Here is a 115343-nt window from a genome sequence, read left to right on the forward strand (position 1 = left end):
TATCTTGGATTACCGTCGCCCCCTCGTACGCAGACACGTCGAGCGAGGATATGTTGGACGCGCCAAGAAGACTCAAGCACGGTTCTGCGTAGCCGTTGGCGCTCTGCATTACTTCGTAAGCCTTACGCACCGACAATTGGACGCCCGCAACGCGCAACCGTTGCCTAAGCTCGCGCGGATTGAAGAACAGTCGTTGATGACCTATGGTTGCCGTGGCCTCAAAGGAAACGCCGAGCGCCTTTGCGGCCAAGAGAAAGGTCAGGCCATTCTGATCAATGCCCATATTTACTCGCGGCATTCTGCCAGACTTGACCGCCTTCACTAGATTCGACGCTCGATTGGCCCATGTCTGCTATTTGCTCACATGGGCAGAAGCAAGATCCTCAATGAGATCGGCCGGGACATGCTGTTTTGGGCCGAACGGGAATACGAACTTTGCAAGGATGGTCTCGAGGGTCTGGACCTCGGCGGGACAAAGCTTGCGACTGATCAGGACGTAAATGCAGAGGCTAGTGCCCGTGACGGCTGTCAGCCGAATTAGGGCGCCTAGCCTCGTCTGCGGCGTAAGCGGTCCTACTAAAACATAGACCGCCAGCAGCATGGCCAGCATCGCTAGGCTGCCTACCAACGGAGAGAACAAAGCCCTGGCTACGCTCTCCCATCCATAGCCCGGAATATGGCGCTTAGCTGCAAGCTGAAGCACGATCCCCTGGGCGATCGACCCGCTCAGTGTCGCTAGGGCTAGGCCAACGAGGCCGAACCAGCGGACTAACCCAACAGCTGTGAGAACAAGAACGAAAGTGTATACAAGCCATGACGCTAAGGCCCAGCGAGTCTGTTGGGCAGCATAGATCGCTGAGATCAGCATCCAATTAAGACCTGCTGCTGGAACGCTTGGTCCGAGTGCGGCCAAAGGTCCAGCCACTTGGTGTATGGCATCAGCCGAAACGGCGCGAAATGAGAAGAGAAGCGTGCTCATATCTACGCTTGCGACGATCATGATCATGCTCACGGGCAGGGTAAGAAAGAAAGTGGTCCTTGCGGCCATTGTTAACGTCTGACCCGCCGGTTGGTGTGCGACGAGCTCTCTACTTAGCCGAGGTAATAGCGGTTGGGCCAGAGAAGCGCAGAAGATAGTCACTGGAACGACGAAGATCCGTAGCGCGTAGGTCAGAGCGGTTATTCCTCCGGGGCCTAGAGTTGAGGCCAGCGCGCGAATCACCCATTGAGCCGCCTCGCCCAGGACGAGACCGGCCAGCACGGGCCCAGCTAACTTCGTCGCAGCCCAAATGTCGTTCGTGAGAACGGGGCGGGATAGCCGATAACGAATCAATTGCCGAACGGCAGGGATCTGAACGGCCAGCTGTAGTGTCGAGGCAGCAAGGATGGCCCACGTGATAAGGACTAAGTCGTGAGTCGGCCCCAAAATGAGTACTGCCGCCCAGGCCACGATATTGCTCAGGAGCCGGCCTATGGCGGGGAGCCCGAACCGTCCGTGCGCGTTGAGTAGTCCGCCAGTAAGGGCAGCGAATCCGACGAACGCAATCATTGGGAACGTGATGCGAAGCAGAGTTACCGTGAGCGCTGTGGTCTGTGGGCCTAATCCGGGTGCCTGGGCTTTAACGATCCATTCCGCCGCTGGAAACGCGAGCAGGGCCAGGGCAACCAGTAGGCCGGCGCCGAGAAATAGGACCTTGCTTGCAAAACTGTCTGCCGCAGCCCGATCAATTGCCAGAAGTCTGGCGTAAACGGGAACGATGACAGTGTTTAGAACTCCAGTCGCCGCAAGCGATGCGAGCACCGTTGGCACGATCATCGCGATCAAGAATGCGTCCGTCGAGCTTCCGATGCCAAAGGCACTGACCAAGCTCAGATCCCTCCCAAGGCCAGCTATCAGAGTCAATGCAGTGAGTACGGCGATCAGCGCTGATGTGCGCGATAACGAAGTCGGCCGTGGGCGACCCTCGCTCTCAGCAAGGGCAGGGTGTGCGAGGTCCTGATACATGGGCCTATTTAAACGGTTCAACCCTTGAGTACGAACGAGTAAGCGGAGTTGACCGCTGCAGCCGTTTCAGCGAGAGCATGCGAAGTTCGCACGAATCGATACCCTTCGTCGGCAAGTGAACGCCGCAATGCGGCATTCGTGGTCAGCTCCTTGACGCTGGCAGCAAAGTCTCGTGGATCGTCGGCGACGAGCAGTTCACGACCAGGAACAACGTCTAGGCCCCGATAGCCGGGCGTGGTCGCTATTACCGGCAGCCGATGTGCAAAAGCCTCGAGTATCTTTACGCGCGTGCCGCCGCCGGCAAGAAGCGGCACCGCGAGCATGGTTGCGGTTCGAAACACGTACTCCAGATCTTCCACGTAGCCCAGGACGCGGACATCAGAGTTCACTCTCGCTGCTGCCAACAGAGAATCCGGCGGGCGAGCTCCGACTATCAGGACCCGAAGTTGACTGTCAGTGCCCCGGAGCATTGGTAACACCTTGTTAAGGAACCACATTGCTCCGATAGCATTAGGGGGATAATACATCGTGCCGATAATCAGAACCGTCGACATCGCCACCTCGGGGCGTTCTACTTCATCACCAGTTACAGGCATCGCGATCGGTACGACCCGTACGCTCTTGGCCCCCATTTCAGTAAACTGGGCCGCATCGGCCGTGTTGACGGCTAGAACCAGGTCCGCCTTGGCACAGATCTCAGCCTCGAAACGACGCAGGCGTCTGGCGTCTCGGAGTGCAACAAGCCGCTTTGGTGACCACCATCGGTATGACGTTCCTACCTCGGCAACCAACGTCCAGACGACGTTGTGCTCATCTACGACCACTATGCGGCGAGCGGCCTTCGCAATCGGAAGGTAGCACGCCATGCTCAACTGGTCGATGTGAACAGCGACCGTTTCCGCCTCTTCGGCTGCTTCGCGAACCGCGCGTTCCATTGCTTCCGTCCAATCGCGAGCTACGAGAAAGGGAAGCCGAAGGAGCAATGACCGAGTCAGATGCCAAACGTCGAGCCAGCGGGAACGCCACAACCAGACTGGGGTGACAACCAACTGGTCAGTAGTGAGGGCCATTAAACTGTCGTGTTCGTCCCGAGATCTCACGAACGCTAAGAGCCGGATATCGTATGTGTCAAGAAGGGCTTGAATGATCTGCCGATTCCGACGCTTCGGGCCGCTGCCATCAGATGTCGGCGGAACTTGGGCCACGAAAACGAGGCGGGGCCGACGGCTACCAGGCAATGGCGTCTTCATAGACTCGTTCGGTAGCTCGCGCGCACGCGGACCAACTGAATTGTCCGCTCCTCTTCAGACCCCGTTGAACAAGGTCGCTACGGACGTCGGTCGAAGTGAGGATTGATTGAATTGCGGATGCAGCGGCGCCTGGATCGAATGGATCCACGGCAAGCGCTGCACCTCCGCTTGTCTCTTGGAGAACCCGGATTTTGGACATGACTACAGGTGCTCCACAAGCCATTGCCTCCAGCACCGGAAGGCCGAAGCCCTCACCAGTACTCAGGAACACAAGCGCGGCAGCTCCTCGGTAGAGAGTCGCGAGCTCTTCATGAGTGGGGCTCTGTACGATCTCTACTACTACCCGGCATCTTACGCTGGCATTCACGACGAGCTGAGACGCTCGCTCATTGGTGGCGACGACAACGACTTTAAGCTGAGATCTTACATCCTCGGACAGGGCGCGAAATGCGAGTAATACACCTTCAACGTTCTTCCGCGGATCGGACGATGCCAAGGCAAGCACGTACTTGCCCGATCGGGAGTTCCCATCTGGTCGGAACACTTGTCGCAACCCCGATCGCGTCACATGAACACGAGAGTCAGGAACGCCAAGGCGTCTCGTGATCTCTTCGGCAACCCAATCTGATGGAGCGATTATCGCGCGCGCCCGCCGTACTGCCGAGGAAATTGCTATCGCGCTGTAGGTGTTAGTCATCACGTGTGCCAACGATGAATGTGCTGGCGGCGGATCCAACTGCAATAGGTCGTGTAGCGTAATAACAAACGGCGTGGAGCAGCGCAATGGAGCGGTGTTACATAGGAAGTGGACCAGTTCGGGGGAATCGCGCTGGAGCTGCCTGCCCAGTGACCATTGCTCGCGCATGACTTGGCCCACCAACGGCAAGCGCAAGGGCGGCGTAAGGGGCATCACTTTCCATGCGTTGGCAAGCTGCGTGAGGTGACTCGTATAGATCAGGTACTCGTGGCGCCCGATATCGAGAAGAGCCGAAACCAGGCCTTGTGTATAGGTGACGAACCCGCCCATCGTGGGGGTGCCTAAAAAGCGAGCGTCAATTGCGATTCGCACTTTCGGCTCGCTCTAAAAGACTGATGTAGGCATGCGCCCAACGCATGGCGTCGTGGTTGGATTCCGCAAATCGGCGCGCTGCGCGGCTGGCCGAATTTCGGAGGTCAGGCCGGTCGCGAAGCGATATCAAAGACCGGATGAACGCCGCTGGCTCGAGATTTGCCGGAGCGATTGCGTCGAGGCTTTCGTCACTGGCACAGACTTCAGGCATGTGCCCTACACGTGACGCAACGGGCGGCAATCCCGAGGCCAGCGCCTCAACGAGGCTATAGCTACAGGCTTCCCAGCGACTCGGGAACACAAAGGCATCGCATGCCGCATACAGCTCGGCGATTCGGTCGTGATCTAATCCCACCAACTGGCGTGTGCGGGGATGTGCGTCATAACGTCGTGGTACTGCTGCGACGATAGTTATGTCCGCTGGCAGGCCGCGACTGATTTCGGTAAGAAGGTCGGTGCCCTTATGCCGCCCGGGCCGTCCTGTAAAGAGCGCGAGAAAACCGCTGGATTCCAGGCCGAGGTGGCGCCTCACAGTTGCACGATCACGAGGGTGATACTGGTCGATATCGACCGCATTTAGCAGGACCGCGTCGGCAACCAAGCCGTATAGGCTTAGGAGTTCGTCAGCGGCACTGTGACTGACGGCCACGACGAGTCGTCGTCCAGCACTCCTCGCCTCAAACGGGCCGATGCCATATCGGGACTTGGCATACGAGAGCGACAATCTAGGCTGCACTGCGCTGCCGAAACCCGACCGGGTTCCGTGATACACAGTCAAGCCGGGCAGGTCAGGAACCCACCAGCCAGCATGCGAATTAACCACCATCAACTCACCGCTGGATCGGGTCTGGGATGCCTCCCGACCCACAGCGTATGACTGCCAGATCTCCTCAAATCGGGCAAACCTAGCGACGGGTCGGGAGATGGAATCCCATCGACTCGCCGACGCCGTATTGGCTGCCTGAGACCGGTCGATGACCCGGACCGACACTCCGCGTGTAATCAGGGCGTCACGCAGGGTGCGGACGAACATTTCCTCGCCGCCCGGCCCGCGCGTGTCGTTTGCTGACAGGATTCCCACGCGCACTGCTCTTGACGCCTTAAATCCGATTGCTACTTCGCTGTGGCCCGTCTGCAGTCATGGCTTCGGCTGAATCGGAGGCATGTGTGCAGGCGAGCGCCGCAGCCGCAGCTAGTAGTGCGTAAAAGGAGTACATGAGGCCCCGCTGGATATAGATATCCTGCGTAAGCAATGTAGGCACGTACGCAAGGATTGCTGCGGTGACGGCAACCGATTCCCAACTCTTGCTTCGGCGAAGTACACCCACTGCCAAACTCATGCAAATCCATACTTGAAGGCCGAAAAGGATGATTCCTACGGACCCTTGCTCCACGGCGATCGCAAACAAGGTGCTGTGGGCCGAGACCTCTCCAATCTGAAGCAAGCTGTTGTAGCTGCTGTAATAGAGCGGTTCGAAGGACGACAGACCATGTCCGAAGATCGGCGCTGTGAGGAATTCGCTTATCGCGAATGACCACAGATCCAACCTAGTATAGACCGACGTGTCGACAACAGTGCTGAAGCGGCCGAGGTAGGCACCGCCCGCAAGCAGATATGAAACCACCACAAGGCCGACTGCTGCGATCGCCATCAACTTTGAGCGAGCTCTCCATGGACTCAGCCAAACTAAGAAGACAGCGCTGAGACTCGCGCCGAGAGCCGCCGCTCTTTCCTGGCTGACATATATCGCACATAGAGCCAGGAGGGCGAGGGCGATAGTGAGCAACGTGGCCCACCGTCTCAGTGGGTGTCCGAAAACGTAAGCTAGGGCGCCCACAAAGGTCATTGCGGACGCCATACCAAACGCGAATGGCGAGTTAAACGTCGAACCCACACGCCATTCACTTACTCCTATGCCGATGAATACAGGTTGGCTGACCAGGCCTCCATTGAAACCGGGGATTTCAGTATGTGTGATCCCGAGATACGCCCCTAGCAACATCGGCGGCACTGTCCCGATTCCAAATGCCACGAGGACCTTTTGGAGATCAACGCGTCGGGTGGCGACCGCGACTATCACGAGGAAGAAGGCAGTCGCCACAACAACTCGATAGAAGAGCTTGCCCGGATTGTTTAGAACGGACTCATCAAGGCTAATAGACGGGTTCTCCAGGAACAGCAGCCCAACCCAACAGCTGTACACGAGGACGGCGACGATTGCAGGGACGGTTGGTCGCAACGACATTAAGCTGATGTGCCGGGTCCCGACGGCTAGGCCAACAGCTAGAATCGCCGAGGCTAAAACTAATTCGAAACCACTGCGTGATCCGAGACCAACTAAGTAGCTCGGATAGTCCAGAGGAAACGCTGCCAGCGCAGCTCCGACCAAGAGAATCGGCGCGCCGAGTCCCGCGACGAACACTATGAGCGCGAGTTCTCCTACAATTATGTACTCGCCCCGTCGCGTTACTGACGTGGCAATCCCCACGGCGGCGGCTAGAACACCGATCACCAGCGCTGGAATGAATGGATGAGGGGTTCGATGCTTTTCAGGAGCATCCGGGATCAGTTTGGCAGGTCGCGAGATCATAGGATTGAGCGCTCGCCGTAGGGATGCAAGCAGCCGCCGGTGCAGTTCTCAAACCTGAGAGCTGGCAGGTGTGGCAGTGACACTGAATTGAAGCCGAAGCCTAGCTAGCCGTTTCGATCAGGCACAAGCCCGATCGGAGGATTTGCATCAAAAGGTCCAATGTGCCCAACGGAGATCATTGTTTCCTTTGGACGATCCGCTCATACGCGCTTTCAATCGTATTGGTCGCCGCCTCCCAGGTGAAATCTCGCCGAACGCGATCCTTGCCGTGCTTGTGCATGAGCCGACCTAGCTCCGGATTCTTAAGAAGCGCCAAGACAGCTTGGCACAGTGCTTTTGGATCCTCTGCCGAAAGCGCTTCAGTCCCATTCTTCAAATCGAGCGACTCTATCACGCGACGAGTCGCAACGAGTGGCACGCCAGCAGCCAAGGCCTCAAGCGCCTTGAACTGCGTGCCAGCTCCGACGGTAACGGGACAAATCGCTACCGAAGCCTGAGCAAGATAGGGTCGAAGGTCCCTCACAAATCCTGTAACTGTGATGCCGGGTGCCTCACCAAGCGCCCAAACGTGGCGCGGAGGTGAGGCGCCAATGATGCTCAGGGTGGCGTTGGGTCGTTCGGCCCGAATTCTGGGCCATAAGGTTCGACAGAAGTCCACCACCGCATGCGCGTTCGCGTGATATTGAAGCCTGCCCCAGAACAGAACGCGATCGCCCTGCGGCTGCCATTGAGTTTGACCAAAGTAATCAGCATCAACCCCGTTTGGGACAAGGTCTGGCCTGACGCTTGGCGCCAGCGTGCTCAATGCCACTGCGTCGGCTCGCGAACTTACGGTGACTGCGTCGAACTCCGGGAGAAGAGCTTTCTCGTAGCGGCGGACCCTACCGACCTGGAGCCTGGCCACGGCGCCGGAGCGGCCGCCCTCGAGCCTTGCTGCGCTCTCCCACAAAGCCGACATACAGTCAACAGAGTCGAAGAGGCGAGGGACGTCGCGGAACTGTAGCCCAACTCCCGCGACTCGAAGGTGCTCGAAATGGAGAACGTCGAAACGCCCCTCTGCTACAAGTGAGCGCACTATTCGGCGCAAGTCTGGGCAGTTGCAGTACGCCACATCGAGTGGTTCGGAGCCTGCCACGCTGAGGGCCGCACGGGCGACGGCCTTGGCGCGATTCGCGTGGATGACAAAAGGTGTCAGGCTTAGGTTAATCAGATCCTCAAGTGCTGCGTCGTCTCCACGGTTGACGCTCAGTACGGCCGCCGTTACCTCGTGGCCGCGACGGATGAGCTCCCGAAGAAGATTGAAGGGCCTAGGTCGAAGTCGAGAAGGGACGTACGGTGCGACGTAGAGGACTCGCATCTAACCTTTCAGCTGGCCTTAAAGACGCCTGCTGTATCTCTAGCGGCGATAATGACATTGCCGAATGATTGAACGAAACCCGCGCCTTCTTGAGTCACCCCCTGTGAGCACTAGCTTCAGTACGCGTGCTTGCTTGTGAAGATCCGAAATGCTGTGGTCAGAATGATTTTCACATCAAACGCCAGGTTCCACCTCTCAGCGTAGTACAGGTCATATACCAGTCGATCCTCAATCGAGGTCATACCCCTCAAGTCGTTAACTTGAGCCCATCCAGTTACGCCCGGTCGAACCCGATGCCGTTCTGCGTAAGCCGGCATGCGGTTCCCGAAGTCAGTGGCGAATACTGGCCGCTCAGGTCGTGGTCCAACTAGACTCATGTCCCCCTTTAGGACGTTCCACAATTGAGGCAGTTCATCGAGACTGAACCGCCGTAGCAGTATCCCGATCGTCGTTCGTCTGGTGTCTCCGCTGGATGCCCAAACGGGACCAGTCATTCGTTCCGCATCGACTCTCATGCTCCTGAATTTCAACATCTGAAACGTTCGATCATTTAGCCCCACCCGCTCTTGCCTGATGAGAATCGGACCAGGTGAGGTGATACGGATGAGCAATCCAATGAGAGCCATTAAAGGAACAACCAGGACGAGTCCCAGGAGTGCCAAGATCATATCAAAAAGGCGCTTAGCCCTCATTTGCAGTGAGGCAGTTGCGAAGCTCCGACGAATCCGCAGAAGCGGGATGCCAGCTAATTCGTCCGGTTCAACTTGGGAGGCCAGCATCTCCAAAGTTGTTGGAACTACGCGAAACTCCACCTCGCGACGCCGATTTGAAGCGATCAGTTCTAAGACGCGTTCTTGGCGAACATGCGGCAGTGCGACAAACACAACGTCGATGTGATCCCTTTCGATGATCTTGGTAATCTCGGCAGAGGCGTCGCTTTGACTCAGGGATGCGTCGAGTTGATCCGCAACCATTGCGATCAACTGGTAACCAAAGTCAGGAAACATCTTGATTCTTTGGACAAGCTGATCGGCCGCGTGGCCACGCCCGATCACCAAGCATCGTGCTGTGCCTACGCCGCGGGCACGTTGTCTTCGTTCGATTCGGCGGATTGCGTATCGGCTGAGTCCGATTAGGATGCCGGCTATCAGTATCCAGTAACCAAAAGTTAGGCGCGAATACACAAGGCGGTCGGGCGGATAGATGATCAGAGCTGCAAAGACAGCCAAGGCTGACGCCGCAAGAGCGCCGATAATGCCGAAGATTTCATCGGCAAAAAAGCTGCTTCGATGGTTCGAGTAGTTGCCCATAAGAGCGAAGACGAGCACGAGGCACGCGGAAAGCGCTGGCGCTGCCTCAACGTAGGGCATGAGAGCGGGTAAGCCCGGGGGCGCTGGCACCGGTATGGCGTCAAACCGAATCCAATATGCGAGAGCAAGCGCGCAGGTCGCCATGAAGTAGTCAGTCGCAACTCGCACCGGCACGGCTGGGATCGGTCGCGCATATTGCCGCTGTTTTGCTTTTGTCGCCTGGTCGCCACCCTGAATTGTTGGCCGATCACCAGCGATTTCGGCAATTGAGTCAGTCACGGGGAGCAGTTTCGCTCTCGATTGCACCAAAGTCCGACCAGGCCCGGATTGCCTTGAGGTCAGCGGTGTCGGCGAAGATTTCCATCGAAAGTCTCCTGGTACGACTTACCCTTCATAAACGAACGCCTTAAGGCCCACGTTGGAACCTTGCCGTCAGGAGTGCTTGTGTGGCGAGCCACGCGTGCTAAAATAGCCGATTGCTCAGGGCCCCCCAGATGGTCGACGACGGCGTGTAGCACCCACTTGCCTCGGCCATAAGCTAACCGATCTGATCCAAGGATGCTCGACCTAGTAAGCCAAGTAATTATGGGCCTCACTGAACAAGTCACAACTCACTGCCCGAAAGGCAGCTTGCCTTGGACATGAGGATCCTCGGTCCCACGGTGCACGCTCGGGTCGCCTCCGATTCAGATGAGTCAAGCTCCACCTAGCGTCCGAGCCGCCAAGTCGCCGAGCCCAAGAGCCAAGTTGGCTCCAAGCTGGTGCTTGGGACCTCGCGACAACCCTGGGCGGGACGTTACGAGGTTTTGACTTGGGTCGAGGCAGGCTCTGGCTCGGAGGCCATTGAGCCATTCGATGCGGCCCGCCCGTTCGCGGGGGTGGTGTAGTAGCCATAGGTGTACGCATACGAGCCGGCGGACGCACGCACCTTGTTCATCACGGCGCCGGCCGTGCGTGCTCCCACGCGATCGAGCATCTGCTTGGCGTGCCGCAGGGCCGGGAATGTGGTGCGGCCCTGTTCGACGACGACGATGGTTCCGTTTGCGAAAGCCGCAAGAATCAAAGCATCGGTGACCGCGTTGACCGGAGGCGTGTCGACGATCACGTAGTTGAAAAAGGACCGCAGGCGGTCCATCAGCTCCCTCATGCGAGCGGAGCCGAGCATTTCGGACGGGTTGGGGGGAGTGGGGCCCGACGTCAGCAGCCAGAGGTTGGCGACCGAGTCCACCGGGGTCACAGCTTCCTCTTCGCCGACGTCTTGCACGATGAGATTCGTCAACCCGACGTTGCGAATCCGGCCGAAGATCCGGTGCTGCGAAGGCCGCCGGAAGTCGGCATCGATGAGGAGCGTCTTGTATCCCGAATGCGCCAGGGCCACGGCGAGGTTGGCGGCCGTCCGCGATTTGCCCTCACCTGCGCCGGCCGACGTGATGACGATTTCCTTGAGCTCTTGATCGATCGTCGAGTAGAGGAGGCTGGTTCGCAGCGCCTTGTACGCTTCGGCCGCGGGCGACTGATCCACCAGCGTCACGAGCTCACCCCGTTTGCCGGTGCCCGCGGCCTGGTAGGCGATGTGGCCGATGGCAACGAGCCCCGAGCGCTCGGTGAGGTCTTCGTCGCTCTTGACCGATTGGTCGAGGTAGTCGAGGAGGAAAGCCAACCCGATCGCGAGCAACAGACCCGCGGCGAACGCGACTGCGATGTTGAGCGTCTTGTTCGGTGAAACCGGCCGATCCGGCAGGACGGCCGGCGAGGTGACGACCAGGTTGTCCGCCGTCGAGACCTGGGCCGCCTGCGCCTGGGTGCGCTTGACGGTGTCGGTGAAGTCCGAGACCAGTTGGTTGGCGATGTCCCGCGCGACCGCGGGATTGGTGTCCTTGACGGCGACGTCCAGCAGCAGGGTGTTGGGCTGGGGGGTGACCTTGATCTTCTTCAGCAGGTCTTCGTACCGCAACCCAAGCCCAAGCTCCGAGTCGACCGAGTCCAGGATCGGGCGCTGGGTCATCCAGTCCGCGTAGGTGCGCAGGACCTGGTCGCTCGTGAGAGCGGCGGTCGTGGGATCTGTGGAGGTGATCGGCTGGGCCGGTCTGACGTACAACGAGACGTGGGCCTCGTAGACGGGCGGGAGCATATAACTCACAATCCCTGCCGCGGCCGCAGCGACGAGCGGGCAGACGACGATCATCCACAGCCGCTGGCGGATGACGCGGAGATATCTGGTCAGTTCCATAAGTCGGTCCCTAAACGCGAACCCAAGTGAACGGTGATCGTAGCTCGCGCGATGGTATATCAGGGCCGTGCTTTTTGGTGCGCGGCGGGAATTGATCAGGGTCGACCTTCACGTTCACAGCTCGGCTTCTTTCGACTGCGGGGTCGAACCGGAGCAGGTGGCGGCGGCATGCCGGCGGCTCGGCCTTGCCCCCGTTTTCCTCACCGACCACGACTCCATCGAGGGCGCCCTTCGCTTGCGAGCCTGCGAACGGGTCGTTGTCGGGGAGGAGGTGCTGACCAGCGGCGGTGAGCTGATCGGCCTTTTCTTACGGGAGCGGATTCCGGCGGGCCTCTCTCCGAAAGAGACGGCGGCGCGGATCAAGCACCAGGGGGGCCTTGTCTACCTGGAGCACCCATACGACCCCACCCGGCGCCACCTCAGCGAGGAAGCGATCGAGGATCTCGCGGACCTCATCGACATCGTCGAAGTGTTCAACGGGCGTTCTGATGGGAAGGCCAACCGCCGCGCCGAGGAGCTGTGCGGCATCCTGGGCGCGGCGCCGGGAGCCGGGTCGGATGCCCATTCCACCGCCGACCTCGGTTCGGTGTATGTCGAGATGCAGGACTTCGAGGGAGCTTCCGACTTCCTGGCCAAGCTGCGCGACGCCAAGATCGTCGTCGGTCGCAGCAAGCTGTTGCTTACCGCCCAGGCAAAACTAGGGCCTAAGATTCGGCGGCGATGAACTCGCCTTTGTCGACGCGGTGGCTGGAGCTGGTCGCGATTCCGCTCGTTGCGCTCGTCATCGGCATCGGCGTGGCCGTCGCCTCGAGCCCCAGCTCGCTGGTTCGGGGTCTGCGCGCCACTGGTACGCCGGTCCTGCCGTCACCCACCCCGACGCCGGTAAGTGCGTCGCCGGCGCCGTCGGTCACCGCGCCTGGGGTTCTCGGCAAGGCCCCGATGCTGATCGCAGCTGGAACGCAGTCTCTGGCGGGCGTGACCCCCGGCCGGGCGGCGGCCTCGGCGGACGGCGGGAAGACGTGGAGCACTCTGGTGCCGCCGGCCGGGGCCTCGGGCATCGCGCTCGATCCCGGCAATCCGCAGCACGGGATCACCGGCGGATCCGCAATCCAGTTCACCGTCGACGACGGCGCCACCTGGAAGGCTGTGGTGGCGCCTCCGCCTGCCGGCGGCCCCTTCCAGGTGCTCGAGGTGAGCCCATTCGACGGCCGCGTCTGGTACTTCCTCCACCGGGGAAAGCTGCTCAGGACGCGCGACGCCTCCGCGACCTGGCGCGACATCCCGGGCTTGCCGCTGCTATCCAACCCGGTGCTGGCCGCGGGGCCGGTGTTCGGGGAATTCTTCCTGGCCTCGGGCGACCGGGTGTTCGATTTGATCGACAACGGGCAGCAGGTCACCGAGCGGCCGTCCCTGCCGAATGGGGTCGGCGTCACGGCTCTGGCCGCGATCGGCGGTGGACCGGCCAGCCTGGTCGCACGTGACGGTGACGGCGCGTTGTATGTGCTCGAAGGCACGCAGTGGGTGGCGGTGAGCGGTGCACCCGGCGGCCCGATCGCGGCCGGCGGGAACGGCGCGATCCTCGCCGGCGACGGCACCGGCAAGCTCGGATCACCCGGATCGATCAGCTTCAGCGTGGACGACGGCGCCACCTGGCATCCCGCCGCCGGACTCCCGTACGACCAGAGCGTCGAAGCTCTGGCCGGCCAGCCCGATTCGACCACCTTCTTCGCGTATTGCTACGGGGGGGACGTGTATTCGTCGACCGATGGTGGCCGCGATTGGACGCTGCTGGCGAGGGCGCTGCGCTCCAGCGCGGGTTAAGTCTTGATTAAGCGCGTGGCCTTTGCGGCTAGCGGCGACTTGACACCCGGAGCGGATCATGCTTACATCGGGCCCAATCCCACGTGTCCGGGAGATTGGTTAATGCGTATTGGGCCTATTTCCCCATGACTTGGTGCCCAGGACGAGATTCCGTAAGCGGGTGCTCTTTCAGGCGGAGGTGCTGATGGTCAGGAAAGCTGTGAGACGGGGTTTACCCGGACTGTTCGTGACTGGCGTGCTGGCCGCTGCAGTCCTCCTTCCGGTGGGGTCGGCATTGGCTGGGCCAAGTCTGTGCTATGCCTACCCGCCGTGCCAGATCTACACGACCGAGGCCTTTGGCGGAGTGCACCCCGATGGGGGCAGCCCGGCGATCACCAACGAACCAACCTTCGGCTCGCCGTTGGCTCGGGCTTCGCACCCGATGCCGGGCACGCCTGGGGTCGGATTGGTCCTGGACGCGTACGGCGGTCTCCACCCCTACGGGACACCCGCGGTCACCCCTTCTCAGTATCCCTACTACCCCGGCGTTGACATCGCCCGCGACTTCGTCTTCGCCTCCGCCACCGGCGGCTACGAGCTCGACGGCTACGGCGGCATCCACCCGTTCTCGGTAAACGGGGGCGCGCTGCCGGCGGCTCCGGTCAATTACCCCTACTTCACCGGAAACGACGTCGCCCGGAAGATCGTTCTTCTCGCTGATGGCAAGGACGGCTATGTGTTGGACATCCACGGCGGCATCCACCCCTGGGCAGCCTCCGGCGGTACATTGCCGGTCGCACCCGCTCAGTACGGCTACTGGGCCGGCGCCAACGTGGCGCGAGACGTCTGGGTCGATCCGGCCGCCACGATCGCTGGGGCCAGCGGCTACGTGCTGGACCTTTACGGCGGCTTTCACGCATTCTGGGGCGGCACCGCGGCTGCTCCCGCGGCGATCGTGAACTATCCCTACTGGGCCGGGAGCGATCTCGCGCGCGCGTTCTGGTTCTCTCCCGGTTCCATGCCGAGCGCAAGCTTCGGCTACGTGCTTGACGCCTACGGCGGCATCCACCCGTTTGCCGGTTCGGGGCAGGCCTTGCCGCCTCCAATCTTCCCGTTCGGCTACTGGAACGGCCGGGACCTCGCCCGCGCGCTCTTCGGCGGATAGCCTCACCTCTGTCCCGGGGCGAGAGCGATCTCGCCCCGGGATTGCACCCACAAGAGCCGACCGTCACCTGATATAAGCTCAGGCCTCCCCAAATGTCGCTCGCGCAAAGGGTCCGCCGCCTCGTGTCTTCGGAGGGATTCTCAGCGGCGATGGACGTTGAGCCCGCTCTCGCCAGCCGGGAATCCATCTGGCTGGTGCTGATTGGCTGCACGGTTGCCGTGCTCACCTTCATGGTCATTCAAGCGATCCCGACGCCCCTATTCCACCTGGGCCGTGAGTTGGAATTGAAAGCGACCGTCCAGACTTATCTGCAGACGGGCCTCCTCTTGGTCAAGCCGGCAGGCTCCGGTTCGTGGTACACGGCGATACCGGGCGCCACCGGTCTCATACCGGCGGCCTGGGATGATGACCCAGGCATCTACGTTGCCGCCTCGATTACGACCCGGCTCCTCGGCTCCGGCGATCCTCACCGCGGCCTCCAGGTGTTCATGGCTCTGCTCGCTGCCCTGCCCTGGATCTGGATCCCGTTGACCATGGGCCGAGCCTTCAGAAGTTTTCGAGCCGGGGTCGCAAGCCTGGGGGCGCTGGCGGTGTCGGTGGGGCTTTCGCTTCCGCAATTGGTGCCGTTTGGGACCGACTACACGGCTTATGTGGAACCAAAAGCGGTTCCTGTGTATGCGGAATACGGCGCGGCGTCAGCGTGGCTCGTCCTTCTGGTTACGTTGCTTTTTCTGCTCTGGACGACGGCCCGGCGGCGGCCGATGTTGGCTCTCGCCCTGCTGAGCGTGGCGGCTGGCGTCGGGGCGGGGCTCGCGCACGGGATGAGGTCTCTATCTGGCCTGGTCGTGATCGCAGCCGTTGGTGTTTTGATCTTTACGATCCCGAGGGGTCTGGCCTGGCGAGGCGCGGCCGTCGCGGTGGCGGTGCTTCTTGCCGCAGGTACGGTGTCGGCCTATACGTACGCGCTCAACGCCGGGCGTGCACGTGTCACACACATGAGCATGAGTAGCCTGCCAACGTCTCATAACACCTGGCATCCTCTTTATCTCGGTCTCGCCTATACAGGCCCCGGGTTGGAGACGAACCCGCTCGGCATAATCTGGGACGACACCTACGCCTGGGCCCAAGCTCGGCAAGCCGATCCTGGGGTGGTGATCGGCAGCACGGAATATGACACGATCATCCGTCACCTCTATTTCCACGTCGTTCGCACGCACCCGGCTGTTGTGGCTTGGATGTACGTGCTCAAGGCTCGCGACACACTCCTGCAGGAATTGCGGCCCCTGATGGCTGCGCTCGCCGTCCTGGCCCTCGTATACCTTGCCGGTCGGCGCCGGCCACGTGAGCGCTGGATAGGTTCGGTGTTGGTGGCCGCCACCCTGCCCGGCGTCGCCTATGGGTTCGCTCCGCCGACACTCGTTATGCCCCTCAGGTACTACTTCCTCGAGCTGACCGCATCGTTGAATGTGGTGCTGCTGGTGGGAGTGTCCTGGCTGGCCATTCAGGATCCACGGGCGGTCTTCAGTCGAATCGCCCGAGGGCTTACGCCGGGGCAAATACCAGGTGTGGCGGAAGAACGCGCCACGAGGGTTGCCGCCTCGGCGGACCGCACCAAGGTCTGAACTCCCGATGCGAGAGCGATCTCGCCCGGGGGCCCCCGATGTCGCGGCGCTCGAGGACTGAGTGGCCGGATCCTGCGTCAGGTCAGTCTCTCGGACCGGCGCGCCCGATTTGACTCTCCTGGCGCCGTTGTGTACATTGGCAAACTCCTCAGGGTCGCCCGGAGTCACTGCAACGAATGAGGTATTTCTTACTGGCACTCCTGACCGCAACCGTGTTCTCTGGGAATTTCCCCGGGACCGCTGCCGCGTCCTCCACGCCCTCACCGAGCCCCGACGCGGTCCGCCCGCTGATCACCCAGCAGGCGGCCAAGCAGGTGGCGACGACCAATGGAGGCTCCCTTCAGCCCTTCACCGCAACCGCGCCTCAAGCTGCCGTCGGAGGAGCGGGGGGGCCGATGCGCGAGATCTTCGGATTTGCGCTGGCGAGCAGCCTCAGCGATCCTACGATCGGCTATCCGACCTGGGATTTCTCCCTCCTGAGCACGGTTGCATTCTTTGGCCTGCACGTCCAGGACGACGGCACCTTCGCCGCGGACTCGGGTGACGCTGTCTGGAACTCCAGCCAGCTGTCCGGCCTTGTGAGCACCGCGCACTCGCACGGAACCAAGGTGGTTCTGACCATCATCTTGCAGGACTTCAGCGCGGGCACACCGCACATGTGCGCCGGCCTGGCGCACTACGCGACAACAGTCACCAACACAGTCAGCGAGGTGAGGGCCAAGGGTGTCGACGGCGTCAACGTCGACTACGAGGGGCTCAATGGGAGTTGCGGCACCACCGACTCATCGTGGGCTCGCCACACCCTCACGGCTTTTGTGGCGAGTCTTCGGGCGGCGCTGCCGGGCGGGTCGTACCTGTCAGTCGACACCTATGCCAGCTCGGCCGCTGACCCGATTGGCTTTTTCGACGTCCAGGGTTTGGCCCCCAGCGTGGACTCATTTTTCGTGATGGCCTACGACCTCGAGTATTCGAACTACGGCCGTCCGCCAACCAGCTGTAGCAGCTTCTGCCTCGGACCAACGGCCCCGCTGGGTGGTTACTACTACAACGACACCACCGTCGCCGGCCAGTACATCGCCGCCGTGCCGGCATCGAAGGTGATCCTCGGCGTGCCGTATTACGGCCGCAAGGCGTGCGTCGCGGCCGCCACGCCTAACGCATATCCGACCAGCGCGGTCGTGGCAGATACCTATCTCGATGCGGCGGGCGAAGCCGGCTCCAACCTGGTCCAACCTGGCACCTTCGTGACACATCGCGACGCCAACGACACGGGAGGCCAGGAGCGCTGGGACACGTGGTTCAACACGTCGATGAACTGCACAAGGGAGCTGTACTGGGACGACGCGGTGTCGCTGTCGCACAAATACGCGTTGATCAATTCCGACAACCTCCGCGGCGTCGGGATCTGGAATTTGAACTACGGAGGCGGTGCTCCGGAACTGTGGTCGGCGCTGAGCACCTACTTCGCCTGCCCGGTTTCGATCAACCTGCCGGCCACGGAAAGCACCACCCGGTTCAGCGTGCCGCTCTCGGCGGGCAGCTGCTCGGTCGCCTACTTCGACATCCAGCAGTACGACGGCACGATCAACGAGGGCTGGTTTGGGATGCCTTCGGTGGGGGCTTCGGGCGGCTCGTCCGGGAACGCGTCGGCCGAGGGCTTCCAGGGCCATACGTATACGTTCATGGCTCGCGCTCACTCGAGCGGAGGATTGGTCACCTCCTGGGCCCAGGCCAGCACGCAGGTCTCGCCGACGGCCACCAAGGCGCACGCCTGGAGTGGTCTGTACACGCTCGACGGATATGGCGGAATCCATCTCGCCGACAGCCCGCCGCTGGACAATTCTCCCTACTGGCCGTGGCCGGCGGCACGAGCCGTCAAGGCGGCGCCGGGGCCCAACGCACCCCAGGCTGGATTTGTCCTGGACGCCTTTGGCGGACTTCACCCGTACGGCGGACCGGCGCTCCAGGTCGGCCAGGTGCCGTATTACCCCAATCAGGACATTGCGCGCGACTTCGTATTTCTACCCAACGCCAGCGGAGGGTACGAGCTCGACGGCTACGGGGGCATCCATCCTTTCTCGATCGGCTCCAACCCGATGCCGCCCGTGCCTGCAGCATTCCCCTACTTCGCAGGGAGGGACATCGCGAAGAAGATCACCTTGCTGGCGGATGGCAGCGGCGGTTATGTACTGGACGCCTACGGCGGGTTGCATCCCTGGGCGGTGGCGGGCAGGCCGCTGCCGATAAGCCCCGCCGCTTATGGCTACTGGCCGAACCGGGACATCGCGCGCGACGTCTGGCTCGCGCCCGACTCCACCGCGACCTCTGTTCATGGCTACGTGCTGGACGCCTATGGCGGGTTTCATCCATTCTGGAGCGGAGCGGCGGCGGCCCCGGCGGCGATGGCAGCCTATGGGTACTGGCCGGGCCAGGACATCGCGCGAGGGATGTGGTTCGTGCCCAGCTCAACGGCGAATACCGCGACGGGCTACACGCTGGATGCATACGGTGGGATTCATCCCTTCGCGGCGGGCAGCCAGCCGCTGCCGGCCGTGATCGGCCAGTACGGATACTGGCCGGGAAGAGACATCGCACGCGCGCTGTGGGGGGCTTAGAGAATAGGGGTCGAACAGGGGCGCTGCAGGGTATCCTGTGCCGGAGTGCCCGGCCGTTCCCTGGTGTTCCGGTTGTGCCACGTGTCGCTTGCGGTGCTGGTATTGGGCAGTGCGCCGCTGGCGCTGTCACCGCAACCGGTCCATGCGGCTCCCGTTCACACTAACCGTCTCAATCAGCTGGGCCCGCGCATCATGGACGAAGCCGCGAACCTGGCGGCGCTGCCGGCATCGCAAGTGCCCTTCACGCCGGCACATAGGGTGGTGGTGCGTCCGCTGACTGGGGTCAGACCGGGTCCGCAACGGGAAGTCTTCGGGTTCGTGAACGCAAGCAACATCGGCGATCCGAACGTCGGCTACACGCAGTGGAATTTCAGGCTGCTCACCACCGTGGCTTTTTTTGGACTGCACGTGAACAGCGGCGACGGCAACCTCGTGACAACCGACACTGCTTGGGCTGCCTTTCACTCGGCGGCGATGGGCAACCTCGTGAACACCGCCCATGCGAACGGCGTGCGCGTGATCGTCTCGTTGAACCTGCACGACTTCAGCACCAGCCCGACCAACCAGGTCTGCCAGGGGCTCATCGCCGCCAACGCGCAGAACACGATCAATCAGGCGATTGCGCAAATGAACGCTGCCGGCATCGACGGCATCAACGTCAACTACGAGGCGACGAACACAACGTGCGCCGATGGACAGGCCAGTCGAGATGAGCTGACCGCCTTCGTCAAGAATTTCCGGGCGGCGATGCCAGCCGGCAGTTACCTGGCCATCGACACGTTCTCCGGATCCGCAGAGGACAACCTCGAGTTCTTCAACATCACCGGCCTCGCACCTTATGTCGATTCCTTTTTCGTCATGGCATACGACATGGACTACGCCAACGCCTCGGAAGCCCCGCTCTACTGCAGCTCGTACTGCTTCAACCCGATTTCCCCGCTGAATACCTACCGGTTCAACGTCTCGAAGTCGATCGCTCAGTACACGGCGCTGGTTCCGGCCAGCAAGGTCATCCTCGGGCAGCCGTACTACGGGCGTCGAGGCTGCGTCCCTTCACTCAGCTCGGCCCATCAGTATCCGATTCCCAACACCAATTTCGTCACGACGACATATTTGTTCGCATCGACCATTCCGAGCCAGACCGGGGTCTCCAGCTTCTCGGCCCATCGCGACCCCGGAGACGGAGTGAGCAAGTGGGACACGTGGTACGACTCCGACTGGAGCTGCAACCGGGAGCAGTACTACGACGACACCTTCTCACTGGCTGCCAAGTACGACCTCATCAACCGCAGCAACCTCGGTGGTGTGGGGCTCTTCACGCTCGACTATGGGGGCGGGGCGGCGGAGCTGTGGTCGCTGCTGGCGACGTACTTCTCCTGCCCGGTTTCGTTCAGCCTGCCGGCCACCGAGAGCACCACCCAGTTCAGCGTCCAGCTCTCGGCCGGCAGCTGCTCGGTCGCCTACTACGACGTCGACCAGTTCGACATCACGCTCGGCGAAGGCCTGTTTGGTCTGGCACCGGTAGGGTCCTCGGGAAACGCCATCGTGGAGGGCTACCAGGGCCACAGCTATCAGATTCTTGCCCGTTCCCACTCGACCGGGGGCGTGGTGAGTGCGTGGGTGGCGGCCAGCACCCAGGTGTCCCCGACAGCCACCAAGTCCCACGCCTGGAGTGGTCTGTACACGCTCGACGGATATGGCGGGATCCACCTCGCCGACAGCCCGCCGCTGGACAACGCTCCCTACTGGCCGTGGCCGGCGGCGCGGGCGGTCAAGGCGGCCCCGGGGCCCAACGCGCCTCAGGGTGGGCTCATCCTGGACGCTTTTGGCGGCCTGCATCCATACGGTGGCCCGGCGTTGCAGGTTGGAGTGGAGCCGTATTACCCCAACCAGGACGTCGCCCGCGACTTCGTTTTCCTGCCCGACGCCAGCGGCGGCTATGAGCTCGACGGCTACGGGGGCATCCATCCCTTCTCGATCGGGTCGAATCCGATGCCGCCCCTGCCGGCTCAGTTCCCTTACTTCCCCGGTCAGGATGTGGCCAAGAAGATCACCTTGCTGGCGGACGCGTCCGGCGGTTATGTGCTCGACAGCTACGGCGGCATCCACCCCTGGGCTGTGGCGGGCAAGCCCCTGCCGGTCGCGATCTCGCAGCACGGTTACTGGGCGGGGGCAAACGTGGCGCGCGACATCTGGCTGGATCCGGCGGCGACCTCAGCTTCGGCCAGCGGCTACGTGCTCGACCTGTACGGCGGCCTTCACCCGTTCTGGGGCGGCACGGCTTCAGCGCCGGCCCCGGTTGCCGCCTACGGATACTGGGCGGGCCAGGACATCGCGCGGGCTGTCTGGCTGCTGCCCGGCTCTACGCCCAACACGGCGGCCGGCTACACCCTGGACGCGTATGGCGGCATTCATCCGTTCGCGGCGGGCGGCCAGGCGCTGCCGGCCGGCATCAGCCAGTACGGCTACTGGCCGGGCAGGGACGTCGCCAGGGCCTTGTGGGGCGCGTAGGAATCCTTCGACAGGCGGCTGGGCCCATCAGGCGCCGCCGTGGACGATGAGATGCTCGAGACCGAACACCACCGGAAGCACGAGCCAGTAGACCATCGGGGCCAGCCAGAGCGCTGCTGTGCCCCACAGCAAGGGCTTCGCCGGCCGGGGGATGTAAGGCACGGCAAGGGCGGCGGCCAGGGCGATCGGCACCGTGACCCTGCCTGAGGACGAGATGTCGGCGAAGCTCGGGTTGGCCAGGAAGGCCATGTACAAGAGAGTGTTGGCCAGCAGCGCCCAGATCTCCAGCCTGCGCACGCCGGCCGCCAGAGCCAGGATCGCCGCGGCCAGGAGCAGGAACCCGGGGATGACCACCGTCCGCAGCTGCTCCTGCTCGATCTCGTGCCGGATGAGGTAGTAGACGCCGCCAAACGGCACCGGGGAGAGCACGCCCTCGAGCCCGAGCGAGCCCATCGAGACGAGCAGGAAGGCTTTCCAGACCAGCAGCGGCCCGGCGGCAAACGCGACAAACACCAGGAACCGCTTCCAGTTGGTCGCCGTCCTCGCTCGCGGGCTGCCGCCTCCGGCCAGCAGGATGCCGAGGGCCCAGATGCCGGCGAAGACAAGCGTGGTCTCGCGCGTCAGCGCGGCCAGGGCGAAGCAGGCCGCGGACAGGACGAGCCGGTAACGCGGTCCGTAGTCGAAGAGGTAGATGGCGACGATCGCCAGCGAGTAGGCCATGGCCTCGCTGGTGTCGCGCTGGAGGGTGATGAAGATTCCCGGGTAGAAGCCGTAGACGAGGGCGAACCACGCTGAGACACCGCGCCGCCGCAGCCAGGCGCCGAGGACCAGAGTTCCGAGGGCGATCATCGCGAGGTTGACCGCGATCAACGTGTAGGGGACCAGGTTCGGATCGTGATTGCCGAGCGCGCCGGCCACCAGCGGGTAGAGGATCCGCGTGTAGCGGTAAGGCGGGTAGTCGACATAGTCGCGCGCGTGGACGGGGTCGAGCGCGATGAAGTACATGAACTGCCCGTCGTAGCCGATCGTCCCGTCGAAGGGGCCGGAATAGCTGCTGATGACCGCGCTCGCATGGCTTCGCTCGACGAAGGAGCGGCCGGCGTGAATGAAGTCCTGGGCGGGTGAATTGGCCAGGGTGAGCAGGGTCCAGGCGACGTAGAAGAAGGTGATCGCGAGCCCGACCACGAGCCACGAGCGGGGCCCGTCGAGGGCGGACCGCAGCCTCGCCAGTTGCCTGGTCTTGGGCTCTATGGCCTTCGCTCGCTGGACCGGATCAACCCGGCCAGCCTAACAACTCAGCGGCTGCGTGGAACCTTTGTGGAGGCGGCCTCGAGCACAGAGCTGTATGCCGCCTCGATCCTGCCGATCACCTGGCGCCAGCTGAACCGGCCCTCCACCTCGCCGAGTCCCCTTGCACCCAGCGACGCGGCCAGCATTGGGCTGGACAGCAGGCGCTCGAGGGCGCCCGCCAGCTGCTCAACCGACCCCGGGTCGACCAATAGACCCGTCTGGCCGTCGGTGATGACCTCGCCCACCGTGGGGATGCGGGCTCCGATCACCGGCTTGGCCTTCGACCACGCCTCGAGGTAGACGCGGCCGAACGCCTCGTGGCGGGAGGGCAGGCACACCACGCTCGACGCCTCGATCGCGTCCCACTTCGTCTGCTCATCGACGGTGCCCAAGACGTGCACCCATGGCGCCTGGCGCCGCGAGAAGAAGCGGGTCGAAAACGGAGTCGCGGGGCCGACGAACGCGAGCTCGGCCTTCACGCCTCTCGAACGGATCGCGGCGACAGCCTGGAACAGGTCGGCCACGCCCTTGTATTCGAACTGCTGGCCGAGGAAGAGGACCACCTGCCCGGTCGAGCCGCGGAGGCGAGCGCGGAAGCGAGCGGCGTCGGCGGGGAGCGGGGGATCGGCGGCGCCGCCGATCACGTGGATGCGGTCGCCGCTCACGCCGAGCCGCTGAAGCTCCGCCGACTCGAACTCCGTGAGCGCGAGGACCGCATCGGCGGCGCGATACACCTCGAGCCAGCCGCCGTACCGGTAGCCGCGCCACTTCGGATGGTGGTGCGCGGTGAGCACGAAGGGCATGGCACGCTTTCGCGCGACCATCAACGAGGTCTGCGCGAGGAACTCGCGGCCGATCCTGTGGTTGTGGATCAGCGCATGTTCTGGCTGAACCACTTGCTCCAGGTAAGGAACCATCTGCGCCGCGATCCGCCGAGCCGCCACAGCGGGGTACGCGTAGTAAGACAGCACCCAGGGCAGCATCCGGGCCCTGGCACTCGAGCTCCAGCCGAGCGTCGTGACCCCGGGCGACGGCTGGGCCAGGTCCCCCGTGAGCCTGAGCGTGGTCCCGAGCAGCCAGTCGGTGCGGTTGCGCAGCCAAAGGGTGAGGACGTCAGCCTCGAAGGTGGTCAGGCGGGCCGCCAGCTCGGCCACGTGCGCCTGCACGCCGCCGGTGGATGGGGGATAGGCGGTCGTGGTCAGCAGGACGCGGGGCTTCAAGGGTTGAGCTCGTATCTCCGGATGCCCAACCGCTGCAGCGCCAGGGACCAGACGAACCAGGGGTTGTTGATGAGATAGCGGCGCCACAGCCGCCGGGGCTCGGTCAGCAGGCGGAACAGCCACTCGAGGCCAGAGCGTTGCATCCAGCGGGGAGCCTGGCGGATCGTTCCGCTGTGAAAGTCGAAGGCGGCGCCGACGCCGATCAGGACTGGCGCCTCCAGGAGCGGACGCATCTTCGCCATCCAGCGCTCCTGCTTCGGCGAGCTGATGCCGACCCAGACCACGTCGGTTTTAGTGGCGTTGATGGCCGCAGCCGTTTCCGCGGAGGCGAGCTGGTCCAGCGGCGCGAAGGGCGGCTCCAGGGTGCCGGCGACCTTCAACCCCGGAAAGCGTGCCCGCATGCCGGCCGCCAGCCGCTCGCTGACGCCCGGCCCCCCTCCATAGAGGAAGTGACGGTGGCCGGACGTTGTCGATCGCCGAAATTCGGCGAGCATGAGGTCGGGGCCGTAGACGCGGGTGACTCGCGGATCGCGTTCCCTGGCGAGCCAGACCAATGGCATGCCGTCCGGAGTCACCATGCCGGCGGAGTTGAAGATTCGGCGCAGCTCATCCGAGCGCTGGCACTCCATCACGCCGTGGACGGAACAGACGCAGACATAGGTGCCGTCGCCGGCTCGGACGGCCCGGTCGATCTCGTCGAGCGCGCGGTCCATGTTGACCAGGCTCACACCGACGCCGAGGACGTTGATTCGCTCCGGCCTGCTCACGAAGGCACGGCAGCCGCCGCAAGCACTTCCTTGTAGACCTCGGTGGTCCGCTGTGCACATTTATCCCAGGTGTACAGCCGGGCTTGCCGCGCGCCCGAGCTTCGTAACCGGCCGCGCACCTCCGGGCGCGACAACACCGCCTCAAGTGCCTCACCAAGGGCCCTCGGGTCGGTTGGATCGATCAACAACGCGGCGTCGCCGAGAACTTCGGGCAGCGACCCGCGATCCGAAGCGACGACCGGCGTACCCACGGCCATGGCTTCCAGTGGCGGAAAGCCGAAGCCCTCGTACAGAGATGGGTACACCACCGCCGAAGCGCTCGCGAAAAGCGAGGGCATCTCGGAGTGTGGCGCCTGTCCGAGCCAGCGAACGCGCGATCGGAGTCCGAGGGCATGCACGAGCTTGGAGTAGGAGGGGAAGTCCTCCTCGCGCGCACCGGAGATATCCAGGGTGGTCCGTGCGAGCAAGCTGTCCTGGTTCGCCGCGGCCATGCACCGCAACACGGAATCGAGGTTCTTGCGACCGATCGGCGCGCCTGGAAAGAGCAGTGTCCCGCCCCCCTCCGTCGGTGGCCGACTCGGGCTGAAGTTGAGGAAGCGAGAGTCCACGCCGTAAGGTACCGCCACCACACGATCGGGTTTCAGGCCAAATGCCTCGATCACCTCACGGCGGCCGAACTCGCTGCCGGTGATCACGCGCGCTGCGGCCCGAAGCCGGCGTGGCATGAAGGCGTCGACGTACACACGCCATTCGAGTGGGTGATCGCCGGGGAAGTGCTTCGAAGCTGCGTCGTGGACGGTGACGACCACCGGGACTTTGATTGCCCAAGGCGTAACGAAGCTGGGGCAATGCAGGATGTCAGGCGGTTTTTCAGCGACCGCCTTGCCCCCGCCTCGGACCAGCCAGCGAATGGTGCCGACGAAATTCGATCTCCGGGGGCCGGCGATCACCCATGGAACGGTTTCGTCTCGCTCGCGCAGCGAGGCCAGCAGCGATCGGGCGTAGGCGCCCGACCCCCCCTGGTTTCGGTTCGCGAAGGTCATGTCGAAGGCCACGGATGTAAGCGGCATTGCCCAGCGCAGCTTAAGCCACGGGTCTGATCGGCCACGCCCTTGAGGCGGTCCTCGATCGCCGCGCCGCGAGCGTGGCGCTCGCACCAGCAGCCCACGAGAAAAGAAAGGTGACTGAGAGGTCGCCCCAAACATCACTCGTGACGGTGACCGGAAGCAGGGCGAGGCCGCCGACCAGGGCGGTGATAGGCAGTGCCACGGCGAGGGATTGCTCCGCGGCCGAACGATATGCGCGATAGCCGTTCCAGAGCGCCAGTACGTAGAAGGCGACGTACAACGCCCCCCCGACGACGCCCAGATCTCCGAACATCCCCAGCAGGGCGCTTTCGCCGGTGCCGACCAACTGACCGTACCGGGCGGTTGAAGCGCCCGTCCCGAGACCCAATGGATTGTGCAGGTCGACCTTGATATCGGCCACCAGAAAGTCGGAGTGCTCCTGGGCGGAGCTGTCGTTGCCGGAAATCGCCCCCTGCCAGTGGCTCCGCGCCACCTCGCTCAGATTCCGGTCCACCGCCGGCCCAAGCGAAGCGTATGGATACAGCATCAAAATCGAGGCCGCGATCAGGGCTGGGACCAGCGCTACGATCCAGGCCCGGCGGAGCAACAGTGACAGGACCATGGCCTCGCCGATCAAGGCAAACAGGGCCAGGCGCGTCAACGCGAACATGACGCCGATCACCACCAGCGTGAGGGCAGCCATCGCGAACCACTTCACCTTCGTTCCTGCGCGTTGGCGGTCGACAAGCAGCACACCCATCGGGAAGAGCAGCAGCCCCGTATACGCGACGCCCAGCGGGCTGATGTAGGTCGACACCATGCGTCGCAGCAGAGTGCCGTCGGGCAGGGTGACGAAGAAGTTCGGTGGCAGCCCTCGAGGTCCGTTGTAGTTGAATCCGAGAAAGTGCGTGTAGAGGTTGACGCCCCAATCGAGCCAGGTCCGAGTCGGTACCAAGAAGAGCTCGAGGAGGCCGAACACCGTCACGACAGACCCCGCGCCGATGCAGAGCCACAACACAGTTCGGAGCTCTGATTCACCGGCTGGGTCCAGCCGTCGAGCCACGAAGTAGATCAGCGGAATCAACGCGGCGACGCGAAATCCCACCAGGCGTTGGGCGAGACCCGTCCCCGAGTGGAGGATCGACTCCGGCAGCAGGAAATAGACGGTGGCGATGACGGCGAAGCCGAGGGCCACCCAGTCGGTGAGGACGAGCTTACCGGCCTGACCATTTCTCCGCGCTTGCCAGAGCCGCATCAGAGCGATGGCTGTGAGCAGGGCGATGAGAGCTTCCTTCCAGCCCTGGAAGGCGCGAACGAGAAGGTACGGGGTGCCCAGGCGTAGCAGGACCATCAGCACGAAGCTGTGGAAGGCCATACCGGCAACCAGCAGCCCGAGACCGATGAAGGGGCGCCGCCACGCCCACCACATCCCGAAGACCAGCAGGCCGAGCAGAACGACAGCTAGGACGCTACCCACCAGGCTCATCTGGGCGACGCTCATTTGCTGGTCCACGTGACGGCGACAACGTTGTCCCGATCAGGGGGTTGGTCAGGAGATGCTCGGACGCGTTAGGGGCGGGTACAACGACACCTTAAGACTCTATATCGTCAGCCGGGCGCCAGGTCGACCGGGATCCGGCTGCGGCCATTGATACCATCGATCGCTATGGACCGCGGCCTGGCTGCCTTGCTTCCCCGGGTGAATGCCTATCGCCTGCGGAACAGCCGTCTCTTGCGGAACAACGCGATCTACCTGGGCGGCGGCGTAGCGGTAGGCATCCTTGGCTACGTCTTTCATTTCGTGGTTGGGCGCCTGTTGGGGCCCGCATCGTATGGCATCGTTGCCGGCTCACTGTCAGCGCTGTACATCCTGACTCTCCCCGCGCTTGTCGTCCAGATCGTGAGCACGCGCTTTACGAGCCTTGCCGCGGGCCGCCATGAGCTCGGCGGCGTGCGACCACTGCTGATGCAGATCAGCGGCTTGAGCCTCGTCATCGGACTGCCAATCGCGATCGGGCTGATTGTTTTTGCGCCTGAAGCGAGTCGCTACTTGCAGGTATCGGACAATCGCGTCATCTACGTCCTCGCGGCGACGACCCTTGCCACATTGCTGGTGGCTGCCAATCGCGGGGCGCTGCAGGGCATGCGTCGTTTCATGTCACTCGTCGGCAACCAGGCGATTGACATGGGCAGCCGGGTCCTGTTCGGCGGCGCCCTTGTGGCGGCGGGGTTGCATGCGCTTGGGGCGGTCGCCGCGCTGCTGTTGGGACCGCTGTTCGCGTACGCACAGAGCGTCGTGCTGATGTTGAGAGTGAAGGGACAACCGGCCGCTGAGCGGACGCCGCTCGCGAATGTCGGTCGATACGCCATCTCTGCCGCGATCGCGGCGATGGGCGTCACCTATCTGTTCAACGCCGACCTGGTGCTCGCGAAACACTACCTTTCGTCAAGTGAGGCCGGAATTTACGCGGCCGGTTCCGTGCTGGGCAGGGTGGCGTACTTCCTTGGCGTCACGGTGGCATCGGTCATGTTTCCCGAGGTCGCCACGCTGCATGCCCGCGATGAGAACCACTTTCACGTGGTCGATGCGTCGCTGCTGTTGATGCTGGCGTTGTCCGCGGCACTGATCGCCGGCTACTTCCTCGTACCACAGCTGGTTCTGCTGCCTTACGGTGCGAGCTTCGCGCCCGTTCGGCCTTACCTTGGCCCGTTTGCGATAGCGCTGGGCTTGCTCGCGGTGTCGAATTTGCTGGTCAATTACTTTCTGTCCGTCAACAGCCAGCGCTTTGTCGCTCCACTGATCGGCGCGGGCGTGTTGGAAACCATCCTGATCGCGGTCTTTCACTCAGGAATTGGGCAGATAATCGCGATGCTCGCCACTTCGATCGGAGTGCTGGCGCTGTCGCTTGGCGGGCTTTACGCGGTTGAACGGTTCCGGCCCGCTCGCTCAGGTGAATTGGTAGACGGATAGCCGGCCGTCGTCGGCGACCCTCCGGTTTTGCCCGGCGAGGTCGGTCTGCATGCATCGGAGCAGGTTGGTCAGCGAGTCGTCCACGATCACGTAACGGACGCCGAACTGTCTGATCTCAGCGAGGGTTGTGCAGTCGGGATGGGCGAGCCACCGCTCGTAGTCCTCTGACTGCTGAGCCAGCTCGCACGTGTCCGCGAGCGGTTTGTCGTACTGGGGCTGAAGCAGGCACGAGCGTACGGAGGGGAACCGGCCTAGCGCGAGCGGCGACGGGATGTACTGGAAGACGGGTCCTGGCGGTTGAGTTCGCAGGGCGGCCAGCGCCGGAGACTGTGGCAGGCGATTGACGGCTTCCGGCGGGCGAGCGAACAGATCAATCCATACGAGCGAGGCGACCACCAGGATGAAAACCGGAACTCCCCGCCGCGGCACCTTCTTCAGGATGACGCTCACCCCGAGTCCTGCCAAGACGGCCATGCCCCCCATTAACGGCATGACGAGGCGTTGGCCGGCCCGAAACGCGGGCTGGACGTGGATCACGATGTCATCAGGCATCGGGATTGAGTGAGCGTGAAACGCCAGGCGCGGTGGCAGCGAGAACAAGAAACAAATCGCGACGACCGTTGCCGCCATCAAGGTGGCCAGGACGAGCCCCGAGCGTAAGGCGGTTGTTCGCTGCTGCCGTAGAGTCCTGGCGGTGGTGGCCAGGGCGACAAGACCGAGCGCCATCACCGTATAGCCGACGTAGAGATTGGCGTATCTGGCCCGCGGCACATGCCGCACCAGGAAGTCATCCGGGCCATTGCCCCATACGGAATGCCAGCCGGGGATGACGAACATCAGCGGTTGGGCGGATTCCTGAAACGCGTCCTCCACGGACCTTGTCGGGACTCCCCCGAAATGAGACAGCGCGCCAATCAACACGTAGACGGCGAGCCCGCAAGCCGGAATGATGACGGCCGGCGCGAATTGAAGAAGGCGCCGTCCACCGACGTCTCGAAGCATGATCGTGCTTGCCGCCAGCACCACCCCGCATGCGAACGCGACCAATAACGCGTGCAAAGCGAAGTAGGGGGTCCAGAACATTGCAGGCAGCGGGGTCAGGCCGGCGATCGTGCCGTTGCGGACGCTTGGAGTGAGGGCGAGGTTGTAAAAGCCCCAGATTGGCAGCAGGATCATCCACATCCAGGTGTAGGTCGGGGCTGCCCATCCCATGAGATACAGGTGCGGGAAGAAGCCGAAGGCGAGGCCGGCGATAAACCCGGCTGCCAACGATCCGGTGACCCGGCGGACGAAGAGGCACGTGACGACCGCCGTCACCACCATTCCAAGGAAGTACAGCAACGAATGGGTGGCTATCGACCCCAGCAAGAGCGTGCTGATCCAGAGATACAGCGTGTTGAGCCAAGCGACCCGGTCGACCGTCGGATCGAGCGTGACGCCGTTCGGCCAACCGATCGAGGAAAGGTGAGACGGGAAGAATGGGTTTTGCTGCTCGCGCACAAGAGCTTGAAATTTGGAGACGCTGCTGGCCACATCGGCGTGAAGGGGTGCTGTCAGCGTGTGGCTGGGATCGAGGATGAATGGAAAAGTGACCCCGAGGGCGATCGCGACGTAGACAAGGATCACAACCCTCAGGCCCGGATTGGTGAGCCAGCGCGGAGCACGCTTCCGGGTATCCCGCACCGCTGATCCGACCATCAGTTGAGACCTTAACCGCTCATGTGCGCATGGCGAGACGGTGTCGAGGCCGGCTGGCATGGCTGGTTCGACGCCGCCGAGGTCGTCTACCCCAAAGGTACAATTTGGGGCCGCATGGACCTGTCGGTCATCGTGCCGGCCTATCGGGAAGGGCCCCGCATCCACAAGAACCTTCTTAGGCTCCTGGCTGAGCTCGATCAGCTTGGCGTCTCGTACGAGGTGATCGTCGTCTCGGACGGCAATACCGACAACACCTCATCAGAGGTGGAACGACTGGGATCGCCTCAGGTGAAGGTTCTGTCCTACGCGATCAACAAAGGAAAGGGCTACGCGCTCGGATACGGAGTCGGCCGCTCTATCGGTCGCCTTGTGACATTCATCGATGCGGACATGGAGCTCGACCCCCGCGACATCAGGTCGTTCATCGATCTCATGCAGGAGCATGAGGCGGATATCGTCATCGGCTCCAAGCGCCATCCTCTCTCAAAGGTTGCCTACCCCGCATTCCGACGTCTCGAGAGCGTCGTCTACCAGCTGCTGATCCGGGTGATCTTCAACCTCAACGTTCGTGACACTCAAACCGGTCACAAACTGTTCAGACGCGAAGTGCTCGCGGACGTGCTCCCACTCCTGGCGGTGAAGCGATTTGCGTTCGATCTCGAGCTGCTGGTGGTGGCTCACCACCTGGGTTACCGCCGCGTGGTCGAGGCCCCGATCACCCTGGACTACCAGTTCAACAGCACCGTGCGCCCTGGCGCCGTGTTCAGCATTCTGTGGGACACAGCAGCGATCTTTTACAGGCTTCGCGTCCTAAGGTATTACGATCGCCGCCGCCAGGAGCTCCTGCAGCTCGCGGGCGGGAAGCCGGACGCGATCAAGGGCGATCAAATTTGACTACCGGGTGAGCGTTCGATCCGGAGCCGAGCCGGCCGAAGCGGTGATGGCTCCACGCGACGGCACGGTGCCGGGGCTCGCAATCTCGCGCCTGGTTTCGCTCGTGCGCGAGCACACGGCCATCGCGGTTTTTGCGATCGCCACCGTGTGGGGGCTGGTGGTCACCTGGCCGGTGGCGATTCATTTCGGCGACTACATCTACGGCACGCCCGGAGATGCCACCGGGGCGGTTAGCACTTTCTGGTGGTGGGGATATGCCCTCACGCACGGCAAGCCGGTTCTCGACAACACGCTTCAAGGCGTGCCGATCGGTTCCGAATGGGATCTGATCGCGTTCTCGCCGCTCTCGGTGTTCATCTTCACGCCGCTGGATCTGGTCATGGGGCCGATCGCCAGCTACAACGTGCTGATCCTCAGCAGCTTCCCGCTGACGGCGTGGGCGACCTATCTGCTGGCGCGCGCGCTCGGGATCAGCCGCCTGGGCGCCGCGTTCGCGGGCCTCGCGCTCGCCTTCATCCCCTACCACATCGAAAAGGCGACCGGGCACGGTAACCAAACCCACCTCGAGCTGCTGGCCGGCATGCTGCTCTTCTTGGTGCGCTGGCGGCAGACTGGCCGCCGGCGAAACCTGGTGGGCGCCGGCGTGCTCGCCGGGTTGCAGGCGTGGTTGGAGCCATCTGTCTTCTACGTCATGGCTTTCGCTCTGCTGACCTTCTTCGCGGTCAGCGCGGCTCTGCCCGAGCAGGGAAGGAGCAGGCGAGCCTGGATCGGCCATCACCTGGTGGGCGGTGTGCTGATGGCCGCCGTCGTCGCTCCGTTCATCCCGGTTGCATTGGTGTTCTTCCATCGACCGGGCAGTTCGTCATCCCTGTCATCACACCTGACGCACGCGCAAACCAGCGGGGAGGCGCTTATCTACTCCGCCCGCCTGCGCGAGTACTTCGAGCCTTGGTACGCCAACCCACTGGTCCCGGACGCGATCAAGCATCTGGAGTTCCTCCGCCTCCACGGCAGCAACTTCGTGGAGTCGTCCCTCGCCCTTGGCTACACGGTCCTCGCGCTGGCGGTCACCGCCGTGGCCTGGCATCGGCGGCGGTTCGTCATCGCCCTGTGTCTGGGCCTGATGTTCGTCGGGGTGCTCGTGTCCTTGCCCCCCGATCAGAAGGTCGGTCCATTCGTCGTACATCCCCCGACCTACTACCTGACGCAGGTGGTCACCATCTTCCGCGTCTACGCCCGCTTCGCCATGATGGTGCAGCTCGGCGTTTGTCTTTTGGCCGGACTGGGACTGGCCGGGCTCCAGGCTCGGCTGGGCGGAGGGCGGCGGCAGTTCCTCCTCGCGATCCCTTTCCTGCTGATGGCGGTTGAATTCAACAACCTGCCACCGACTCATGTCACCCAGATCCTTCCCGCCCCGGCCGAGTACGTGTGGCTGCGCGATCAACCACAGGGGGTGGTGATGGAATATCCCGCCAAAGCAGGTGGCGAGACGCTGCAGCAGGAGATCCAGATCCGGCAGGACCTGCTTTACCAGATGGTTCATCTGCACCCGACGTTCTTGACCGAGGTCACCAACGGAAAGGTTGGGGCTGCGGCGAAGGAGCTCGAGCCGTACTACGGTGCCGGAGTGGCCGACCGGCTAAAGGGGTACGGGGTGAAATACGTCCTCGTCCATCGGGGCGATTACGTCGCCTATGGATACGACGTACCGCATGACGTGCCGGGTTTGACCTACGTCACTACCCTGGACGGCACCGACATCTTCACCGTGAACTGATTCCGCCCAGCAGATCCATCGGACGCATCTCGGTCCCTGAGGTCAGAATCGCGTGCGCGAGGCGCAGCGCCGCCACTCCATCCTCGCCGGTCACGATCTCGGCACCCTTACCGCCTACCGCAGCGACGAACGCCTGGAGCTCGAGCTTCAATGGTTCCTGGCGGTCGATGGGATATCGAGTCATGGCGCCCTCACTGACCCCTCGCAGGATCTGGAGGTGGTCCCATTGCGAGTCGGCGGCGTGCGCGTTTTCGTAGAAGTAGAGATCCTGCGTCAGGTACTCGGCACGGAATAGGCCGCGTTCGCCGGTCACGGTGACGTCTCGAATCTTGGTGGGCGTCAACCAGCTGACGTCAAGGAGCCCGATGGCGCCGCCGGCGAAGCTGAGGAGGGCGCTGGCGATGTCTTCCCTCGAGGCGTGCACCTCCCGGCGCGTCTCGGCGAACACGCGGGTGACTTCACTTTCCATCAAATACCTCATCACGTCGACGTCGTGCGTCGCCAGGTCGAGGGTGACACCGACATCGCGGACGCGCTCGGGAAACGGTCCGAGGCGGCGGGTGTGGAGCTGGTAGATGCGTCCCGCCTGGCCCTCCTTCAGGCGGCGCTTGAGCTCACGAATCGCGGGGTTGTGCCGTTCGACGTGGCCGGCGGCGAGGATCCGGCCCGCCGCTTTGGCGCGCTTGACCAAGTCTTCGGCCTCGTCGACGGTTGCCGCCAGCGGCTTCTCGACCAGGACATGGCACCCGGCGGCCAGAGCGTCAATCGCGATCGGATGGTGAAGAGTGGTCGGCGCCGCGATCGTCACCGCGTCCACCCGCTCGGAAGCGAGGAGCTCCTGGTGACTGGTGTAGTGAGGGATGCCGTAGGCCCGTCCAAGGCTCTCCGCGTTGGGTGCATCGGAATCCGCCACGGCGACCAGGACCACACCCGCGAGGTCGCGAAGCACGCGCAGATGATTGCGCCCCATGCTGCCGCCGCCGATGACCGCGACCCGCGTCACAGGCTGTTGACCGCGTCGACGATCTGCAAAAGGTCTTCTTCCGTGAGCGCGGGATGAACGGGCAGGGAGATGACCTCTTTCGCCAGGCCTTCGGCGACCGGAACCCTGATTGGTCCTTTGGTGGCTGCGCGGACGTGGGGAATGTCGGTCAACGGGTGTGGGTAGAAGATGCCGGTGCCGACCCCGGCCTCGTTCAGCCGGCGCACGGCTGCCTCGCGGTCCCGCGGGCCGACTCGAATCGTGTACTGGTGCCACACGTGGTCGCGATTCTGGCTCACCTTCGGGACCTGAAGCGCCGTGATTCCTCCCGACAGGCGTTTCGCATTGGCCTGGCGGGTGAGTGTGAACTCCTCGAGGCGATCGAACTGCGCCACCGCGATGGCTGCTTGCAGATCGGTCATGCGGAAGTTGTAACCGAGACTTACGTATGAGTACCGCTCCCGCATGCCGTGGTTCCGGAGTAGCCGTACACGGTCGGCAACCGTGTCGTCGTCGGTGGTCACGATGCCTCCTTCAGCTGACATCAGGTTCTTGGTGGCGTACAGGCTGAAGGTGCCGGTTCCAAACGATCCGACTGGGCGGCCGTTGAAGCGCGCCCCGATCGCCTGGGCGCTGTCTTCGATGATGGCGAGGCGATGAGCTGTCGCGATGTCGGTCAGGCGGTCCATGTCACAGGGCTGCCCGTAAAGGTGGACGGGCATGATCGCCTTGGTGCGGGGACCGATCAGGTCCTCGAGCTGCGACGGGTCCAGGTTGAACGTGCCTGGATCGACATCCGCGAAAACGGGTGTCGCCCCGACTGAAATGATCGAATTCGCGGTGGCCACGAAGCTGAACGGGCTGGTGATCACCTCGTCGCCAGGCCCGATGTCATGGGCTTGAAGAGCGAGCTGAAGCGCCGCGGTGCCTGAGGACACCGCCACCGCGTGCCGGACGCCGATCAACTCGGCGATGCGGGCCTCGAGCGCGCGGACCCTCTCGCCCTGGACCAACATGCCGGAGTCGAGAACCGCCATGACCGCGGACTTCTCCTCATCGCCGATGATTGGCTTGGAGATCGGAATCCGGTTCATTTCCTGTGGTCCGGATTCAAGACGACGGAGCTGCCACAGGAAGCGCATCGAACGCTCCGCTGCTCTAGGACACCAGACCCGGCCGGCAGCTTGGTTCCGCAAAAGCACACGTGACCGGCAGGCCGCGCGGGATTCCCGTACACGAGGCCGTGGTCGGGCACGTCCTTGGTCACGACCGCGCCGGCGCCGACCATCGCGAACCGGCCGATCGTCACCCCCGGCAGCACCACGCTGCCTCCACCCACCGACGCCCCCCCGCACACGCGGCCCTGGCTGACGGTCCAGTCGGCGGCTCCTTTGGGCGAACCGTCGCGGTTGATCGCGCGCGGCAGCTTGTCGTTGAGCAGGAGCACTCCCGGCCCCAGGAAGACCCCGTCCTCGACGGTGAAGCCATGGTAGACGCAGACCTGGTTCTGGATCTTGCAGCGGTCTCCGACGACTACTCCCGCGTCGATGTAGGCGCCAGTTCCGATGATGCAGTCGGATCCGATCTCCGCCCCTTCGCGGACCTGGGCGAAGTTCCAGATCGAGGTCCCGTCGCCCAGCTTCGCCCCCTTCGAGACGTCCGCGGTGGGGTGGATCTTCGGCGGGGCCATCAGGCCGCGAATCCTCGCGCGATGAGGTCCTCGACGATCATGTCGGATGGGGAGTGGGGGGGAAGGTCGTGCTGCCTCCGGAAGCGCGAAGGCTCGCGCAGGAAGCCGTGCACGACGCCCATGTCGTAGCTCGAGATCACGACGTTCTCTCCCACACCCTCAGGGTGCTCGGTCTTGCCGCGGTGGATCAGGCATGGGATGTCCATGTAGTAGGTCTCCTCCTGGCTTCCGCCGCTGTCGGTGACCACGAAGGCGCTGCCCCGCTCCAGCTCGACGAACTGCGAGAAGATCAGCCGCGGGATCCTGCGGAGGCCGCCGGCAAAAAGCCTGTCGAGACCAAATGTCGAGATTGCGGCTGCGGTCACCGGGTGATCGATGAACAGCATGTTGTGACGGCCGGCATTGTCAGCCAGGGCCTGGATGGTCGCGGTCAGCAGCGCCCGATTGTTGAGCAGCTCGAAACGGTGAAGGCTGACGAGGCCATAAGGGCCATCGGGTAACGGAAAGGGCAGCGGCTGAGTGGTGCGGATCATGTCGAGACTGTCACGGATCGTATTCGACCCTGTATCGATGATCACGCCGCCTCGCAGGTTGGCCGTGGCATAGGCGCCGGGCGCGTAGTGAATAGTCGCCAGTTTGGAGGTCACCCGGCGATTCAACTCTTCAGGGAACGGTTGGCGAAGGTCATGGCTCCGCATGCCGGCTTCGACGTGAGCGACTGGCAGACCTAGCAACCGGCCCATGGCGGACCCGATCATGGTGGTCAACGTATCGCCGTGGACGAGAACGAGGGGCCTGCCCGGGCCGGCTTTGAGTCGCCGTCGCAGCCCGCTGGCCGTGCGGCTGAAGTTCGCGGCGACCGACGCGAACCATCCGGGCACCTGCCGGTTGGTCCGCAAGTCGCGTCCGTGGGCACCGTGTGCAAGCCAGATGTCGGGCTGGGGGAGGTCGAAGGATTCGAGCAGGTCGGGGATCTGCTCGACCTGCTGGGCTGTGGTCACCGACACGTAGCCGATGCCCCGGCGCCGGAGTCGATCCAGCACGGGGAGAAGCTTGATGAGCTCGCCGGTGGTCCCATACATAACGGCGATCATCGCGGCGCCTGGCGATGACGCCTGGTGACCATCATGTCGAGCCCCTTCCACATGCCGGCCCCATGGACCACCGCGTACAAGGGAGCGAGAGCGGCGAATGACACGGCCTCATCCGTCGGGAATCGTCGAAAGCGCAGCCCTCCCGCGACCACGGCCATGCCAGCCACGAGAAGTCCAGCGACGAACCGCGGACGGCGCACGACCAATGGAACCATCGCAACGCTGATGGGATAGAACGCCACGACCGCGGGGAAGAACCTCGATTCGCGGCGTCCGTGGCCGTCGAGAAACACGATCCCTCGATGGAATGCGTGGCGCACGAAGGCTTGAAGCGTTGTCCGGGGCATGTACGTGCAGGCGAATTGAGGTGAGATGTGGATCCGCTTCTGGGCGGCGATCCCGCGGATGATCGACGTGTCGTCGTTCGTGTATCGCTCGTCTGCGTAGTAGGTGCTGAGGCCGGAGAAGCCCTGTCTCAGGAGTTCGGTGGGGGCGAGGAATCCTGTGGTGCCCTTTGGGTAGCGGTCGAAATCCTCGGTCCCGAAACTGGTGGTGCGAGGCTGGGCGAGATAGTCGGACCAGGCCAGGTGGGTCAGTACCTTCCAGAACTTGCCGTATGGGTTACCGGAAGTCTCGATGGTTACGTGTGAGTTCCAGACGTCCTCCCCGTGTTCCAGCCGCCCGTGAACGAACGACAGGCCACCAGGCTCGAGCCGGACGCGGCTGTCAAGAAACAAGGTGTACTCACCCTTGGCGGCCGCCAAGCCGGCTCGCCTTGCTGCGACACGACCTTGATTCGGCTGGCGGACTACGCGGACCGGCACATCCATGCGGAGCGACTCGGCGATATCACCCGAACCGTCCTTGGAACCGTCGTCGACCACCACGAATTCGGTTTCGAAGCCGCTTCCCGAAGCCGCCGCGGCGGCTTCGTGGATCGTCCGGGCGATGTGACGGCTCTCGTTGAACACCGGAATGACGATGCTCAGAGTGTGCGGACGTCGCACGGGAGGGGTCGGCTCGCGTTGGGTACGGCCTCGGATCGGCATCGCGAACAAAGGGTAAGGTAACTTGCCATGGCCACCCTCAAGACGAGGCTTGCGGAAGGGCTGGCTCGCCTGCCAGGCAGGCGGGCGCCGGTCAAGGGCTGGTCGCTGGTCACCGAATGGCTGCATCGCCACGCCCATCGCCAGTCGGTGGACGTCGTGCATCAGAGCGCATACCGAGTGAAGCTACGTCTGGACCTACGCGACTACACGCAGCGCGGCATGTTCTATGACGCGTACGAGACCCAGGAGCTCAACTTCATGGAAGAGGTGCTGCGGCCGGGAGACGTGGTGATCGATGTCGGCGCGAACATCGGCCTTTTCACGCTGGTGGCGGCGAGGGCCGTCGGTCCGAGCGGCTCCGTCCATGCATTCGAACCAGTCCCCGGCAACTGCGAGCGACTCGAAGAAAACGTGCAGCTCAACGGCTTCACCAACGTCCGGCTCAACAAGAGCGCAGTCCGGGACCGCGCCGGCACCGTGGCTCTCGCCATCGACGCCGAGATGGCGCGCACCAGCGGCGCAAGCACGAGCAGCTTCTTCACCGTGACCCAGCTGGCGGATCCAGTCAGGGAAGTGACGGCACAAGCAGAGACGATCGACGACTATTCGACCCGGGAGGTGGCGAATCGAAGCATCCGGCTGGTCAAGATCGATGTCGAGGGGTCAGAACCGGCTGTCCTTGCGGGTATGTCGGATGTACTTAAATCGCATCGGGTCGACGTGTTGATGCTCGAGGTCAGCCTTTATGGGCTCGCTCGCAGCGGATCCAGGATTCTTGACGTCGTGGAACCCCTGCGGACTGCGGGCTACGACCTGTACCGGCTGGGCGTCGGTGGTCTTCTAACGCGATGGTCTTACCTTGGCGAACCGTCGATACCAGAGCGAGGAGGTGGAGAAGCGGGCATGATTCGCGGTCTCTACAAAGGGCTCCAGGATCTCAGCCGCCTGTTCAACCTCGTCGCCATCCGCAGCGACCATCCGGCGATGACCGGCCGTCCGAGATTCATGTCAGCTGGGAAGCTACGACGGTCAGCATGAGCGACGATCCTCACTGGAGGGTTCGCGCTCGCAAGTCTGAGTTGCATCGACCGCCGTGGCTCGAGGTGCTACGAGAGAGCATCGAGCTCCCCGACGGTCGGGTCATCGACGATTTCTATTCGGTCCAGATGCAGGATTTCGGCGTCGTCGCCGCTTTCACCGACAAGCGCGAGGTCGTTGTCGAGCGCCTTTACCGGCACGGTCCCAACCGGCTGACCTGGTCGCTGCCCGCGGGCTACGTGCAGGAAGGCGAGAGCCCCCTCGAGGCCACCGTCCGCGAGCTGCGCGAAGAGACGGGCTACGAGGCGGGGGAGTGGATCCCAGTCGGGAGCTTCGTCGTCGACGGCAATCGCGGGTGTGGATGGTGCCACTGCTATGTGGCGCGCGGCGCGCGCCAGGTTCAGGAGCCGAAAAGCGATGACCTTGCCGAGGTCGAAGTCTCTCTGGTGCCCTGGGCTCGATTGATAGAATTATTGGCTGCCGGCGAGATCACCGAGCTTGCGAGCGCGGCCACCATTGGCCTGGCCTGCACTCGCCTCGGGCCGCAAGTTTCAATTTAGGAATCTTTTGATCTCGGTCGCCTAATTGTCAAGGAGTCTCTGTGAACTGGTCTGGTAAGCGCGTACTCGTCACCGGCGGTGCCTCATTCATCGGTTCGCACCTGGTGGATCAGCTGGTGGAACGCGGCGCGAGCCACGTCCGCGTCGTCGACGATCTCAGCTCCGGGGAGATCGAGAACATCCAGGGACACCTGGACGCGAGCCGGGTTGAATTCATTGAGAGGGACCTGCTCGACCAGGACGTGGCGGCCGAATCAGTCAAGGGCATCGATACGGTGTTTCATCTCGCGGCCATCCACGGGGGACGGGGTTACGTCGACCTCCACCAGGCCGAGTGCGCCAAGAACCTGACGCTCGACGGGATGCTCATCAAAGCGGCGCAGGAGGCGGGTGTCGACAAGTTCGTGTTCGCCTCCTCCGGCTGCGTGTACCCCAACTACGTCCAGCAGGACGTGTCGCAGGAGCTGTACCTGACCGAGGACATGGTCGGCCCGCCTTACGACTCGGACGGCATGTACGGCTGGGCCAAGCTGATGGGGGAGAAGACGCTCCAGGCCTTCCACAAGACCTACGGCATGAAGGCGGCGTCCTGCCGGTTCTTCACCGTCTACGGGGAGCGCGGGGTTGAGAACCACGCGGTGATCGCCATGATCGCGCGAGCATTCGTCGGCCAGGACCCGTTCGAGGTGTGGGGCGACGGCACCCAGGTCAGGAACTGGACCTATGTCGGCGACATCGTCGACGGGATGATCCTGAGCGCGGAGAAGATCGACGACGGGACGGCTGTGAACCTCGGAACCATGGAACGGACCCGCGTCATCGACGCGGTCCGGGAGGTCCTCAAGTACACCGGGCAAGAGGCGGAGATCAAGTTTCTGACCAACATGCCGACGGGACCGATGAACCGGGTGGCGAGCAACGACCTCGGCAAGAAGCTGCTGAGCTGGGAACCGAGGATGAAGTTCATGGACGGACTCCATCGCACCATCGACTGGTACTTCAGCACCAAGGACAAAAACCAGGTTCGCGGGTATCTTGACCGGATGCTCACCGAACGTGGCGAGCGAAAGCCGAGCCGAGCCGCCGCCAAGTAAGACACCGCTTGCCTCGCACCGCGAGGCGACCGGAAACCTGGGGTTCGTTCGTTAAGGAGATCGAATGAAGCACGCACGTGCTCCGTTGCTGATCGCCCTTGCCGTCACCCTGGTCCCCATGCCGACCGCCGCCGCGCCGCGCGCGCCGGCCGCGGTCAGGTCGATCGTGACCCCAGGCGCGGCCGCCTCGTTTGGCGCCGGCTGGACGACCTATCACCATGACAACGCTCGCACCGGGTATGACGCGACCGCGCCCTCGATCACCTCGCCGAGCCCTTCGGCGCAATGGAACACAGGGCTGGACGGCAACGTTTACGCCGAACCGCTGATCTGGAACGGCGTGGTCATCGCCGTGACTGAAAACGACAGCATTTACGCCCTGGACGAGGGCTCCGGGGCAGTCGTGTGGCACAAGGTGGTCGGCGCCAGCGTGGCGACACACTACTGCAGCTCGGAGATCAACCCGGTCGGGATCACCAGCACCCCGGTCATCGACCCGTCAACCAGCATTGTCTATGCCGTTGGGTTGGTCGGCCCCATCTCGTCGCCGAAGTACCAGATGTTTGCATTGAACCTGTCGGACGGAAGTACCGTGGCCGGTTTCCCGGTGGACATCACGCCGACGGCGCAGGGAGGCACGGTCACCCTCGACCCCGCCGTGTCGGAGCAGCGTGGAGCCCTGGGCCTGGCCAATGGCCACGTGTACGTGCCGTTCGGCGGCTGGCTCGGCGATTGCGGCGACTACCACCCGTGGGTTGTGGGTGTGCCGGCCACCGGCGGCGCTGTCAGCAACGTGTACGAGCCTCAAACCTCGAGCCAGCGTGAGGCCGGGATCTGGGCGGCCCAGGGGATGTCAATAGACGGCTCGGGCAATGTCTACGTGGCCACGGGCAACGCCGGCTCCGGCAGCTCGTCTCTGCCTTGCAATGCGAGTCTGTACGACCACGGCAACGGAGTCTTCAAGCTCTCGAGCACGCTGGTTGAGCTGAGTTACTTCGCCCCCTCAGACTGGTGCACACTGAGCCAGGCCGATCAAGACGTCGGATCGATCGCGCCTTCGCTGCTCAACAACAGCATCGTCTTTCAAACCGGCAAATCGGCCCAGGTCTGGCTGTTGAACGCCGGCGCGCTCGGCGGCTTCGGCGGTCAGGCGAACCCGAACACAGCGATCAGCACATGCTCCTCTGGCGACGCCGTCTTCGGCGGGGCGGCGTACGTCGCTCCCGACGTTTACATCGCATGCAACAGCTCAGGCAGCCTGCAGGCGCTATCGGTGAACACGGGCTGTCCACCGCTGGGCTTCACCACTCACTGGACCGCGGGTGGATTCACGCCCGGGCCGCCGATCGTGGAAGGCGACCTCATCTGGACCCTGTCGATTGGCGGTTCACCTTCGACTCTCTACGGCTTCGATGCGGCTGGGAGTCTCGTGGTGACGGCGGGCCTGCCGCAGGGCGTGCATCACTTCGCCACGCCGGCCGCCGACGGGGGCTGGATTTTCGTCCCTCAGTCCACGAGCATCACCGGGCTCGACTTCGCGACCTATCCTCCTCCGACCTGCGGAGCGAACCCCTGCCAGATCTACACGGTCGACGCCTACGGCGGCGTCCACCCCGATGACTTCAGCCCAGCGATCAGCAACGAGCCGACCTTCAGTTCGCCGCTCGCCCGAGCCGCGCACATGGCGCCCGGCACGCCGGCGGTGGGGCTCGTCCTCGACGCCTACGGCGGCCTTCACCCGTACGGCACACCCGCGATCGTCCCTTCTCAATTTCCCTACTACGCCGGTGTCGACATCGCGCGTGACTTCGTCTTCGTTCACGGAGGCACCGGAGGTTACGAGCTCGACGGCTATGGCGGAATTCATCCGTTCTCGGTGAATGGGAACCCCCTGCCGCCGGTCCCGGTCAATTACCCCTACTTCCCCGGCAATGACGTGGCCAAGAAGATCACGCTCTTGGCGGATCAGTCAGGCGGCTACGTGCTGGACGTTTACGGTGGCATTCATCCCTGGGCGGTGAGCGGGCATGCACTGCCGGCCGCCATCGCCCAGTACGGCTATTGGGCCGGTGCCAACGTGGCTCGTGACATCTGGCTGGATCCGGCCGCGACGGCGGCTTCAATCAGCGGCTACGTGCTGGACCTTCATGGCGGCTTCCACCCGTTCTGGGGCGGCTCCGCTCCAGCTCCCGCGGCGGTTGTGAACCACCCGTACTGGACGGGACGCGACCTCGCCCGCGCGCTGTGGTTCTTGCCCAGCTCGAACCCGTCGGCAGCCACCGGTTACGAGCTTGACGCATACGGCGGCATCCATCCCTTTGCCGCCTCGGGACAGTCGCTGCCGAACCCGATCAGCCAGTACGCCTACTGGAGCGGCCAGGACCTGGCGCAAGCCCTGTTCGGAGGGTAGGAACCTGGGCATCTGAACCGGGTGCGGCCCATTGGCGGCCGGCGCACGTGAGCCCGATCAGGATCCAGAACAAAAGGCTCAGATCGTTCTTGAAGTAGGGCACGTCCACCATGCCGTGAACCACGACGGCGACAAGGGCCAGCAAAACGCCCAGGTGGTAGGCGGGCCAGCCGCCGGACCCCTGGCGCCATCCACGCCAGGAAACCTGAAAGCCGACGACCATGATCCAGGCGAAAGCAATCAGGCCGACCAGGCCGGTCTCGACCCAGAAGTTGAGCACGATGTTGTGCGGATCGATGAAATTCGCCGCCGTGTGCAGGTGCGTGTAGTAGGGGGCGGACATCTGCTGAAATCCCGACAGACCCGCGCCGAACAGTGGGCGGTGCCGGATGAGCTTGACCGCCGCGGTCCAGAGGTCGATGCGGCTCTGGATCGTGTTGCCGTACACGTTGTGGGTCTCGATGAGGATCCGGTGCCGGATCGGCGGAACCACGGCGAGGGCCGCCAGCCCGACGACCGCCACACCGAGCATAAGCAGACGCCGGCGATGTAAGACGACCGCGCCGAGCACCACGGCGGCGAGGGCGAGGTAGCCACCTCGGGAGAAGCTGAGCGCCGCGATGATGGTGCCGGCGACCACGAACGCGGCGGCGCCGAAGCGTTCTTCTCGGCTGCCGTAGAGGGCGACGCTGATCGCCAGGGCGACGATGGGCACGACATAGAGCGCGACCGCGTTGGCGGTCGAGTAGATGACCACGGGTGGCGTCAGGGCGACGTCGTACGTGTGGTTGATCAGCCCTGACAGGACGACGAACGAGTTGGCAAGGCCTGCCACGGCGGCGCCCGCCGCAAGCCCGCCGGCAACGAGCGCGGCGCGGCGCGAGGTGCGAATGACATTGGCCAGCACGAGGCCGAAAGCGATCGGCTCGATGATGTATGCCCGATAGAGTCCGAGCCCAGCGGTCCGGTTTGGCGCCGCGACGACCGCGATCGCGCCGGCGATGATGAACAGCAAGGCCGGCAACACGAACGGGCCGCGCCACACCAGGGGCTCGTGTGAGAGCACAAGCTCGACCACGAAGACGGCCAGCGAAACCAAGATGGCGCTTTCGAGCAGCGTGGTCGGATAGAACCCGATGTGCCATCGGATGACGTACGCGGGCGCAAGCGCGCACGTCAGCGCGCATGCGAACGTCGTCAGCCGATAGGGCGACGGGTTGATTTGAGCGGTACCCGGTACCGCGCGCCTAGTAAGCGTGGCGCTGGAAGAACAGACGGAGCGCGGTCAGCATGATGATCTTGATGTCGAGGACCAGCGACCAGTGCTCCACGTAGTAGACATCGTAAACAGTCCGGTCCACGATCGGCGCCGCGCCTCTGAGATCGTTGACCTCGGCCCAGCCGGTCAAACCCGGCCGGACCTGCTGGCGTTCCAGATATCGCGGCACCTCAGCGCTGTATTGCTCGTCAAAGAATGTCGGCTGTGGTCGCGGACCGACCAGGCTCATGTCGCCCTTGAGCACGTTCCACAGCTGCGGGAGCTCGTCGATGCTGAGCTTGCGCATGAAACGGCCGAAAGGGGTCGTGCGTGGATCGCCAGGCAGGGCCACCTTCGGCCCAGTTGCCGCCTCCGCATCAGGGATCATCGTGCGGAATTTGTAGACGGCGAACGGCCGGCGACGCATGCCGATTCGTTCCTGCTTGAAGAGCACCGGTCCGCTGGGAGAGGTGATCTTGATGATGAGGGCGACCACGAGCATGGGCAGGACGAGGACCCCAAGCGCGATCGCGCTGACCACGATATCCGTGGCTCGCTTCAAGACTGAATTCGCGCCGGTGAGGCGGCTGTGGCGTACGCCCACGAGCGGCAGGCCGTCGAGGGAGTCCACCTCGGTGCGCGTGCTCATGATGTCGAGCAGGTCCGGGATGACCTTGAACTCGAGCCGCTGGTCCTCGCACTGTTTGATCAGGTGAATGACACGACGGCGATCGTGACCCGCCATGGCGATGAAGACCTGGTCGGCCCCCAGCTCACGTGCTCTTGATGGCAGATCATCAACCCGCCCAACCACCGGAGCGCCCGCGAATTGAGATCCCGTGGCGCGGTTGTCGTCGAGCACGCCGCGGACCTGAAAGCCATATTGCGGAAACATCGCCATCCGGCGCAGGAGCATCTCGCTCCCCGGGCCGGTCCCGACCAGCAGCACCTTCTCTGTGCCGATGCCTTGGCGTCGGAGCCTTGTCTCGTACTGGCGCAGGAAGTAGCGCTCCGTGGTCATCAGCACAGCCGTCAGCAGGACCGCGTACGTGATCGTGAGGCGGGAGTACTCGATTCCCAGGTTGCCCAACGAGATGGCTGCCAGGACCAGCACCGCCGCGAGCCCTATGCCGCTGTACAGCCCCAGCACAAGGTCCATCAGCGTTCGACCCCGCCACGACTGGTACTGGTGGTTGATGGCCAGTGAGAATAGATAGATCGCGATCGCGACTGGAATCGCGGCCAGATACGGCGCAAGTGGAAGCGCCGCTCCAGCCGCCCGCCTCAGCGGGTCGACGTTGACGTAGTACCAGTAAGCCGCGACCACAGAGGCCGCCACGATCACCGCGTCGCCAACCACGAGCGCCAGGGGCAGCCAATCGGGAGGCAGGACTACCAGCCGGCTGGGTTGTTCGCCGGCATGAGCCGCCGGTGGCTTCTCGTCGGGTGTGGCGGGCGTGGCCGTCTCGATCGGCCCTCGACGTGCCATCGGCTAAAGGTTAGCGGTCGGAATGGACGATACGGCGGCGACGTACATTGTTGCGAACCGATCTAACTGCTGAAGGAGACCGTTCATGTCCACACTCGCGTTTGATCCCGAAGAGACCACCCAGTGGGAGAAGACCCGGCCCCGCACCATCAGCCCTGAGAAGTGGAAGAAGTTCGAGGGCCACGCGGCCGAGATCTTCGAAGCCTTCGGCATGGACCTCGACACGCCCGGGACCCGGACCACGCCCACCCGCTTTCTCCGCGCGCTCTTCGACGCCACCGCGGGCTACGAGGGCGATCCCAAGCTCCTGACCGCCTTTCCCACCGAGTGCCACGGCGGGCCCGACTGCAACATCAGCCAGGTCATCGAAGGGCCGATCGAGTTCTTCTCCCTGTGCGAGCACCACGCGCTGCCCTTCCACGGCCACGCGTACATCGGTTACATCGCTCACGAGGAGATCATCGGCATCTCCAAGCTGACTCGACTCGTGCGCGTGTTCGCCCGCCGCTTCACCGTCCAGGAGCGCATCGGCGTCGAGATCGCCGACGAGCTCGTCCGCGTCCTCCAGCCCCACGGCGTCGCGGTCCACCTGAACGCCATGCACCTGTGCACGCAGATGCGCGGCGTGCGCGAGGGCCACTCGCGGACCTGGACCTCCTTCTGGCGCGGGAACTACGAGGGCGACCCCCAGCTCCGCACCGAGTTCCTGCAGGCAGTCGCCCAGTCGGACCACTGAGCGCGTGGACCCTTTCGAGGTCCTTTACGAGGCGAATCTGCCGGGCCACCCCTTGCCGGCCGGCCTCGAACGCCTCTACGGCCGCCTGGGCTTTGCCTCGCCGGTCCTGTACTCGAACTTCGTCTCCTCGGTGGACGGGGTGGTCACGCTCGGCTCGACGCAGTCGGCCGGCTCGGTCATCAGCGGCAAGTACCCCGCCGACCGCTTCCTCATGGCGCTCCTGCGCGCCTGCGCCGACGCCGTCGTCATCGGCGCCGGCACGCTGCGCGCCACCCCAGGCCATCTGTGGACGCCGTCACACGTCTTTCCCAGCCTGGCGTCGAGCTTCGCCGAGCTGCGGCAGAGCCTCGGGCGCAGCCCGGAACCGCGGCTCGTGGTGCTCACCGCCGGCGGCGAGCTGGACTTCTCGCATCCCGCTTTGGTCAAAGGCGCCCTCGTCGTGACCACTGCGGCCGGCGCCCGGGCGATCGGCGGCGGGCTGCCGCCGGCATCGCGCGTGGTGACGATGGGGAAGGGGAAGAGCTTAGACGTCGGCCGGACGCTCGGGGAGCTGCGGTCCCAGGGCTATGAGGTCCTGCTGACCGAGGGCGGTCCGCACCTGATGGGCGAGCTCATCCGCCAGCGGCTCCTCGACGAGATGTTCCTGACAGTCGCGCCGGTGGCGGCCGGGCGCGCTCGCGAGCGGCGGCTGGGGATGGTCGAAGGCGCCGAGCTCCTGCCCCAAGCCGGGGTCTGGAGCGATCTCCTGAGCGTCCGCCGCCACCGCGACTACCTGTTCCTGCGCTACGGCGTCAGGGCGTAATCACGAGCGGTCGAAGGCCTGGGCGCGCAGGGCTCGCGCGACCGCATCCCGCGACTCGAGCAGCGATCGCCGCACCGGTCCCGGCAGCACGCCCGCCAGCACCGAGTCGGTGGCGTCCACGACCTCGTGGGTCACCACCGCCCGCGGGTACATCCACCGGATGATCGAAATCGCCTCCTCCGCGTCGTGCGACTCCCAGACCGGCATCAGGCTTTCGAAGTAGGGCTGGACGAAAGCGTCGAGCAGGTCCAGCTGGTCGGGGCGGTGAAAGCCCGCGGCGACGGCTCGCCGCGTCGCCATCGCCGCCGCCTCGTCGTCGACGGCCACCTTCCAGGCCGCCTGCTTGGCCTCCGCCAGGGGCTGGGCCGCGCGCGCTGACGCGGCCGCGCGGCGGCCCTCGTCGGTCGGGTCGCGCTCGAGCTCGGCGGCGATGAGGTCGTCGCCCGCCGCGCCGATCGTCGCCAGCGCGTCGACGGCGCCCCAGCGGACTTCGAAATCGACACTCAGGCCCTTGGCCTCGGCCGTGCCGTCGAGCAGGCCGCGCACCCAGGCGACGGCGTCGGGGTCGCGGGCGGCCCGGATCAGCGCCCTCGCCCACAGCAGCTGCACGTCGCCCCCCGGCTCTGAGCGGTCGAACCGCCCCCTGGCCGCGAGTGCGACCAGGGAGCGTACCGAGGGCCGGTGCGCGGGGTCGCTGAAGCTCTCGATGACCCGCTCGATCCGGCCGATAAGCGAAGACAGGGTCATCGCGTCGGTCTCGACGCCGATGTTGTCGAGCGCGATCGTGAGGTAGTCGCGGGCGCGGAGCTGGGCGTCGCGCACCATGTCCCAGAGCGCCTCCCAGGCCAGCGCTCGGGCGAGCGGGTCGTCGATGTCGCGCAGGTGTCGCGCGAGCGTCGAGAGCGAGCCGGAGTCCAGCGCGGCCTTCGCGTAGGTCAGGTCGCCGTCGTTCACCAGCACCAGGTCAGGCACCGGCTCGCCGGCCATCTGCGGCACCGCGGTCGCGGCTCCATCGACGTCCAGCTCGATCGCCTTGCGCCTCCTGAGACCGGATCCCGACAGGTCGAACAGCCCCAGTCTCAGGCGGTGGGGGCGCAGGGTCGGATGGTCCGCCGGCGCCGCCTGCACGACGGTCGCCCACCGGATGCGCCCGCCCTCGGCCTCGATCAGGGCTTGCAGCGTGTTGACGCCCGCCGCCTCGAGCCAGGCACGCGACCACGAGCCGAGGTCGCGGCCCGACGCCTGCTCCAGCGCCCGCAGGAAGTCGGCGAGGTCGGTGTTGCCGTAGGCGTTGGCTTTGAAATAGGCCTCGACCCCCCTGAAGAAGGCGTCCTCGCCGACCCAGGCGACCAGCTGCTTGATCACGGCGGCGCCCTTGTTGTAGGTGATGCCGTCCAGGTTGAGGGTGACCGACTCCACGTCCGGGATATCGGCCACGATCGGATGCGTGGTCGGCAGCTGGTCCTGGGCTTTGGCCCCGGCCTCGGTCGCGGTGGCGAAGTCGATCCAGGCGGTTTTGAACCGGGTCGCCTCGGCCGCGCCCAGGTAGCCCATGTACTCGGCGAAGGTCTCGTTGAGCCACAGGTCGTCCCACCACCTGGGCGTGACCAGGTCGCCGAACCACATGTGCGCCATCTCGTGGAGGATCACGACGGCGCGGTCCATGCGCTCCGCCTCGGTGACCCGAGAGCGGAAGAGCCTCTTCTCGTGGAAGGTGACGCAGGCCGCGTTCTCCATCGCGCCGGCGGAGAACTCGGGCACGAAGAGCTGGTCGTACTTGCCGAACGGATACGGATGGCCGAACCGCCTCGCAAAAAAATCCAGGCCCTGCTGCGTGATCTCGAAGAACTCCTCAGGATCCAGGTAGCGCGCCAGCGACCGCCGGCAGTACAGGCCGAGCGGGATGCCCCGATGGTCCTGGTGGACCGCGTGGTACGGCCCGGCCACCAGGGCCGTGATGTAGGTCGACAGCAACTTGGTCGGGGGGAAGGTCCACACGCCGTCATCGCCAAGAACACCCCCGGTGTTGGAGACCACCACCCAGCCGTCCGGAGCTTTGACGGTGAAGCCGAACGTCGCCTTGAGGTCGGGCTGGTCGAAGCATGCGTAACCGAGATAGGCCGCGTGCTCGCCGAACTGGCTGTGCAGGTAGACGCGGCCGTCGACCGGGTCCTCGAACCGGTTCAGGCCAGTGCCGTCGTTCGAGTAAGCGCCCGTCGCCTGAAGCCTCAGCGTGTTCTCGGCCGCAAGGTCGCGCAGCGGGAGCCGGCCGCCGGCGAACCCGTCGATCGGGATGACTCGTCCGTTGAGCTCCGCCCGGTGGATCGCGGGGCCGCCGAACTCGATGAAGGTGGCGGCGCCCGGGCGCCGGCATCTGAACGTCACCGTGGTCTCGGAGCCAAACGTCTCGGCCCCGGTCGTGAGGTCGAGCCGGACTTCGTAGTGCAGGCCCGAAAGGACCTCGGCCCTCGCCCGAGCCTCCTGGCGGGTCAGGTTGTTGTGGATCGGCTCAGCAGGTGTCGCCGCCCAGCATCAGCGGGGCTGAGGCGGCGCCGGCGGGGGTTGAGGTCACGGCCACGATCGCGGCGGACCTGGCTCCCGCCGGCAGCGACACCGTCGCGTCGATGAAGACGCGAATGTAGCCCGGCGGGGTGTAGTGGCCGCCCGGGAGGTCGGTCGTCGTTCCCGTGCAGCGATCGAAGAACTTCAGGATGAAGGCCACATCGCCTCGCTGGACGGAGGCGAACCTGACCTCCACCTCGACCTTGCAGGCGCCCGCCAGGTCGCAGCTGGTGCCGCTCTCGGCATTGCTCGGCGGGTTGGGGCAGGGCGCGGCCGCGGTGCAGATGGCCACGCCGGCGACCGGGTCGGCGGCCGCGGGCGCATACGCCGGCACCGCCAGCGGGCCCTGGAGCCCCGTCGGGCTGGGGCTGCCTTTGGTCGAGGGCTTGGGGCTCGGGGAATGCGTCGACGCCGTGGCGCCGCCGGACGTCCCGCCCCGGTTGGCCAGGATGATCGCCCCGCCTCCGCCCAGGAGCAGCAGGAGGACGACCGCGATCACCGCCGGGATCAGCCACGGCGGCCTCTGGGTCGGGCCCTCGTCCGCGGGGCGGCCCACGGTGGGCCGGCGGGCCGGGAGGCGCGGTGGCGTGGGGGCCACCGGAGCCGGCACCGAGGGTGCGGCCGTCACGGCGCTTGGCGGCGGAGTCACTACGGGACCCGGCGTCCAGGCCGGAGGGGCGACCGGCGTCCAGTTCTCCTCGGCCGCCGGCGGGGCCGGGGCGGGGACCGGCGGCTTGGTCGCCATGGCGGGCGGGGGAGGCGGCGCCTCGATCGGCTTGGGCGCGGCCGGCGCCGGCTCCCAGGTCGGAGCGGGCGCCGCAGACGGCGGAGACGGCGGAGCGGCCGGGGATGGAGGGCTGGTCGGAGCCGGGGTGGGAGGCGCCGCGAAGGGCGGCGGCGTCCTGGCCGGCGCATCCGACCACTTGGGGGTCCCAGGCGCCGCGAAGGGCGAGGGCGTCCCGGCCGGCGCATCCGACCACGTGGGCGGCCCAGGCGGGCTGGGAGGGCGTTCTGGAGCCGGCGCCGGGGGAGTGGGGGGAGTCGGGGGGGCCACCGGCGCCGGGGTGGGCGGATAGCTCTGGAGCGAGCGCGGCGGTGCGTCGTAGGACGCGGGCGCCCGGACCGGCGTCTCCTCGCGCGGCGCCGGCGGCACGTGGGGGGCGGGGGCGGGAGGCGGCGGCAGGGGAGCCGGGGCCGGGGCCTCGGTCTGGGGCAGGAAGGGGGTGATCCCGGGCGTCTCCCGCCCCCCCGCCCTCAGGGCCAGCTCGGACTGGGCGGCGACCATCCGGTCGGGCGCGAGCAGCGCCGCCGCCATCTCTCTCAGCGCGTCCTGCGCCCGGTCCGCCGCCGGGCCCATGGCGCCGCTCGCCATCGACCGCATGGTCACGACGAGGCCGGGCGGGACGTTGGGCGGGGCGGGGGCGCCGGCGGGGTCGACGCCGAACGCGGCGCACACCGCCATGCCGCACGACCGGACGTCCGCCCGCAGGTCGCTCTGCGAAGGTGCGCCGCGAACGGCGGCCGCCGGATGGCCCGCGAGCCTCACATCGCCGTTGCCGGTGATGCGCACCGCCGAAGCGCCGAAGCCGCCCATGGCGATCCCCGCCTCGTGCAGCGCGCCGACGCCTGAGAGCACGGCGGTGCCCAGCGCCGCCGCGGCCGCCGGCGTGAAGGGCCCGCGCGACAGGATGGTGGCGAGCGGCGTGCCCTCGTCGGGCTCCACCGCCACCCAGATGCCCTTCGGATCGGTGCCCCACGCGAGGACCGGCGAGAGAGCGGGGTGCCGGTGCTCCGCGAGCCGCTGGATGCGCGGCACCGCGGCGGCGGCTTCGGCCGGGGGGACGGGGATCTCGTGGACGACGGCCGGCCGCCCGTTCTTGAGCACGGCCTTCCAGCCGTGGCCGGCGCCTGCAGACACGAGCTCGACGAGCTTCGGCTTGGGCTCGCTCTCCGCCATTACGGGTGCATGGTACCCTTGCGGCACGTGGCATACGTAATCGCGCAACCGTGCGTGGGCGTCAAGGACGCCTCCTGTGTGGAGGTCTGTCCGGTGGACTGCATCCACACCGACGACGCGGCGGACATGTATTACATCGACCCGGACGAGTGCATCGATTGCGGCGCATGCGTGGATCCTTGCCCCGTCGACGCCATCTTCCCCGAGGATGAGGTCCCGGAGCAGTGGCGCGACTTCATCAAGATCAACGCCGACTACTTCAAAAACCGGCAGTAGCGTTGGCGCGGCATGCGGTAACCCTGGTTCCAGGGGATGGCGTCGGACCTGAGATCTGCGACGCGGCCGTTCGCGTCCTCGAGGCGACCGGCGTGGAGTTCGACTGGGACGTGCAACCGGCCGGCGAGAGCGCCATCCAGCAGTACGGGACGCCGCTGCCGGAGCAGGTGCTCGCTTCGATCCGCAAGAACAAGGTCGCCCTCAAGGGACCGATCACGACCCCGGTCGGCAGCGGGTTCCGCAGCGTCAACGTGGCGCTGCGCCAGGAGCTGGACCTCTACGCGCTGGTGCGCCCGGTCAAGGCCTACAAGGGCGCCCGCAACCTGCGCGACGACCTCGACTTCGTCATCGTGCGCGAGAACACCGAGGACATCTACAGCGGCATCGAGTTCGAGCGCGGGACCGAGAACTGTGAGCACCTGATCGACGAGATCTCGAATCTGGCCAAGAAGAAGATCCGGCCGGACAGCGGCCTATCCATCAAGCCGATTTCGGTCACCGGGTCCGAGCGCATCGTCCAGTTCGCCTTCGACTACGCGCGCCACAACCAGCGCCGCAAGGTCACGGCGGTGCACAAGGCGAACATCATGAAGCATACCGACGGCCTGTTCCTGGCCGTCGCGCGCCAGGTCGCCGAACGCAACACCGACATCGAGTTCGAAGACCGCATCGTCGACAACATGTGCATGCAGCTGGTGCTGCGGCCCAGGGAGTACGACGTGCTGTGCTGCCCCAATCTCTACGGCGACATCATCTCCGACCTCGGCGCCGGGATGATCGGGGGCCTGGGTCTGGCGCCGGGCGCCAACATCGGCGCCAACGGAGCGGTGTTCGAGGCGACGCACGGGAGCGCGCCGAAGTACAAGGGACAGAACAAGGTCAACCCGATGGCGGTCATGCTGTCGGGGGTGCTGATGCTGCGTCACCTCGAGGAGGTGGCCGCGGCCGACGCCCTGGAGGGCGCGATCGCGAACGTCATCGCCCTAGGCCAGAATGTGACGTACGACTTGAAGGAGAAGCGCAACGACCCCACCGCGGTGGGCACCAGTCAGGTGGCCGACGCCGTCGTGGCGCACCTGAAAGCGGGGGCTTGAGGGGACTCACCCCCGAGGTCGTCCGGCTGCGCCGCCTGTGGGACGAGCACATCCACCAGCCGTTTCCCGCCGCCGGCGACGACCCGCGCGTGCAGGAGGTCGCCCTTTACGCCTCCTGGCTCGGCAGCATCGTCGAGGTCGCGCTGCAGCGCGGCGCGCTCGACCCGCATCACTTCCGGATGCTCGAGGCGCGGCGCGCGGAGGGTAACCAGGGCCTGTTCCGCGCCGGCGGCGAGCTCGGCGAGCCGGTCCGCTCATACGTCGCCCGCCTGATCGCAATCGAGGAGGTCGTGGCAGCATTACCCGTCGATAAGTGAAGGCCGCCGCCGGCTTGCTCGCCGCCACGCTCCTGCTCGCCGCCTGCAACGGCGGCGCCCCGCCGGCTGGGATCACCGCCGCCTCCAGCGTCCGGGCCCTGGTCGCGGCCCCCGACCCGGCCGACCAGCCTTCCTTCGCCGCCCGCACCGGCCGCCCGCCCGCCCTGAGCCTGCAGGAGCTCTTCCACCCGACCTACAGCGTCCCCATCGACCCGAGCAAGGTGCGCACCCTCCTGGTGACCGGCGACATCATCCCGGCTCGGGGCGTCAACTACTTCGCCACCGTGCGCCACGACTTTTTGTGGCCGTTCCGCCCGACCGCGGACTACACGAGAGATGCCGACATCACCTACATCAACCTCGAGGCGCCGCTGTTCGCCGGCTGCCCGGTCAGCCCCGCCGAGAGCTTCACGTTCTGCGGCGACGCCCGCTTCGTCAACGGCCTGACGTTCATGGGCGCGGACGTCGCCAACCTCGCCAACAACCACCTGTCCAACTACGGGGCGGAGGGGATCACGGCCACCGACCAGCTGCTCCAGCAGCACGGCATCAAGACCTCGGGGCTGGGGCCGGTCGCCGTCATCGACGTCCGCGGGCTGAAGTTCGGCTTCATCGGTTTCAACGGGGTCGGGCGGGCGATCGACAGGACGGCGCTAAAGGAGGGCATCGCCCGCGCGCGCCAGCTCGCCGACATCGTCGTCGTGCAGTTCCACTGGGGCAAGGAGTACGAGCGCCAGCCGATGGCCGATCCACACGTGCCGACCCCCGACGACCCGGTCGCCATCGGCCACGCCGCCATCGATTGGGGCGCCGACATCGTCATCGGCAACCACCCGCACTGGTACCAGGGCGTCGAGGTCTACCACGGCAAGCTCATCACATACGCGCACGGCAACTTCGTCTTCGACCAGATGTGGTCGGAGGAGACACGCGAGGGCGTGATCGGCACCTACACCTTCTACGGCACGCAGCTCGTCGCGGCGACGTGGAGGCCGGTGCGGAGCTACGACTACGGGCAGCCGGTGTTCATGAACCCCAACGATTCAGCCGCGGTGCTGCAGACGATGGAAGCCGCGAGCGATCAGCTCGCCGCACGCCTGGGTGAACCGGCGACGGCGCCGCTCCCGTCATTCCCACCGCCGCTGCCCTACGCGCCCGAGCACGCGCCGCCATCCTCCGCCGTCAGCGCGCCCGGTTAGAATCACCCCAGCTCAACTCAGGGGGTCCCACCGTCGCAGCTTACGTCCCAGAACCAGGGCGCTCACGAACGCGCGGCCGGCGTCGACGCCGGCGAGATCGTTTCACCTTGCTCGCCGCGATCGCCCTGCTCCTGGCGGGCGGCGTGACGACCGGCTTTGTCGCCGTCAACCACGGCCGCTCGCCGATCCGCTTCACGCTGCAGCGCGCGACCGCCCCGGCGGCGAAGAGCTTCGATCACCTGGGGTTCTCCAACTACTGGCTCGCCGTCCATCCGCAGCCCGAGCTGCCGGTCCGCGCGCAGGCCGTGTACCTGGTCGACCTCGACACGCGGATGGTGCTGTGGGAGCGGGACCCCGAGACCTCGCGCGCGCCCGCGAGCCTGACCAAGCTGATCACCGCGATGGTGGCGGTGGACGACGCCGGGTCGCTGGACCGCGTCATCGAGGTGACCCCGCAGGCGACGCAGGTCATCCCGAGCGTCATGGGTCTGTCGGCGGGCGAGCATCTGACGCTGCGAGAGGTGCTGGACGGCCTGTTCCTGGACTCCGGCAACGACGCCGCCGAGGCGCTGGCGAGCGGCATCGTGCCGCGCGAGCGATTCATCCGGCAGATGAACCAGAAGGCGAAGAGCATCGGCCTCACCGCCAGCCACTTCGCCAATCCCAGCGGCCTCGATGCTCCGGGCCACGGGATGTCCGCGCACGACCTCGTCCACACCGCCGCGTACCTCGACAAGTACTACCCCGAGCTGGCGGCGATCGCCGCGACCAAGGACGTGGCGATCCTGGGCACCGCGCAGCACAAGGCTTTCTATCCACACAACCTCAACCGCTTGCTGTGGAGTTATCCCGGCGCCACCGGCTTGAAGACCGGCCTCACGGACAACGCCGGGGGCTGCATGCTCGCCACCGCGACGCGTGACGGCCGGCACCTGATCGTGGCCGTCCTCAACGACACCGGCCGGTCGACCGAGGACGCGGCGGTCCTGCTCGACTACGGGTTCAGCGTCCACCCCACGCCGTTCGGGCCGTTCTGATCCGGCCGCCGCCGAATCCCTAGACTTCGAAGTCGTGGCTCGCCTCACCGACCTGACCGCGCACGAGGTGCTCGACTCCAGGGGTAATCCCACGATCGCGGTCACGGTGCACACGGAAAGGGGCAGCGGCCGGGCGATCGTCCCGTCCGGGGCCTCGACGGGCGCCCACGAGGCGGTCGAGCTGCGCGACGGCGATCCGGAGCGCTACGGCGGCAAGGGCGTCACCCGGGCGGTGGCCAACGTCCTGGGCGAGATCGCGGAGCGGCTGCGCGGTTTCGACGTCCTCGACCAGAAGGGGCTCGACGAGGTGCTGATCGAGCTCGACGGCACGCCCAACAAGGCGAGGCTCGGCGCCAACGCGATCCTCGGCGTTTCGCTGGCGGCCGCCCACGCGGCGGCGCAGGCTGAAGGCGTCCCGCTGTACCGCCACCTCGGTGGCGAGGGCGCGGCCACGCTGCCGCTGCCGATGGCCAACATCCTCAACGGCGGCGCGCACGCCGACACGTCGGTCGACCTGCAGGAGTTCATGGTGTGCCCAGTCGGAGCCTCCCGGTTCGGCGAGGCCATCCGAGCCGTCTCCGAGACCTACCACGCGCTCAAGAAGGTCCTGAAGGCGCGGGGGCTCGCGACCGCGGTGGGGGACGAGGGGGGCTTTGCCCCGAACCTGAGCTCCAACGAGGACGCGCTCAAGCTCATCGTCGAGGCGATCAAGCAGGCCGGCTACACGCCGGGCCACGACATCGCGATCGCGCTCGACCCCGCCGCCAGCGAGTTCTACGCCGACGGCAGGTACACGCTCAAGGGCGAAGGCCGCACCCTCGACGCGCAGGGGCTCGCGAGCCTGTACGAGGAGTGGATCGACCGCTATCCGATCGTCTCCATCGAAGACGGCATGGCCGAGGACGACTGGGACGGCTGGCGTCATTTGACCGAGCGCATCGGCGGCAGGGTGCAGCTGGTCGGCGACGACCTCTTCGTCACCAACGTCAGAAGGTTGAAGGTGGGCATCGAGCGCGGCGTCGCCAACTCCCTGCTGGTGAAGGTGAACCAGATCGGCACGCTGACCGAGACCCTCGAGGCGATCGACCTCGCGCGCCATGCCAGGTACAGCTCGGTCATGTCGCACCGGTCGGGTGAGACCGAGGACACCACCATCGCGGACCTCGCGGTCGCGACCGGCGTGGGGATGATCAAGACCGGGGCGCCGGCGCGCTCGGAGCGAGTCGCCAAGTACAACCGCCTGCTCTTCATCGAGGCCGAGCTGGGCGCGGCGGCCGTCTACGCGGGTCGCAGCCCGCTGCGGTGAAGCCGCCCTCGCGGGCGGTCCACGCGGGCCGCGAGCTGGTCGCCCGGACTCCGCTCGCCCCCGACCTCAGCCCGGCTGCGGTGCACGTCTACACCGACCTGGAGGACTACGACGCGGTCGCGAGGGGGGAGCGGCCCGGGCACTACTACGGGCGGAACTCGAACAGCAACCGCGACATGCTCGAGAGGGCGGTGGCGGAGCTGGAGGGCGCGGAGGCCGGTGTCGCCACCGCGTCCGGGATGGCCGCCCTCCACGCCGCGATCCTGGCTCTGGCGCCGCGCCCGGCGACCGTCGTCGCCACGCGGGAGCTGTACGGCGGGACGCTGGCCCTCTTGCGCCAGGACCTGGAACCGGCGGGCTACAAGACCCAGCTCGTCGACCTGGTCGACCTCGAGGCCGTGCGGCGGGCCTTGGAGGGCGCCGGGCTGGTGCTGGCGGAGACCATCACCAATCCGCTGTGCAGGGTCCCGGACATGGAAGCGATCGCGGCGATGACAAATGATCGCGGCGTTCCCCTCCTGGTCGACAACACCTTCGCCACCCCGATGCTGTGCCGGCCGCTGGACCTGGGCGCCACGATGGTCGTGCACAGCGCCACCAAATACATCGGCGGCCATTCGGACCTGGTCGCGGGCGTCATCGCCGGCTCCGCCCCGGCGATCGCCGCCGCGCGCTCTCGCTCGGTGCGGACGGGCACGCCGCTGGGTCCATTCGACGCGTGGCTCGCGCTGCGCGGCATGCGCACCCTCGACGTGCGCATGCGCCGGCACAGCGACAACTCGCTCGCTCTGGCGCGGGCGATGCGGAGGCTGCCGGGTGTCGCGTGCGTCCATCACCCGCTCCTCGAAGAGTCGCCGTCCTTCGAGGTCGCGAGCCGGCTCCTACCGCGGGGGGCGGGGGGGATGATGGCCTTCGACCTGGAAGGCGGGCGGCCGGCCGTACAGCGGATGCTCTCGCGCTTTCAACTGGTTTCGTTCGCCGCCAGCCTCGGCGGGGTGGAGACCACGATCTCCTACCCCGAGATCACCTCGCATCGCTCGCTCACGCCTTCGGAGCGCGCCGAGGTCGGCGTCGGTCCCGGAACCGTGCGCGTCTCCGTCGGCATCGAGGACCCGGACGACATCGTCCTTGACTTCAACCAGGCCCTGGCCGGTTAGCCGTGTCGGCGTACACGCTGCTGCAGCTGTTCGAGGTGCTGGTCGCCGGTGGCATCCTGGTGGCCGGCGTCCTGGCGCGATCGCCGTCGATCACCCTGCTCGGCGGCGGCTTTCTGATCGGCAAGGCCGTGCTCAACATCCTCGCCCCCGAGGGCGGCACTGTCTACCGCCGCTCTCTGATCGGCTACACCCTGGGTGCGGTCTTCGTCGTCGCCGGCAGCGTCATCGTCCATTTCGCGAACTGAGCGCGCGGGCGAATGGGCCGGGTTTCTATCCTTGATAGGCACATGACCCAGGGCGTCGTCACTCCAGGCATCACGCGGTTGATCGGCAACACGCCGCTGCTGCGCGTCCGCCTGTTCGAGCGCGAGTTCCCCGGCGTCGAGGTCTACGCCAAGGCGGAATGGTTCAACCCCGGCGGTTCGGTCAAAGATCGGGCCGCACTGTCGATGATCGAAGACGGCGAAAGGCGCGGAGCGCTGACCCGCGACAAGATCATCATCGACTCGACCTCCGGCAACACCGGCATCGCCTACGCCCTGGTCGGCGCGGCGAAGGGCTATCGCGTCAAGCTCGTCATGCCCGGCAACGTGAGCGCCGAGCGCAAGGCGCTGGTCGTGGCCTACGGCGCCGAGATCGTGTACAGCGATGCGCTCGAGGGCTCGGACGGCGCGATCCGTCTGGTGCGTGAGCTGGTCGATGAAGAGCCGGATCGCTACTTCTACCCCGACCAGTACTCCAACGCAGCCAACGTGCGCGCGCATTACGAGGGCACGGCGGTGGAGATCCTGCAGCAGACGCCCGGACGGCTGACCCACTTCGTCGCCGGCCTCGGCACCACCGGGACGTTCGTCGGCACCTCGCGCCGCTTGAAGGAGCACGACGCTTCCATCCGCACCATCGCCGTGCAGCCCGACGATTCCTTTCACGGCCTCGAGGGCTTGAAGCACCTGCCGACGGCGATCGTGCCGAGGATCTGGGATCCAGGCATCGCCGACGAGGTGTGGGGAAGCCCGACCGAGCCCGCCTACGACCTGGCGCGGGCGGTGGCGCGCACCGAAGGATTGCTGGTCGGTCATTCGAGCGGCGCCGCGCTGTGGGCGGTGCGGCGGATCGCCGAAAAGACCCCTCACGCCGTCGTCGTCACCGTCTTCCCGGACTCGGGTGACCGCTACCTGTCGACCGGCCTGTACGGCGCGCGCCCGAGGTGAGGATCGTTCGAGCCGCGTTCGAGGCCATCCAGGCGCATGGCGCTGAGGGCTACCCGCACGAGATCTGCGGGATCATGGTCGGCCCGCGCGGCGAAGGCGTCGTGAGCGAGGTGAAGCGCGCGCGCAACATCATCGTCGAGCGGGCTCGTGACCGCTACGAGATCGATCCGCGCGACCACATCCGCATCCAGAAGGAGGCGGACGCCGCGGGCCTCGACATCGTCGGCTACTACCACAGCCACCCGGACCATCCCGCCCAGGCCTCGCGGTTCGACACCGAACGCGCCTGGGCCGGATACGTCTACCTGATCGTGTCCGTCGAGAAGGGCAAGCCGGTGGACGCCAACGGGTTCGTGGCCGCCGACGACGGCGGCCCGTTCCGGCCGGAACCGCTGGAGATCGTCTGAGCCCGACGCTCGCCAATCGGCCTGAGAGCGGCGCCACCGGCCGGTTCTCGAGCCTCCTCGCCGGCGCCTTGTAGGGCTTCGTCAGCCCGGTGGCTGGGCTCGTTTTGAGCGGCGCCGGGCGGGATCGCGACCGGGTTCCTGTGCACCGGGCCCCGGAAACGGTCTAATTGACAGCATGGCTCGTCCAATCGTCGCCATCGTGGGTCGTCCGAACGTCGGCAAGTCGACGCTGTTCAACCGCGTCCTCGGCTGGCGCAAGGCGATCGTCGACCCCGAGTCCGGCCTGACCCGCGACCGCTTGTACGGCGTCGGCGAGTGGCGCGGGCGCGAGTTCACGGTGGTGGACACCGCCGGCCTGGACCTGGATTCCGCCAAGGACGAGTCTCGCGCGGCCATCGAGGCGCAGACCAAGATCGCCATGGACCAGGCCGACGCCATCGTGCTCCTGCTCGACGTCCGGCAGGGGCTGACGCCGATCGACCGCGAGATCGCCCGCCTGCTGCGCCGCTCCGGCCGTCGCGTCCTGGTCGCCGCCAACAAAGCCGACTCCCCCAGCGAGCGTCATTTCGCGCACGAGATCCTCGAGCTCGGCTTCGACGAGCCCAGCCTCCTCTCCGCCCAGCACGGCATCGGCGTGGGCGACTTCCTCGATCGCGTGCTCGAGGCCCTGCCGCCTCCCGAGGCCGAGCCGGCGGCGGAGGAGAAGGCCGACCGGCTCGCCATCATGGGCCGGCCGAACGTCGGCAAGTCGTCGCTGCTCAACGCCCTTCTCGGCGACGAGCGCGCCCTGGTCAGCGCCGTTCCCGGCACCACGCGCGACCCCATCGACACCGAGCTCGTCTTCGACGGCATCCCGGTCGTGCTCATCGACACCGCCGGCATCCGGCGCAAGTCCTCCAGCCGTGACCGGCTCGAGCGCTACAGCCTCATGCGCGGCATCCATGCCATGGAGCGCGCGGATGCGGTGCTGCTGGTGATCGACGCTTCGGCCGGGGTTCTCGCTCAGGACCAGCACGTCGCGGGCTACGCCCTCGAGGCGGGGAAGGGTCTGGTGATCGTGGTCAACAAGATCGACCTGGTCGAGCCCGCGCAGCGCCGCGCACCCTACTGGCGCGAGACGCTGGGCAAGGACTTCAAGTTCGCCACGTTCGCGCCGGTGATGGCGGTCTCCGCGCGCACCAAGGAGGGCATCGGCTCGATCGTCCCCGCCGCGCTCGAGGTGGTCGGCCAGCGCCGCATCAAGATGCCGCCGAACGAGCTGAACCGCCTGCTTCGCGAGGCCTTCCTGGAGCATCCGCCGCCGAGCTTCAAGGGCCGCCGCCTCAAGCTCGACTTCGCGACGCAGGCCGGCTCGGAGAGTCCCACCGTCGTGATGTTCGTCAACGACACGGGGCTGCTGCACTTCTCTTACCGCCGCTACCTGGAAAAGAAGATCCGGGACCGTTTCGGGCTGACCGGCAACCCGCTGAAGCTGGTGCTGCGGGCGGGTACGGGGCGCTCCGCCGCCACCGCCCGCCCTTCGGCCCGCCCCGCCCACAAGACGGGCAGGTAAGGCGCGCAGACGTATCGGCCGGCGGCGCGTTTACATTTCCCTCATGCCCAGCCGACACCGGTCTGATGCGATGGTGATGTATTGACGCTATGGCGGCGGCCTTGAGCTCCAAGATCCTGGTGGTCGACGATGAGGACCACATCGTGGAGCTGGCGCGCCTCTACCTGATGCGCGAGGGCTACGAGGTGGAGGGATTGGGGGACGGGGCGCAGGCGGTCGCCAGGTTCGGCCAGGTCAGGCCCGACCTGGTGATCCTCGACATCATGCTTCCCGGCACCGACGGACTGACCATCTGCAAGGAGATCCGCAAGCAGAGCCAGGTGCCGATCATCATGCTGACCGCGCGCGACGAGGTCACGGACAAGGTGGTCGGCCTCGAGGTGGGGGCCGACGACTACCTGACCAAGCCCTTTCATCCGCAGGAGCTCGTCGCGCGTGCCAAGGCGCTGCTGCGCCGGGCGCGGCTCGAGCCCGACCAGCCCAGGCTGATCCGGGCCGGCAACCTCGAGGTGGACCTCGAGCGCCACGAGGTGCGCCACGGCAAGGCGAAGGTCCAGCTGCGGCCCAAGGAGTTTGACCTGCTCGCCCTGCTGGCACGCCATCCCGGACGCGTCTTCCAGCGCAGCGAGCTGCTCGACCTGGTGTGGGGCTACGACTTCCCCGGCTACACGCGAACGGTCGACGTCCACGTCCAGCAGCTGCGCGAGAAGCTCGCCGCGGCGACCATCACCGACCCGAGCATCCAGACCGTCTGGGGTGTCGGCTACCGCCTGGAGCTGGCGGGGAGCTGACTCTCCGACTTCGTCTTCTCGCCGCCGCCGCCGGCATCGTCGCCGTGAGCCTGCTGCTGGCAGGCGCCCTGACCTGGGTGCTGGTCCGCGACCTCGAGTTCCAGGGCGCGCAGGACCAGCTCGACCGGACCGCCCAGACCGCCGTCGTACTGGTGCGCCATCAGGAGTGCCTCTTCCGGCCGCTGCTGCCCACCAACCCGGGCGGCGCCGGGTGCCGGCTCGACACCGCCGTCGACTTCCAGGCTCGCCTCGCCAGCCTCGCCCAGGCCCTCAACGGGAACCGGCTGATCCTTTTGAACCGGCAGCGCCGGGTGGTCTTCGACAGCGCCGGCCCGGCGACCGACGGCCAGCTCATCTCGATCGAGACGTCGAGGCGGATCGCCGGCGTGGCCGAGGCCCGCACGCCCCTGGGCGACCAGGCCTATCTTTTGGCCGCCGCCCCGCTGGCGCCCGCTCGTGACCCGCTGGGAGCGGCCTATGTGGTGCTGGCTCAGCCGCAGGCGTCGATCGCGACAGCGGCGGCGGGAGAGCTGGCGGCGCGCCTGCTCGAAGCGGGCGGCGCGGCTCTCGTGGTCGCCATGCTGCTGATCCTGCTCGTGAGCCGGTCACTGACCCGCCCGCTCACGCAGCTCGCCGGCGCCGCCGAGGACGTCGCCGCCGGCAACTACTCGCGGCGCGTCGGCATTCGAGGCGGGGACGAGATCGGGATGCTGGGCTCAGCCTTCGACCGCATGGCCGAAGCGGTTGAGCGCGCCCGCAAAATCCAGCGCGACTTCCTGGCCAACGTGTCGCACGAGCTGAAGACTCCGCTCACGAGCTTGATCGGGTTCAGCCAGGCCCTGGTCGACGGCAGCCTGAGGAGCGAGGCCGAGCGGGCGCGCGCCGCGACCATCGTTCACGAGGAGTCGGAGCGCGTCCTGCGCATGGCGCAGGAGCTACTCGACCTGGCGCGCGTGGAGGCGGGCTCCATCTCCATGCACATCACGGCGGTCGACCTGGGCGTGCAGCTCCGGCAGGAGCTCGAGATCGTCCGGCCCCGCGCCGACGCCCGCCGGCTGGCGCTCAGCCTGAGCGTGCCCACGGACATGCCGCCCGTGGCGGCGGACCCGGAGCGCCTCCACCAGATCCTCGACAACCTGCTGGACAACGCCGTCAAGTACGCGCCCGAGGGGTCGACGGTCAGCGCGGTGGCGCAGTGCAGCGGCGGCTGGGTCGAGACCGTGGTCTCCAACCCCGCCAACACCCACCGGCCCGACCCGGACCGGCTGTTCGAGCGCTTCTACCGCGCGGATCCGTCGCGGTCCGCGGCGGCGGGAGGCGTGGGTCTCGGGCTCGCCATCTCACGCGAGCTGGCGGCGGCGATGAAGGGGCGGCTGTGGGCCGACCTCGACGCCGAGGACAACCTGCAGCTCCACCTCGAGCTGCCCCTTGCGGGCGGAGCTAGACGACCAGCGTGACCGGGTTTTCGATCAGGCGCCTGACCTCGGCCATGAACTGAGCCGCGGTCGCGCCGTAGAAGACGCGGTGGTCCACCGACAGCGTCATGCGCATCACCTTGCCGGGCACGATCCGGCCGTCCTCCACGACCGGCACGTCCTTGATCGCGCCGACCGCGAGGATCGCCGCCTCGGGCGGGTTGATGATGGCGACGAACTCGTCGACGCCGAACATGCCGAGGTTCGAGATCGAGAAGGTCGCGCCGCTCAGGTCGCCCTCGCCCGGCCGCCCGGAGCGCGCGCGCTCGATCACCTGGCGCGACTCGATGGAGATCTGGATCAGGTCCTTCGAGTCCGCGTCGTGGACCACCGGCACGAGCAGGCCCATGCCCTGGCTCGGCGCCACGGCCAGGCCGATGTTGATGGCGCGCTTGCGCTGGAAACGCCCCTCGGCCCAGGAGGCGTTGACCTCGGGGAACTTGCGCAGGGCGAGCGCGCACGCCCGCACGAGCATGTCCGTCATCGTCACCCGGTCGGCGCCCACCACCGAGTCCTTCAGCTGCCGGCGCATGCTCACGGCCTCGTCGACCCGAGCCTCGACGGTGACCTGGAACTCGGGGACGGCGGTTTTGGCCTCGACCATGCGGCGCGCGATCGTCGCCTGCATGCGCGAGGGTTCGACGATCTCGACGTCAGGGCCCACGGGTTGCGCCACCGGGGCGGGTCGCCCGCGCTCGGCCCGGGTGCTGCCGCCGGCGGCCAGCACGTCCTCCTTGACGATGCGGCCCTCGGGGCCGCTGCCCTCGAGCGAGGCGATGTCGACGCCCATCTCGGCGGCAAGGCGCTTGGCCAGGGGGGAAGCTTTGACGTCCGGGCGGTTGGGGCCGCCGTTCCGGCCGGCCGCCTTCTCGGCTGCGGGAGCCGGTGGCGGTGCCTCAGCCTGCGGCGGGGCCGCCGCCTCGGGCTTCTTCTCCGCGGCTGGTTTCGGCGCGGCGGCGGGTCTGGCGGGAGCCGCGCCGGCGGCCGCGCCGATGCGCGCGATCGGCGCCCCGATCTTGGCCGGCACGCCCTGCTCGACCAGGATCGAAAGCACGCCGTCCGACTCGGCCTCGAGGTCGAACGTCGCCTTGTCCGACTCGACCTCCGCCAGCACGTCGCCAGCCTTCACCGCATCGCCCGTCTTCTTCTTCCACTCGACGACAGTGCCCTCCTCCATCGTGTCGGAGAGCTTCGGCATGTTGACGTCAGGCATCGGCCCTCCTGCCCACGACCTCACGCACGAGCGATTTGATGCTCTCGCTCGTCGGGATGGACGCCTTCTCCAGCGGGAGGCTGTACGGCATCGGCACCTGCGCGCCGCCCATGCGGCGCACCGGCGCGTCGAGGTAGTCGAAGCAGCGCTCCTGCACGCCCGCGGCGATCTCGGCGGTGATGCCGTATGTCGCCCAACCCTCTTCGACCACGACGCAGCGTCCGGTCTTGCGCACCGATTCCACGATCGGCGGCCAGTCGATGGGGCGGATCGAACGCAGGTCGATGACCTCGACGTCGACGTCCTCCTCCTCGAGCTGCTTGGCGGCCTCGTTGGCGAGGACGGCCATCCGCGACACGCCGACGACGGTCACGTCGCCGCCCTGGCGGCGCACGGCGGCCTTGCCGATCGGGATCGTGTAGTCGCCGTCGGGGACGATGCCCTTGACGTTGTAGAGGCTCATCGACTCGAGGAACATTACGGGGTTGTCGGTCCGGATCGCGGACTTGAGCATGCCCTTGGCGTCCTCGGGCGTGGTCGGCGCCACGACCAGAAGGCCGGGGATGAGTCCGTACAGGACCTCGAGGCTGTGCGAGTGCTGCGCCGACAGCTGGTGGCCGGCGCCGCCCGGCATGCGGATCACCATCGGGACCTTGGAGCGGCCCCCGAACATGTAGTGGATCTTGGCGGCGTTGTTGACGATCTGGTCGTAGGCGACCAGCGAGAAGTTGATGGTCATCATCTCCACCACGGGCCGCAGCCCGAGCATGGCCGCGCCGATCGCGGTGCCGACGATCACTTCCTCGGCGATGGGGGCGTCGACGACGCGCTGCGCTCCGAAGCGGTCGAGCAGCCCATCGGTGACGCGGTAGGCCCCGCCGAACTTGCCGATGTCCTCGCCGATGAGGAACACCGAATCGTCCCGCTCCATCTCCTCCGCCAGCGCCTCACGCAGCGCCACGCGGTAGAGCTTCTCTTCCGGTCCCCGCGCGCGAGCCTGGGCCGCCATCAGAGCGAGCCTCCGCGAAGCTCGGGCCGATCTTCCCACTCGTTCGCGTACGTGTATCGGTACAGCTCGTCGGTCTGCGGCTCCGGGCTCTCGTCCGCGAACCTGATGGTCTCCTGGACCTCGGCGTCGATCTCCTGGCGCACGGTCTTGAAGTACTCCTCGTCCGCCAGCCCGCTCTTCTCCAGCTCGCTCTCGAAGGCGACGATCGGGTCCGCCTTGCGCCACTTCTCCTTGTCCTCGGCCGAGCGGTACTTGTCCGGGTCGACGACCGAATGCCCCTTGAACCGGTAGCACATGGCCTCGATCAATCGCGGCTCCGAGTCGGCTCTGGTCTTCTCGACGATCTCGCTCGTGCGCAGCATCACCTCGCGCAGGTTCATGCCGTCGACCTGGATCGCCTCCATGTCGTAGGCGCAGGCCTTCTGGTAGATGTCCTTCACGGCCGAGGCGGCCTCGACCGGCGTGCCCATGCCGTAGCGGTTGTTGACGCAGAACCAGACGACGGGGAGCTTGAACACCTTCGAGAAGTTCAGCGACTCGTGGAAGGCGCCGATGTTGGTGGCGCCGTCGCCGAACATGCAGAACACGACGTCCTTCTCCTTGTGGTACTTGACCGCCCATCCGCCGCCGACGGCGAGCGGCAGGTGGCCGCCGACGATCCCGTAGCCGCCCATGAAGCGGAGGTCCGAGTCGAACATGTGCATGGAGCCGCCGCGACCCCGCGACGTGCCCGTCTCCTTGCCGAACAGCTCGGCCATCACGGCCTTGGGGTCGATGCCGCGGGTGATCGCGTGTCCGTGCTCGCGATAGCTGGTGAAGATGTAGTCGTTCGGCTTGAGCGCGACGATGCCGCCGACGACGGTCGCCTCCTCGCCGATGTTCAGGTGGCAGTAGCCGCCGATCTTGGCCTTCGTGTACTGCTCCTGCGCGCGCTCCTCGAAGCGCCGGATGAGCTGCATCCGGCGGTGGAGGCCGAGCAGGAAGTCGCGATTGCTCTTGGTGAGCTCGAGTGAGCGGGGTGTGATCGCGGTGGGGGGCGGGGGACTCGAGCTCGGCTTGACGGACGCGACCATCCGCTGCTCGTGATTTTGCGCCTGCGCCACCTGGGCGCCGGCCGCGGCGGCCCGGCCGCCCCCGGCCGCGGCGGCAAGACTTGAGCGCCGGTTGGGAATGTGAATCGCCCGGCCCTGCGCCGCCAGCGCGGACTCCAGCAGCGATTCCGGCAGCGTCGGGTGCGCGTGGATCGTGAGGTCGATCTGCTCCAGCGTGAGCCCGTTCTGCACCGCCAGGGTCGCTTCGGCGATCAGGTCGGTGGCGCGGGGCCCGATGATGTGGGCTCCGAGCAGCCGGCCCGACTGCGCATCCGACACCACCTTGACGAAGCCCTCCGACTGGCCGAGCGTGAGCGCCCGGCCTGAGGCCGCGAACGGGAAGCGACCCACCTTGACCTCCAGGCCCCTGTCCTTGGCCTCCTTCTCTCCCAGGCCGACGTGGGCGATCTCGGGGTCGGTGTAGATGCAGTTCGGCGCGGCGTGGTAGTCGGGCGTCCGGTTGCCGTGTCCGGCGATGTTCTCGACCGCGCAGATGCCTTCGTAGGACGCGACGTGGGCGAGCATGATGCCGCCGATGACGTCGCCGATCGCCCAGACGCCGGGCGCGGTGGTGCGCAGCTGCGCGTCGACGACGACGCGCCCGCGCTCGAGCTCGACGCCCGCCTTCTCCGCCTCTAGGCCCTGCGTGTAAGGCACGCGCCCGACCGCCAGCAGCACCTGATCGGCGTCGACCGCGCCCCCCTCGCCGCCCGTGGAGAAGCGCACCTGCAGGCCGCCCTTGACCTTGACCACCTCGGCGACCTTGCTGTTGGTGTGGACCTCGCCGCCGAGGCGGCCGAGGTGCTTGGTGTAAACGGACACCAGGTCCGCGTCGACCATCGGCAGCACCTGCGGCAGCATCTCGAGGACCGTCACCCTGCTGCCCAGGGCGGCGAACATCGCCGCGAACTCCATGCCGACCACGCCGCCGCCGATCACGGCCAGCTGCCCGGGAGCCTCCTTCAGCTCCAGGATCTGGTCCGAATCGATGGTGAGCTCGGCGCCCTTCAGGGGAATCCGGGCCACCGCCGAGCCGGTGGCGATGATGATGTCCTTGGCCTGGATGCGCTCGCCCGAAACGTCGACCGCGCCGTTGCCCGCCAGGCGTGCGGTGCCGTTCATGACCGTCACGCCGCCGGCCTTGAGCAGGCCCTCCACGCCTTTGACGAGCTGGTCCACGACCGCGGCCTTGCGCTTCTGGGCGGCGGGCCAGTCGAAGCCGAGCTGGCCGGCGACCAGGCCGAACTCGGCGCCGGACTTGGCGAGGCTGTACAGCTCGGACGACTGGAGCAGCGCCTTGGTGGGGATGCAGCCGCGCACCAGGCACGTGCCGCCGAGGCGGTCCTGCTCGACGACCGCCGTCCTGGCGCCAAGCTGCGCGGCGCGCAGGGCGGCGACGTAACCGCCCGGCCCGCCACCGATCACGACGACGTCAAACGGATTACCTGCAGCAGCCAACTCAGCTCCTATAAATGCTATCTATACGAGGTATCGACCTTGATTATGCCGGGGGCTCGCCTTCGGCTGCAGGCCGAGCCCCGTTGGGGCGGTAGCGGTTGGTGATCGGCATGCGCCGGTCACGGCCGAAAGCCCGAGGCGTGATCTTGACCCCGGGGGGTGCCTGGCGGCGCTTGTACTCGCTGCGGTCGACGAGCTGGATGACGCGCGCCACCGTCTGGGGCCGGTTGCCGGCCGCGACCAGCTCCTCCGGGCTCAGGTCCTCCTCGATGTAGCCGCGAAGGATGGGATCGAGCTCCTCGTAGGGCGGCAGGCTGTCGCTGTCCTTCTGGCCCGGCTTCAGCTCCGCCGACGGCGGCTTGGCCAGCACGTGCTCGGGAATCGGCTGGAGGCCACCCGGCGCGCGATCGGCCGAGCCGAGCGAGTTGCGGTAGCGGCACAGCTCGTAGACCGTCGTCTTGGTGATGTCCTTGAGGACCGCGAAGCCGCCGGCGATGTCGCCGTACAGCGTGCCGTAGCCGGTGGCCAGCTCCGACTTGTTGCCGGTGCTGAGGACGATGTAGCCGAACTTGTTGGACAGCCCGTGCAAGATGGTGGCCCGGATGCGCGGCTGGAGGTTCTCCTCGGCGACCCCGGGCTGGGTGCCCCTGAAGGCGCCGGCGAGGACCTCCTCGAAAGCCCGGTGCGCGGGTTCGATGGGGAAGTCCAGCAGCTGCATGCCGAGCGCCTCGGCCACGAGCCCCGCGTCCTCGAGGCTCTCGGTCGAGGTGTGGCGCGAGGGCATGCGCACGCCGATGACGTTGTGGGCGCCGAGGGCGTCGCAGGCGATGGCGGCGGTCAGGGCCGAGTCGACGCCGCCCGACATCCCGATGACGACCTTCTCGAACCCCTGCTTGCGCACGTAGTCGTGCGTGCCGAGCACGACCGCGGCATAGATCTCGGCCGCGCCCTCCAGGGGCGCCGCCATCCGCGTCGTGATCGCGGGCTTCGCCGTCGGGCCGCCGGCACGAACCCGCACCTCGGTGACGGCGAGCTCCAGCCTGGTCGCGCCCTCGGCCTCGCGCCGGATCTCCTCCACCGGCCGGTGGACCGAGGCCGCGGCGATGTCGAGGTCGCAGACCAGGAGCTCCTCGGCGAACGACGCCGCGTGGCCGAGCACCTGGCCGCGCGGACCGAAGACCACGCTGTTGCCGTCGAAGACCAGCTCGTCCTGGCCGCCGGCAGTGTTGACCCAGGCGACGAACGCGCCGTAATCGGCCGCGCGTCCGGCCACCATGGCCTCGCGCGGGGCGCGCTTGCCCGCGTGGTAGGGCGAGCCGTTGATGTTGATCATCAGCTGCGCGCCGTGGTGCGCTTCCCAGGCCATCGGTCCGGAGGGGTACCAGCAGTCCTCGCAAACGGACAATCCGACACGCACGCCGTCGAGCTCGACGATCGGGCAGCGGTGGCCGGGCTCGAAGTACCGCTGCTCGTCGAAGACCCCGTAGTTGGGCAGGAACACCTTGTGGTAGACGGCCTGGAGCTCGCCGTCGTGCAGGAACGCCGCGGCGTTGAAGATGTCGCCGTCCTCGTCGACGAAGCCGACGACGGCGGAGATCCCCTTCGTCGCCCTGGCCACGACGTCGAGCTGCTTGAGGTTGTCGCGGACGAAGGCCGGCTTGAGGACGAGGTCCTCCGGGGGATAGCCGGTGATCGTCAGCTCCGGGAAGCACACGATGTCCGCCCCCGCCTCGCGGGCGCGCCTGATCCACTCGGTGATCAGGCTCGTATTGCCCCCGAGGTCGCCCACCGTCGGGTTGATCTGGGCGAGCGCGATCCTCACGGCTCAATTCTGGGCTTTGAGCCTGGTTACGATTGCGGTGCGTGATTTACTTCGAACGCCTCCGCGCGCTCTCCGCGGCACGCAACACCCTGCTGTGCGTCGGCCTGGACCCGGACCCGGAGCGGATCCAGGGCGGTGCCGCCGGCGCGCTGCGCCACTGCCGCGAGGTGTTGCGCCAGACCGAAGAGCACGTCTGCTGCTTCAAGCCGAACAGCGCCTTCTGGGAGCAGTACGGCCCGGACGGCTGGGCGGCCCTCGTGGAGCTGCGCGCCCAAGCGCCCGAGACGCCGTTCCTGTTCGACGTCAAGCGAAGCGACATGGGCAACACGATGCGGGCGTACGCGCGCACGGCCTTCGAGACGCTGGCGATGGATGCGGCGACCGTCACCCCGTACCTGGGCGCCGACTCGATCGAAGAGTTCACGCGCTACGAGAACAAGGGGGTGTACGTCGTGTGCCGCTCGTCGAACCCTGGGGCCGCCGACCTGCAGCACCTGCAGGCGGCAGGCAGGGCGGTGTACCTCCACGTCGCCGCGATGGCCGAACGGCTGAACGTCAAGGGCAACGTCGGCCTGGTCGCCGGCGCCACCGCGCCCGACCAGATCACCGAGCTGCGCCAGGCGACGGCCCTGCCGTTCCTCATCCCGGGCATCGGTGCGCAGGGGGGCGACCTCGAAGGCTCGGTCAAGGGCGCATGGAACGGCGACCGCGCGTCGTGCCTGGTCTCGGCCAGCCGCAGCGTGCTCTACGCGAAGAGCCCGGGCGAGGCGGCGAAGGCGCTGCGCGCGCAGATCAACGCCGTCGCCGGAGCGCTCGCGTGACCGAGCGACGCCACACGGCACGCCTGGTGCTCACCGGTCACATCATCGACTCGATGACCCTGCCGCAGGTGATGGACATGGTCATGGACCTGGGTGGGAACTTCACCATCGAAGAGCTCAAGGTCGGCCAGCACAAAACCGACACGTCGCTCTGCCGGATGGAGGTGGTCGCCGGTTCGGCGGCGCTGCTGGACCGCATCGTCCGCCGCGCCCGCGCCCTGGGCGCCACCGCCGAATCCGAGCAGCCGGTCCGCCTCGAGCGGGTGACGCAGGAGGGCGTCTTCCCCGAAGGCTTTTACTCGACCAGCAACCTGCCCACCGAGGTCCTACTGGGGGAGCGATGGGTGCCGGTCGAGAACATGGAGATGGACTGCGCCATCGCCGTCGACCGCGGGAACGGCCGCGCGAGGTGCATCGTGTTCCAGGGCGCCAAGCCTGGGATGGAGATCGTGATCGGGCACCGGGGCGTCCGCGTCACCCCCCTGGAGCGCTCGCGCCAGACCGAGATCTTCAGCTTCATGGGCAGCGAGGTCTCGGCCGAGAAGCCGAAGAAGGTGCTCATCGCGGGCATCGCCGAGGAGATGCGGCAGATCCATGCGGCCGGCGGCCGCATCGCGGTCGTGGCCGGCCCCGCGGTGGTTCACACCGGCGCCGGACGGTACCTGTCCCGGCTGATCGAGCTCGGCTTCGTCCAGGTGCTGTTCGCCGGCAACGCGCTGGCCGTCCACGACGTCGAGTCGGCGCTGTTCGGCACCGCGCTCGGGGTGAACATCGAGAGCGGGCTTGCGATCGAGCACGGGCACGAACACCACATGCGAGCCGTCAACCGCGTCCGGGCGGCCGGCGGGCTGCGGCAGATGGTCAAGAGCGGGCAGCTGAAATCCGGGGTCATGAAGTCCGCCATCGACCACGGGATCGAGTTCGTCCTCGCCGGTTCGGTGCGCGACGACGGCCCGTTGCCGGATGTCATCACCGACATGATCGAAGCGCAGCAGCGCATGCGGGCGGCGCTCACCGGCGTGCGCATGGCGCTGATGCTCTCGACCATGCTGCACTCCATCGCCACCGGGAACATGCTCCCGGCGGGCGTGCGAACCGTGTGCGTGGACATCAACCCGGCGGTGGTGACCAAGCTGGCGGACCGCGGGAGCTGGCAGTCGATCGGCCTGGTCACCGATGTCGAGTCTTTCTTGCGCGAACTGGCCCAAGTCATGGAAACTGGGGCCCATGGGTAAAGGACGCGACAAACAGGGCCGCGAGGCCAAGAAGAAAAAGAAGGCAAAGCAGCCGGGTGGACCGCCCGCCGACGGCCAGTTCCGCCACCACTCGGTGGTGACCAGCCAGCCGGAGCCGCCGAAAGCCGCCGAGTAGCCGCCGCGGGGAGCGGGCGGCGGCAGGCCGCTGTACCCGCGCCGCGTGTGGTCGGTTTTAGCGCCTTGACACGATGACGCGCCGCGGCGTACTGTGCGTGGGCAGAACGGTACGTACCAGTACCAAAGCGGTTCCATGCAGGAGTCGAGATGGTTTCTTTCGAGCTGACCGACGAGCAGCGTGAGATTCGTGACTGGGTCCACGACTTCGCCGAGAAGGAGATCCGCCCGGTCGCGGCCCAATACGACGAGGCGGAGGAGTTCCCCTGGCCGATCCTCAAGAAGGCGGCCGAGGTGGGCCTCTACGGCGTCGACTTCCTGCAGCAGACGTACGCCGACTCGACCGGGATCATGCCCGCGCTCGTCGCCGAGGAGCTGACCTGGGGCTGCGCCGGCATCGCTCTGGCCATCCAGGGCACCGGCCTGCCGATCGCCGCCATCTTCTCGCAGGGCACGCCGGAGCAGATCGCGACCTGGATCCCGGCCTGCTTCGGCACGGTTGAGAAACCCGCGCTGGGCGCGTTCGCCGTGACCGAGCCCGACGCCGGGTCGGACGTGTCGTCGATGAAGACCCGCGCCGTGCGCTCGAACGGCGATTGGGTGATCAACGGCCAGAAGATCTTCATCACCAACGGCGGGATCGCGGACGTCCACGTCGTCGTGGCGGCGGTCGAGCCGGAGCTCGGCACGCGTGGGCAGGCGAGCTTTGTCGTCCCGCCCGGGACCAAGGGCCTGCGCATGGGCAAGAAGGAAAAGAAGATGGGCATCCGAGCCTCGCACACCGCCGAGGTGCTGCTCGAGGACTGCACGATCCCGCTGGAGAACGTGCTCGGCGGCATGGACAAGCTCGAGGCCAGGCTCGCCCGCGCCCACGCGGGCACACATCAGCGCTCGTCGGTGGCCCTCAAGACCTTCGAGCTGTCACGCCCCATCGTCGGCGCCCAGGCGCTGGGCATCGCGCGGGCGGCGTTCGAGTTCGCGCTGCGGTACGCGAAGGAGCGCAGGCAGTTCGGCAAGCCTCTGATCGAGAACGAAGCGATCGCCTTCATGCTCGCCGACATGGCGACCGAGATCGAGGCGACGCGGGCTCTGATCTGGCGCGCGCTGTGGGAGGGCCGCAACGGGGGAGAGTTCAAGAAGGCCGAGGGCTCGATGGCCAAGCTGAAGGCCGGCGAGGTGGCGGTGAAGGTCACCGAGCAGGCGATCCAGATCTGCGGCGGCTACGGCTACATCCGCGACTTCCCCGTCGAGAAGTGGCACCGCGATGCCAAAATCTACACCCTGTTCGAAGGCACGAGCGAAATCCAGCGGCTGGTCATATCCCGCGCCCTGGCGCGCGACTAGCTTGGCGGTCGCGGCGAGCTCGCCAGCCCAGCAGCGTCGCGATGCGAGGCTCGAGCGGCGCCGCCGGCGGATCGCCGAAGCCGCCCTGACGCTTTTTGCGACCCGCGGCTACAACCTGACCTCGGTCGAAGAGATCGTGGCCCAGGCCAGGGCGTCGAAATCGGCGTTCTACGAGTGCTTCACCTCGAAGGAGCACTGCTTCCGGGAGCTGCTGGCCGAAGAGGGCGGGTCGCTGATCCATGAGGTGCTGACCCAGGCCGCCAGGGGCCACAACCACCGCGAGCGGCTGCGCTTGGGTATCACCACGTTCGTCCACTCGTGCTTCGAGCGCTCGGCGGTGGCGCGGCTGTTGATCGTCGAGTCGGTCGGGCTGAGCACCGGCGTCGATGCGGTGCGGCACGAGCTGCAGGGCCGGTTCGCCGGCGCCGTGGCGGAGGAGGTCCGGCACGCCATGCTCCACGATCCTTTTTATGCGGACAAGGACCCGCAGGTGTTCGGGCGGGCGGTGGTGGGGGCGGTCAGCGATGCCGTCGGCCACTTCCTGACCCACCCCGGCGTCGAGGCGGAGTCGCTGGCGGCGGGCCTGTGCCGCATCTTCGCCCCGTAGGCGCCCGGTACCCGGCGGGCCCCGGTAAACCCTCTTGCCTTCCGAACGCCTGTTCGCTACCATGTAACCCTCGAACATGCGTACCTTGAGCACCCGGGTGAGGCTGCGCCGGCTGATCCGCGCCCACGCCGAGGCGTCGGAGCGCCTCGCCTCCGAGCCTTCGGAGCGCGAGCTGGTCGCTTTGGTCGCCGCCCGGCTCCAGGGGCTGACCACCGAGGTTCGTGAGGCCTGGCGCCGGGACCGGCTGGCCGGCCGCCTGGCGGACCCGCTGGACCGCTACGTCAGGGACGCCCTGCGCACACTCCAGCTGGCGATCGCCGGGCTCGAGCAAAAAGGCGCCGACCTCGAGCTGCTGCGGCGCGATTTTGAAGTCGCCGCGCTGCCGCTCGAGATCTTCATGCGCGGCCTGGACGCCGAGCCGGCGCTGCAGCGCTCCGCCTGAAGGTTTGCACCCGGCCGCGGCCAAGGAGCGTGAGCGAAAGCCCGAATTGCACCTCGATCTCGTATGGTAGCGATAAGCGTCATTATCAGCACCAACCAGCCGGACCCTGGGGCCGCTCCGGGGCCTGGTTGGGCCTCCCTCGCCTAGCTACCGAGGGCCCGCCGGAGCTGATCGGGCAGGATTCGGCCTTCGGCGATGACCCGGCCGTCGAGGAGCACGACCGGGACGCGCCAGTCGTACTGGGCGAACAGCTCGACGTCGGCGTCGACGTCGGCCAGCGCGACCTCCAGGCCGAGCTCGCGCAGGAGGCTCAGCGCCTGCTCGCAAAGGTGACAGCCTTGCCGGGAGACGAGCACCAGGGCCATGCGTCGAGGCTACATCGAATCCCTAGGCCGGCACGCGGAGCGTCTCCCCGGCGGTGATCAGCGGGCTGCTCAGACGATTGAGGCGCTCGATGTCCTCCACCCGGGCGCGCACGTCGTCGCTCGGATAGCGTTCGGCGGCGATCGACCAGATCGTGTCGCCGGGCTGGACCACGACCCTGGCTTCGGTGGGCGCTGTGCCGCCGTGCGCCACCACCGCCAGGCTGACGCTCACCGCCAGGGACAGGCCGATCACCGCCGCCAGCCGGCGGAAATGGCGCAGGCCGGCGTGACGGGTGGATCGGAGGGGGCGGATTCCGTAGGCGGTGGCGTACATCTGTTCGGCGCACTGTAACGAACGCGCGTTTGGTTGTCAAGCGGCCCGAACAAAGGTTTGCTCATCAGCCGTAATGGTGCTAGCATGGGCGGCAACGTCCCCACCACGCGCTGGAGAAGACACGAAGTGAACGAACAGCTCACCGAACGGCAGACCAAGATCCTCGACTACATCCGCTACGTGACCCGGGTGCGCAGCTATCCCCCGAGCGTGCGCGAGATCGGCGAGGCGGTCGGTCTCAGCTCGAGCTCGACCGTCCACAACCACCTCAACCAGCTCGAGCGGCGCGGCCTCATCCGCCGCGATCCCAGCAAGTCGCGCACGGTCCAGCTCGTCCAGGACGCCGAGGTCGACAAGCAGAGGCGCAACGCCGTCTCCGTGCCGGTCGTCGGCAACGTCGCCGCGGGAGCTCCGATCCTGGCCGAGCAGAACATCGAAGACCACGTGCTGCTCTCGTCGGAGATGGCCCAGGAGGGCTTCTTCCTCCTTCGCGTCCGGGGCGACAGCATGATCAACGCCGGCATCCTGGACAGCGACATGGTCCTCGTGCGGCCCCAGCAGGAGGCGCCTCAGGGCGCCATCGTCGTCGCTCTGGTCGACGGCGACGCGACCGTGAAGAGGTTTGAGCGCGGCAACGGCAACGTTCGCCTGGTGGCGGAGAATCCGGCCTACGAGCCGATCGTGACCACCAACGTGAACCTGGTCGGCGTCGTCCGCGGGGTGATCAGGCTCTTCCGCTAGCGGAGCTGAAGGCCTGGAAGCGCCTGGCGGCGTGACGCGGCACCCAGCCCCAGGCCCTGGTGCCGCCTTCGACGTACTCCGTGCGCTCGACACCGCCGACCTTGCGCAGGGCGGCGAGCACGCCCTCGCTGCCGTACGGGACGAGGATCTCCAAGCTCACCGTGTCGCCACGACTCGATCCGTCCACGGCGGCGAGCAGGTCGAGCAGTCCGGTGCGGGTGGTGGCCGAGATGGCCACCGCGCCGGGATAGCGCGCTGAAAGCAGGCCGACCGCCCGCCGCCGCGCCGCCGGCCCAAGGAGATCCACCTTGTTGAGGGCGACGACGCGAGGCTTGCCGGCCGCTCCCAGATCGGCGAGCACCTGATCCACGGTCGCCGCCTGCTCTTCGACGGCGGGCGAGCTGATGTCCAGCACCTGAAGGATCAGGTCCGCCTCGGTCACCTCCTCGAGCGTCGCGCGGAAGGCGGCGACCAGGTCGGTCGGCAGCTTCTGGATGAAGCCCACCGTGTCCGTGACCAGCATCTCGCGCCCGCTCGACAGCTCGAACCGTCGCGTCGTCGGGTCGAGGGTCGCGAACACGCGCTGCTCGGCCCGAACGTCGGCGCCGGTCAGCGCGTTGAGCAGGGTCGACTTGCCGGCGTTCGTGTAGCCGACGATCGCCGCCGTCTCGAGCTCCGCGCGCCTCCGCCCGGTTCGCTGCTGGTGTCGCTGCGAGCGCACCTGCTCGATCTCGCGCTCGAGGTCGCGCATGCGCTTGCGAATCCGCCGCTTCTCGACCTCGATCTGCTGCTCACCAAAACCGCCCCGTGCCCCCACCCCGCCACGCCGGCCGCCAACCTGGCGGTCGTACGCGTAAGCCCCGATCAGGCGTGGCAGGAGGTGATGCAGCCTCGCCGCTTCGACCTGCAGGCGGCCCTCGTGCGTGCGCGCATGCTGGGCGAAGATCTCCAGGATCACCTCGGTACGGTCGAGCACCCGCGTCTTGAGCGCCTTTTCGAGGTTGCGCTGCTGCCTCGGGCTCAGGTCCTCGTTGCAGATGACGAGGTCGAATCCGCCCTCCAGCCTCATCTCGCGCAGGGCATCGACCTTGCCCATGCCGATGAAGTGCGCCGGGTCGACCTCGCTGCGGCGCTGCACCTCCGAGCCCACGACCTCGGCGCCCGCCGTGCGTGCCAGGTCCGCGAGCTCTGCCATCTGCTCTCGGACCAGGTCCGAAGCCGTGCCGGGGAGCAGCACCCCGACCAGATACGCCCGCTCTCGCGGACTGCTGGTCGTGATCAGAGGGTGAGCTTCCTCAAACGCGCCATGGCCTCTTCGAGACGGGGGTCGGGCGCCGTCACGGAAAGCCGGAAGTAGCCTTCGCCGTGAGCCCCAAAGCCGACACCGGGCGTGATGTTCACGCCCACCTCGTCCAGCACGTGGCCGGCGAAGCCGATCGAGTCGTATCCCTTCGGGATCGGCGCCCACACGTAAAAGGTTGCGCGCGGTGGCCGGATGGTCCAACCGAGGTCGTTGAGCGTGTCCGCCACGAGCCGGTGGCGACGCGCGTAGATCTCGCACGCCGCATGCGTGTCCTCCTCCCCACCCTTCAGCGCTTCGATCGCGGCCCACTGCACCGCCTGGAAGATCCCGGAGTCGATGTTGGTCTTCAGCTGGCCGATGAGGCCGACCAGGTCGGCGCGGCCGCACACCCAGCCGATGCGCCAGCCGGTCATGTTGTACGTCTTCGACAGGGAGTGGAACTCGAGCCCGACTTCCTTCGCGCCTGGGATCTCGAACAGGCTGAGCGGTCGGTAGCCGTCGAAGGCGATCTCCGAATACGGAGCGTCGTGACACAGCACGATGCCGTGTTCTCGACAGAACGCGACGGCGCGCTCGAGGAACTCGCGGCCCGCCACGGCCGCGGTCGGATTGTTGGGATAGTTCAGCCACATGAGCCGGGCGCGCCGCGCGACGTCGTGTGGAATCGCCTCCAGGTCGGGCAGCCATTCGTTCTCCGCCCGCAGCGGCATCACGTATGGCTCTGCGCCCGCCATCAGCGCGCCCGTCACATAAACGGTGTAGCCGGGATCCGGCGCGAGGACGACGTCACCCGGGTCGACCAGCGCCAGGGGCACGTGGCTGATCCCATCCTTGGAGCCGAGCGTGGGCAGGATTTCCGTGGTCGGATCCAGTCCCACGCCGGATCGCTCTCGGTACCAACCGGCAATCGCCTCGCGCAGCTCGGCCAGGCCGAAGTACGACGGGTACCGATGGTTGGCGGGATCGGCCGCGGCCTCCTGCAGGACGCTGACGATCCGCCGCGGCGTCGGCAGGTCCGGGTCGCCGACGCCCAGCGAGATGACATCGACGCCTGATCGCTTCTTCTCCTGCACCTTGCGGTCGATCTCGGCGAAGAGATAAGGCGGTATCAGGCCCAACCGCTTTGCCCCCGGCGACATCGTCTTAGCCAATCGAATTTCTCACACGGTTGAGGATAGCGGGGAGCGGGTCCGGCTCGATTGCCGACCAGGCGACCCGGGGATCACGGCGCCACCAGCGCAGCTGCCGTCGGGCATAGCGCCGGTTGGAGCGCGCCATCGCGGCGGGCAGCTCGGCGAGCGTCAGCTCGCCTCGGATGTGCGCCACGGCCTCGGCGTAACCGATCCCCGTGAGCACGGCCGCGCTTTCGGGCACGCCGGATTCGAGGGCCGCCCTGGTCTCGCTGATCAGCCCACGCTCCACCTGCTGCCGGCTCCGCTCGTCGAGCCGGCGATCGATGACGGACAGATCGGCGGACAGCCCGATGCGCAGCGCATCCCAGGCGGGCGGTGTTCGCTGGCGCAGCCGCCGCAGCGGGGCGCCCGCGGCCCGCAGGACTTCGATCGCCCGGATCATGCGGACCGGGTTTTGCAGGTCGACGCCGGGATCGGGGTCTAGAGCCAGCACCCGCTCGCGCAGGGCGGCGGCATCAAGAAGCTGGAGCTCAGCTCTCAGTCCGGGGTTGGGAGGCACTCCCGTGAGGCTGAACCCGTCACACAGGGCATCGACGTAGAGCATCGTTCCGCCCTCGACGATCGGAACCCTGCCGCGGGCCGCGATGCCGGCGATGGCGGCCCGCGCTCCGTTGACGTACTCCGCCGCATTGAAGGTCGTCGCCGGGTCGACGAAGTCGATCATGTGGTAGCGGACCTGGCGCCGGTACTCCGGCGGCGGCTTGTTGGTCGCGATGTCCAAGCGCTCGTAGACCTGACGCGAGTCGGCGACCACGATCTCGCCACCGATCTCGAGCGCGAGCCGATAGGCCAGCTGGGACTTGCCGATGCCGGTCGGGCCGACGAGGACGGGAACCCGGACTATGGCCGAGCTTCCTCGCCGGCATCATGTTCGAGAATAGCCACGTCGCGTGAATCATCCAACATCGCCGTCTACGCGGCCGCCTCTGTGGCTTGCCTCCCTGGCCGTCGCCGCCGCATGGGGCGCTCTGTACGACATCGCGCGATTGGTCTATCTCTACGTCATCTTTCCGATCCACGAGGACGTTCGGATCTTCTATGTCGCGGCGGAGGCCGGCCTTCGGTACGGCTGGTCGACGATCTACGACGTCCCCACGCTGCGCGCCCTCTCGGCGTCGTTTCCTCCGCCTGAGACCAAGATCGACTCCGGCGCGACCTATATCCATCCACCCCTACTGGCCTGGCTCTTCGTCCCGCTGACCGCGCTGCCGGAGCAGACCGCTTACCTCGTGTGGAGCGTGCTGTGCCTGGGCGCGCTCGTCTGGGCCTGGTACATGTGCGCTCCGTACCAGGGCATCGCGAGGTTCTCACTCCTGCTGCTCGCCCTGGCGTTGTGGCCGGTGATGGAGTGTTTCTACTGGGGTCAGCCGACGATCCCGCTGCTCGCGCTGGTGGTTGCCGCCTGGTGGTTCGCCGCTCGCGACAAGGCGCCGGCGGCGGCCGCCGCCCTGGCGCTCGCGACCGCACTCAAGCCGCAGGCGGTGATCATGGTGCCGCTTGCCCTTCTCGCCGCGGGGCGATACCGGATCTTCTTCGGCTGGGCGGCCGGCTGCACGCTGCTGGCGGCGGCCAGCGCCATCAACCTCGGGCCGTCCGGACTCGCCAGCTACTGGCATGCCTTGAAATACGTGCAGGCCGACACCGGGCACGCCTATTTCACTCTCGCCTTCCTGTTTGGCATGAGTCCGTTGACCTACGCGCTCCTGCTGCTGCAGGGGCTCGCCGCGATGGTGGTTGCCCGGGTGCGCCGCGCGGAGCTCGATGTGGTCTTTGCGGTCGGCCTGTTGGGATCGCTCGTCACCGGTTTTCATCTGCACCAGCCGGATTACGCGAGCCTGGCCGTGGCCGGGTGGCTCGTGCTGCGCACCTCGCCGCCCCTGTGGCATCGCCTCTTCCTGCTGGCCGGGGTGCTGACCCTGCAGCTGCTGACCACGGGAGCGGTGGTGCCGCAGCTGGTCTGGGACGTCGCCTGGCTGGGGATCCTGGCCTTCAGTAATTCCGCCGGAAGTGCCGCGTCAGCTCTTGCCATTCGACCAGCAGCCGTGTCGGCCGCCCGTGTGGGCACGTGACCGAATCCTCGGCCGTCTCCAGGTCGGCCAGCAGCCTGCGCTGCTCGGCCGTGTCCAGCACGTCTCCGAACCGCACGGCTGAATGGCAGGCCAGCGCCGCCGCCGCGTTTTCGAGCGCCCCGTCGCCGCGGTTTTCGGCGAGCGCGGCAAGCGTTTCCTGAACCGCGGCGGTCGCCCGTCCCGCCGGCATCTCCACGGGCACCGCGGTGATGCGCAGGCTTCGCGGACCGAACTCCTCGTACTCCAGCCCGAGGCTCGCCAGGTCGGCTCGATGGTCGACCGCCGCCGCAAGCAGGGCGGGATCGACATCAACCGCCTGCGGGATCAGCAGCGCCTGGCTTGGGCCGCGTCCCGCCCGAAGGCGTTCGCGGAGCCGGTTGTAGAGGACTCGCTCGTGGGCGGCATGCTGATCGACGAGCACGAGCCCGTGCGGCCCCTCCGCCACGAGGTAGCCGGGGCCGACCTGGCCGATCGGGCGCAGAACGCCACCCTGGACGGCGCGGTCGATGGGTGCGGCAGCGGCCAGGGCGGTGACCGCTTCGTGCAGCGTGAGCTGGGGAAACGGTGCGCCGATGGCGGCGGCCGGCGCCGCCTCCGCCGGGCGGTAGCGATAGGGTTCGCTGCCGTCGAGCGCGGCCCGGACCGCTCGCTGGAGCGCTGAGAACACCGCGCCCTCTTCGCGAAAGCGGACTTCTCTCTTGGCCGGATGGACGTTGACGTCCACCAGCTCGTGGTCGATGCCGATGTCGATGACGGCGAGCGGATGCCGGCCGCGCTCGAGACGGCCCTGGTAGCACTCTTCGAGCGCGTACACGAGGGCCCGGGAGCTGATCGGCCGGCCGTTCACCGCCAGCACCATCCCGTCGCGGCTGCCGCGGCTGAGCCGCGGCTGGCTGACCATGCCGGTGACCAGCGGCATGCCCACCATCTCGAGCATCTCGGCCGCCGCCGGGGCCCCGTAGACCGCGGCGATCGCCCGCCGCCGGTCGCCGTCGCCGGGGCTGCTCACCGCCACGCGACCCTCCACCGTGAGGTGAAACCGGACGTGGGGATGCAGCAGAGCGAGCGCGCTGACCACGTCCTTGATGGCGGCGACCTCCGTGGCGTCGCTCTTGAGGAATTTCAGCCGCGCCGGCACGTTGGCGAAGAGGTCCCTCACCTCCAACGTCATCCCGGGCAGGAGCGGACCAGAGCCCTGCTCGATCACCTCGCCGGCGCGGATGCGAATATTCGCGCCCGCGCTGGCGGCCTCGACGTCGGCCACGGCGGCGATGCTCGCCAGCGCCTCGCCTCGAAAGCCGAGACTCGCGATCGCCGTCAGATCCGAGAGCTTGGCGACCTTGCTCGTGGCATGACGGACGAATGCGAGCGCGAGCTCGCCGGCAGCGATGCCGGCGCCATCGTCGCTGACCCGGATCGACGTTCTGCCCGCTCCGCGCACGTCGACGCTGATGCGCCGTGCCTCCGCGTCGAGGGCGTTCTCGACCAGCTCCTTGACGACGGACGCCGGCCGCTCGATCACCTCGCCGGCGGCGATCGCGTCCGCGACCTCGGGCGCCAAAAGGTGAATGGACTCGCTCATGGCGCCAGCCTCGATCGGAGCTCGTACAGCTTCCGCAAAGCCTCCAGCGGGCTCAGTGAGTCGGGTTCGAGCGCTTCGAGCTCCTGGCGCAGCGGATCGGGCGCGAGCTCGATCGGCAGGCCGAGCTGCTGTTCCGGCGGCTCGAGCGGACGCTGCCGCTCCAGCTCCCCGAGCACCTGCCGCGCGCGGGCGATCACTCCCGACGGCAGGCCGGCCACGGCCGCGACGTGAATCCCGTAGGAGCGGTCCGCGCCGCCGGGGACCACTCGATGCAGGAACCGCACCGTCTCTCCTTCTTCGAGGACCTCGACGCGCTGATTGCACACCCCCGGCAGTCTTTCCGCCAGCGCGGTCAGCTCGTGGTAGTGCGTGGCGAACAGGGTGCGGCACCCGAGCTTCGGCGAGTCATGAAGGTGCTCGACCACCGCCTGCGCGATCGAGACCCCGTCGTATGTCGACGTCCCCCTCCCCACCTCGTCCAGGATCACCAGCGACGCGCGCGTGGCGTGGTTGAGGATGTACGCCGTCTCGGTCATCTCGACCATAAAGGTCGACATGCCGGCGGTGATGTCGTCATGGGCCCCGACACGGGTGAAGATCCGGTCGGCCAAACCGACGACCGCATGCCCCGCGGGGACGAAGCTTCCACATTGGGCCAGGAGCACGATCACCGCCGCCTGCCGCAGGTAGGTCGACTTGCCCGCCATGTTCGGCCCGGTGAGGATCACCACCTGCGCTGAGTCCTGGTCAGGTGCGCCCGGGGCTCGCCCGGCGTCGAGCTCGAGGTCATTGGCGACGAAGACTCCCGCCGGGAGTCCACGCTCGACCAGCGGGTGGCGGCCTCCTCTAATGCTGAGCCGAAGGCCGGCGTTCACCTCCGGTCTGCTCCAGCCAAGCCCTGATGCCGCGACCGCGAGGCTGAGCAGGGCATCGACCATGCCGATCGCCTGCGCGCTGCCACGCAGTGTGGAGGCCGAAGCGGCGACCGTCGACGACAGCTCACGGAGGATCTCGACCTCGCGTGCCGCGATGCGCTCCTGGGCGCTGAGCACGATCGCTTCCTTCTCCTTCAGTTCCGGCGTCAGGTAGCGCTCGGCGCCCATCAGCGTCTGCTTGCGCACGTAATCCGGCGGCAGCGCTGATGCGTTGGCGTGGCTGACCTCGATGTAGTAACCGAACACCCGGTTGAAGCCGACCTTGAGCGTGCGAATCCCGGTTCTTTGTCGCTCGGAGGCTTCGAGCGCGCCGATCCATTCCCGTGCGCTCCTCGACGCCTCGCTGATGCCGTCGAGCTCGGCGTCATAGCCGGGGCGAACCGCTCCTCCCTCCCTCCCGGTCGCGGGTGGGTCCTCGACCAGGGCCCGTGCCAGCTCCGCCGCCAGCTCCGGACAGGGGCTGATCCGGCCCGCCAGCTCCCGGATCGCCAGCGCCGTGCACGCCGCGAGGGCGTCCTGCACGGCCGGGACGGCTTCCAGCGATCGCCGCAGGGCGACCAGCTCGCGGGCGCTGGCGTGGCCCTGGGCGGCGCGTGAGACGAGACGCTCGAGGTCGCCCACGGGCTTCAGGGCCGCCGACAGCCTGTCTCGCAACGAGGCGGCGGAGACGAGCTCGTCGACAGCGCCCAGCCGGAGCTCGATCGACTCGGCGTCGCGCATGGGCGCGCTGAGCCACGTCCGCAGACGCCGGGCGCCCATCGCGGTGCGCGTGTGGTCCACCAGGTCGACCAGCGCGGGCAGCTCGAGATTGCGCACCGTCGCCGGGTCCAGGGGCATCGTCGCTTCGGGCGAGTACGTCCGGACGCTGAACGATCCTGGCGTCACGCGGGTCTGGTTCTGCTTGAGGTAATCGAGGACCACGCCCGCCGCGCCGACCGCGAGCGGCGCGTCCGCGGCGCCGACCGATGCGGGGTAGGCGATTCCGAGCAGGTCGCGAAGGCGCTGCTGGCCGCGGACGGGATCGAACCTGTAGTCCTCGAACTGGGGCGGCGTCAGCAGCTCTGCCGGAGCCAGCCGCTCGAGCTCCGACGTGAGCCTCTCGCGGGGAAGCTGGCACAGCAGCAGCTCACCGGTCGACACCTCACATGCCGCGATGCCGGCGTCCGCGCCGCGGCTCCAGGCGGCGACCAGGTAATTCGGACGCGAGGGGTCGAGGTAGGCGTCCTCGACCACCGTGCCCGGAGTCAGGACGCGGGTGACGTCCCGCCTGACGATGCCCTTCTTGGCGGCCGGCTCCAGCTGGTCGCAGATCACCACCTTGTGCCCGGCGCGCAGAAGCTTGCCGACGTACGCCTGCCACGCGTGGTGCGGGACGCCGCACATCGGCGCGCGGCCGCTCTTGCCGAGAGGCCTTGAGGTCAGGGTCACGCCCATGATCGGCGCGGCCACCTCGGCGTCCTCGAAGAAGATTTCGTAGAAGTCGCCGAGCCGGAACAGGAGGATGCCGTCGGGGTGCTGCTCTTTCGCCTCCCGGTACTGGCGCATGACCGGGGTCGGGGCGGTCATCTGGCGACTGCACCCTGCGCGCGCCTGTCTGAAATTGCGCCCTGCGCGCGCCCGGCGCCTTCAGTCACGCGGCCGGCGCGCCGCTGGCGGTTCCCGTCAGCTGGCCGGCGGTGGCCTGCAGGACGCGCACGTCCACCACCTGGCCGGGAGCGATGTCACCGCCGCGCAGCACCACGGCACGCTTGCCCTGCCGGATGCGGCCGTACGGCCGGTTGAGCTCGTCGCGGCCCTCGATGAGGACCTCCACATCGCGGCCGATCCACAGCGCCGTCTTGCGCGCCGCGATGCTCCGCTGCAGCGCCAGCAGATCATTCAGGCGCCGCAGCTTTTCAGTGCCGGGAACGTCGTCCTCCATCCGGCCGGCGGCGAACGTGCCCGGCCGGGGTGAGTACATTGCCAGGTGGACGACGTCGAACTGGATCTCTTCGAGCAGGGCGCGAGTGTTCATGAAAGCCGCTTCCGACTCGCCCGGGAAGCCGACGATCACATCGGTCACCAGCCCGAGGTCGGGCATGAGGTTCCGAGCCCGCTCGACGATCGCTCGGTAGTGGCGCGTCTGGTACCCGCGCGCCATGCGCTTGAGGATCGTGTCGTCGCCGGACTGGACCGGCAGCTGAAGCTCGCGGCACACGACGTCGCTGGCGGCCATGACCTCGAGCAGTTCGATCTCGAGGTCCTGAGGATGCGAGGTCATGAAGCGCAGCCGCTTGAGGCCGGCGATCCGCTCGACCTCTCGGACGAGCCCGGCCAGCCCGCCGCGGCCGTCGGGGTCGCGATAGTCGTCGACGTTCTGCCCGAGCAGCACGACCTCTTTGGCCCCTTCGGAAACCGCCTGCCGGCACTCCTCGAGCACCAGCTGCATGGGCACGTGCCGCTCGCGGCCGCGCACCCTCGGGACGATGCAGAACGTGCAGTTGTGGTCGCAGCCCTGGATGATGCGCACGTAGTGGCTGACACCCGTGCGCCCGGCCGGCGGCAGGGCTTCGCCCTGCGAGTAGTCGTAGCGCGCCTCCAGCTCGGCCAGGAACGCCTCGTACTCGCCGATCGGCACCACCGCGTCGAGCTGCGGGAATCGACGGCGAAGCTCGTCGCCCTCCTTGGCGACGATGCAGCCGGTGACGGCGATCGTGCGCTCCGGAGTCTTCCACGACTTCAGCTCGTGGAGCTTGGAGTACACACGATCCTCGGAGGCCTGGCGGACGACGCAGGTGTTGAGGATGGCGACGTCAGCCCGTTCGAGCGAATCCTCGACGTACCCGGCCGCCAGCAGTCTTCGCGCCAGGCTTTCGGAATCCGCCGCGTTCATCTGGCAGCCGATCGTCCAGATGCTGAACGACCGCGTCCTGCCGGTCTTGGGACTCGCTGTCAGCGGCTCTCCACCAGCAACCGGATTCCGGTGCGCTCCTCGCCATCGATGGAGATGTCGATGAAGGCGGGAATGCAGACCAGGTCGAGTCCCCCAGGAGCGACGTAGCCGCGCGAGATGGCGATCGCCTTGACCGCCTGGTTGATGGCGCCCGCGCCGATGGCCTGGACCTCGACACGGCCTTTGCTCCGGATCACGCCCGCGATGGCCCCCGCGACGGCAACCGGTTTGGAGGTGGCCGAAACCTTCAGCACCTCTACTGGAGCGCGCTCCGCTGTCATTGCTGGAACCCCTTCAAACGTGTTCGCGGTCGACTCGCTGAATCGATGTAGCTCGTCCGGTGGAGCCATTAATGGTAACCAGTACGGAATTGAAAGTCACGGGTCCTGACGCCACGACGAAGCGGTTGGGGACGCCGGTGAGGAAACGCTGGAGCACGATGTCCTTGTCCATCCCGATGCAGCTGTCCCTGGGGCCGACCATGCCCACGTCCGTGACGTAGGCCGTACCCCCAGGCAACACCCGCGCATCAGCGGTCGGGATATGGGTGTGGGTGCCGACGACCGCGCTCGCCCGCCCGTCGAGAAACCAGCCCATGGCCGTCTTTTCGGACGTCGCCTCAGCGTGCATGTCGCAAAAGACGATGCGAGTGTCGGGGTGCGCGGCCAGGATCGCGTCCGCCGCCCGGAACGGGTCGTCCAGGGCCTCCAGGAAGATCCGTCCCATCAGGTTCATGACCAGGACGTTCCGGCCGCCCGCGTCGATCAGGCACCACCCCTGACCCGGCGCTCGCGGCGGGTAGTTGGCCGGCCGCAGCACGCGCTCCAGGGACGGCAGCTCAGGCAGGAACTCCTTCTGGGCGTAAACATGGTTGCCGGTGGTGATGACGTCGGCGCCCGCCCCCTTCAGCTCCGCGGCGATCTTGGCCGTCAAGCCGAAACCGCCGGCTGAGTTCTCGCCGTTGACGATGGTGAGGTGGGGATGGAGCTCTTTTTTCAGCCCGGGCAGCAGCGCTTTGACGGCGTCGCGCCCTGGGTGACCGACCACATCAGCCACGAAGAGAATCCGCAAGTCGTCGCCGGCCACCGCCCAAGTGTATGGGCAGCCCGGGTGCGCGCAGGGCGCGCCCGAGGTAAAAAAGAAGAGGGGAGCCCGCTTGGACTCCCCTCTGGTGTCGATCAACGCTATTTCGCATACTCGATGGCCCGGGTTTCGCGCACCACGGTGACGCGGATCTGGCCCGGGAAACTGAGCTCGGTCTCGATTCGTTTCGCGATGTCCCGCGCCATGAGCTGGGCGGCGGTGTCGTCGATCTGCTCCGGCTTGACCAGGATCCGGACCTCGCGCCCGGCCTGGATGGCGTAGGACTGCTGCACTCCCTGGAACGAGTTGGCTATCTCCTCCAGCTTCTCGAGCCGTTTGACGTAGGCCTCGAGCGACTCCCTGCGCGCCCCCGGGCGAGCAGCGGAGATGGCGTCGGCCGCGATCAACAGCAGCGCCTCGAGCGTGTGGGGTTCTTCGTCGTAGTGATGCGCCCGCACCGCGTGCACGACCGGGGCTGGAACCCCATGTCGCTGCAGCAGGTCCGCCCCGATCACGGCATGCGAGCCCTCGACCTCGTGGTCGATGGCCTTGCCGATGTCGTGGAGCAGGCCTGACAGCTTGGCGATGCGGACGTCGGCGCCGATCTCGGCCGCCATCATGGCGGCGAGATAGGCGACCTCTTTCGAGTGGTTGAGCACCTGCTGGCCGTAGCTGGTGCGGAACCTCAGGATGCCGAGGTGGCGGACGACCTCCGGGTGCAGACCCTGTAGGCCGACCTCCAGGACCGCCGCCTCCCCTTCGTCTTTGACCCTTTGCAGGACCTCCTGTCGGGATTTGGCGACGATCTCTTCGATGCGGGCCGGATGGATCCGGCCGTCGACGATGAGCTTGTTCAGCGCGACCCGCGCCACCTCGCGGCGGACGGGGTCGAAACCGCTGATGATCACGGCTTCCGGGGTGTCGTCGACGATGAGGTCGATCCCGGTCGCCTGCTGCAGGGCGCGGATGTTGCGCCCCTCCTTGCCGATGATCCGCCCCTTGAGCTCGTCCGTCGGCAGCGGCAGTACCGAGACCGAAACCTCCGCGGTCTGGTCGGCGGCGATGCGCTGGATCGACTCGGTGACGATCTCCCGGGCGCGGCGCTCGCTCTCGTCGCGAGCCCCGAGCTCCGCTTCCCGGACCTTGCGGGCGACTTCGTTGCGCAGCTCCTGCTCGACCTGCGCCATCAGGATTCCCTGAGCTTCCTGGCGGGTCATGTTGGCGACCCGCTGCAGCTCTTTCTCCTGCTGGCGATAGCTGTCTTCGAGCTGAGCTTTGATCTCGTCCAGCGACTTCTCCCGGTTACCGAGCTCACGCTCGCGCCGGTTGAGATCCTCGCCCTTGCGTTCGAAGTTCTCCTCCTTCTGGAGAAGGCGCTTTTCGACCTGTTGCGACTGTGCCCGATACTCGCGGGCCTCCTGTTCGGCGGCGGTGCGGATCTTGACCGCTTCCTCCTTGGCTTCGAGCAGCTTCTCCTTGGCCTGGGTTTCGGCCTCCGAGAGGGTCTGCTGGGCTTTGAGCTCCAGAGCGCTGGCCCCATCGCCCTGCCGGCGCTGAAGCAGCAGGTATGCGGCTCCAAAACCGGCGAGGAGCGCCACCACCACCAGTAGCGATACGAAGACGTAGACGTAGACAGGCATGTGACATGCACCTCGTATATTCGATTGTCAAAGTGCGGAACCACCGCAGGACTCACGGGTCCCGCGTCGGGTTGGCTCTATGACTGCGGGCGCCTCATGAACGCCTCGCGTGAGGTCAAATTCTAGTCTTCGGCGTCCTGGGGCGTTCCCGCCAGGGCAGCCCGGCACGCGGCTCGGACGATCGCCGGGGAAAAGCCCCGCCGCACCAGCCGCGAGCCCACCTGATCGAGCATCTCCCGGTAGCCGGCCACCGCCTTTCTCGCGCCCAGGCGTTCGGCGAGGCGGGTCGCCGAGGCCAGCTGCGCGTCGGCGTCGAACTCGGCCAGAGCGGCGTCGGCCAGCGTCCGCTCGACGCCCCTGGCGGCCAGCTCGGCCGACAGGGCCATGGGCCCTCTGCTGGCCCCACGGCGACGGACGAGGCCTTGGGCGAACGAGCGGTCGTCCATGTACCCGAGCTCGGCCAGGCGGCCGACGGCAGCTTCGATCTCGGCCGCGGTGAAGCCCCGCCGCCCCAGCTTCCGCTTCAGCTCGGCGCGCGAATGCGCGCGCCGGCCGAGGAGCCGCAAACCGGCGTCCAGGGCGGTCCCGGACGGACTCGCGCCGCGGCGCGGAGCTTTAGAGCTCCTCCGCTGCACCCGCCGGAGCCCTCACCGGCCCCATCGTTTTCAGTGGCTTGGCGCCCCCGGCTGCGGCCTTGTCTCTGACCTTGGCCTCGATCTCGGCGGCGAGGGTCGGGTTCTCTCGGAGGTAGTTCCGGACGTTTTCCCGACCCTGACCGAGACGCTGGTCGCCGTACGACATCCACGTCCCGCTCTTCTCGAGAATCCCGTACTCGATGGCCGCGTCGATCAGCGAGCCCTCGCGCGAGATGCCTTCGTTGAAGAGGATGTCGAACTCCGCCGACCTGAACGGCGGGGCGACCTTGTTCTTGACCACCTTGACCTTCACCCTCGCGCCCACCGAATCGAGCCCCGACTTGATGACCTCAACCTTCCGGATGTCGAGCCGCACGGAGGAGTAGAACTTGAGCGCGCGGCCGCCGGGCTGGGTTTCGGGGTTGCCGAACATGATCCCGACCTTCTCTCGCAACTGGTTGAGGAAGACCACCGAGCAGTTGGATTTGGAGATGGCGGCGGTCAGCTTGCGCAGCGCCTGCGACATGAGCCGGGCCTGCAGGCCGACGTGCGCGTCACCCATCTCGCCTTCGATCTCCGCCTTGGGGACGAGCGCGGCCACCGAGTCGATCACGATCACATCGACCGCGCCCGACCGGACCAGCACCTCGACGATCTCCAGCGCCTGCTCACCCGTGTCGGGCTGGCTGATCAGGAGGTCGTCGATCTTGACGCCGATGCGCGATGCGTAGATGGGGTCGAGCGCATGCTCAGCGTCGACGAACGCCGCTGTCCCGCCCTGCTTCTGCGCCTCCGCGATGACGTGAAGAGCCAGCGTCGTCTTGCCGGCCGACTCTGGGCCATAGAGCTCGGTGACCCGTCCGCGAGGGATCCCCCCCACTCCCAGCGCCAGGTCGAGGAGCAGCGCGCCGGTGGGAATCACGGTTATCTCACCACGCAGCGCCGCCTGCTCGCCCAGCTTCATGATCGAACCCTTGCCGTAGCTCTTGACGATCTGGGAAATCGCTGAGTCGAGAGCCTTTTCCTTTTCCAATCTTCGATGCCTCCTAGGTCGTTGCGGCGAGTGTTCTACGTCGCGGGGCTGCGGTCAATGTGCTTAACAGGAGCCGTCGCGCAAGTCTAGCGAACAGGTGTTCGTGAGTCAAGCGTTCTCCGCCCGGGCATCGTCGCCCGCACGGACCTCTTCGATCAGAAGGCGCAACGCCTGGAGGGCGGCCTGGCGCCGGTTCGAGCGGCGATCGCCGCTGAACCTGTACTCATGCGTGGACGTGGCGCGCGCCGAAGCGACGGCGATGTAGGTCCAACCGACCGGCTTGTCGGAGCCGTCCGCGTCGGGGCCCGCGATCCCGGTGACGCCGACGGCCAGGCTCGTGCCGAAACGGGAGCGTGCGCCTTCCGCCATCGCCTGCGCCACCTCGCGGCTGACCGCACCCACGCGCTTCAACAGCGCGGGCGACACGCCGAGCTGGTCGCGCTTGGCCCCGTCCGCATAGGCGATGACGCCGCCCGCGAAGTACACCGAGCTGCCCGGCCGCTCGGTGATCAGAGTCCCGACCAGGCCTCCGGTGCAAGACTCGGCTACCGAGACGGTGAGCCCGCTGTGGCGCAGCAGGTCACCGAGCTCCTGCGCCGCCGGCTCCATGGCTTCGCTGGGAGCCGGCGCTCCGCCGCTCGGGCCGGAACGCGACGGCTGCCGCGAGCTGTCGAACGGGCCGATGAGATACCGGAAGCGCCACAGGTAGTCGAGACCGCTCCAGATCGTGAAGACGATGGCGACCGCGATCGCCAGGTCCGCTACCGGGACCAGGATCGGGTACGGCCGCTGGAGGATGAGAAGCGTGACCGCGCTCATCTGCATGACCGTCTTCGTCTTGCCGAGAGGAGCCGCGGCGATGACCTGCCCCTGGCCGGCGCCGACCGAGCGCAGGATCGTGATGATCAGCTCGCGCGAGAAGATCACGACCACCACCCACGCCGCGACCAGGCCCTCCTGCACCAGCACGATCAGGACCGACAGGACGAAGAGCTTGTCGGCCAGGGGATCGAGAAACTTGCCGAAATTGCTGACCAGGCCGCGGCGGCGCGCGATCTGCCCGTCGAGGGTGTCGGTGAACGAGAAGACGATGAAGAGGACGGCGGCCAGCTGGTCGTGGCCGGGGAAACGCACGACGAGCAGCGCCATGAGCAGCGGGATCGCCGCCAGGCGGCTGAGGGTCAGGCCGATGGGGAGGTTCAAACCGTGCTTCCTACGATGAAGTTTGCGACGAGAACTCCCGCGTTGCCACCCCGGTCCCCAGGGCGCCGGCCGCGCGCCCGTCGATGGTGATGAACGTGGCGGCCGCCTTGCCGCTCGTTATCCGCACGTCCACGCCGGTGAAGTACACCACCGAGCCCGCCGGCAGGACCTTGCCGGCATCGGAGTACTGAGCCTTGCCGTCCACCGTCACGTTGATCCAGACGGCGTCCGTGACCTGAACGCCGACGACTATCGGTCGCGCCTGAGGCGACGGCGCAGGCACCGGCGTCCCCGCCGGGCCGGCGGCCGTGATCGGCGAGGCGGGGGTGTTCTGCGCTCGCTGGTCGGGTTGAATCTGACGCGCCGCGTACACGCTGAAGGCGAGGGCGAGCATGACCACGCCCACCACCGCCGCGGCCGCTGCCGTGGCCGTGATGCGAGGCGGCCTGTCCGCCGTTCCCAGGCGCAGGTTTCGCCGCGGATCCGGCGCCGGTACATCCAGCATCCCCACCAGCGGTTCAGGATCCAGGCCGAGGTATCGCGCATAGGTGCGCAGGTAGCCCTTCGCATAGACGGGCGCGGCGAGCCGCTCCGGCTCGTCCGCCTCCAGCGCGCTCAGATGGTCCGCCCGGATCCGCGTCGCCGCAGCCGCCTGCTGAATGGTGAGGCCGCGCTCGCCGCGCTTCGCAGCGAGGACCGCACCAACGCTCATTCGATGCCCAGACGCTCCAGGAGCTCGTCGACGTCTGGCAGGGTCATCAGCACCTCACGCGATTTCGAGCCCTGATAGCCGCCGACCACCCGGTGCTCGGCGAGCTGGTCGACGATGCGGCCCGCCCGCGAATAGCCCACGTTGAACTTGCGCTGCACCAGCGACACGGAGGCCGCGCCCTCGGCCGCAACCGCTCGCGCCGCACGCGCGAACAGCGGGTCCAGCTTGCGTTCCGGCGCCTGGGTTCCCTCCCACTCCGAGCCCGCTCCCTCCTCGAGGATCTCCTCCATGTAGCGAGGGCCGCCCTGGGAGCGCCAGAAGTTCACCAACCCCTCGACCTCGGGGTCGCTGACGAAGGCGCCCTGGATGCGGGTGGGCTTGCCGGCGTCCACCGGCTGGTAGAGCATGTCGCCGCGACCCAGCAGCTTCTCCGCTCCGCCGGAATCGAGGATCACCCGGCTGTCGATCTGCGAGCCCACCGCAAAGGCGATGCGCGACGGGATGTTGGCCTTGATGAGGCCGGTGATGATGTCGGTGGACGGTCGCTGCGTGGCGATGACCAGGTGAATGCCGACGGCGCGTGCAAGCTGCGCGATGCGACAGATGAGCTCTTCGATCTCGCCCGCCGCGACCATCATCAGGTCGGCAAGCTCGTCGATCACGATCACGATGTACGGCACGTGGCGGGCGTGCCGCTGGGCCGCCTTCTCGTTGTAGGCGGCGATGTTGCGAACGCTTTCGGCCGAGAACATCTTGTAGCGCCTGTCCATCTCGGCCACCGCCCACCGCAGCGCGGCCGCCGCCTGGTGCGACTCGACCAGCACCGGCAGCGCCAGGTGCGGCAGCCCGTTGTAGCCGGTCAGCTCCACGCGCTTGGGGTCGATGAGGAGCAGGCGCAGGTGCTCGGGAGTGACCTGGAACAAAAGGCTCGTGATGAGCGCGTTGATGCAGACGCTCTTGCCCTGGCCGGTGGCGCCCGCGATGAGCAGGTGCGGCATCCGGGTCAGGTCGGCGACGATCGACTGCCCGGAGACGTCGTTGCCAAGTCCGATGGCGAGCGCGTGCGTGCCCTCGCGGAACGCCGCCGTCTCGAGCACCTCGCGGATGGTCACCAGGCTTGCGGCTTTGTTGGGCACCTCGATGCCGACGGCCGCCTTGCCCGGAATCGGCGCCTCGATACGCAGCGGTGCGGCGGCCAGCGCCAGCGAGAGGTCGTTCTGCAGCGCGGTGATCCTCTTCACCTGCACGCCGGCGCCGGGTTGAAGCTCGAACTGGGTGACGGCCGGCCCGGGGTTGACGCCGACGACCTTGCACGAGACGCCGAACGTTTCCAGCGTGCTCTCGATGATCCGGACGTTCCGCTTGATCTCGTCCGCCATGCGCTCGCGCTTGGCGGTGACGGTGTCGAGCAGGGCGATGGACGGAAGCTTCCATTCGATCTCGGGAAGATCGTCTTCGGGCTCGGCGGCCACGCGCATGACCGAGGCCAGCGGGTCGTCGCCGCTCGCCGGTGCGTGCCTGGCGACGGCAGGCGCGGCGACGGCGGCCGGACGGCCCGCCGGCGTCTCCAGCTCCCACGGCTCGGACGCCTCGGTGGCCGGCGGTGGAGCTGCGAACGCGGCGGCCAACCGCGCCGGCACGGCGCTCGCCGCCCCCGCGGATCGCGGCGTGGGCTTGGCTTCAGCCGCCGGCGGCGAGACCAGGTTCTGCAGTCGCACCCGCTCGGCGTAGGCGGCCTGGCCGGCTCCCACCATCGTCGCGACCAGCGCGCCGGGGCTGAAGTGGACGGTGACGATCAGGCCGATCACCACCACGGCCACGAGCAGGGCCCATGCGCCCCACCGCCCGACCACCTGGATCACGGCCCTGTCGATCGCGCCGCCGGTCGATCCGCCCGCGTGGGCGGCGAGGCCGAACAGCCCGACCAGCGCCAGCACGGCGCCCGCTCCGGAGACGACGTCGACGGCTCGAGGTCGGGGCGCCTTGGGCCACAGCAGATACGCACCGAGCGCGAGCGCCGCGCCGACGGGCACGAACCATGCGCTGCCGAAGCTCGCCAGCAGGGCGGTGCGAATGCCGGTCAGGATCGAGCCAGCGTTGCTCGCGAGGGCGAGCAGGCCCAGCAGCGCGATCAGGATGAAGAGGACGCCTGAGATCTCGCGTGCCTGACGCGGCGTGAGGTGTGGACGGACAGCGCGTTTGCTTCGAGCGGAGCGGGAACGCGATGACGAGGCGCGCCGGGCGCCGTTCGTCGAAGGACGTGAGCCTCGGGATGTGGTGCGACGCATGCTGCGGGCCCTTGAGCCGTAGCGATTCTACACCGCGGTCGACCGCGCTCTTGATCCTCCGAGGCTGGCGCGAGCGATACTCTTGCGGTGGCAGTCGATCCGTTTGCCGAAGCCGAGATCCGGTATCGCTCCCTGGTTGAGGAACGGCGGACCGGTGGATTGCAACCCCGCGCGTTCAGGGTGGCCGTTCGTGACCTCGCCGTCCTCGACGGCGAGGGACGGCGTTGGATGCTCGGTCCCGAAGATGGCGTCTGGTACCGGCGTGAGAGCGAGCGCTGGCTGCAGGCGGATCCACCCCGGCGCCTGGTGTGCGCGTCATGCGGGCATCACAACCTCGGGCGGCACAGCTTTTGCGTCGAGTGCGGCCTGCGCTTGAATCGCTAGGCGGCGATCATCGTCCCGCCGGGAAGGATCCCTAGCGCGGGTGGACCTGTGCCTGGGCGATGCCGTAGAACAGCCCGGCCGCGAGCGGCACCAGCGCCGCGAGCAGCCACAGGCGCCACCACAGCGGGCGCCGTTCGCCGCGCACCAGCTCGTGCCCGCAGAACCCGCAGAAACGATCGAAGGGGCCGGCCACTCCGCGGCAGCTCGCGCACTGGTGAATCTGCAGCGCGCAATGGGCGCAGCGCGACTCCTCGGCGAAGTTGAGCACCATGGCCGGCTGGTCGCAGCGCGGGCAGAGGCTGGGCGCGACGAGCGCCAGCGGCGGCAGCTTCATATCTCCGTCACGACCGGGATGACCATGGGGCGGCGCCGGGTCCGCTTGTAGACGGTCTTCGACACCGCGTCGTGGATGGCCTCCTGCAGCAGGTTGAGGTCGGCTCGCGTATCCGCAAGCCGGCGGATGCTGTGCATCGCGGCGGCGCGTGCGTCGGCCATCAGCCGCGAGGAGAGCTCGGGCTCGATGACCCCGCGGGAGATGAGGTCGGGTCCGGCGCGAACCGCCCCGGTGTCTCGATCCAGCGCCAGCGTCACGACCAGGATGCCGTCCTCGGCGAGGTGCCGGCGATCGCGCAGCACCACCTGCTCGACATCGCCGACGCCCAGGCCGTCGACGAACACCAGCCCGGTGCCGACTCTTTCGCCTCGCCTCATCGACCCGGCATCGAGCTCCACGGATTCACCGTCCTCGACCACGACGATGCGATCGTCTCCGAGACCCGCCTCGCGGGCGACCTCCGAGTGCTGCAGGAGCTGGCGGTACTCGCCGTGGACCGGGATGAAGTAACGCGGGCGCACGGCGTCGAGCATCTCGCGCAGCTCGTCGCGGTGCGCGTGCCCGGTGACGTGCACGTTGCCGACCTCGGAGTAGAAGACTCGGGCTCCATGGCGATAGAGGTTGTTCACCGTCTGATGAACCATGCGCTCGTTGCCCGGGATGGGCCGTGCGGAGATGACCACCCAGTCGCCCTTCAGCACGTTGACGAGGGGATGGCGCTGCGCGGCAAACCGGGCCAGCGCAGACATCGGCTCCCCCTGGCTGCCCGCCGTGAGCAGCAGCAGCTTGGACGGCGCAATGCGATCGATATCCTCGAGCGGGACCGTCAACCCTTCCGGGACCTCGAGGAAGCCGAGCTCGCGCGCGGTCTTGAAGTTCGTCTGGAGGCTGCGTCCGACCACGGCCACCCGCCTGCCGAACTGGCTCGCCATGCGCACCAGGTGCTGCATGCGGTGGATGTTGGACGCGAAGTTCGCGACCACGATCCGACCGGGGGCCTCGCCGAATATGCGCTCGAAGGGCGCGTGCAGGTCGCGTTCCGAGCCTGAGTGTCCCGCGCGCTCGGAGTTGGTCGAGTCGCTGAGCAGCAGGAGCACGCCTTCGTCGCCGAGCCGCCGGAAGCGCGCGATGTCGGTGGGATGACCGTCGGGCGGCGAGGCATCCAGCTTGAAGTCGCTGGTGTAGACGACGCGGCCGACCGGCGTCTCGATCGCCAGCGCGACGGCGTCGGGGATCGAGTGGCACACCGCCACCGTCTCGACCTTGAAGGGCCCGAGCTGCACCGAGTCGCCCACCCGGATCTCTCGCAGGTCGGACTCGCGAAGGATGCGATGCTCCTTGAGCTTGGGCTTGACGAGACCCAGCGTGAGGCGGGTGCCGTAGACCGGGACGTTGAGCTTTTTGAGCGCGTACGGCAGTCCGCCGATGTGGTCCTCGTGCCCGTGGCTGAGGACGATGCCCAGCACCTCGCGTCCACGCCCGAGCAGGTATGAGATGTCGGGCAGCACGAGGTCGATGCCGGGCATGTCCTCCTGGGGGAACATCAGGCCGGCGTCGACGACGAGGACCTTGCCCTCCCACTCCAGCGCCCACATGTTGATGCCGACCTCACCGAGGCCTCCGAGCGGCACGTACCGGAGTCGCGAGGCGCTCACAAAAGACGCAGCTGTTCGGCTGGTTCGACGGCCACCGCCGGGTCGGCGGACCTCTCCGCCGGGGGCGGAGGATCAGGCTCAGGGGCCGGCGCCAGCAATCTGTCCAGGTAGGCCTTGACGCGGTCGAAGTCACGCTCGAGGTCGGCCACCAGGGCGCCGTTGTGCAGCGCGGCGGCGGGGTGATAGAGCGGCACGTACGCCACGTCCTGCCGCATCACCAGGCTGCCGTGAATCCGGGATATGGAGCCCTGTCCGGGCATCAGGCGCTCGAGCGCATGGCGCCCCAAGATGAGCACGACCTTGGGCTGGACGAGCTCGAGCTGGCGGCGCAGGTAGGGCGAGCAGGACTCAGCCTCGTTGGGCATCGGATCGCGGTTCTGCGGCGGCCGGCACTTGAGCACGTTGGTGATGTACACGTCGGCCCTGCGGAGCGAGATGCGCGCCAGCAGAGTGTCCAGCAGCTTGCCCGCGGCGCCGACGAACGGTTCGCCCTGGCGGTCCTCGTTGAAGCCCGGGGCCTCACCGACGATCATGATGGCGGCGGGGCAGGGCCCCGCGCCCGGCACCGCCTGGGTGCGGGTCGCATGAAGTCCGCAGCTCGTGCACGAGCGAATCGTGGCATGGAGCTGGTTCAGCTCCTGGGAAGCGCTAAGCGACGTGGACGTCCGCGTACCCCACGAAATCTACGGTTTCGCGGGAACCCCGCTGACCTGCTCAGAGGGGATGGTGGAGATGAGGCCGCCGGCATCCCGGACCGTCTGCATCACCGAGCCGAGCTGGTCGTCGGTGAGACGCACCAGCGGCAATCGGAACGGACCCGCCGGAAACCCGAGGGCGTTCAACACGGACTTGATCGGCACCGGATTGGCGGCGGTGCTCATGAGCGCCTTGATCACCGGCAGCAGGCCGAGATGGAGCTTGCGAGCGGTCTCGTTGTCGGCGTTGACGTACGCCTCGATGAGCCGTTTCATCGATCCGCCGGCGATGTGCGAGACGACGCAGATGACGCCGTACCCGCCAATTGCCAGCAGCGGAAGCGTGAAGCTGTCGTCGCCGCTCCAGACCTGAAAGCGGTCCGGTTTCCCGGCACATACCAAACCCATCTGGTCCAGGTCGCCGCTGGCCTCCTTCACGCCGAGGATGCCGGGCAGCTCAGCGCAGCGCAGGGTCGTGGCGGCGGTCATGTTGACCGCGGTCCGGCCCTGGATGTTGTACATGATCGTGGGCCCGACCTCGGAGATGGCCTTGAAGTGCCGGTACATGCCTTCCTGCGGCGGCTTGTTGTAGTAGGGCACGACCGCCAGCAGGGCGTCCGCGCCGGCCTGCATCGCTCGTTCGGAGAGCCTGACCGAGTGGTGCGTGTCGTTGCTGCCGGTGCCCGCGACCACGGTCTTGCCCGGGATCGCCCTCTTGATCGCCTTGACCAGCTCGATCTTCTCGTCGTCATCGAGCGACGGTGATTCACCGGTGGTGCCCGAAACGACCACTCCATCGGAACCGTCCGCGACGAGAAGCGCCGCTAGCCTTTCGGCCGCGCCGTAATCGACCGAGCCGTCGGTCTTGAAGGGGGTCACCATCGCGGTCAGAAGGCGACCGACCCCGGTTGTCGTCATCTAGGCCAGGATGCCCATCTTGATGGCGTGCTCGGCGATCTGGACCGCGTTGAGCGCGGCGCCCTTGCGCAGGTTGTCGGAGACCAACCAAAGCGCCAATCCGCGAGCGGTCGAGGGGTCGTTTCGAATGCGGCCGACGTACACCTCGTCTTTCCCCGCGACGTGGTGCGGCGTCGGATAGAGCTTGGCGTGGGGGTCGTCCTCGACGATCACCCCGGGCGCGCTCGCGAACAGGGTGCGCGCCTGGTCGGCGCTGAGCTTCTCCTTGGTCTCGAGGTACACCGATTCTCCGTGCCCGATGGGGACCGGCACCCGTACGCAGGTCGCCGTGATGCGCAGCTCCGGCATATGGAGGATCTTCCGGGTCTCGTTGACGATCTTGATCTCCTCTTCGTTGTAACCCTCGGGCTCCGCGCGCCAGCCGCCCGGCACCACGTTGTACGCGAGCTGGTACGGATAGGCGCTCACCTGCGGCTTGGCGCCACCGGCGATGGCTTTCGTTTGCTCCTCCAGCTCGTCGACCAGGGCGCGACCGGCTCCTGACGCCGCTTGATACGTTGAAACGAGCACCCGCTCGATGCCGGCGGCTTGGCCCAGCGGGTTGAGGACGACGGTGAGCGGGATCGCGCAGCAGTTCGGGTTGGCGATGATGCCTTCGTTGTCGCGGATGTCCTCGCTGTTCACCTCGGGTACGACCAGGGGAACGTTCTCCTTCATGCGCCACGCCGAGCTGTTGTCGATCACCAGGGACCCGGCCTCGACCGCCAGCGGCCCGTACATCAACCCGATGTCGCCGCTCGCGGCGAACAGGGCGACGTCGACGCCTCTGAAGGCATGCTCATTGAGCGGCTCGACCGTGATCGAGCTGCCGTTGTAAGGCACGCTCAAGCCCTTCGAACGCTCCGAGGCCAGGGCGCTGATGCGCTCGCTCGGGAAGTGTCGCTCCGCGAGAATGCGCAGCATCTCCTGCCCGACCATGCCGGTCGCGCCGACGACGGCCACGTTCAATCGCTTGGTGGTGGGCATCGGCTCAGTTTACCGCCGACGGTGGCACCCGTCTAACCAAGGCCCAACAGCTCGTCGAGGCCGCGGTAAAACCGCGGTTCGGCCGTGACCTTGCGGATCGCGAGCAGCACGCCTGGGAGGAATGCCTCGCGACTCGTGGTGCGGTGGATGATGGTCAGCGTCTGTCCCGGCAGCCCGAAGATGACCTCCTGGTCGGCGACGAATCCCGGTAAGCGCACGCTGTGCACGGCCACGCCTCCCTCCTCCCCGCCGCGCGTTCCCGACAGCGTCACCTTCTCCGGCATCTGGTGGGTGAACGGCTGGCTTCCCCGGCGAGCGGACAGGCGCCTGGCCGTCGATAGCGCGGTCCCGGAGGGCGCATCTGCTTTGGCCGCGTGATGCATCTCGATGACCTCCGCCGCCTCGAAGTGCGGGGCCGCGATCTCGGCGAGATGCATCATCAGCACGGCACCCACGGCGAAGTTGGGGGCGACGATCCCGCCCAGCCGCATCTCGCGGCACGCCGCTTCGAGCTTGTCGAGGCCCTCCGGCGGGATGCCGGTGGTGCCCACGACCGGCGCGGCGCCGGCGGCGACTGCGGCCAGCGCATTGTGCAGGGCGACCGCCGGGCGCGTGAAATCGACCAGCGCGAGCGGGCGGCGCTCCCTGAGGAAGCCGGCCAGGTCGTCGCCGGCGCCGATCCCGCCGACGTAGTCGAACCCGGGCTCGTCCTGCAACGCGGCGGCGAGCAGCGAGCCGACCTTGCCGCGGTGACCGGCGACCGCGACCTTGATCTCAGGCGGCACGCCCGCGTCCATGGCCCTCCCCCGTTCGGGGAGAGGGCCGGGATGAGGGGCTCAAGGCCGCGACCACGGCTGGGTTAATCCCGGCGAGGCCCGCGTCCGCGCCCGCCGCCGCCGCCGTTGCGTCCGCCCCGGTCGCGCCCGCCGAAGCCTCCCTCACGTGGGGGAGGTGGCGGAGAGGCCAGCGCCACGGCCATGGCCTCGGAGTCGATCTTCTCCTCGATCGCCAGGCCCTTGGAGGTGAGCTCTTCGATCGCGGCCTGGCGGCTCAGGTTGAGCCGGCCCTGGCTGTCGATCTCGACCGCCTTGACCACGATCTCGTCACCGAGGTTGCACACCTCCTCCACCCGCTCGACCCGATGATCGGTCAGCTTGGAGACGTGGACGAGCCCGTCCTGGTTGGGCAGGACCTCGACGAACGCCCCGAAGGGCATGATGCGGACGACCTTGCCCTGGTAGATCTTGCCGACCTCGACCTCGTCGGTCAGGCCCTTGATCCAATCGATCGCCCGCTTGCCGCCTTCCTGGTCGATCGCGGCGATGAAGACCCGCCCGTCGTCCTCGACGTCGATCTGGGCTCCAGTCTCCTCGGTGATCTTGCGGATCATCTTGCCCCCGGGGCCGATGATGTCGCGGATCTTGTCGGGGTTGATCATGATCGTGGTGATGCGCGGTGCGTAGGTGCTCATCTCGGTGCGGGGGCGCGGTAGCACCTCCAGCATCTTGCCGAGCACGAACAGCCGGGCCTCGCGAGCCTGCTCCAGCGCCTGAGCCAGGATCTCGTGCGTCAGGCCTTTGATCTTGATGTCCATCTGGAGGGCGGTGATGCCGTCCCGCGTGCCGGCGACCTTGAAGTCCATGTCGCCGAGGTTGTCCTCGACGCCCTGGATGTCGGTCAGAATCGCATGCCTGCCTTCGCGGGTGACCAGGCCCATCGCGATGCCCGCGACCGGGGACTTGATCGGCACGCCCGCGTCCATCAAGGCCAGGGTCGAGCCGCAGACCGACGCCATCGACGTCGAGCCGTTCGAGCTGAGGATCTCCGAGACCAGCCGCATCGTGTACGGCCACTCCTCGACGGGAGGAATGACAGCCAGCAGGGCTCGCTCGGCAAGTGCGCCGTGGCCGATCTCACGGCGGCCCGGCCCGCGGAGCGGGCGCGCCTCGCCGACCGAGTACGGCGGGAAGTTGTAGTGGTGCATGTAACGCTTGAACTCGTCGGGCGACAGGCCGTCGAGCTTCTGCTGATCGGACATCGAACCCAGGGTCGCGATGGTCAGCGCCTGCGTCTGGCCGCGGGTGAAGAGGCCCGAGCCATGCGTTCTCGGCAGCACGCCCACCTCGACGCTGATCTGCCGCACTTCGGTCAGTCCGCGGCCGTCCTGGCGGACGCCCTCTTCGACGATGCGCTGGCGGACGCGATCCTTCAGCGCCTTGTCGAACAGCTTGCCCAGGATGTCCGCGTGCTCCGGGAATCGTTCGCCCAGCTCGGCGATCGTCCGCTTGCGCAGCTCGTCGATGGCGGCTTCGCGCACGCTCTTCTCCGGGATGTAGGCCGCCTTGTCCAGGCGCAGCGCCAGATATTCGCTCACGACCTCGACGACCTGAGGCGGGTAGGCGGGCGGCGTGAACTCACGCTTGGGCTTGCCGACCTGCTGCTGCAGCTCGGTCTGCGCGGCGCAGATGCGCTTGATCTCCGCGTGCGCCGCCTCCAGCGCCTCGAGCACCGTCTGCTCGGTGACGCCCTTGGCGCCGGCCTCGACCATCAGGATGGCGTCGGCCGTGCCGGCGACGACCAGGTCGAGCTCCGACTCGGACATCCTCGACATCGGCGGGTTGACGACCACGCGTCCGTCGAGGTACCCCATCCGCACCGCGCCCACGGGACCCTGGAAAGGAATGTCCGAGATCACCAGCGCCGTCGAGGCACCGTTGATGCTCTGGATCGTGGGGTCGTTCTCCTGGTCCACCGAGAGCACCGTCGAAACGACCTGGACGTCGAGCCTGAACTCCTTCGGGAACAGCGGTCGCAGCGGACGGTCGGTGAGCCGTGAGGCCAGGATCGCCACCTCGCTCGGCCGACCCTCGCGGCGCATGAACGCGCCCGGGATCTTGCCGGCGGCGTAGAGCTTCTCCTCGTAATCGCACGTCAGCGGGAAGAAGTCGATGCCCACCCTAGGCTCCTTCGACATCACCGCCGTGCTCAGGACGACCGTGTCGCCCTGGCGCAGGATCACCGCGCCGTTGGCCTGCTCGGCCACCCGGCCGGTCTCGATTGACAGCCGCCTCCCGGCGACCTCTACGTTCTTCGTGACAATTGCCACGCCAACACCTCCATATTTGGGAGGACGTCCATCTGGCGCGACCTGGGTCAGGTTCCTAGCAGCTGTCCCTCAGGTCTTCGCCGGTGGTGCGCATCGCGTGACCGGCGATCCTCAGTGAGAGCTTCTAAGAGCTGACCCCGCGTCCGGCGTGGAGTCCTCCCGATTGACTTGTTAGTCGGGCCAGCCCGACCGGGACTATCTCCTGATCCCGAGCTTGCCGACGAGGGCGCGATAGCGCTCGACGTCGGTGTCGCGCAGGTAGTTCAGCAGACGCCGTTGCTTGCCAACCAGGAGGAGGAGGCCGCGGCGCGAGTGGTGGTCCTTGGCGTGCGTCTTCAGGTGCTCGGTGAGCTCCCGGATACGTGCGGTGAAGAGCGCGACCTGGACCTCGGGCGAGCCCGTGTCCTTGTCTGCGCGCTTGTATTCCGCGATCAGCTTGCCTTTGACGTCAGTTCCTGCTGCCAAACTCAAGGCGCAAGTATACGGGTCAAGAGGCCCTGGCTGTTCAGCGCCACGTGTTCGACCGAGCCGTCCAATCTCGAATCCGCGCCGGCGACCAATGTCGCTCCGTCACCGCGGAGTGATGAACTCGATCGCCCCGGGCTGGATCTCGAAGAGCGCAGGCAGCAGGCCCGGGTCCTCGCCGTCGAGGTCGATCCGCACCTGGTTCGGGGAGGTGACCGAGATCCGCTTGCCGTACAGCAGCTGGATCTTCGGGTTGCGCTGATCCAGATGCTTGCCGCTGCGGACATCCCTCATGCCTCGAATGGTCTCGAGCTTCCCGGCGTCACGGACCAGGATCACGTCGAATACCCCGTCCGTCGGCGAGGCCGACGGCGCCATCCTCATCCCGCCGCCGAAATACTGGCAGTTGGCGATCACGACCTGCTGCGCGACCAGCTCGTGCGTATGGCCGTCGATGACCACCGTCATCGGCTGGTTCCGCCAGCGCAACAGGGTGAGGAACGACGTTAGCGTGAACGTGGCTCCGCCGAGCAGCTTGCTGCCGGTGTTCACTCGATGGACGACGTCGCCGCCCAGCCCGGCGTCGGCGATGTTGATGAAGTGCCGAACCGCGGTGGTGCCGTCGTGCGCCTGGTAGGTGACGCATCCGGCGTCCAGGCGCCTGACCAGTCCGCCGGTGATGACCCGCATCGCGGCCCTGGTGTCGAGCGGGATTCGCAGCGTGCGCCGGAAATCGCCCCCGGTTCCCAGCGGCAACATCGCCAGCTTGCTCGTCGTCGGGATCGGCGCTCCATTGCGAAAGAAGCCGTTGACCACCTCGTTCAGGGTGCCGTCGCCGCCCACCGCGACGATCACGGGCCGCGACTCCTTCACCGCGCGCTGTGCGATTTCCACGGCTTCGAGCGGACGTGTCGTGAGCGCGGTCTCGAACTGGATGCCGGTCGATGGCAGCCAGCTTTCCACCGCCCTCCACTCACGTCCTGCTTTGCCCGCGCCGGACGATGGATTGACGATGAACAGCGTCGGAGCGCCGGGCCGGCCGCCTATGGTGTGCCTCCGACCGCGCGCCGGTTCATGATCCCCTTCGGGTCGAGACCCTCCCTTACCGCCCGCCACACGTGCATCCAACCTCCCATGTCATCGCCGACCCAGCGCGCTCGCAACCGGCCGACCCCGTGGTGATGGCTGATGGTCGCACCAAGCTCGAGCGCCGTGCTCATCGCCCCCTCCCATGCCCGTTCATAAGCGGCGCGGGCCTCCGCCTCAGTGTTCTCCGAGCCGCCAAACGAGAAATATGCGCAGCAGCCCTGCTCGTAGGCATGACTGAAATGGCATAACGCCAGGCCGCCGACGGCTATTGCGGACTTGACCCGTGAGTGGAGCTCGGGCAGGACGGTCCAGGGGGCCGCCAGCTCGATGGTGTCGAGGTAGGAACCGGGCGGCTCGAGGAACGCTTTCAGGCGCTCGGCCGAGAGGTCGAAGCGGCGGCGCTGCCAGCGCTGCCAGGGTTCGTCACCGAGGTCGGCCGCCTCGCCCGCGAACCGCTTCACCGCCGCGCCCTCGGCCTTCGCGACCGCATCGAGACCCGCCGTCGCGACCACCAGCACACAGCCGTCCGGGGGGAGGTCGTAGCCGTTGAACGCGGCATCCTCGGCGTCGTAAAGCCGCATGACCAGCGGCCGGATGCCAGACTGCATCACCGCTCGCATGGTCTCGAGGCCGGCGGCGATGCTGGGGCAACCATAGCCCCGCCCGATGACCGCCTCCGGCAGGCGGTGCACCTTCAGGGCGGCTCCGAGGACGACCCCGAGCGCTCCTTCCGAGCCAAGCCAGAGCTGATGCAGCGCGGGTCCGACCGCCGATCGCGGGCCGGGCCTGGGGCCAGCGAACGTGCCGTCCGGAAGCACGACCGCCAGGCCGAGGACCATGTCCTCGATGCTCCCGTACCGGCTTGATTGCTGACCGGACGACCGGGTCGCGATCAGTCCGCCGAGAGTGGTTCCGGGCAGCGAGCTCGGGAAGTGGCCGAGAGTCAGCCCGCGTTCGTACAGGTGCCGCTCGAGGGTCAGGCCGTTGACGCCGGCCTCGCACCGGCAGACCAGGTTGGTCTCGTCCACCTCAAGGATGCGATCGAAGCCACCCATGTCCAGGACGACCTCGCCCGTCTCAGGCGACAGCGCGCCGCAGACGCCGCTGGCCCCGCCCATCGGTGTGACGGCCACGCGGTTGGCGGCGGCCCAGCCCAGGATCGCCGCCACCTGCTCACGGCCTGAAGGCCGGGCGACCAGGATGCGGTCCCGTGCCCTGCCCGCCCGCTCGTCCATGATCGCCAGCGGCCAGAGGTCTCGGACCGGCCGCTCGTCCAGGGCCGCCGCGCCGACGATCCGTTCCAGCTCCACCCTCATCCGAGTTGCCCTCATACCTTGGCGGCAAACCGGCCCGCCAGCCAGCCGGTGACGATCGGCACGCCAAAACCGCAGGGGCCGCCGTAGTCGTAGCCGCCCAGGACGGCGCCGGCGGCGAAGAGATTGGCGTAAGGCGTGCCGCCATCCGCGTCCAGCGGGCGCAGCCGCCCGTCGGTCGCCAGGCCGCTGCGCAGCTCCTCGGCCGCGTCGAGGTACCGCAGGTGTTGAAGGCGCGTCCCGACGCCGGTCACCGGCCGGCCTTCGTGAAAGACGCCCAGCCGCAGGAGCGGTTCGGCCGTCACGCGGCCGCCGCGAAGCCCCCCGCCGATGTGCCGCCCGGTGGCGAGGATGAAGGCGTCGGCGCGGAAGGTCCGCTCCCCGGCGCGCGCCGCGGTGATCCCGCCGCGCGCGCTGTCGAACGCCGTGATCTCCGCTCTGATGGCGCCGAGCCCGATCGCCTGCTGCAGCCGCCAGCCGTGCGGCGAGGGTGGCGAGGCGAGCAGCTCGAAGCCGGCGGCGGGGAGGTTCGTGAAGCCGGGCGGGTAGGCGATCGACGCCGCCCTGGCCTGGCTCAGCGCGGGCGCTCGGCGGCCGTACAGGTCGGTCAACGAGGCGGCCTGGGGAAGCTCCGCGATCTTCACGTCCTCGGCGAAGGCCTGGATCCCGTGCAGCTCCTGGAGCGCCTGAGCGGTCGAGGCGGCGTCGTAGTCTCCGACCTGGGGGATGCCGACGACCGCGACCCGCCTCCCGCTCAGAGCCCGCAGCTCGCCCCCGGCAACCGTCGCCGGCACGAGATTCGCGGGTCGGGCAAGGCCGTGGATGTCGGCGTACAGGCCTCGCGTGCGCCAGCTGCCCTCGAACTTGAGGCCATCTCTGTCGAGCGCAAGGTGAAGCGTCTGCGTGGCCGTGTCGAGCTCGGTCGCGAGGCGGACGAAATCGAGACCAAGTCTGGTGATCGGATGGTTGGGCTCCGCCCTGAGGAGCGCCTCGAGGTCGTCGACCACCTCCATCCCACCGGCGTACAGGGCGGTGGCGCCGGGCGCTCTCGCCACGACCGTCACCTCCGCCCCGTCGCGGCGAGCCCCGAGCGCCGCGCAGTAGCCGGCGATGCCGCCGCCGATGACCAGGACCCGCGTCAAGGCTGCTCGAGCTCCGGGGCCGCGCCGTTTCCCGGGGGCCCGGGCCGGCTCATCGCAGGACGATCCGGCGAGTGTCTTCGACGTCCTTCTTCAGCTGCCGCACCAGGTCATCCGGGCTCGGGAACCTGATGTCCGGGTGAAGGTAGCGGACGAACCGAAGCTCGAGTCGCTGCTGGTACAGGTCGCCTTCGAAGTCGAGCAGGAACGCCTCCACCCGCAGCTGGGTGCCGCCGAACGTTGGGCGGTAGCCCACGGAAAGAGCGGCGATGAACTCGCCTTCCGGCGCTCGCGCGCGCCCGGCATAGGCGCCCAGAGCCGGGACCAGCTTGTTGGGTTCGATCCCGATGTTCGCGGTGGGGAACCCGAGGCGGCGGCCGACCCTGTCCCCCGCCTCGACCGGGCCGGCCATCGCGTACTCGCGTCCCAGGAGCCGGTTCGCCTCGTGGACCTCGCCGCCGGTGATGAGCCGCCGTACGTCTCTGCTGTGGAGGTCGACCCCTTCGACCTGGAAGGGCGGGACGACGTCGACGGTGTGGCCGTGCGCCCGCAGCCACTCCGCGCTGCCCCGGCGTTCGCGGCCGAAAGCAAAATCGAAGCCGATCACCCAGCGTTTGACGTCCATCACGGCGGACAGCCGCTCGACGAATTCGTCCGGCGAGAGCGCGGCCAGCTCGCGATCGAATCGCAGGACGATGGCGTGCTCGATCCCGCATGACTCGACGAGCGCCAGCTTCTCCTGCAGCGTGGTGATCGATTGCGGGCAGTTGGCGGGATCCAAGACGCAGCGGGGATGTGGCTCGAACGTGATGAGGGCCGGTCGAGCTCCGGCCGTCGCGGCCGCCGCCACCGTGCGCCGGATCACATCGGCATGGCCGAGGTGAACGCCGTCAAAGCTGCCGACCGTGACCGCCACGGCGCCGATGGGGCTCGAGGGGAGCCCCAGGTGAACTAGCAGGTGAGCACCTTCTCGGGTACGAACGTCCGGCGCAAAGGATCGGTGTGGCCCAGCGCGATCAGGCGGCCGGCGGCGTCGTGGGCGCGGACCAGCCCGGGACCCGGCTCGGGCAGGACCCGGACGGCGCGGCCCTGCCGGACCATCGCCTCCTGCTCGACGTTCAGCTTGACCCGCTCCATGTCCGGCAGTATGACCTCGCCCGAAAGGAGGTGGCTGCGCACCTGCTCGGCGGTGGTCAGCTCCGCCGGCTGCACCGCCGACGCGATCGCCAGGCCCCCGTAGGCGGTGCGGACCAGCCGGCCGAGATAGCCGCCGACAGCGAGCCTGCGTCCGAGATCACGGGCGATGGAGCGAAGGTAGGTCCCGCTGCCGCAGCGGATCTCGACCCGGGCGACCGCGTTCGGCCCGGGCTCGAAGTCCAGCAGCCGCGCCTCGTACACCTCGACCTCGCGGGCTCGAGGACGCGGCTCGTCGCCGCGCCGGGCGAGCTTGTAGGCCCGCTTGCCGTCGATCTTGACGGCGGAGAATGCGGGCGGCTCCTGCAGGATCCGCCCGGAGAAGGCGGACAGCGCTTCGAGCACATGCTCGGCGGTGACGGCGCTCGGGTCGCCCACCGCCTCCTTCTCCGCCTCGGCGTCGTCGGTCGCCGTGGTGAAGCCGAGGTGGATGTCGGCGACATAGGTCTTGGGCAGGCGCAGCGCGAACTCGGCCAGGCGCGTGGACGACTCGAACAGGATGGGCAGGACCCCAGTGGCCAGCGGGTCCAGGGTGCCGGCGTGGCCGACGCGACGCGCGCCGGTCACCCGGCGCAACCGGTTCACGACCGCAAACGAAGTCTCCCCCGCCGGCTTGTCGACATTGAGGACCCCGCTCGCAAAGGCAGGGCGGTCAGCGCTGGGACGAGGCGGCACGGATCGCCTCCTTGGCGGCCGTCAGCACCATCCTCACCGCCTCGTCCATCGGCTCGCCGATCTCGGCGCCGGCGGCGCGGATGTGACCGCCGCCGCCGAAAAGAGCGCACATCGCGGCGGCGTCGATGGCACCACGACTCCGCACGCTGATCTTGGTCAGAGAGTCCTGGACTTCCTTGAAGAGGATGGCGAGCTCCAGCCCGGCGATGCTGTTGAGGGTGTCGATGATGCCCTCCGACTCGGCCATCACCGCATTCGCCTCCCGCAGCATGCGCCGTGACACCTTGGCCCACGCGAGCCTGCCCTCGAGCTCGACCCGCATCGTCGCCAGGGCGAGGCCGCTCAGCTTCAACGTGGTCTCGGGCCGCATCTTGTAGACCATCGTCGCGATGTGTCCGGGGTCGGCCCCGAGGCGCGCCAAGCGTGCCGCATCGTCGAGGGCGCGCGGCGTCGTGTTCTCGTGACGGAAGCCGCCCGTGTCGGTCAGCAGCGCGACGTAGAGATTGGTCGCGATCGTCGGCGTGATCGGATAGCCGAAGCGGTCGAGCATCTCGATGACTATCTGGCCGACCGCCGACGCGTCAGGTTCGATGACGTTAAGGTCACCGAACCTCGAATTGGACGGATGGTGGTCGATGTTGACGATCGTGGCGTGCTTGGCGATGCGCTTGACGCTGTTGCCCGAACGCTCAAGGTTGCCGGAGTCGAAAAATAAAACCAGGTGCGGGTCGATCCCATGCGGCGGTTCAGCCTGGATCTCGTCAAACCCGGGGAGGAACGTGTACGTATCCGGCAGAGGCGGCGGGATCAGCACCCAGACGTCCTTGTCGGCCGCGCGCAGGGCCTCGGCGAACGCCAGGCTGCAGCCGAGGGTGTCCCCGTCCGCGTCCTTGTGGCCGAAGATCAGGATCTCCTGGTTGGCGTCGATGAGCTCCTTGATCTCGTCGTACTGGTTGGCGGTCTTGCTCTTGACGGTGGCTATAGCGCGTCCTCCTCACTGTCCCCGACGCCGTGGGGCAGCACTTCTTTCAGCAGCTCCGAAATATGAACGCTGTACTCGATCGAGGGATCGAGCTCGAATCGCAGCTCGGGTGAGACCTTGAGGTTCTGAAGGCGGCGGCCGAGCTCGTGGCGGATGAGCCCTTTGGCCGACACGAGCCCCGCGATGGACGCCTTCTGCTCCTCGGGCTTGCCGAGCACGCTGACGCGCACGCGCGCCTGCCGCAGATCAGGCGACATGCGCACCGCCGTGATGCTCACGAACCCGATGCGCGGGTCCTTGAGCTCACGCCGGATGATGGACATGATCTCCTCGCGCACCTGCTCTCCGACCTGATCGGCGCGGTAGCTGGTCATGGCGACCTCCGCTGTCAGCAAGACACGCCTTGCCTAGATTTCTTCCCGCTCGAGGCGGTATGTCTCCATCGTGTCGCCAGGTTCGAACGTCTCGAACCCTTCGAGCCCGATGCCACATTCCTGCCCGGCCGACATCTCCCGCACGTCTTCCTTGAAATGCTTGAGTGAGCTGATCCGGCCTTCGAAGCTCTGCTCTTTCCCCCGGAACAGCTTGACCCAGCCCCCACGGCTGACCTTGCCCTCCAGCACACGGCTGCCGGCGATCACACCGAGCCGCGGGATCTTGATCGGGGTGACGACCTCGACCTTGCCCTCGCGGATCTGGCGGTACGTCGGTTCGCGCAAACCCTTGGCGGCGCGCTCCACGTCTTCGGTCAGCTTGTAGATGACGTCGTAGTAGCGCACCTCGACCTTGGCCCGCTCCGCCGCCGCGGCGGCGGTCGGGGTGGCCTTGAGGTTGAAGCAGACGATGATGGCGTTGGACACCCCCGCGAGCAGTAGGTCGGAGTCGCTGACCGCCCCCACGCCCTGGCCGACAATCTTGATCGCCACCACGGGGTCTTCGATCTTCTGGAGGGTGCTGAGCACCGCTTCCAAGGTGCCCTGCGCGTCGGCCTTGACCACCAGGCTGAGCTCCTTGACCTCGCCTTCCTTGGCGCGGCGCGCGAGCTCCTCGAGAGTGATTCGCGGGGCGAAGTCCCGCGCCGCCTCCTGCGTTCGCTTCTCCGTCAGCTTGGTGAGCGCGATCTGCCTGGCGGCCTTCTCGGAGCCGACCACCTGGAAGATGTCGCCCGCCTGCGGCACCTCGCTCATACCGGAAACCACGACCGGTGTCGCCGGTGGCGCCTCGGTCACGCTCCGGCCGCGATCGTCCGCGAGGGCTCGAACGCGGCCGTAGATGTGACCGCACACGAAGTCGTCGCCGACGCGCAGCGTCCCGGCCTGCACCAGCACCGTCGCCACCGGGCCGCGGCCGCGCTCGAGGTGGGCGTCGACGATGGTGCCCAGCGCGTTCCGGTTCGGGTTCGCCTTGAGCTCGAGGATGTCGGACGAAAGCACGATCGTGGTGAGCAGGTCGTCGATGCCCTGCCCGGTCTTGGCGCTCAGGTGGACGCACTCGTGCTCGCCGCCGTAGTGCCGCGTGACGATCTCCTGGCCCGCCAGCTCCTGGTGGACGCGGTCCGGGTTGGCGTCCTCCCTGTCCATCTTGTTGATCGCGACGATGATCGGCACCTTGGCCGCGCGAGCGTGGTGTATGGCCTCGATCGTCTGCGGCATCACGCCGTCGTCGGCGGCGACGACCAGCACCACGAGATCGGTGACCTGCGCACCGCGGGCGCGCATGGCGGTGAAGGCTTCGTGGCCCGGGGTGTCGATGAACACGACCGGGTGCCCGTCGGCTGTCTCGATCTTGTAAGCGCCGATCCGCTGCGTGATGCCGCCGGCTTCGCCAGCGGCGACCCGCGTCTGGCGAATCGCATCGAGGATCGAGGTCTTGCCATGGTCGACGTGGCCGAGAACCGTGACGATGGGCGGCCGGACGACCAGCTTGCTCGGATCCTCGTTGGCGAGTGAGAAGAGCTCTTCACGAGACGTGGTGACGACGTCGCCCTCGCCCTCCCCGGACTCGACCGCGACCACGTCCTCGCTCGAAACCGTCTCGACCGTGAAGCCGAACTCGTCGGCGACGATCTCGGCCGTGGCGAAGTCGATGACCTGGTTGATCGTCGCCAGGATCTTCGACGCCATCAGCTTCTTGATCACCTCGACCGGGCTCACGCCGAGCTTTTCCGCGAGGTCCTTCACGGACAGCGTCGGCGGCAGGATGGCCCGGCGATCGCCGTTGGCCTCGATCTTGACCGCGACCGAAGCGGGTCTGAAGGCCGAGCGGGCGGCCTCGATCGCCCCCGGCGCCAGTGGCGCGGCGGCGTTGCGTGTCAGCCGGCGCTGCTGGAGAAAGTTCACCAGCTCCTTTTGACTGATCCCGAGTTCGCGTGCTAATTCGTGTGCTTTCATGCCGGAACGTATGATTATGCGGCTCTGCGAGTTTCGAGCCCGGGGGTGAGGCAGCGGAGACTTGGATTCGCTCCCCTTATCCGGCCCTCATCCCGAGTCGGAGACGGGACACCAACCGGTCCTATCGCCGAGTAGGCGAGGCACCGATTCCGCGTTCGCGCGGCCAAGGCCGCCCAGCGCACCCCCGGCCCGCGCGCCCGCCGCAGGTGTCAAGAAGAGAAGGCTGCGAATCACGAACCAATCTTTCTCCGCGCAGCGGTAGCGAGCTCGCGCCCCTCACCCTGACCCTCTCCCCGGAGGGGAGAGGGGCGATTTTTCCCCACCGACATCGCGTGTGGGCCTCCGAGCGCGACGCGCACGCCCTCTTCCCAGTCCTTCCGGTAGCACAGGCCACGGGCCGCCAGACCTACCCCTGACGCTGGACGTGGCGGCGGCGCCCTCTTTCCGATCCGGAGACGGGATGCTAACCGGCCAGTTCAGACCACAGCTCGGGCTGGATGGTCGTGTGCAGCGCTCGGTCGAGCGCGCGCCGCTTGCGGGCGCTGTCGATGCACTCCGGGTCGGCATGCAGGTACGCGCCGCGACCCAGGGCGTGCCCGGCGCGGTCGACGGCGGCTCCGCCTTCGGCGCGCCTGACGATGCGGATCAGGGCTCGCTTGCCGGCCTGCTCGCGGCACCCGACGCAGGTGCGCGCCGGCTCACGGCGCGGCTTCGTCAACCACCTGCCCATCCGATTCGCTGGGCTTGATGTCGATCCGAAATCCGGTCAGCCTGGCCGCGAGCCGTGCGTTCTGGCCGTCCCGACCGATCGCCAGCGACAGCTGGTTTCGCGGCACCAGCACGGTCGCGGTCCTGGTCGCGCGATCAATCGTCACCGTCTCCGCCTTGGCCGGTCCAAGGGACGCGGCCACGAACGCTTGAGGGTCGTCGGACCACGGCACGATGTCCACGTGCTCGGTGACCAGCTCGCTGAGGATGGCGCGGTGGCGTACGCCCCTCGGCCCGACGCATGCCCCCACCGGATCGATGCCCGGCTCGCTGGCGGACACCGCGATCTTCGTGCGCAAGCCGGGTTCGCGCGCGATCGCTCGTATCTGCACCGTGCCGGCCTTGATCTCGGGCACCTCCGCCTCGAGCAGGCGATGCACGAAGGCCCGAGCGGCGCGCGACACGCGGACCTGCGCCTGGCGCACGCTGCGCTCGGCGTCCAGGATGACCACCAGCACCGGCCGGCCGGGGTGCAGCTGCTCGCCTGGGATCTGCTCCTCCGGCGGCATCACCCCCTCGGCTCGCCCGAGGTCGATGAAGACGGTGCCGGCCTCGGTGCGGTCGACCACGCCTGAGGCGAGCTCGCCCTTGTGCTCGGCGACGTCGCGGAGCACCTTGTCGCGCTCCAGGTCGTGGATGTGGCGCAGGACCGCATGCTTCGCCGTCTGGGCGGCCATGCGCTTGAAATCCTCGGACGGCAGCATGTCGATCACCTCGACGCCGTCTCGCACGATCCGGCTGCGCACCTGGAGCGCGCCGGTATCGGTGTCGAGCTTCACCGAGATCTGACCCGCCGGGCTGAAGGCGCGCGTGTACGCGACCGCCAGCGCGCCCTCAACCGTCTGGAGCATCTCCTCGAAGGGGATGCCGACCTCCGCGCAAAGCGCGCTCAGCGCCTCGGCCAGGCTCTGCGTGGACGGCTCAGATGGCGACCGCGAGCCTGCCCGTGACAACGTCATCCCATGTGATGTGCACGATCACGGGCGCGCGTCCTCTCGCACCCTGTGCCTGCACCGCGATCCCGGCCGCGTCGACAGCCACCAGCTGGCCTTCGATCACGGTTTCCGATTCACCGGAGCGATACCGGATGTTGACCCGCTTGCCGTTGAAACGCTCGTAGTCCTGAAGGCCCCGCAGCGGGCGCTCGGCGCCAGGCGACGAGACCTCGAGGTCATAAGGGCCGGCGATGAGTTCGGAGTGCTCGATCAGCGGCCCGGCGACGCGACTGACGCGCTCGCAGTCCTCGATGGTGATGGGCTCTGCATGGTCGATGGAGATGCGAAGCGTCCGCCCAGAGTAACCCGACTGGTCGAGCGAATAGAGCTCGTAGCCCATATGGCTGAGGGTGGGCTCGAGCAGCTCTTTGATGGACGTTATGGGCCAGGTCGGCATGTGGCGGTTTCTGCCAACACCTTAGCAGGGCTCATGCACCCGATCAGCGAACGGGCTGGAGCTTGCGCCAGACGACAAGCAGCGGCGCCGCGTTGAAGATGGAGCTGTAGGTGCCGGAGACGATGCCGATCATCAGTGCCAGTGCGAAGCCCTTCAGCGTGGTGCCACCGGCGATGAGGATGGCCGCGAGCACCAGGACGACGGTGAAGCTCGTGATGATCGATCGGTCGGCGGTCTGCATGATGCTGAGGTTCACCACCTGCTCGAAGGACAGGCGCTGACTGACCCGCAGGTTCTCGCGGATCCGGTCGAAGACGACGATGGTGTCGTGGACCGAGAAGCCGACGACGGTCAGCACCGCGGTGACGAAAAGGCTGTCGATCTCGCCGATGCGCAGGTCGAAGAACCTGCCCAGGATCGAGAAGATGCCCGTCAGCAAGAATACGTCGTGCAAGAGTGCCGCCAGGGCTGAGCCGCCGAACTGGAAGCCCGCCCGCCAGCCGCCCGGAACGTTGTGGAAGCGCCAGGCGAGCAGGGCCAGGATGGCCACGGAGGCGAGGAGCACAGCCAGGATGGCGAACTCGATCGTCTCGCCGGCGATGGTGCCGCCGACCTCGAGCACCTGCTGCACGACCATGGGACCGAGGCGGTTCTGCAGGTCGTCTTCGATGATCTTCTGCTGCTGCGGGGTCAGCGGCGGCGTACGGATGATGAAACCGCCGCCGCCGGTCTCGATCACCGACCCGTCGATGCTCTCGGCGGCCACGGCGCTCTCGACCTGCGCCGCGCTCGGGTGGTCGGAGAAATTGACCGTGAATTCGGTGCCGCCGGCGAAGTCGAT

Annotated in this window: 99 protein-coding genes and 1 pseudogene (1 of these 100 running past the window's edge); 36 read left to right on the top strand and 64 right to left on the bottom strand. The window is 67.0% G+C overall.

The genetic code is table 11. The features are described from left to right. The 9 genes from EPN29_02740 to EPN29_02780 all read right to left on the bottom strand — a co-directional run. The coding region (locus tag EPN29_02740) for a hypothetical protein (GenBank protein ID TAN34298.1) at positions 1-322 on the bottom strand (322 nt) is incomplete at its 3' end. Positions 323-352: 30 nt separating this feature from the next. After that, positions 353-2005: a hypothetical protein gene (locus EPN29_02745; protein ID TAN34299.1), complete on the bottom strand. Its 1653-nt coding sequence runs from the start codon at positions 2003-2005 to the stop codon at positions 353-355. Between the two features lie 17 nt (positions 2006-2022). Then, complete coding sequence (locus EPN29_02750; protein TAN34300.1) at positions 2023-3255, bottom strand: glycosyltransferase; 1233 nt, start codon at positions 3253-3255, stop codon at positions 2023-2025. Then, positions 3233-4282, bottom strand: a complete 1050-nt coding sequence (locus EPN29_02755) for a glycosyltransferase family 1 protein (GenBank protein TAN34301.1) — start codon at positions 4280-4282, stop codon at positions 3233-3235. Before EPN29_02755 ends, EPN29_02750 begins: the two co-directional genes overlap by 23 nt. A 25-nt stretch (positions 4283-4307) precedes the next feature. Then, positions 4308-5405, bottom strand: coding sequence for a glycosyltransferase (locus EPN29_02760; protein ID TAN34302.1), 1098 nt, complete (start codon positions 5403-5405; stop codon positions 4308-4310). 19 nt (positions 5406-5424) lie between these two features. After that, positions 5425-6915, bottom strand: coding sequence for an O-antigen ligase domain-containing protein (locus tag EPN29_02765; GenBank protein ID TAN34303.1), 1491 nt, complete (start codon positions 6913-6915; stop codon positions 5425-5427). A gap of 175 nt (positions 6916-7090) precedes the next feature. Then, a complete protein-coding gene (locus tag EPN29_02770) occupies positions 7091-8272 on the bottom strand; it encodes a glycosyltransferase (GenBank protein ID TAN34304.1) in 1182 nt (393 codons plus the stop codon). Positions 8273-8388: 116 nt separating this feature from the next. Then, positions 8389-9861, bottom strand: coding sequence for a sugar transferase (locus EPN29_02775; GenBank protein TAN34305.1), 1473 nt, complete (start codon positions 9859-9861; stop codon positions 8389-8391). Positions 9862-10378: 517 nt separating this feature from the next. Next, positions 10379-11812 carry a polysaccharide biosynthesis tyrosine autokinase gene (locus tag EPN29_02780; protein ID TAN34306.1) on the bottom strand — a complete coding sequence of 478 codons (1434 nt, stop codon included), beginning with the start codon at positions 11810-11812 and terminating at the stop codon, positions 10379-10381. A gap of 58 nt (positions 11813-11870) precedes the next feature. Here EPN29_02780 and EPN29_02785 point away from each other — a divergent pair, with 58 nt between their 5' ends. From EPN29_02785 to EPN29_02810, 6 genes are all read left to right on the top strand, one after another. After that, positions 11871-12536 (top strand): PHP domain-containing protein, encoded by a 666-nt coding sequence (locus EPN29_02785; protein ID TAN34307.1) that lies wholly within the window; start codon positions 11871-11873, stop codon positions 12534-12536. Continuing rightward, complete coding sequence (locus tag EPN29_02790; protein TAN34308.1) at positions 12533-13633, top strand: hypothetical protein; 1101 nt, start codon at positions 12533-12535, stop codon at positions 13631-13633. Before EPN29_02785 ends, EPN29_02790 begins: the two co-directional genes overlap by 4 nt. 274 nt (positions 13634-13907) lie before the next feature. Then, positions 13908-14777, top strand: coding sequence for a hypothetical protein (locus tag EPN29_02795; GenBank protein ID TAN34309.1), 870 nt, complete (start codon positions 13908-13910; stop codon positions 14775-14777). A gap of 149 nt (positions 14778-14926) precedes the next feature. Then, entirely contained in the window at positions 14927-16399 is a 1473-nt protein-coding gene (locus tag EPN29_02800) for a hypothetical protein (protein ID TAN34310.1), read from the top strand. A 176-nt stretch (positions 16400-16575) separates the two neighbouring features. Beyond that, a complete protein-coding gene (locus EPN29_02805; GenBank protein ID TAN34311.1) occupies positions 16576-19014 on the top strand; it encodes a hypothetical protein in 2439 nt (812 codons plus the stop codon). Positions 19015-19059: 45 nt separating this feature from the next. Then, positions 19060-21525, top strand: coding sequence for a hypothetical protein (locus EPN29_02810; GenBank protein TAN34312.1), 2466 nt, complete (start codon positions 19060-19062; stop codon positions 21523-21525). Between the two features lie 27 nt (positions 21526-21552). On the opposite strand, the gene EPN29_02815 is transcribed toward EPN29_02810, so the two are convergent. From EPN29_02815 to EPN29_02830, 4 genes are all read right to left on the bottom strand, one after another. Further along, positions 21553-22710: a hypothetical protein gene (locus tag EPN29_02815; protein TAN34313.1), complete on the bottom strand. Its 1158-nt coding sequence runs from the start codon at positions 22708-22710 to the stop codon at positions 21553-21555. Between the two features lie 110 nt (positions 22711-22820). Then, entirely contained in the window at positions 22821-24158 is a 1338-nt protein-coding gene (locus tag EPN29_02820; protein ID TAN34314.1) for a glycosyltransferase family 1 protein, read from the bottom strand. Then, positions 24032-24862, bottom strand: a complete 831-nt coding sequence (locus EPN29_02825; GenBank protein TAN34315.1) for a glycosyltransferase — start codon at positions 24860-24862, stop codon at positions 24032-24034. Before EPN29_02825 ends, EPN29_02820 begins: the two co-directional genes overlap by 127 nt. Then, positions 24799-26007, bottom strand: coding sequence for a glycosyltransferase family 1 protein (locus EPN29_02830; protein TAN34316.1), 1209 nt, complete (start codon positions 26005-26007; stop codon positions 24799-24801). Before EPN29_02830 ends, EPN29_02825 begins: the two co-directional genes overlap by 64 nt. 1528 nt (positions 26008-27535) lie before the next feature. Here EPN29_02830 and EPN29_02835 point away from each other — a divergent pair. Further along, positions 27536-28840 (top strand): hypothetical protein, encoded by a 1305-nt coding sequence (locus tag EPN29_02835; protein ID TAN34317.1) that lies wholly within the window; start codon positions 27536-27538, stop codon positions 28838-28840. Here EPN29_02835 and EPN29_02840 read toward each other — a convergent pair. Further along, the gene (locus EPN29_02840) at positions 28817-30523 is read right to left on the bottom strand and encodes a hypothetical protein (protein ID TAN34318.1); all 1707 of its coding nucleotides are present in this window, start codon (positions 30521-30523) and stop codon (positions 28817-28819) included. The two genes, EPN29_02835 and EPN29_02840, sit on opposite strands and share 24 nt — an antisense overlap. Before the next feature lie 36 nt (positions 30524-30559). Between EPN29_02840 and EPN29_02845 the strand changes: the two genes are divergently transcribed. Next, on the top strand, positions 30560-31432 hold the full coding sequence (locus EPN29_02845; GenBank protein ID TAN34319.1) for a glycosyltransferase family 2 protein: 873 nt from the start codon (positions 30560-30562) through the stop codon (positions 31430-31432). Positions 31433-31439: 7 nt separating this feature from the next. Continuing rightward, positions 31440-33209: a hypothetical protein gene (locus EPN29_02850; protein ID TAN34320.1), complete on the top strand. Its 1770-nt coding sequence runs from the start codon at positions 31440-31442 to the stop codon at positions 33207-33209. Here the strand turns inward: EPN29_02850 and EPN29_02855 are convergent. From EPN29_02855 to EPN29_02875, 5 genes are read right to left on the bottom strand one after another with little or no spacing between them, the layout of a single operon-like run. After that, complete coding sequence (locus EPN29_02855; GenBank protein TAN34321.1) at positions 33196-34212, bottom strand: Gfo/Idh/MocA family oxidoreductase; 1017 nt, start codon at positions 34210-34212, stop codon at positions 33196-33198. The two genes, EPN29_02850 and EPN29_02855, sit on opposite strands and share 14 nt — an antisense overlap. Next, the gene (locus tag EPN29_02860) at positions 34209-35285 is read right to left on the bottom strand and encodes a DegT/DnrJ/EryC1/StrS family aminotransferase (GenBank protein TAN34322.1); all 1077 of its coding nucleotides are present in this window, start codon (positions 35283-35285) and stop codon (positions 34209-34211) included. Before EPN29_02860 ends, EPN29_02855 begins: the two co-directional genes overlap by 4 nt. Beyond that, positions 35282-35881 carry an N-acetyltransferase gene (locus EPN29_02865; GenBank protein ID TAN34323.1) on the bottom strand — a complete coding sequence of 200 codons (600 nt, stop codon included), beginning with the start codon at positions 35879-35881 and terminating at the stop codon, positions 35282-35284. The genes EPN29_02860 and EPN29_02865 overlap by 4 nt, the downstream gene beginning before the upstream one ends. Next, complete coding sequence (locus EPN29_02870) at positions 35881-36975, bottom strand: hypothetical protein (protein ID TAN34324.1); 1095 nt, start codon at positions 36973-36975, stop codon at positions 35881-35883. The genes EPN29_02865 and EPN29_02870 overlap by 1 nt, the downstream gene beginning before the upstream one ends. Continuing rightward, positions 36972-38186: a glycosyltransferase family 2 protein gene (locus EPN29_02875; GenBank protein ID TAN34325.1), complete on the bottom strand. Its 1215-nt coding sequence runs from the start codon at positions 38184-38186 to the stop codon at positions 36972-36974. Before EPN29_02875 ends, EPN29_02870 begins: the two co-directional genes overlap by 4 nt. On the opposite strand from EPN29_02875, the gene EPN29_02880 reads away from it, so the two are divergent. From EPN29_02880 to EPN29_02895, 4 genes are all read left to right on the top strand, one after another. Continuing rightward, positions 38052-39062 (top strand): FkbM family methyltransferase, encoded by a 1011-nt coding sequence (locus EPN29_02880; protein ID TAN34326.1) that lies wholly within the window; start codon positions 38052-38054, stop codon positions 39060-39062. The genes EPN29_02875 and EPN29_02880 overlap by 135 nt on opposite strands. After that, positions 38873-39622 carry an NUDIX hydrolase gene (locus EPN29_02885; protein ID TAN34327.1) on the top strand — a complete coding sequence of 250 codons (750 nt, stop codon included), beginning with the start codon at positions 38873-38875 and terminating at the stop codon, positions 39620-39622. The genes EPN29_02880 and EPN29_02885 overlap by 190 nt, the downstream gene beginning before the upstream one ends. 41 nt (positions 39623-39663) lie before the next feature. Then, positions 39664-40716: an NAD-dependent epimerase/dehydratase family protein gene (locus EPN29_02890; GenBank protein ID TAN34328.1), complete on the top strand. Its 1053-nt coding sequence runs from the start codon at positions 39664-39666 to the stop codon at positions 40714-40716. Between the two features lie 64 nt (positions 40717-40780). Beyond that, positions 40781-43126, top strand: coding sequence for a hypothetical protein (locus tag EPN29_02895; GenBank protein ID TAN34329.1), 2346 nt, complete (start codon positions 40781-40783; stop codon positions 43124-43126). On the opposite strand, the gene EPN29_02900 is transcribed toward EPN29_02895, so the two are convergent. Together EPN29_02900 and EPN29_02905 are read right to left on the bottom strand one after the other, a co-directional pair. Continuing rightward, positions 43068-44348 (bottom strand): hypothetical protein, encoded by a 1281-nt coding sequence (locus EPN29_02900; protein ID TAN34330.1) that lies wholly within the window; start codon positions 44346-44348, stop codon positions 43068-43070. The genes EPN29_02895 and EPN29_02900 overlap by 59 nt on opposite strands. Positions 44349-44373: 25 nt before the next feature. Further along, positions 44374-45873, bottom strand: a complete 1500-nt coding sequence (locus EPN29_02905) for an undecaprenyl-phosphate glucose phosphotransferase (protein ID TAN34331.1) — start codon at positions 45871-45873, stop codon at positions 44374-44376. A gap of 85 nt (positions 45874-45958) precedes the next feature. Between EPN29_02905 and folE the strand changes: the two genes are divergently transcribed. Beyond that, positions 45959-46609 (top strand): GTP cyclohydrolase I FolE, encoded by a 651-nt coding sequence (gene folE, locus EPN29_02910; GenBank protein ID TAN34332.1) that lies wholly within the window; start codon positions 45959-45961, stop codon positions 46607-46609. Positions 46610-46613: 4 nt separating this feature from the next. Next, positions 46614-47411 (top strand): hypothetical protein, encoded by a 798-nt coding sequence (locus EPN29_02915; GenBank protein ID TAN34333.1) that lies wholly within the window; start codon positions 46614-46616, stop codon positions 47409-47411. Here the strand turns inward: EPN29_02915 and pepN are convergent, their stop codons facing one another. Both pepN and EPN29_02925 read right to left on the bottom strand, forming a co-directional pair. Next, a complete protein-coding gene (gene pepN / locus EPN29_02920) occupies positions 47412-49916 on the bottom strand; it encodes an aminopeptidase N (protein ID TAN34334.1) in 2505 nt (834 codons plus the stop codon). It lies immediately after the preceding gene. Between the two features lie 4 nt (positions 49917-49920). Beyond that, a complete protein-coding gene (locus EPN29_02925; protein ID TAN34335.1) occupies positions 49921-51930 on the bottom strand; it encodes a hypothetical protein in 2010 nt (669 codons plus the stop codon). Positions 51931-51957: 27 nt separating this feature from the next. On the opposite strand from EPN29_02925, the gene EPN29_02930 reads away from it, so the two are divergent. The 13 genes from EPN29_02930 to EPN29_02990 all read left to right on the top strand — a co-directional run bounded on the left by EPN29_02930 (position 51958) and on the right by EPN29_02990 (position 63734). Beyond that, a complete protein-coding gene (locus tag EPN29_02930) occupies positions 51958-52206 on the top strand; it encodes a ferredoxin family protein (GenBank protein ID TAN34336.1) in 249 nt (82 codons plus the stop codon). Positions 52207-52208: 2 nt separating this feature from the next. Then, complete coding sequence (locus EPN29_02935; protein ID TAN34337.1) at positions 52209-53300, top strand: isocitrate/isopropylmalate dehydrogenase family protein; 1092 nt, start codon at positions 52209-52211, stop codon at positions 53298-53300. Continuing rightward, positions 53297-53617 (top strand): hypothetical protein, encoded by a 321-nt coding sequence (locus tag EPN29_02940; GenBank protein ID TAN34338.1) that lies wholly within the window; start codon positions 53297-53299, stop codon positions 53615-53617. Before EPN29_02935 ends, EPN29_02940 begins: the two co-directional genes overlap by 4 nt. After that, positions 53614-54816, top strand: a complete 1203-nt coding sequence (locus tag EPN29_02945) for a CapA family protein (GenBank protein TAN34339.1) — start codon at positions 53614-53616, stop codon at positions 54814-54816. Before EPN29_02940 ends, EPN29_02945 begins: the two co-directional genes overlap by 4 nt. Next, entirely contained in the window at positions 54747-55853 is a 1107-nt protein-coding gene (locus EPN29_02950; protein ID TAN34340.1) for a D-alanyl-D-alanine carboxypeptidase, read from the top strand. The genes EPN29_02945 and EPN29_02950 overlap by 70 nt, the downstream gene beginning before the upstream one ends. Positions 55854-55887: 34 nt before the next feature. Further along, positions 55888-57159, top strand: coding sequence for a phosphopyruvate hydratase (locus EPN29_02955; protein ID TAN34341.1), 1272 nt, complete (start codon positions 55888-55890; stop codon positions 57157-57159). Then, positions 57156-58316 (top strand): aminotransferase class I/II-fold pyridoxal phosphate-dependent enzyme, encoded by a 1161-nt coding sequence (locus EPN29_02960; protein ID TAN34342.1) that lies wholly within the window; start codon positions 57156-57158, stop codon positions 58314-58316. The genes EPN29_02955 and EPN29_02960 overlap by 4 nt, the downstream gene beginning before the upstream one ends. A gap of 2 nt (positions 58317-58318) precedes the next feature. Then, positions 58319-58561 (top strand): hypothetical protein, encoded by a 243-nt coding sequence (locus EPN29_02965; protein ID TAN34343.1) that lies wholly within the window; start codon positions 58319-58321, stop codon positions 58559-58561. Positions 58562-58573: 12 nt separating this feature from the next. Beyond that, complete coding sequence (locus EPN29_02970; GenBank protein ID TAN34344.1) at positions 58574-59527, top strand: cysteine synthase family protein; 954 nt, start codon at positions 58574-58576, stop codon at positions 59525-59527. After that, entirely contained in the window at positions 59524-59934 is a 411-nt protein-coding gene (locus EPN29_02975; protein ID TAN34345.1) for a M67 family peptidase, read from the top strand. Before EPN29_02970 ends, EPN29_02975 begins: the two co-directional genes overlap by 4 nt. A 175-nt stretch (positions 59935-60109) precedes the next feature. After that, a complete protein-coding gene (der, locus tag EPN29_02980) occupies positions 60110-61486 on the top strand; it encodes a ribosome biogenesis GTPase Der (protein ID TAN34346.1) in 1377 nt (458 codons plus the stop codon). An 89-nt stretch (positions 61487-61575) separates the two neighbouring features. Further along, entirely contained in the window at positions 61576-62277 is a 702-nt protein-coding gene (locus EPN29_02985) for a response regulator transcription factor (GenBank protein ID TAN34347.1), read from the top strand. Between the two features lie 44 nt (positions 62278-62321). Beyond that, a complete protein-coding gene (locus tag EPN29_02990) occupies positions 62322-63734 on the top strand; it encodes a HAMP domain-containing histidine kinase (GenBank protein ID TAN34348.1) in 1413 nt (470 codons plus the stop codon). Here the strand turns inward: EPN29_02990 and EPN29_02995 are convergent. From EPN29_02995 to EPN29_03010, 4 genes are read right to left on the bottom strand one after another with little or no spacing between them, the layout of a single operon-like run. Further along, complete coding sequence (locus tag EPN29_02995) at positions 63718-64965, bottom strand: 2-oxo acid dehydrogenase subunit E2 (GenBank protein TAN34349.1); 1248 nt, start codon at positions 64963-64965, stop codon at positions 63718-63720. The two genes, EPN29_02990 and EPN29_02995, sit on opposite strands and share 17 nt — an antisense overlap. Further along, positions 64958-65974 carry an alpha-ketoacid dehydrogenase subunit beta gene (locus tag EPN29_03000; protein ID TAN34350.1) on the bottom strand — a complete coding sequence of 339 codons (1017 nt, stop codon included), beginning with the start codon at positions 65972-65974 and terminating at the stop codon, positions 64958-64960. Before EPN29_03000 ends, EPN29_02995 begins: the two co-directional genes overlap by 8 nt. Beyond that, positions 65974-68523, bottom strand: a complete 2550-nt coding sequence (lpdA, locus tag EPN29_03005; protein ID TAN34351.1) for a dihydrolipoyl dehydrogenase — start codon at positions 68521-68523, stop codon at positions 65974-65976. Before lpdA ends, EPN29_03000 begins: the two co-directional genes overlap by 1 nt. A 43-nt stretch (positions 68524-68566) precedes the next feature. Next, complete coding sequence (locus EPN29_03010; GenBank protein TAN34352.1) at positions 68567-70345, bottom strand: NAD+ synthase; 1779 nt, start codon at positions 70343-70345, stop codon at positions 68567-68569. A gap of 32 nt (positions 70346-70377) precedes the next feature. On the opposite strand from EPN29_03010, the gene pyrF reads away from it, so the two are divergent. The 5 genes from pyrF (at position 70378) to EPN29_03035 (ending at position 74929) form a co-directional block, all read left to right on the top strand. Then, a complete protein-coding gene (pyrF, locus tag EPN29_03015) occupies positions 70378-71166 on the top strand; it encodes an orotidine-5'-phosphate decarboxylase (GenBank protein ID TAN34353.1) in 789 nt (262 codons plus the stop codon). Next, on the top strand, positions 71040-72401 hold the full coding sequence (locus EPN29_03020; protein ID TAN34354.1) for a TIGR00300 family protein: 1362 nt from the start codon (positions 71040-71042) through the stop codon (positions 72399-72401). Before pyrF ends, EPN29_03020 begins: the two co-directional genes overlap by 127 nt. Before the next feature lie 285 nt (positions 72402-72686). Next, the gene (locus EPN29_03025; GenBank protein ID TAN34355.1) at positions 72687-73880 is read left to right on the top strand and encodes an acyl-CoA dehydrogenase; all 1194 of its coding nucleotides are present in this window, start codon (positions 72687-72689) and stop codon (positions 73878-73880) included. After that, the gene (locus EPN29_03030) at positions 73801-74487 is read left to right on the top strand and encodes a TetR/AcrR family transcriptional regulator (GenBank protein TAN34356.1); all 687 of its coding nucleotides are present in this window, start codon (positions 73801-73803) and stop codon (positions 74485-74487) included. Before EPN29_03025 ends, EPN29_03030 begins: the two co-directional genes overlap by 80 nt. Positions 74488-74572: 85 nt before the next feature. Beyond that, a complete protein-coding gene (locus EPN29_03035; GenBank protein ID TAN34357.1) occupies positions 74573-74929 on the top strand; it encodes a hypothetical protein in 357 nt (118 codons plus the stop codon). A gap of 143 nt (positions 74930-75072) precedes the next feature. On the opposite strand, the gene EPN29_03040 is transcribed toward EPN29_03035, so the two are convergent. Together EPN29_03040 and EPN29_03045 are read right to left on the bottom strand one after the other, a co-directional pair. Beyond that, a complete protein-coding gene (locus EPN29_03040) occupies positions 75073-75294 on the bottom strand; it encodes a glutaredoxin family protein (GenBank protein TAN34358.1) in 222 nt (73 codons plus the stop codon). Positions 75295-75316: 22 nt separating this feature from the next. Next, positions 75317-75628, bottom strand: coding sequence for a LysM peptidoglycan-binding domain-containing protein (locus EPN29_03045; protein TAN34359.1), 312 nt, complete (start codon positions 75626-75628; stop codon positions 75317-75319). A 126-nt stretch (positions 75629-75754) separates the two neighbouring features. Between EPN29_03045 and lexA the strand changes: the two genes are divergently transcribed. Then, positions 75755-76369: a transcriptional repressor LexA gene (gene lexA / locus EPN29_03050; protein ID TAN34360.1), complete on the top strand. Its 615-nt coding sequence runs from the start codon at positions 75755-75757 to the stop codon at positions 76367-76369. Here the strand turns inward: lexA and hflX are convergent. From hflX to miaA, 3 genes are read right to left on the bottom strand one after another with little or no spacing between them, the layout of a single operon-like run. Then, positions 76353-77837, bottom strand: coding sequence for a GTPase HflX (hflX, locus tag EPN29_03055; protein ID TAN34361.1), 1485 nt, complete (start codon positions 77835-77837; stop codon positions 76353-76355). The genes lexA and hflX overlap by 17 nt on opposite strands. Continuing rightward, complete coding sequence (locus EPN29_03060) at positions 77648-78811, bottom strand: aminotransferase class I/II-fold pyridoxal phosphate-dependent enzyme (GenBank protein TAN34362.1); 1164 nt, start codon at positions 78809-78811, stop codon at positions 77648-77650. Before EPN29_03060 ends, hflX begins: the two co-directional genes overlap by 190 nt. 4 nt (positions 78812-78815) lie before the next feature. Beyond that, positions 78816-79709 (bottom strand): tRNA (adenosine(37)-N6)-dimethylallyltransferase MiaA, encoded by an 894-nt coding sequence (gene miaA / locus EPN29_03065; GenBank protein ID TAN34363.1) that lies wholly within the window; start codon positions 79707-79709, stop codon positions 78816-78818. Between the two features lie 46 nt (positions 79710-79755). On the opposite strand from miaA, the gene EPN29_03070 reads away from it, so the two are divergent. Further along, on the top strand, positions 79756-80934 hold the full coding sequence (locus EPN29_03070; GenBank protein TAN34364.1) for a DUF2029 domain-containing protein: 1179 nt from the start codon (positions 79756-79758) through the stop codon (positions 80932-80934). On the opposite strand, the gene mutL is transcribed toward EPN29_03070, so the two are convergent. The 12 genes and pseudogenes from mutL to EPN29_03130 form a co-directional block, all read right to left on the bottom strand. After that, a complete protein-coding gene (mutL, locus tag EPN29_03075; GenBank protein ID TAN34365.1) occupies positions 80855-82516 on the bottom strand; it encodes a DNA mismatch repair endonuclease MutL in 1662 nt (553 codons plus the stop codon). The two genes, EPN29_03070 and mutL, sit on opposite strands and share 80 nt — an antisense overlap. Further along, positions 82513-85017 (bottom strand): DNA mismatch repair protein MutS, encoded by a 2505-nt coding sequence (gene mutS, locus EPN29_03080; protein ID TAN34366.1) that lies wholly within the window; start codon positions 85015-85017, stop codon positions 82513-82515. Before mutS ends, mutL begins: the two co-directional genes overlap by 4 nt. Positions 85018-85081: 64 nt before the next feature. Then, positions 85082-86323 (bottom strand): MiaB/RimO family radical SAM methylthiotransferase, encoded by a 1242-nt coding sequence (locus EPN29_03085; protein TAN34367.1) that lies wholly within the window; start codon positions 86321-86323, stop codon positions 85082-85084. A gap of 59 nt (positions 86324-86382) precedes the next feature. After that, positions 86383-86664 (bottom strand): stage V sporulation protein S, encoded by a 282-nt coding sequence (locus EPN29_03090; GenBank protein TAN34368.1) that lies wholly within the window; start codon positions 86662-86664, stop codon positions 86383-86385. Between the two features lie 13 nt (positions 86665-86677). After that, positions 86678-87454 carry a TIGR00282 family metallophosphoesterase gene (locus EPN29_03095; GenBank protein ID TAN34518.1) on the bottom strand — a complete coding sequence of 259 codons (777 nt, stop codon included), beginning with the start codon at positions 87452-87454 and terminating at the stop codon, positions 86678-86680. A gap of 113 nt (positions 87455-87567) precedes the next feature. Then, positions 87568-89106 carry a ribonuclease Y gene (gene rny / locus EPN29_03100; GenBank protein ID TAN34369.1) on the bottom strand — a complete coding sequence of 513 codons (1539 nt, stop codon included), beginning with the start codon at positions 89104-89106 and terminating at the stop codon, positions 87568-87570. Positions 89107-89228: 122 nt separating this feature from the next. Continuing rightward, the gene (locus tag EPN29_03105; protein TAN34370.1) at positions 89229-89741 is read right to left on the bottom strand and encodes a hypothetical protein; all 513 of its coding nucleotides are present in this window, start codon (positions 89739-89741) and stop codon (positions 89229-89231) included. After that, positions 89722-90774 carry a recombinase RecA gene (recA, locus tag EPN29_03110; protein ID TAN34371.1) on the bottom strand — a complete coding sequence of 351 codons (1053 nt, stop codon included), beginning with the start codon at positions 90772-90774 and terminating at the stop codon, positions 89722-89724. Before recA ends, EPN29_03105 begins: the two co-directional genes overlap by 20 nt. Before the next feature lie 108 nt (positions 90775-90882). Beyond that, positions 90883-91383: a CinA family protein gene (locus EPN29_03115; GenBank protein ID TAN34519.1), complete on the bottom strand. Its 501-nt coding sequence runs from the start codon at positions 91381-91383 to the stop codon at positions 90883-90885. Between the two features lie 72 nt (positions 91384-91455). Beyond that, positions 91456-91977 (bottom strand): annotated as a pseudogene (gene pgsA, locus EPN29_03120) (CDP-diacylglycerol--glycerol-3-phosphate 3-phosphatidyltransferase). Positions 91978-91987: 10 nt separating this feature from the next. Then, the gene (locus EPN29_03125) at positions 91988-92689 is read right to left on the bottom strand and encodes a helix-turn-helix domain-containing protein (GenBank protein TAN34372.1); all 702 of its coding nucleotides are present in this window, start codon (positions 92687-92689) and stop codon (positions 91988-91990) included. Next, complete coding sequence (locus EPN29_03130; GenBank protein TAN34373.1) at positions 92686-94977, bottom strand: DNA translocase FtsK; 2292 nt, start codon at positions 94975-94977, stop codon at positions 92686-92688. Before EPN29_03130 ends, EPN29_03125 begins: the two co-directional genes overlap by 4 nt. Positions 94978-95064: 87 nt before the next feature. Between EPN29_03130 and EPN29_03135 the strand changes: the two genes are divergently transcribed. Beyond that, positions 95065-95361, top strand: coding sequence for a hypothetical protein (locus EPN29_03135; GenBank protein ID TAN34374.1), 297 nt, complete (start codon positions 95065-95067; stop codon positions 95359-95361). Positions 95362-95392: 31 nt separating this feature from the next. Here EPN29_03135 and EPN29_03140 read toward each other — a convergent pair whose 3' ends face one another. From EPN29_03140 to secF, 20 genes are all read right to left on the bottom strand, one after another. Next, on the bottom strand, positions 95393-95695 hold the full coding sequence (locus tag EPN29_03140) for a hypothetical protein (GenBank protein TAN34375.1): 303 nt from the start codon (positions 95693-95695) through the stop codon (positions 95393-95395). Continuing rightward, positions 95692-97290 carry a ribonuclease J gene (locus tag EPN29_03145; protein TAN34520.1) on the bottom strand — a complete coding sequence of 533 codons (1599 nt, stop codon included), beginning with the start codon at positions 97288-97290 and terminating at the stop codon, positions 95692-95694. The genes EPN29_03140 and EPN29_03145 overlap by 4 nt, the downstream gene beginning before the upstream one ends. A gap of 56 nt (positions 97291-97346) precedes the next feature. Continuing rightward, on the bottom strand, positions 97347-97985 hold the full coding sequence (locus EPN29_03150) for a uracil-DNA glycosylase (protein ID TAN34376.1): 639 nt from the start codon (positions 97983-97985) through the stop codon (positions 97347-97349). Positions 97986-98033: 48 nt separating this feature from the next. After that, positions 98034-98963, bottom strand: a complete 930-nt coding sequence (gene dapA, locus EPN29_03155) for a 4-hydroxy-tetrahydrodipicolinate synthase (protein TAN34377.1) — start codon at positions 98961-98963, stop codon at positions 98034-98036. Continuing rightward, the gene (locus EPN29_03160) at positions 98964-99989 is read right to left on the bottom strand and encodes an aspartate-semialdehyde dehydrogenase (GenBank protein ID TAN34378.1); all 1026 of its coding nucleotides are present in this window, start codon (positions 99987-99989) and stop codon (positions 98964-98966) included. 32 nt (positions 99990-100021) lie between these two features. Beyond that, a complete protein-coding gene (locus EPN29_03165; protein ID TAN34379.1) occupies positions 100022-100786 on the bottom strand; it encodes a 4-hydroxy-tetrahydrodipicolinate reductase in 765 nt (254 codons plus the stop codon). A 62-nt stretch (positions 100787-100848) separates the two neighbouring features. Next, positions 100849-103089, bottom strand: a complete 2241-nt coding sequence (locus EPN29_03170) for a polyribonucleotide nucleotidyltransferase (GenBank protein TAN34521.1) — start codon at positions 103087-103089, stop codon at positions 100849-100851. Positions 103090-103290: 201 nt separating this feature from the next. Beyond that, a complete protein-coding gene (locus EPN29_03175) occupies positions 103291-103560 on the bottom strand; it encodes a 30S ribosomal protein S15 (protein TAN34380.1) in 270 nt (89 codons plus the stop codon). A 105-nt stretch (positions 103561-103665) separates the two neighbouring features. After that, on the bottom strand, positions 103666-104688 hold the full coding sequence (locus EPN29_03180; protein TAN34381.1) for a diacylglycerol kinase family lipid kinase: 1023 nt from the start codon (positions 104686-104688) through the stop codon (positions 103666-103668). Next, positions 104604-105980, bottom strand: a complete 1377-nt coding sequence (locus EPN29_03185; GenBank protein TAN34382.1) for an FAD-binding oxidoreductase — start codon at positions 105978-105980, stop codon at positions 104604-104606. The genes EPN29_03180 and EPN29_03185 overlap by 85 nt, the downstream gene beginning before the upstream one ends. Further along, complete coding sequence (locus EPN29_03190; protein TAN34383.1) at positions 105977-107104, bottom strand: FAD-dependent oxidoreductase; 1128 nt, start codon at positions 107102-107104, stop codon at positions 105977-105979. Before EPN29_03190 ends, EPN29_03185 begins: the two co-directional genes overlap by 4 nt. A 49-nt stretch (positions 107105-107153) precedes the next feature. Beyond that, a complete protein-coding gene (gene ribF, locus EPN29_03195) occupies positions 107154-108059 on the bottom strand; it encodes a riboflavin biosynthesis protein RibF (protein TAN34384.1) in 906 nt (301 codons plus the stop codon). Next, on the bottom strand, positions 108053-108970 hold the full coding sequence (gene truB, locus EPN29_03200) for a tRNA pseudouridine(55) synthase TruB (protein TAN34385.1): 918 nt from the start codon (positions 108968-108970) through the stop codon (positions 108053-108055). Before truB ends, ribF begins: the two co-directional genes overlap by 7 nt. Continuing rightward, positions 108948-109784: a bifunctional oligoribonuclease/PAP phosphatase NrnA gene (locus EPN29_03205; GenBank protein ID TAN34386.1), complete on the bottom strand. Its 837-nt coding sequence runs from the start codon at positions 109782-109784 to the stop codon at positions 108948-108950. Before EPN29_03205 ends, truB begins: the two co-directional genes overlap by 23 nt. 164 nt (positions 109785-109948) lie before the next feature. Continuing rightward, positions 109949-110326 (bottom strand): 30S ribosome-binding factor RbfA, encoded by a 378-nt coding sequence (gene rbfA / locus EPN29_03210; protein ID TAN34522.1) that lies wholly within the window; start codon positions 110324-110326, stop codon positions 109949-109951. A 33-nt stretch (positions 110327-110359) separates the two neighbouring features. After that, on the bottom strand, positions 110360-112342 hold the full coding sequence (locus EPN29_03215; GenBank protein ID TAN34387.1) for a translation initiation factor IF-2: 1983 nt from the start codon (positions 112340-112342) through the stop codon (positions 110360-110362). 463 nt (positions 112343-112805) lie between these two features. Next, positions 112806-113060 carry a YlxR family protein gene (locus EPN29_03220; protein TAN34388.1) on the bottom strand — a complete coding sequence of 85 codons (255 nt, stop codon included), beginning with the start codon at positions 113058-113060 and terminating at the stop codon, positions 112806-112808. Then, positions 113041-114069, bottom strand: a complete 1029-nt coding sequence (gene nusA / locus EPN29_03225) for a transcription termination factor NusA (protein TAN34389.1) — start codon at positions 114067-114069, stop codon at positions 113041-113043. Before nusA ends, EPN29_03220 begins: the two co-directional genes overlap by 20 nt. Continuing rightward, positions 114032-114502, bottom strand: coding sequence for a ribosome maturation factor RimP (locus tag EPN29_03230; GenBank protein ID TAN34390.1), 471 nt, complete (start codon positions 114500-114502; stop codon positions 114032-114034). Before EPN29_03230 ends, nusA begins: the two co-directional genes overlap by 38 nt. A 43-nt stretch (positions 114503-114545) precedes the next feature. Further along, positions 114546-115343, bottom strand: the 3' portion of a protein-coding gene (secF, locus tag EPN29_03235; GenBank protein TAN34391.1) for a protein translocase subunit SecF. It continues 207 nt past the right edge of the window; only the last 798 of its 1005 coding nucleotides appear in the window; its start codon lies beyond the right edge, outside the window; the stop codon is at positions 114546-114548.

The organism is bacterium, from assembly GCA_004299235.1.
Classification (GTDB): Bacteria; Chloroflexota; Dormibacteria; order Dormibacterales; family Dormibacteraceae; genus SCQL01.

Bases quoted from the DNA above. Each gene is read 5' to 3' on its own strand.
- EPN29_02745 (TAN34299.1), bottom strand. From the start codon at position 2,005: ATGTATCAGGACCTCGCACACCCTGCCCTTGCTGAGAGCGAGGGTCGC.
- EPN29_02750 (TAN34300.1), bottom strand. From the start codon at position 3,255: ATGAAGACGCCATTGCCTGGTAGCCGTCGGCCCCGCCTCGTTTTCGTG.
- EPN29_02755 (TAN34301.1), bottom strand. From the start codon at position 4,282: ATGGGCGGGTTCGTCACCTATACACAAGGCCTGGTTTCGGCTCTTCTC.
- EPN29_02765 (TAN34303.1), bottom strand. From the start codon at position 6,915: ATGATCTCGCGACCTGCCAAACTGATCCCGGATGCTCCTGAAAAGCAT.
- EPN29_02770 (TAN34304.1), bottom strand. From the start codon at position 8,272: ATGCGAGTCCTCTACGTCGCACCGTACGTCCCTTCTCGACTTCGACCT.
- EPN29_02780 (TAN34306.1), bottom strand. From the start codon at position 11,812: ATGGAACTGACCAGATATCTCCGCGTCATCCGCCAGCGGCTGTGGATG.
- EPN29_02790 (TAN34308.1), top strand. From the start codon at position 12,533: ATGAACTCGCCTTTGTCGACGCGGTGGCTGGAGCTGGTCGCGATTCCG.
- EPN29_02800 (TAN34310.1), top strand. From the start codon at position 14,927: ATGGACGTTGAGCCCGCTCTCGCCAGCCGGGAATCCATCTGGCTGGTG.
- EPN29_02805 (TAN34311.1), top strand. From the start codon at position 16,576: ATGAGGTATTTCTTACTGGCACTCCTGACCGCAACCGTGTTCTCTGGG.
- EPN29_02825 (TAN34315.1), bottom strand. From the start codon at position 24,862: ATGTGCACAGCGGACCACCGAGGTCTACAAGGAAGTGCTTGCGGCGGC.
- EPN29_02830 (TAN34316.1), bottom strand. From the start codon at position 26,007: ATGTTTGGGGCGACCTCTCAGTCACCTTTCTTTTCTCGTGGGCTGCTG.
- EPN29_02835 (TAN34317.1), top strand. From the start codon at position 27,536: ATGGACCGCGGCCTGGCTGCCTTGCTTCCCCGGGTGAATGCCTATCGC.
- EPN29_02845 (TAN34319.1), top strand. From the start codon at position 30,560: ATGTGCGCATGGCGAGACGGTGTCGAGGCCGGCTGGCATGGCTGGTTC.
- EPN29_02860 (TAN34322.1), bottom strand. From the start codon at position 35,285: ATGAACCGGATTCCGATCTCCAAGCCAATCATCGGCGATGAGGAGAAG.
- EPN29_02865 (TAN34323.1), bottom strand. From the start codon at position 35,881: ATGGCCCCGCCGAAGATCCACCCCACCGCGGACGTCTCGAAGGGGGCG.
- EPN29_02870 (TAN34324.1), bottom strand. From the start codon at position 36,975: ATGATCGCCGTTATGTATGGGACCACCGGCGAGCTCATCAAGCTTCTC.
- EPN29_02880 (TAN34326.1), top strand. From the start codon at position 38,052: ATGGCCACCCTCAAGACGAGGCTTGCGGAAGGGCTGGCTCGCCTGCCA.
- EPN29_02875 (TAN34325.1), bottom strand. From the start codon at position 38,186: ATGCACGACGTCCACCGACTGGCGATGGGCGTGGCGATGCAGCCATTC.
- EPN29_02885 (TAN34327.1), top strand. From the start codon at position 38,873: ATGGTCTTACCTTGGCGAACCGTCGATACCAGAGCGAGGAGGTGGAGA.
- EPN29_02895 (TAN34329.1), top strand. From the start codon at position 40,781: ATGAAGCACGCACGTGCTCCGTTGCTGATCGCCCTTGCCGTCACCCTG.
- EPN29_02905 (TAN34331.1), bottom strand. From the start codon at position 45,873: ATGGCACGTCGAGGGCCGATCGAGACGGCCACGCCCGCCACACCCGAC.
- folE (TAN34332.1), top strand. From the start codon at position 45,959: ATGTCCACACTCGCGTTTGATCCCGAAGAGACCACCCAGTGGGAGAAG.
- EPN29_02925 (TAN34335.1), bottom strand. From the start codon at position 51,930: ATGGCGGAGAGCGAGCCCAAGCCGAAGCTCGTCGAGCTCGTGTCTGCA.
- EPN29_02970 (TAN34344.1), top strand. From the start codon at position 58,574: ATGGGCCGGGTTTCTATCCTTGATAGGCACATGACCCAGGGCGTCGTC.
- der (TAN34346.1), top strand. From the start codon at position 60,110: ATGGCTCGTCCAATCGTCGCCATCGTGGGTCGTCCGAACGTCGGCAAG.
- EPN29_02985 (TAN34347.1), top strand. From the start codon at position 61,576: ATGGCGGCGGCCTTGAGCTCCAAGATCCTGGTGGTCGACGATGAGGAC.
- EPN29_02995 (TAN34349.1), bottom strand. From the start codon at position 64,965: ATGCCTGACGTCAACATGCCGAAGCTCTCCGACACGATGGAGGAGGGC.
- EPN29_03000 (TAN34350.1), bottom strand. From the start codon at position 65,974: ATGGCGGCCCAGGCTCGCGCGCGGGGACCGGAAGAGAAGCTCTACCGC.
- EPN29_03020 (TAN34354.1), top strand. From the start codon at position 71,040: ATGGAACGGCGACCGCGCGTCGTGCCTGGTCTCGGCCAGCCGCAGCGT.
- EPN29_03025 (TAN34355.1), top strand. From the start codon at position 72,687: ATGGTTTCTTTCGAGCTGACCGACGAGCAGCGTGAGATTCGTGACTGG.
- EPN29_03030 (TAN34356.1), top strand. From the start codon at position 73,801: ATGCCAAAATCTACACCCTGTTCGAAGGCACGAGCGAAATCCAGCGGC.
- EPN29_03040 (TAN34358.1), bottom strand. From the start codon at position 75,294: ATGGCCCTGGTGCTCGTCTCCCGGCAAGGCTGTCACCTTTGCGAGCAG.
- EPN29_03045 (TAN34359.1), bottom strand. From the start codon at position 75,628: ATGTACGCCACCGCCTACGGAATCCGCCCCCTCCGATCCACCCGTCAC.
- EPN29_03060 (TAN34362.1), bottom strand. From the start codon at position 78,811: ATGTCGCCGGGGGCAAAGCGGTTGGGCCTGATACCGCCTTATCTCTTC.
- mutL (TAN34365.1), bottom strand. From the start codon at position 82,516: ATGAGCGAGTCCATTCACCTTTTGGCGCCCGAGGTCGCGGACGCGATC.
- mutS (TAN34366.1), bottom strand. From the start codon at position 85,017: ATGACCGCCCCGACCCCGGTCATGCGCCAGTACCGGGAGGCGAAAGAG.
- EPN29_03085 (TAN34367.1), bottom strand. From the start codon at position 86,323: ATGAACGCGGCGGATTCCGAAAGCCTGGCGCGAAGACTGCTGGCGGCC.
- EPN29_03090 (TAN34368.1), bottom strand. From the start codon at position 86,664: ATGACAGCGGAGCGCGCTCCAGTAGAGGTGCTGAAGGTTTCGGCCACC.
- rny (TAN34369.1), bottom strand. From the start codon at position 89,106: ATGCCTGTCTACGTCTACGTCTTCGTATCGCTACTGGTGGTGGTGGCG.
- EPN29_03115 (TAN34519.1), bottom strand. From the start codon at position 91,383: ATGGAGCCGGCGGCGCAGGAGCTCGGTGACCTGCTGCGCCACAGCGGG.
- EPN29_03125 (TAN34372.1), bottom strand. From the start codon at position 92,689: ATGAGCGTTGGTGCGGTCCTCGCTGCGAAGCGCGGCGAGCGCGGCCTC.
- EPN29_03130 (TAN34373.1), bottom strand. From the start codon at position 94,977: ATGCGTCGCACCACATCCCGAGGCTCACGTCCTTCGACGAACGGCGCC.
- EPN29_03140 (TAN34375.1), bottom strand. From the start codon at position 95,695: ATGAAGCTGCCGCCGCTGGCGCTCGTCGCGCCCAGCCTCTGCCCGCGC.
- EPN29_03145 (TAN34520.1), bottom strand. From the start codon at position 97,290: ATGTGGGCGCTGGAGTGGGAGGGCAAGGTCCTCGTCGTCGACGCCGGC.
- dapA (TAN34377.1), bottom strand. From the start codon at position 98,963: ATGACGACAACCGGGGTCGGTCGCCTTCTGACCGCGATGGTGACCCCC.
- EPN29_03160 (TAN34378.1), bottom strand. From the start codon at position 99,989: ATGCCCACCACCAAGCGATTGAACGTGGCCGTCGTCGGCGCGACCGGC.
- EPN29_03165 (TAN34379.1), bottom strand. From the start codon at position 100,786: ATGGACGCGGGCGTGCCGCCTGAGATCAAGGTCGCGGTCGCCGGTCAC.
- EPN29_03185 (TAN34382.1), bottom strand. From the start codon at position 105,980: ATGAGGGCAACTCGGATGAGGGTGGAGCTGGAACGGATCGTCGGCGCG.
- rbfA (TAN34522.1), bottom strand. From the start codon at position 110,326: ATGACCAGCTACCGCGCCGATCAGGTCGGAGAGCAGGTGCGCGAGGAG.
- EPN29_03215 (TAN34387.1), bottom strand. From the start codon at position 112,342: ATGAAAGCACACGAATTAGCACGCGAACTCGGGATCAGTCAAAAGGAG.
- nusA (TAN34389.1), bottom strand. From the start codon at position 114,069: ATGACGTTGTCACGGGCAGGCTCGCGGTCGCCATCTGAGCCGTCCACG.
- EPN29_03230 (TAN34390.1), bottom strand. From the start codon at position 114,502: ATGCCGACCTGGCCCATAACGTCCATCAAAGAGCTGCTCGAGCCCACC.